The organism is Actinomyces denticolens (assembly GCF_002072185.1).
In the GTDB taxonomy this organism is placed as follows: Bacteria; Actinomycetota; Actinomycetes; order Actinomycetales; family Actinomycetaceae; genus Actinomyces; species Actinomyces denticolens.
Genome location: NZ_MVIW01000008.1, coordinates 1 through 81210, shown reverse-complemented (window position 1 = coordinate 81210; position 81210 = coordinate 1). Strand labels below are relative to the sequence as shown.

General features: G+C 70.7%; 70 protein-coding genes. 30 read left to right on the top strand and 40 right to left on the bottom strand.

Annotated elements, in window-relative coordinates; translation table 11 throughout:
- From B1H55_RS12650 to B1H55_RS03740, 4 genes are all read right to left on the bottom strand, one after another.
- The coding region (locus tag B1H55_RS12650) for a hypothetical protein (protein WP_205635511.1) at positions 1-282 on the bottom strand (282 nt) is incomplete at its 3' end.
- A gap of 8 nt (positions 283-290) precedes the next feature.
- Positions 291-1016 (bottom strand): DUF6318 family protein, encoded by a 726-nt coding sequence (locus tag B1H55_RS12160; protein WP_143221356.1) that lies wholly within the window; start codon positions 1014-1016, stop codon positions 291-293.
- A 282-nt stretch (positions 1017-1298) separates the two neighbouring features.
- Complete coding sequence (locus B1H55_RS12780) at positions 1299-2495, bottom strand: hypothetical protein (RefSeq protein WP_231952620.1); 1197 nt, start codon at positions 2493-2495, stop codon at positions 1299-1301.
- Positions 2492-3166, bottom strand: a complete 675-nt coding sequence (locus B1H55_RS03740) for a histidine phosphatase family protein (RefSeq protein ID WP_073453780.1) — start codon at positions 3164-3166, stop codon at positions 2492-2494. The genes B1H55_RS12780 and B1H55_RS03740 overlap by 4 nt, the downstream gene beginning before the upstream one ends.
- 85 nt (positions 3167-3251) lie before the next feature.
- Between B1H55_RS03740 and dapD the strand changes: the two genes are divergently transcribed.
- A complete protein-coding gene (gene dapD, locus B1H55_RS03735) occupies positions 3252-4232 on the top strand; it encodes a 2,3,4,5-tetrahydropyridine-2,6-dicarboxylate N-succinyltransferase (protein ID WP_073453778.1) in 981 nt (326 codons plus the stop codon).
- A 44-nt stretch (positions 4233-4276) separates the two neighbouring features.
- On the opposite strand, the gene B1H55_RS03730 is transcribed toward dapD, so the two are convergent.
- From B1H55_RS03730 to fdxA, 3 genes are all read right to left on the bottom strand, one after another.
- Entirely contained in the window at positions 4277-5695 is a 1419-nt protein-coding gene (locus B1H55_RS03730) for a citrate synthase (RefSeq protein ID WP_073453773.1), read from the bottom strand.
- Between the two features lie 155 nt (positions 5696-5850).
- Positions 5851-7068 carry a succinyldiaminopimelate transaminase gene (dapC, locus tag B1H55_RS03725; RefSeq protein ID WP_077240183.1) on the bottom strand — a complete coding sequence of 406 codons (1218 nt, stop codon included), beginning with the start codon at positions 7066-7068 and terminating at the stop codon, positions 5851-5853.
- A 139-nt stretch (positions 7069-7207) separates the two neighbouring features.
- The gene (fdxA, locus tag B1H55_RS03720; RefSeq protein WP_073453768.1) at positions 7208-7561 is read right to left on the bottom strand and encodes a ferredoxin; all 354 of its coding nucleotides are present in this window, start codon (positions 7559-7561) and stop codon (positions 7208-7210) included.
- A gap of 367 nt (positions 7562-7928) precedes the next feature.
- Here fdxA and B1H55_RS12155 point away from each other — a divergent pair, with 367 nt between their 5' ends.
- Positions 7929-8156 carry a hypothetical protein gene (locus tag B1H55_RS12155; RefSeq protein WP_143221355.1) on the top strand — a complete coding sequence of 76 codons (228 nt, stop codon included), beginning with the start codon at positions 7929-7931 and terminating at the stop codon, positions 8154-8156.
- A gap of 9 nt (positions 8157-8165) precedes the next feature.
- Here the strand turns inward: B1H55_RS12155 and B1H55_RS03710 are convergent, their stop codons facing one another.
- The 6 genes from B1H55_RS03710 to B1H55_RS03685 form a co-directional block, all read right to left on the bottom strand.
- Positions 8166-11069, bottom strand: a complete 2904-nt coding sequence (locus tag B1H55_RS03710; protein WP_096519507.1) for a VanW family protein — start codon at positions 11067-11069, stop codon at positions 8166-8168.
- Between the two features lie 39 nt (positions 11070-11108).
- A complete protein-coding gene (gene typA, locus B1H55_RS03705) occupies positions 11109-13031 on the bottom strand; it encodes a translational GTPase TypA (protein WP_073453763.1) in 1923 nt (640 codons plus the stop codon).
- A gap of 154 nt (positions 13032-13185) precedes the next feature.
- The gene (locus tag B1H55_RS03700) at positions 13186-13851 is read right to left on the bottom strand and encodes a PH domain-containing protein (protein WP_157750285.1); all 666 of its coding nucleotides are present in this window, start codon (positions 13849-13851) and stop codon (positions 13186-13188) included.
- Positions 13852-13958: 107 nt separating this feature from the next.
- Positions 13959-14966, bottom strand: coding sequence for an LLM class flavin-dependent oxidoreductase (locus B1H55_RS03695; protein WP_073453758.1), 1008 nt, complete (start codon positions 14964-14966; stop codon positions 13959-13961).
- Between the two features lie 153 nt (positions 14967-15119).
- Positions 15120-15689, bottom strand: coding sequence for a biotin transporter BioY (locus tag B1H55_RS03690; protein WP_073453756.1), 570 nt, complete (start codon positions 15687-15689; stop codon positions 15120-15122).
- A gap of 208 nt (positions 15690-15897) precedes the next feature.
- On the bottom strand, positions 15898-16932 hold the full coding sequence (locus B1H55_RS03685) for an alpha/beta fold hydrolase (protein ID WP_077240179.1): 1035 nt from the start codon (positions 16930-16932) through the stop codon (positions 15898-15900).
- Positions 16933-16935: 3 nt separating this feature from the next.
- Between B1H55_RS03685 and B1H55_RS03680 the strand changes: the two genes are divergently transcribed.
- Positions 16936-17505 carry an NUDIX hydrolase gene (locus B1H55_RS03680; protein WP_073453753.1) on the top strand — a complete coding sequence of 190 codons (570 nt, stop codon included), beginning with the start codon at positions 16936-16938 and terminating at the stop codon, positions 17503-17505.
- A gap of 49 nt (positions 17506-17554) precedes the next feature.
- Here the strand turns inward: B1H55_RS03680 and B1H55_RS03675 are convergent, their stop codons facing one another.
- Positions 17555-18499, bottom strand: coding sequence for a patatin-like phospholipase family protein (locus B1H55_RS03675; RefSeq protein ID WP_073453751.1), 945 nt, complete (start codon positions 18497-18499; stop codon positions 17555-17557).
- Between the two features lie 195 nt (positions 18500-18694).
- Here B1H55_RS03675 and B1H55_RS03670 point away from each other — a divergent pair, with 195 nt between their 5' ends.
- The gene (locus B1H55_RS03670) at positions 18695-19843 is read left to right on the top strand and encodes an NADH:flavin oxidoreductase/NADH oxidase (RefSeq protein ID WP_077240177.1); all 1149 of its coding nucleotides are present in this window, start codon (positions 18695-18697) and stop codon (positions 19841-19843) included.
- 81 nt (positions 19844-19924) lie between these two features.
- Here the strand turns inward: B1H55_RS03670 and B1H55_RS03665 are convergent, their stop codons facing one another.
- On the bottom strand, positions 19925-20389 hold the full coding sequence (locus B1H55_RS03665; RefSeq protein ID WP_077240176.1) for a YchJ family protein: 465 nt from the start codon (positions 20387-20389) through the stop codon (positions 19925-19927).
- Complete coding sequence (locus tag B1H55_RS03660; RefSeq protein ID WP_096519509.1) at positions 20386-21756, bottom strand: M18 family aminopeptidase; 1371 nt, start codon at positions 21754-21756, stop codon at positions 20386-20388. Before B1H55_RS03660 ends, B1H55_RS03665 begins: the two co-directional genes overlap by 4 nt.
- 248 nt (positions 21757-22004) lie before the next feature.
- On the opposite strand from B1H55_RS03660, the gene B1H55_RS03655 reads away from it, so the two are divergent.
- The 4 genes from B1H55_RS03655 to B1H55_RS03640 all read left to right on the top strand — a co-directional run bounded on the left by B1H55_RS03655 (position 22005) and on the right by B1H55_RS03640 (position 26329).
- The gene (locus tag B1H55_RS03655; protein ID WP_077240175.1) at positions 22005-22949 is read left to right on the top strand and encodes a dihydrodipicolinate synthase family protein; all 945 of its coding nucleotides are present in this window, start codon (positions 22005-22007) and stop codon (positions 22947-22949) included.
- Between the two features lie 76 nt (positions 22950-23025).
- Positions 23026-24345, top strand: coding sequence for an anaerobic C4-dicarboxylate transporter family protein (locus B1H55_RS03650; protein WP_080461582.1), 1320 nt, complete (start codon positions 23026-23028; stop codon positions 24343-24345).
- 85 nt (positions 24346-24430) lie between these two features.
- Entirely contained in the window at positions 24431-25513 is a 1083-nt protein-coding gene (locus B1H55_RS03645) for a LacI family DNA-binding transcriptional regulator (RefSeq protein WP_077239848.1), read from the top strand.
- 210 nt (positions 25514-25723) lie between these two features.
- Positions 25724-26329, top strand: coding sequence for a GtrA family protein (locus tag B1H55_RS03640; RefSeq protein ID WP_080461581.1), 606 nt, complete (start codon positions 25724-25726; stop codon positions 26327-26329).
- A gap of 86 nt (positions 26330-26415) precedes the next feature.
- On the opposite strand, the gene B1H55_RS03635 is transcribed toward B1H55_RS03640, so the two are convergent.
- Both B1H55_RS03635 and B1H55_RS03630 read right to left on the bottom strand, forming a co-directional pair.
- Positions 26416-27138 (bottom strand): peptidyl-tRNA hydrolase, encoded by a 723-nt coding sequence (locus B1H55_RS03635; protein WP_077239860.1) that lies wholly within the window; start codon positions 27136-27138, stop codon positions 26416-26418.
- 65 nt (positions 27139-27203) lie between these two features.
- Positions 27204-28583 (bottom strand): Pr6Pr family membrane protein, encoded by a 1380-nt coding sequence (locus tag B1H55_RS03630; protein ID WP_143222407.1) that lies wholly within the window; start codon positions 28581-28583, stop codon positions 27204-27206.
- Positions 28584-28893: 310 nt separating this feature from the next.
- Between B1H55_RS03630 and B1H55_RS03625 the strand changes: the two genes are divergently transcribed.
- Entirely contained in the window at positions 28894-30024 is a 1131-nt protein-coding gene (locus B1H55_RS03625) for a M48 family metallopeptidase (RefSeq protein WP_077239859.1), read from the top strand.
- A gap of 32 nt (positions 30025-30056) precedes the next feature.
- Here the strand turns inward: B1H55_RS03625 and B1H55_RS03620 are convergent, their stop codons facing one another.
- A complete protein-coding gene (locus tag B1H55_RS03620) occupies positions 30057-30767 on the bottom strand; it encodes a hypothetical protein (protein ID WP_077239845.1) in 711 nt (236 codons plus the stop codon).
- A 141-nt stretch (positions 30768-30908) separates the two neighbouring features.
- Between B1H55_RS03620 and B1H55_RS03615 the strand changes: the two genes are divergently transcribed.
- The 8 genes from B1H55_RS03615 (at position 30909) to B1H55_RS03570 (ending at position 39726) form a co-directional block, all read left to right on the top strand.
- A complete protein-coding gene (locus B1H55_RS03615; RefSeq protein WP_077239844.1) occupies positions 30909-31622 on the top strand; it encodes a hypothetical protein in 714 nt (237 codons plus the stop codon).
- A 201-nt stretch (positions 31623-31823) separates the two neighbouring features.
- Positions 31824-32186 (top strand): hypothetical protein, encoded by a 363-nt coding sequence (locus B1H55_RS03610; protein WP_073453722.1) that lies wholly within the window; start codon positions 31824-31826, stop codon positions 32184-32186.
- A gap of 62 nt (positions 32187-32248) precedes the next feature.
- Positions 32249-33163: an alpha/beta fold hydrolase gene (locus tag B1H55_RS03605; protein ID WP_077239858.1), complete on the top strand. Its 915-nt coding sequence runs from the start codon at positions 32249-32251 to the stop codon at positions 33161-33163.
- 254 nt (positions 33164-33417) lie between these two features.
- Positions 33418-35226, top strand: a complete 1809-nt coding sequence (locus B1H55_RS03600; RefSeq protein WP_077239843.1) for an MBL fold metallo-hydrolase — start codon at positions 33418-33420, stop codon at positions 35224-35226.
- Positions 35227-35332: 106 nt separating this feature from the next.
- Positions 35333-36655, top strand: a complete 1323-nt coding sequence (locus B1H55_RS12150; RefSeq protein WP_096519511.1) for a variant leucine-rich repeat-containing protein — start codon at positions 35333-35335, stop codon at positions 36653-36655.
- A 103-nt stretch (positions 36656-36758) separates the two neighbouring features.
- Positions 36759-37625: a variant leucine-rich repeat-containing protein gene (locus tag B1H55_RS03580; RefSeq protein WP_077239839.1), complete on the top strand. Its 867-nt coding sequence runs from the start codon at positions 36759-36761 to the stop codon at positions 37623-37625.
- 173 nt (positions 37626-37798) lie between these two features.
- Positions 37799-38974, top strand: coding sequence for a glucosaminidase domain-containing protein (locus B1H55_RS03575; protein WP_077239838.1), 1176 nt, complete (start codon positions 37799-37801; stop codon positions 38972-38974).
- 140 nt (positions 38975-39114) lie between these two features.
- A complete protein-coding gene (locus tag B1H55_RS03570; protein ID WP_077239837.1) occupies positions 39115-39726 on the top strand; it encodes a tetratricopeptide repeat protein in 612 nt (203 codons plus the stop codon).
- Here the strand turns inward: B1H55_RS03570 and B1H55_RS03565 are convergent.
- Both B1H55_RS03565 and B1H55_RS03560 read right to left on the bottom strand, forming a co-directional pair.
- Positions 39717-40688, bottom strand: coding sequence for a diaminopimelate dehydrogenase (locus tag B1H55_RS03565; RefSeq protein ID WP_080461579.1), 972 nt, complete (start codon positions 40686-40688; stop codon positions 39717-39719). The two genes, B1H55_RS03570 and B1H55_RS03565, sit on opposite strands and share 10 nt — an antisense overlap.
- Before the next feature lie 353 nt (positions 40689-41041).
- Positions 41042-42838 (bottom strand): oleate hydratase, encoded by a 1797-nt coding sequence (locus tag B1H55_RS03560; RefSeq protein ID WP_077239836.1) that lies wholly within the window; start codon positions 42836-42838, stop codon positions 41042-41044.
- 285 nt (positions 42839-43123) lie between these two features.
- Between B1H55_RS03560 and B1H55_RS03555 the strand changes: the two genes are divergently transcribed.
- Positions 43124-44359, top strand: coding sequence for an AAA family ATPase (locus B1H55_RS03555; RefSeq protein ID WP_077239835.1), 1236 nt, complete (start codon positions 43124-43126; stop codon positions 44357-44359).
- A gap of 329 nt (positions 44360-44688) precedes the next feature.
- The gene (locus B1H55_RS03550) at positions 44689-45396 is read left to right on the top strand and encodes a sunset domain-containing protein (protein ID WP_240494176.1); all 708 of its coding nucleotides are present in this window, start codon (positions 44689-44691) and stop codon (positions 45394-45396) included.
- A gap of 114 nt (positions 45397-45510) precedes the next feature.
- On the opposite strand, the gene B1H55_RS03545 is transcribed toward B1H55_RS03550, so the two are convergent.
- Positions 45511-45696 carry a YegP family protein gene (locus tag B1H55_RS03545; RefSeq protein WP_017178918.1) on the bottom strand — a complete coding sequence of 62 codons (186 nt, stop codon included), beginning with the start codon at positions 45694-45696 and terminating at the stop codon, positions 45511-45513.
- A 479-nt stretch (positions 45697-46175) separates the two neighbouring features.
- Here B1H55_RS03545 and B1H55_RS03535 point away from each other — a divergent pair, with 479 nt between their 5' ends.
- Entirely contained in the window at positions 46176-46454 is a 279-nt protein-coding gene (locus tag B1H55_RS03535) for a hypothetical protein (protein WP_096519513.1), read from the top strand.
- Positions 46455-46674: 220 nt separating this feature from the next.
- On the opposite strand, the gene B1H55_RS03530 is transcribed toward B1H55_RS03535, so the two are convergent.
- The 7 genes from B1H55_RS03530 to B1H55_RS03500 all read right to left on the bottom strand — a co-directional run bounded on the left by B1H55_RS03530 (position 46675) and on the right by B1H55_RS03500 (position 57689).
- Positions 46675-48159 carry an ApeA N-terminal domain 1-containing protein gene (locus B1H55_RS03530; RefSeq protein WP_077239834.1) on the bottom strand — a complete coding sequence of 495 codons (1485 nt, stop codon included), beginning with the start codon at positions 48157-48159 and terminating at the stop codon, positions 46675-46677.
- 258 nt (positions 48160-48417) lie between these two features.
- Positions 48418-49281 carry a nucleotidyltransferase domain-containing protein gene (locus tag B1H55_RS03525; protein ID WP_269459588.1) on the bottom strand — a complete coding sequence of 288 codons (864 nt, stop codon included), beginning with the start codon at positions 49279-49281 and terminating at the stop codon, positions 48418-48420.
- Positions 49278-49793, bottom strand: coding sequence for an SLATT domain-containing protein (locus B1H55_RS03520; RefSeq protein WP_115737005.1), 516 nt, complete (start codon positions 49791-49793; stop codon positions 49278-49280). Before B1H55_RS03520 ends, B1H55_RS03525 begins: the two co-directional genes overlap by 4 nt.
- A 69-nt stretch (positions 49794-49862) precedes the next feature.
- Positions 49863-52445, bottom strand: a complete 2583-nt coding sequence (locus tag B1H55_RS03515; RefSeq protein WP_077239831.1) for a DEAD/DEAH box helicase — start codon at positions 52443-52445, stop codon at positions 49863-49865.
- Positions 52446-54590: a site-specific DNA-methyltransferase gene (locus tag B1H55_RS03510; RefSeq protein WP_197702456.1), complete on the bottom strand. Its 2145-nt coding sequence runs from the start codon at positions 54588-54590 to the stop codon at positions 52446-52448.
- A 48-nt stretch (positions 54591-54638) separates the two neighbouring features.
- Entirely contained in the window at positions 54639-55757 is a 1119-nt protein-coding gene (gene ychF / locus B1H55_RS03505) for a redox-regulated ATPase YchF (RefSeq protein WP_077239829.1), read from the bottom strand.
- Between the two features lie 72 nt (positions 55758-55829).
- Positions 55830-57689, bottom strand: a complete 1860-nt coding sequence (locus B1H55_RS03500; protein WP_172575585.1) for an alpha/beta hydrolase — start codon at positions 57687-57689, stop codon at positions 55830-55832.
- 90 nt (positions 57690-57779) lie between these two features.
- Here B1H55_RS03500 and B1H55_RS03495 point away from each other — a divergent pair, with 90 nt between their 5' ends.
- Complete coding sequence (locus tag B1H55_RS03495; protein WP_077239827.1) at positions 57780-59078, top strand: DNA recombination protein RmuC; 1299 nt, start codon at positions 57780-57782, stop codon at positions 59076-59078.
- Between the two features lie 38 nt (positions 59079-59116).
- Here B1H55_RS03495 and B1H55_RS03490 read toward each other — a convergent pair whose 3' ends face one another.
- Positions 59117-60172, bottom strand: a complete 1056-nt coding sequence (locus B1H55_RS03490) for a 4-hydroxy-3-methylbut-2-enyl diphosphate reductase (protein WP_077239855.1) — start codon at positions 60170-60172, stop codon at positions 59117-59119.
- Positions 60173-60224: 52 nt separating this feature from the next.
- Between B1H55_RS03490 and xseA the strand changes: the two genes are divergently transcribed.
- Complete coding sequence (xseA, locus tag B1H55_RS03485) at positions 60225-61535, top strand: exodeoxyribonuclease VII large subunit (protein WP_077239826.1); 1311 nt, start codon at positions 60225-60227, stop codon at positions 61533-61535.
- Between the two features lie 84 nt (positions 61536-61619).
- Here xseA and B1H55_RS03480 read toward each other — a convergent pair whose 3' ends face one another.
- Entirely contained in the window at positions 61620-63266 is a 1647-nt protein-coding gene (locus B1H55_RS03480; RefSeq protein ID WP_077239825.1) for a glycoside hydrolase family 32 protein, read from the bottom strand.
- 152 nt (positions 63267-63418) lie between these two features.
- Here B1H55_RS03480 and B1H55_RS03475 point away from each other — a divergent pair, with 152 nt between their 5' ends.
- Both B1H55_RS03475 and B1H55_RS03470 read left to right on the top strand, forming a co-directional pair.
- Positions 63419-63670 (top strand): exodeoxyribonuclease VII small subunit, encoded by a 252-nt coding sequence (locus B1H55_RS03475; protein ID WP_073453694.1) that lies wholly within the window; start codon positions 63419-63421, stop codon positions 63668-63670.
- Positions 63671-63715: 45 nt separating this feature from the next.
- Entirely contained in the window at positions 63716-64696 is a 981-nt protein-coding gene (locus B1H55_RS03470) for a PfkB family carbohydrate kinase (protein WP_077239824.1), read from the top strand.
- 191 nt (positions 64697-64887) lie between these two features.
- On the opposite strand, the gene B1H55_RS03465 is transcribed toward B1H55_RS03470, so the two are convergent.
- Positions 64888-65667 carry an isoprenyl transferase gene (locus tag B1H55_RS03465; protein ID WP_073453689.1) on the bottom strand — a complete coding sequence of 260 codons (780 nt, stop codon included), beginning with the start codon at positions 65665-65667 and terminating at the stop codon, positions 64888-64890.
- 180 nt (positions 65668-65847) lie between these two features.
- On the opposite strand from B1H55_RS03465, the gene trhA reads away from it, so the two are divergent.
- The 3 genes from trhA to msrA all read left to right on the top strand — a co-directional run bounded on the left by trhA (position 65848) and on the right by msrA (position 68200).
- Entirely contained in the window at positions 65848-66585 is a 738-nt protein-coding gene (gene trhA / locus B1H55_RS03460; protein ID WP_080461577.1) for a PAQR family membrane homeostasis protein TrhA, read from the top strand.
- A 332-nt stretch (positions 66586-66917) separates the two neighbouring features.
- On the top strand, positions 66918-67409 hold the full coding sequence (locus B1H55_RS03455) for a GreA/GreB family elongation factor (protein ID WP_073453687.1): 492 nt from the start codon (positions 66918-66920) through the stop codon (positions 67407-67409).
- A gap of 92 nt (positions 67410-67501) precedes the next feature.
- On the top strand, positions 67502-68200 hold the full coding sequence (gene msrA / locus B1H55_RS03450; RefSeq protein ID WP_077239823.1) for a peptide-methionine (S)-S-oxide reductase MsrA: 699 nt from the start codon (positions 67502-67504) through the stop codon (positions 68198-68200).
- A 165-nt stretch (positions 68201-68365) separates the two neighbouring features.
- Here msrA and B1H55_RS03445 read toward each other — a convergent pair whose 3' ends face one another.
- Positions 68366-68980, bottom strand: a complete 615-nt coding sequence (locus B1H55_RS03445) for a LysE/ArgO family amino acid transporter (protein ID WP_077239822.1) — start codon at positions 68978-68980, stop codon at positions 68366-68368.
- A gap of 68 nt (positions 68981-69048) precedes the next feature.
- Here B1H55_RS03445 and B1H55_RS03440 point away from each other — a divergent pair, with 68 nt between their 5' ends.
- Positions 69049-70962 (top strand): ABC-ATPase domain-containing protein, encoded by a 1914-nt coding sequence (locus B1H55_RS03440; RefSeq protein ID WP_080461576.1) that lies wholly within the window; start codon positions 69049-69051, stop codon positions 70960-70962.
- Between the two features lie 90 nt (positions 70963-71052).
- Here B1H55_RS03440 and B1H55_RS03435 read toward each other — a convergent pair whose 3' ends face one another.
- Complete coding sequence (locus tag B1H55_RS03435; protein WP_080461575.1) at positions 71053-71607, bottom strand: NADPH-dependent FMN reductase; 555 nt, start codon at positions 71605-71607, stop codon at positions 71053-71055.
- 318 nt (positions 71608-71925) lie between these two features.
- Positions 71926-72465 carry an NADPH-dependent FMN reductase gene (locus B1H55_RS03430; RefSeq protein WP_073453676.1) on the bottom strand — a complete coding sequence of 180 codons (540 nt, stop codon included), beginning with the start codon at positions 72463-72465 and terminating at the stop codon, positions 71926-71928.
- Between the two features lie 236 nt (positions 72466-72701).
- Between B1H55_RS03430 and B1H55_RS03425 the strand changes: the two genes are divergently transcribed.
- A complete protein-coding gene (locus tag B1H55_RS03425; protein WP_143163881.1) occupies positions 72702-73769 on the top strand; it encodes a hypothetical protein in 1068 nt (355 codons plus the stop codon).
- Between the two features lie 79 nt (positions 73770-73848).
- Here the strand turns inward: B1H55_RS03425 and ilvA are convergent, their stop codons facing one another.
- The 5 genes from ilvA to B1H55_RS03400 all read right to left on the bottom strand — a co-directional run bounded on the left by ilvA (position 73849) and on the right by B1H55_RS03400 (position 80733).
- Complete coding sequence (gene ilvA, locus B1H55_RS03420; RefSeq protein WP_077239821.1) at positions 73849-75435, bottom strand: threonine ammonia-lyase, biosynthetic; 1587 nt, start codon at positions 75433-75435, stop codon at positions 73849-73851.
- A gap of 199 nt (positions 75436-75634) precedes the next feature.
- The gene (gene ilvD, locus B1H55_RS03415) at positions 75635-77518 is read right to left on the bottom strand and encodes a dihydroxy-acid dehydratase (RefSeq protein WP_077239820.1); all 1884 of its coding nucleotides are present in this window, start codon (positions 77516-77518) and stop codon (positions 75635-75637) included.
- A 356-nt stretch (positions 77519-77874) separates the two neighbouring features.
- On the bottom strand, positions 77875-78918 hold the full coding sequence (locus B1H55_RS03410) for a S66 family peptidase (protein WP_077239819.1): 1044 nt from the start codon (positions 78916-78918) through the stop codon (positions 77875-77877).
- A 318-nt stretch (positions 78919-79236) separates the two neighbouring features.
- Positions 79237-79644 carry an FKBP-type peptidyl-prolyl cis-trans isomerase gene (locus tag B1H55_RS03405; RefSeq protein ID WP_077239818.1) on the bottom strand — a complete coding sequence of 136 codons (408 nt, stop codon included), beginning with the start codon at positions 79642-79644 and terminating at the stop codon, positions 79237-79239.
- A 138-nt stretch (positions 79645-79782) separates the two neighbouring features.
- Positions 79783-80733, bottom strand: coding sequence for a Bax inhibitor-1/YccA family protein (locus B1H55_RS03400; protein WP_077239817.1), 951 nt, complete (start codon positions 80731-80733; stop codon positions 79783-79785).
- A 352-nt stretch (positions 80734-81085) separates the two neighbouring features.
- On the opposite strand from B1H55_RS03400, the gene B1H55_RS03395 reads away from it, so the two are divergent.
- On the top strand, positions 81086-81210 hold a 125-nt coding region (locus B1H55_RS03395; protein WP_143222406.1), incomplete at its 3' end, for an ATP-binding cassette domain-containing protein.

Below are 81210 nucleotides of genomic sequence, written 5' to 3'. Positions count from 1 at the left end.
GCCCTGGGCGTCCTGCCCATCGCAGATGAAGTCTCCTTCCATGGCCATGGCCCGGGGCTGCCCGGCGGAGACCACCACCTGCGACCCGCCCCCACCACCCGACGACGAAGAACCACCCCGGACTGTGGTCTCCTCCGCCATCAATGATTGGGTAATAATGGTATTCTCGGATCCGTAACTGTCCATCTGCCTTACGGTACCAGTGTTATCATTATCGGATGCCAAGACAATCGGAGGAACGGAAGTTGAGAACAGATGCGTGAGCGCGAGAAGGGTTGTCATTTTCATGATCATTCTGTGGCCACCTCCCCGACGTGCCAGGAATTATCGTAGTACCGCAATGCCAGGAGGATAGTTTTTTCTTCTGCTGGCTCGACCACGATTTCTCCGCTTTCTTTTACAGATGTTGATTCGTTGCTTGTCATGACGGCTCTAACTCCGCAATATTCTTTGCCGCTGCCTTGAGAGATATACTGAATATCTGTGAGTTCTAGTTTCCAGAAGTTTGCCCATCCGCCTTTGGAATGAAGGTCGGTCACCGCATTGATCGCGGAGGCGCAAAATGTGCATCTGTCCTCGCTCATGGCGGCCAGGTCGGCGGTGTCACCGGTGATGAAGGCGTAGCGGTACAGGGCGATGAAGTGCACGGCGGCGTTGACGGCGCCTTGCTCGGTGTTCTCGCTCGCCTCTGACGGTTTGACCGGTTTGGGCATGGCCAGGGCGGTGGCTCTCTGGGCTGCCAGTTCGGGGCCGAGCGAGACCGGTGCGCCGGCGCTGGTGGTGGGTGTCGCGGTACTGCTGGCCTCGGGGGTGGAGAAGAAGCGCGTGGGCAGGGTTCCGCTGACCTCAGGCGCAGGAGCGTCGTTGGCGCAGGCCGCCAACAGCCCCGAGCCCAGGGCGCAGCAGACCATCAGTACAAGAACGGCGGAATGGCGGCCGTCGACGTCAAGACGAAAGCGGCGCCGCCGGAGCACTACGGCGGCGTGGATCGGAGAGCGGCAGGACACGGGAGCCATGGGATCTGGGGCCTTCCAAGAAAGAGGGGGGCGGATGGGCGGACACGGACCAGGGGGACAACAGCTCGAGGCCCCAGGTCGGCCCCAGACGACGGCGGCATCGCCGTCGAACCCCAACCCTGGAACCAACCTTCCCCCAGCACCAGACCCCACCACCAATCTGTGGACAAACCAGCCAACACGACCCCCACCAACCCCACCCTGTGGACAAGGAACCGGTCTCGACCACCACTTCAACCGGTCTCGATGACGTTTTCGACCGGTCTCGGCGAGAGAGGGGATTCAGGGGAGGGGGAGAATGGGAGGGGCCGGAGTGAAGCGGGGCCAGGTGGAGGTGTCGACGGGGTAGCCGCTCGCCGCCGCGTGATCCAGCCAGCCCTGAGGCAACCAGGTGCGGCCCACCACCTGCGGGTGCTCGGGCATGTACAGCACCGACCACAGGACGAGGATGAGCTCGGCCCATTGGCCGCGCAGCTTCCAGCGCGCGGTGCCCTTGGCATTGCTCGCCGCCATGACGATCTCGCCCGGACCGGTGGAGGCCACCTCCTGCACCTCGTGGTAGCCCACCGGCATGATGCCCTCGCCCGTTCCGATGTAGATGCCGTGCGTGGACACAGTCACGCGGGCATTGGCCAGGTGGCGCCATTTCTCGACGGCGTCCGCAGCGGCGGCACGGCGCCTTTTCTTGTTGACCACGGCCTGCCCGCTGAAGAATGCGGCGGTCAGTGCCAGGCCGACAGGTCCGCCCGCGAGGAAGAACCCCCTGGACGGGTTGTAGGTGGCGTCGCCGCGCCGCCACATGAGCAGTTCGGCATCGCAGCTGGCCAGCATGCACTCCCCCGACCCGAAGGAGCTGCGCACGGGGTCGATGATCGGCGAGACGGGGTTGGGTCGGCGCCCGGCGCGAGCGGCGGTGAGGACGGCGGCGGTGTTCCACCACACGAAGTCCTGCCCGGTCCAGTTCGGCTGAGCGGCCGCTTTCTCCGCCGCGAGGCGCTCCGCGGCGGCCTGGGCCTCGCGTGCGTCGACGACGTCGAAGATCTCGCGGACCTTGATGGTGACGACCTCGTCATTCTTCGGCGCCCGGCGGATGAGTCCCCTCCTCTGCCCGCCCGCCGACGCGTCGGTCGAATCGGGCGCCCCCTGCGCGCTGTCGGGACTGCCCGGGCTCCGTGGGCTTTCAGGGCCGGCGGGGGTGACAGGACTCCCGGCGCTCACAGGTCGGAACGACGGCGGGGCCCCCTCGGGATCACCAGAGCCCCCCGCGTCCTCCACGCTCGTCGCATCATCAGCGGACCCCCCGCGGACAGCGGCGCCGTCGCCCCCGGGGTCCTCCGGGCCGACAGCGCTCTCAGCGGCCTCGGCGCCGTCGACGGCCTCAGTGGGACGAGCCTCGGCATCGCCCTCAGGCCCGCCCTCCTCCGGCTCGCCCGCCGTCGGCTCGCCCGTCTTCCCCTTCTGCGTCTTCTGCGAGGTCACGCTGCTCCCTTCTCGCCGGCGGCGGAGGTCCCGGGAACCATGTCCTCGGCCACATGCAGGAGCTCGCCCGCGGGCTCGGAGTAGTCCACGCCCACGAGCGTCCCGCCGTCGAAGGTGAGGGACGTCAGCGAGGCGAGCGCGCACTGGCGGCGCCGGGGGTCATGCGCCAGGGGACGGCCCTCCAGCCAGAGCCGCGTGGCCCACACGGGCAGTTGGTGGGAGACGAGCAGCGCTTCGCGTCCGCGCACGACGGGGATCGCAGCGCGGATGGCCCCGCTCATGCGAGTCACGAGCTCGGTGTAGGGCTCGCCCCAGGAGGGGCGCAGGGGGTTGACGTAGTAGGGCCAGTGACGCGGGTGCGCCAGCACCCAGCGGTTGCGGTTGACGGCGACCCCCTCGAAGTGGTTGCCGGCCTCGATGAGGCGCTCGTCCGTCGTCGCCTCCAGCCCGTAGGCCCGCGCGGTGGGGGCACCGGTCTCGACGGCGCGCTCCAGGGGGGAGGTGATGACGGCGGCGATGTCGTGGTCGGTGGAGCGCAGGACCTCCGCGACGCGCTCCGCCATGCGCCGGCCGAGTTCGGAGAGGTGGTAGCCGGGCATGCGCCCGTAGAGGACGGCCTCGGGGTTGTGGACCTCGCCGTGGCGCATGAGGTGGATCGTGGTGCGCTCCATGGATGCGATTGTGCCACCCGGGCGCGCCCGGCCCGGATACCGGGAGAGTCGGGCCGTGTCGGGGCGCCTCCCGTAGGGTAGGGCCATGACAACGCGAAGCGCCTGGGGCCTCGGCCTGGCCACCGTCACCGACGACGGCTCCACCCTCGACGTCTGGTACCCGCGGCCGGTCCTCGGTGAGGAGCCGGCCGACGGGCACTCCGATCTGCTCGCCACGCTCTCCGCGATGGAGACCAAGGATGAGGCGCGCGGCGTCCACACCACGGTGGTGCGCACCTGGGCGGATCTCGATGACGCCCCACGGACCGTCGCCGGCTCCTACCTGCGCCTCCATGTGCTCTCCCACCGCCTGGCCGAGCCGAACACGGTGAACCTGGACGGTATCTTCTCCCGCCTGCCCAACGTGGTGTGGACGGCGGCGGGCCCCTGTGCCGCGGAGGGCTTCGAGGCGACCCGCATGCGCTTGCGCCGGGCCCTGGGCCGCCCGGTCCACGTTCATTCCGTGGACAAGTTCCCGCAGATGGCCGACTACGTGGTGCCCACGGGCGTGAGGATCGCCGACGGCGCCCGCGTGCGCCTGGGCGCGTACCTGTCCGAGGGCACGTCGGTCCTGGCATCGGGCTTCGTCAATTACAACGCGGGCACCCTGGGCCGCTCCATGGTGGAGGGGCGCGTCTCGCAGGGCGTGCTCATCGGCGACGGCTCCGATATCGGCGGCGGCGCCTCCACGATGGGGATGCTCTCCGACGGCGGGCTGAGGCGCGTGAGCATCGGCGAGCGCTGCCTGCTGGGCGCCAACTCGGGTTTGGGCATCCCCCTGGGCGACGACTGCGTGGTGGAGGCCGGCCTGTACATCACCGCCGGCACCAGGGTGTCGGTGATGCCGTCCGGCGGCGTCGTCCCCGGCGGGCACGGCCTGTTCCGGGAGCCGCGCGTGGTGGCGGCCCGTGAGCTCGCGGGCGCCTCGAATGTCCTGTTCCGGCGCAACTCGCAGTCCGGCGCCGTCGAGGCCCTCCCCCGCGGTGGCAAGAGCATCGAGTTCGGCGCTGCGGCGCGCCGCGGCTGAGCGAGGGGCCGCGTCCCGCGCCGGGGAGCGGGAGCCGCCCCGCCTCACACCTTGTTGACGCGGTCGAGCGCGCGCTCGCCGGTGCGGGTGGCGGGGTAGACGGCGTCGGAGTGCTTGCGGCGGTGAATGGCCACGTAGTGCCGCTCGGTGGCGCCGGTGTAGACCTGGCGGGGGCGGCCGATGCGCTTGGCGGGATCGGAGATCATCTCGCGGTACTGGGCGATCCACCCGGGCAGGCGCCCCAGGGCGAACAGCGGGGTGAACATCTTCGTGGGGAAGCCCATCGCCTGGTAGATGAGGCCCGTGTAGAAGTCCACATTCGGGTAGAGGCGCCGGGAGATGAAGTACTCATCGTGCAGCGCCGTCTCCTCCAGCTCCATGGCGATCTGGAGCATCCGGTCCCCGGAGTCGCTGCCCAGGCGGGTGAGCACGTCATGGGCGGTTGCCTTGACGATGGCGGCGCGCGGGTCGTAGTTCTTGTAGACCCGGTGGCCGAAGCCCATGAGCCGCGCGCCGTCCTCCTTGTTCTTCACCTTGCTGACGAACTCGGCGGTGGTCATGCCGGAGGCCTGGATCGTGTCGAGCATCCGCAGGACGGCCTCGTTCGCGCCGCCGTGCAGCGGGCCGGACAGGGCGCCCACGCCCGCGGCCACGGAGGCGTACATGTTGGCGTCCGCCGAGCCGACGAGCCGCACCGTGGAGGTCGAGCAGTTCTGCTCGTGGTCGGCGTGGAGGATGAGGAGCATGTCCAGGGCCCTCACGATCGCGGGGTCGATCTCGTAGGACTGGTAGGGCATCCCGAAGGTCAGGCGCAGGAAGTCCTCCACGTATCCGCACTTGGGGTCCGGGTAGACCAGGGGCAGGCCGATGGCCCGCCGGGCGATGTAGCTGATCATCGTCGGCATCTTGCTCAGCAGCAGGACGGTGGCGAGCTCCCGCTCGTAGGGGTCGTGCGGGTTGAGGGTGTCCTCGTAGTAAGTGGCCAGGCCGGAGATGCCCGCCTGGAGGATCGCCATGGGGTGCCCGGAGGAGGGGAACGCCGTGAAGAAGCTGCGGAAGTCCTCGTGGAGGAGGCGGTGGCGGGCGATGCGCCGCTCGAAGCGCTCGAAGGTCTCGGCGTCGGGGAGCTCGCCGTTGATGAGGAGGAAGGCGACCTCCAGGAAGGAGGAGGACTTGGCGAGCTCCTCGATGGGGTAGCCGCAGTAGCGCAGGATGCCGGCGTCGCCGTCGATGTAAGTGATCCCGGAGGTGCACGAGGCCGTGTTCGTGAATCCCGGGTCGAGGGTGACCATGCCGGTGGAGGCCAGGAGCCTGCCCACCCCCAGCCCGTCGGAGCCCTCGGTGGCGTAGGCGCGAGGGAGCTCCAGGCGGCGGTCCTCGACGGTGAGGATGCCGACAGCGTCGCTGTCGTTGAGGGACCGCGGCTCGGCGGGCGCGCTCGTGGTGGGGCTGGTGTCGGTCATATCGGTCTCCTCACTGTCCGGCGCTCCGCACGGGCGGTCGCCTCGAGCCGGTGGGTCTGGGGCCCCAGGGTCCGCCTCACTGTAGCGATCGCGCCGTCACCTCCGCGTCACCTCTCAGGGCGCGGAGTTCCGCAGCACCTCCGCCCGGCTGCCGCTCAGGCGCGGAAGAGCGCGGCCGCGTGGGGCGAGTGCAGGCGCTCGCAGGCGGCCGCCACGCGTTCGTCGGTGTCGGTCAGGCTCATGCGGACCCGCCCGGCTCCCGCCTCCCCGTAGAAGTCGCCGGGGGCGACGACGATCCCCAGCTCGGCGAAGGCGCCGACGAGCTCGTAGGCGCCTCGGGGGGTCGCGCCCTCGGGCAGGCCGAGCCACAGGTAGAGGCCCGCCACGGATGCGGGGTCGCTCACGAGGCCGGCGGCCGCCGTCGCCTCGAGGAGCGCCTCGCGACGGGCGCGATAGACCTCGCGCTGGGCGATGACATGCTCGTCGTCGGCGAGGGCGGCGGTCATGGCGGCCTGGATCGGGGCGGGCGGGAGCATCCCGGTGTGCTTGCGGATCTCGGTGACGGCGCCCACGAGCACAGGATCCCCGGCGAGCAGGGCGGCGCGGTAGCCGGCGAGGTTGGACTGCTTGGACAGGGAGTAGAGGGCGAGCAGCCCGCTCATGTCCCCGCCCGTGGAGCGGGGATCGAGAAGGCTGGGGATGAGCTCGGTGTCCCAGGGGGCCTCCCAACCGAGCTCGGCGTAGCACTCGTCGGAGGCGACGACGGCGCCGCGCTCGCGCGCCCAGGCGACGATCCGAGCGAGCTGGGCGGCGTCGAGCACATGGCCGTCGGGGTTGCCGGGGCTGTTGAGCCAGATCATGGCGATGGGGCGCTCGGGGGTACCCGCGCCGTCGGGGAGATCCCAGGTGGCGGGATCGGCGTCGGTGTCGACGGGGATGGGCGCGGCCCCCGCGATGCGGGCGCCGACGTCGTAGGTGGGGTAGGCGGCGCGGGGGTGGAGCACGAGGTCGCCGGGGCGCGCGCCGAGCTGGAGGGGCAGGAGCGCGACGGACTCCTTGGAGCCGATCGTGGGGATGACGTGGGCGTCGGTCAGTCCGGTGACGCCGCGGCGGCGGGCGGCCCAGTCGATGATGGCCCCGCGCAGCGCGGGGGTGCCGACGGCGGCCGGGTAGCCGGGGGCGTTCGATGCCGCCGCCAGTGCTTGGCGGGCGATGGTGGGGGTGTCGTCCACGGGGGTGCCGACGGCGAGATCGACGACGCCGCCCGGGTGCTCGGCCGCTCGGGCCCGGTAGGGGGCGAGCGTGTCCCAGGGGAAGTCCGGGAGGGCGAGCGGGCGGGGCAGGGCGCGGGGCCGGTCCGTGGAGGCGTTCACCCCGGTATTGTCCTCCACCCTTGGCGAGTTCGTACTTCTGGTGACGAACCCGTGCCCCTGCCCGCCGAGCTCGTCACCAGAAGTACGAAGTCGACGATGGCCGCGCGGCGCGGCACGGGCGCCCGTGGGCGCGCTCGTCTCAGTCGAGGCCGTGCTCGGCGCGGTACTCCTCGTTCTGCGGGGGCAGGGCGGCGATCATCGGGTCGTCGTAGTCCTGCGCGCCGGTCTTCTGCGCTCCGCCGGGCGAGCCCAGGCCGCGCAGCTCGAAGAAGTCGATGTTGGCACGGGTGTAGTCCGCCCACTCCTCGGGGACGTCGTCCTCGTAGAAGATCGCCTCCGTGGGGCATACGGGTTCGCAGGCGCCGCAGTCCACGCACTCGTCGGCGTTGATGTACAGGCTCCGCTCGCCCTCGTAGATGCAGTCCACCGGACACTCGTCGACGCAGGCACGGTCCTTGACATCCACGCACGGCTGGGCGATGACGTAGGTCATGGCGGAGTTCCTCTCGACTAGGGCCCGGCGCCGCCCGTCGGCGGCGTCCGATCAAGGGCAAGTATTGTCCCGCCCGGACCGAATCCCCAAGACGACCGCATGGTGGTGGCGAGCACGCCCGCACGGGCATCCAGCACCGCATTCGGTCGCCTCCATCCGACGGCGCTGCCGCCGGGCCGACCGCCGGGCGCCCCTCAACACGCCCGGAAGCCGCACGACGAAGCCCGGAATCACGCAGATCTGCCGTCCATCAGGCCGCATACGACCTCCATGGTTGTCTGCATCACATACCTTGAGAGCCTATTGTCGCTGGTCGGCAACATATTGACATCGCTGTCGGGATGGTTGCTCAGAATCGGACGTGTTGGTGAGTCAGGGGAAGCTCGTCGTCCTGTCGAACAACGACGACGACTGCTTCCTGTCCAGGGAGTACGGAGCGGTTGACCCGGGATCAGGGCGGGTCACACTCACCTTCACCAATCGGATCCTCAAGAGCAGCATGATCACCGTCCCCCATCGCCCTCCTCGGCGCGGCGATTCCAGGGGCTCGGGCTCGTCGCCATCGCGCTGCGCCTCGCGGGTGCGATCCATCTAGTCCTTCGGGCTAGTCCTTCGGGCCCAACTGGGGCGGGGCGGCGTCGATGGCGATATCGGCGGAGTCCTCCGCCGACTTGGGCGCGGGTTCAGCGGCGGGGGGCGCTGCCTGCGCCTGAGGCTCCGCGGGGGCCGCCTCGGCAGGGGGCACCGGGTCGGCGGCGGCGGAGTCGGGCGATGACCCGCCGGACGGCGCCTGCTGGCCCTGGGCGCTCGTCTGGGAGGAGCCTCCGGAGCTCCGGGGTTGCCCGGCCTGCGCGCTCGACGGCTGGGCCGGGGCACCACCGCCGGAGCAGGTCACGGCGTTGTCGGGTTCATAGGTGGTGTGGAGAGCATCCTCGGCGACGGTGCCGTCCGGCGCCGTGCGGCTGCGGGTCACCGTGATGGAGAAGCCGCCCTCCCCCCCGCCGTAGGGCTCGCAGCGGGGGCCGGAGCGGTTGACGGTGCCGATGGGGGTGTAGCCCTCCTTCTCACCGGAGACGATCGAGACGTCGTAGTAATGCGTCGACCACAGGCGCACGTGCACCTCGCCGTCCACCACCCAGGCCTGGATGAGCGCGGGGTAGGGGGTTGAGTTGGCGAACTTGACGTCCTTCTCCGGCGACCACAGGGTGGCCTCGCGACCCGCCGGGTAGCGCTCGAACCAGTAGGAGTGCGGGTGATGCTCGACGTCGTCCATCCCGGCCTCGTAGCCGGCATTGAACACGGTGGTGCCGATCTGGGAGAGACCGCCCCCGAAGGCCTCGGTGTGGACCCCGTCGAGGATGACACCGGAGAAGGTGAAGCCGTGCTCGGCGTCCACGGGCTCCAGGGAGTCGTTCGTGGAGAAGGTGGCCCCCGGCATGACGATCTCGCCGTTGAGCGCGGCGGCGCCCGCGACGAGGTTCTGGGTGCGGGCGGCGTCCTCGTAGTAGGGGGTGGTGTACTCGCCGACGATCTCCTTGATCCCCCAGTCCTCCTCGGCGGTGGTGGAGGACGGCGCGGAGGCGGTCATGGGCAGGACGACGGCGCGCTGGGAGGCCCCCGCCTGGGCGCTGCCGGTGGTGATGATCCCGGTGGACAGAGCGGTGGTGTCGATGGCCAGGCCGTCGACGGGCGCTACGTACTGCGGCGTGGCGTCGGCGCGGCCCTCGATGGTCCACCCGGACTCGACGGCGGCCCTCTCGATCTGGGGGCCCATCGCCGCCACGACCGCCTGGCGCAGCGCGTCGGGGTCGAGGGTGGTGGACAGCTCGCCCGTCTCGGAGCTGATGCGCAGCATGGGGGCGAGCTGCTGGGGGCTCAGGGTGAGGGCGCCGGAGGCGGGAGCGGCCGTCGTCGCCCCATCCGCGGTGACCGTCACGGGTGCGGACAGGACGGGGGCGATGACGGTGTCGGCGTAGGACTGGGCCTGCTCATCGGTGACGGCGGGGCTCGTGGTCCCCTCGACGAGGGCGATGGTGGGGGACCCCAGCGGCCAGTCGGAGGACAGCCCGTTGACCGAGGCCTCGACGTCGACGCCGGCGCCGGAGCGGCTCGGCGAGACCACGGGCTTGGTGCCCTGCAGGGAGATCTCGGCGTTGACGGTGCCCGACGAGAGCTCGCCCAGGTGGCTGTTGAGGCTGCGGGTGAGGGCGGCCGAGTCCACCGAGGTGGCGGCGGGCACCGAGTCCCCGCCGAGGCGGTCGATGATGGTGAGCGGGTTGAGGGTGAAGCCCGTCAGGCGGCCGACGCTGGAACCGGCGTCCACGCTCACACCGGAGTCGGCGGGCGTGATCTGGGCGGACTTGTCGCCGGCGGTGACCGTGACCGGCTGGGCCAGGCTCTCGGCGAAGGACTGCTCGACGGCGCTCCTCGCCTCCGACGGGCTCATCCCCCCGACGCTCACCCCGCCGACGGTCGAGCCGTCGGCGAGGGCCTGGGTGGTCCAGATCGCCGAGCCGAGCCATGCCACGGCGATGAGGGCCGCAGCGGCGATCATGAGGTGCCGGGGGTTGCGGACCGACCCCCTGGCCAGGGCGAGGAGGGCAGCGGGACGGCCGGCGTCCTCACCGGAACGATCAGCGGCTCCCGCCTCGGCATCGGCGTCGGCCCCGGCATCAACCTCCTCGGTGGCGATCTCCGGGGTGGCGGTCTCGGGCAGGGTGAGGCTCGGTCGCGCAGCCGTCGCCGCGCCGGTGGCCGCCGCAACGGCATCGCCCGGGGCATCGGAGGCGCCGTCGGCGGCGCTCTCGGTCGGCTCCTCCGCGTCCCCGGCGCCGGCCGCCTCGGGGTCGGCGGACGCGGCGGCAGCCGGGGACCCGTCCTCGGCGCCCGCCTCGGGACCGTCTGCCGCATCCTCCGGGGTATCGGCACTGGCCGGCGGGAGAACGGCGCGCGTGGCCGCGGCGACGACGCCCAGGGCGGCGGCAGCGACAGCGGCGTCGGAGACTCCGGCCGGGTCGGTGGGCTCGGCGCTCCCGGCAACCACGTCCTCGGCCTCCCCTGCCTCGGCCTCACCTGCCTCGGCACCGCCGTCCTCGGTGGGCGCGTCCGAGGGCGTTCCCTCGTCGTCGGCGCGCTCGGCGCCGTCGGCCGCGGTCCCGGTTCCCTCCACCGGCTCGCCGGGGACGACGGCCTCGGGCAGGGCGACGCCGATCCGGTCGGCCGCAGTGGCGATCGCCAGGGCACTCGCCGCGATGGCGGCGTCGGCCGGCAGCACGGAATCGGGGACCGGGCCCCCGGCCCCGTGGTCGTCGTCGGCGGCCCGGTCGGACCCGTCGGACCCGGCCTCGATCCCGTCGGCGCCGTCGGAGTCGCGCGCCTCATCCTCCTCGGGCGCGGCCTCGGCGGGGGCATCGCCGGCGAGCGCCGCCTCGGCCTCCTCCGCAGCGTGGTCGGGGGTGGCGGCGTGCAGGGCCTCCAGCGCAGCAGTGGCCTCGTCAGGGCTGGTCACAGCATCATTCATTGGGGAACCTCCAGGGAAGGGCGGTCATCAGGACTGGGAACGACGGCGGCGAGCCGCCTCCTTGAACCGCTCCTGGGAATCAAGAATCACCTTGCGGATGCGCACGGCCTCGGGAGTGACCTCCACGCACTCGTCGTCGGCGGCGAACTCGAGGGCCTCCTCGAGGGTGAGCCTGCGGGGCGGCACGAGCCCCTCGAAGGAGTCGGCGGTGGAGGAGCGCATGTTGGTCTGCTGCTTCTCGCGCACGACATTGACATCCATGTCCTCATTGCGAGGGTTCTCCCCCACGACCTGCCCCTCGTAGGTCTCCTGGGTGGGCTCCACGAAGAAGGTGCCGCGGTCCTGGAGGCGGATGAGGGCGTATGCGGTGACGGCTCCCGCGCGGTCCGAGACGAGGGAGCCCGTGGTGCGCGAGACGATCGTGCCGGCCCAGGGCTCGTAGCCCTCCGCGATGGAGGAGGCGATGCCCGTGCCGCGGGTGTCGGTGAGGAACTGGCTGCGGAAGCCGATGAGACCGCGCGCGGGCACGAGGAACTCCATGCGGATCCAGCCGGTGCCGTGGTTGGTCATCGTCTCCATGCGGCCCTTGCGGGCGGCCATGAGCTGGGTGACGGCGCCCAGGTGCTCCTCGGGGACGTCGATCGTCATGCGCTCGACGGGCTCGTGGCGCTTGCCATCGATCATGCGGGTGACGACCTGGGGCTTGCCGACGGTGAGCTCGAAGCCCTCGCGGCGCATCTGCTCGACGAGGATGGCCAGGGCGAGTTCGCCGCGCCCCTGGACCTCCCAGGCGTCGGGGCGGGAGGTCGGCAGGACACGCAGGGAGACGTTGCCGATGAGCTCGCGGTCGAGGCGGTCCTTGACCTGGCGGGCCGTGACCTTCGCGCCCTTGGTGCGCCCGGCCATCGGGGAGGTGTTGATCCCGATGGTCATGGAGATGGCGGGGTCGTCGACGGTGATGAGGGGCAGCGGGCGGGGGTCATCGGGGTCGACGAGGGACTCGCCGATGGTGATGTCCTCGATGCCGGCGATCGCGACGATGTCGCCGGCATGGGCCTCCTCGGCGGGCTTGCGGTCCAGGCCCTCGGTGACCAGGAGCTCGGAGACGCGGGCGCTGGCCAGGGTGCCGTCGTGGCGGGCCCAGGCCACGTTCTGGCCCTTGCGGATCGTGCCGTTGTGGATGCGCAGGAGCGCCAGACGGCCCAGGAACGGGGAGGCGTCCAGGTTGGTGACATGAGCCTGGAGCGGGGCGCTCTCGTCGTAGGAGGGGCCCGGGATCCGCTCGATGATGGTTCGGAAGAGGGGCTCGAGATCCCCATTGGCGGGCAGCTCGCCGTCGGCCGGCTGGACGGTGTCGGCGCGGCGGGCCTTGGCAGAGGCGTAGATGACGGGGACGTCGAGGACGGCGTCGAGGTCGATGTCCGGATGCTCGTCTGCGAGGTCGCTCGCCAGCGAGAGCAGCAGGTCGGTGGACTCGGAGACGACCTCGTCGAGGCGGGAGTCGGGGCGGTCCACCTTGTTGACCACGAGGATGACCGGCAGATTCGCGGCGAGCGCCTTGCGCAGCACGAATCGGGTCTGCGGCAGGGGGCCCTCGGAGGCGTCCACGAGGAGGACGACGCCGTCGACCATCGACAGCCCGCGCTCCACCTCGCCGCCGAAGTCGGCGTGGCCGGGGGTGTCGATGACGTTGATGGTGATGCCCTCGGGGTGGCCCGCGTCGACGGCGGCCGGCCCGGCGTAGTGGACGGCCGTGTTCTTGGCGAGAATCGTGATGCCCTTCTCGCGCTCGAGCTCCCCGGAGTCCATGACCCGCTCGGCGGTGTTCTCCTGCGTGGCCCGGGCGCCGAACGCGCCCGCCTCCCAGAGCATCCCGTCGACAAGGGTGGTCTTGCCATGGTCGACGTGGGCGACGATGGCGACGTTGCGCAGGTCCTGGCGCACGGTCATATGTGGGCTCTTCTTCCGTCTGGGGAGCGCCCGGGGAGGACGCGGTGCCGGGCCGACACCGCGCGCGAGGCGCACAGCGGGCCAAGGCTAGTCGCGCGCCCGCCCGGCGCGCCATGGCGAGGGTGACACCGTTCCTGTGCTACCGCTCACGGCCCTACACCAGGACCAGGGTCCCAGCCACGACGACGGCGATCGCAGCGATCGATATCACAGCGATCGCCCCCGGGTTGCGTTGTGCGCCGCGCTCGCGCGAGGACGGCGCCGCGCTGTCAAGCCGCGCGCGGTAGGTGTCGATGAGGTCGGCGGCGCGCTCGGCGGTGAGGGCCATCACGATGGGGCGGCCGCGGCCATGAGCGCCATCCAGGCCGCGATCCCCGGCGCCGGGGAGGAGCCCCTCGAGCCCTCCCGCCCCCGGGTCCTCCCCGACGGCGGTGCGCGAGCGCTCGATCCGGCGGCTGATGCCGATGGAGAGCCCGCCCTGACGGGGCGCCGCGGAGACGGGGACGCGGGCGCCGTCGTCAGTGATGAGCTCCAGGCCCCAGCGGCCGCCGCAGCGCTGGTAGGCGCCCCAGCCGACGCGATGGGTGACCAGGAGGTTGCGCACGGTCAGACCGCGCTCATCGAGGCGCAGTTCGGGCTGCCACCACAGGGCGTGGGCCGCGGCCGTCGCGGCGAGGGCGCAGGCCAGGGCGATGAGGAAGTGCCGGGCGCCGTCGTTGATGCCGATCGTGACCGCGAGCGCGGCCCCGGTCCCTGCCACGAGGATGGTGAGGGGACGGCCGAATCGGGAGCGGACGATGACCGTGGGAAGCGCGAGCATGCGCATATCCTCCCCCTCCCCCCAATCGCGAGACCGGTCGATATTGTCACCGAGACCGGTTCGCGAACCGGTCTCGGTGACAATATCGACCGGTCTCGCGATTGGGGTCAGGAGCGCCAGACGGGGGCGAGGAGCTCGTAGGAGCGGCGGCGGGCGGCGGCGTCATGGATATGCGACAGGACGAGGATCTCCTCCAGGCCCCAGCGCTCCTCGAGCTCGCGCAGCCCTGCGGCCACCCGCTCGGGCGTCCCCACGAAGGACAGGCGCATCGCCTCCTCGACGGCGCCCTCCCTCCCGGACGCCAGTGCCCGCCAGTCCTCGGGATCATCCAGTGGCGGCTCCAGCGGGCCCGCGCAGCCGGACACGAGGCGCGCGGCGGAGGCCATCGCGGTGGAGAACAGGCGGCGCGCCTCGTCCTCGCTGGGCGCGACGGCGGCGTTCACCGCCGCGGCGACGCGCGGGATCTCGATGGTGGCCGTGGGGACGGAGGCGTCGAAGACCGAGCGGTAGGTGGCCACGGCCGCCTCGGCCTGCGAGGGGGCGAAATGCGAGGCGACGACGAAGGGCAGGCCGAGTGCGCCGGCGACCCTCGCGCCATTGACCGACGAGCCGAGCACCCAGACGGGCGGGCGGGTCCCCTCCCCCGGGACCGCCCGGACCCCGCTCCCGGGCCCACTCGGCTCGCCGTGGCCCAGGTAGTCCAGGAGTTCGGCGATGCCCACTGCGAAGGCGGCGGGGCCCGCCGGGCCCCGCCGCAGCGCCTCCGCCGTCATCGTGTCCGTGCCGGGCGCGCGCCCCAGCCCGATCCCGACCCGCCCGGGGTGGATCGTGGCAAGGGTCCCGAACTGCTCAGCGATGACCAGGGGCGAGTGATTGGGGAGCATCGAGCAGCTGGCCACGCCGATCCGCTCGGTCGCGGCGAGCACCTGCCCCAGCAGGATCGGCGTGGCCGAGGACAGGTGAAGGGGCGAGGCGTGGTACTCGGTGATCCAGTACCGGGCGTAACCGGCCCTGTCCGCCGCGCGCGCCAGCTCGGACATCTCGGCCAGGGCGGCGCCCCGGTCGCGCCCGAGGGCGGACGGGACGGGATCGAGGACGGACAGGTCGGCGCTCATGGCGGAACGATATGGCCCCGGCCGGGCGAATAGGTGGGCCAGAAGGCACACCGCGTCACCTCGCACGATCCTCCCAGGCCCGCCCCCCAATGCCCGACACGCGACCGGCCCGGGCGATGATCGCCCGGGCCGGTCGCGGAGTCGGCTCCGCGCTCAGCGGCGCTTGACGGTCACCACGGTCATGAAGGCGGCCTTGAGGACGTCGCCGATGAGGAACGGCGTCAGGCCCAGGGCGATGGCCTTGCCCCATCCCACCCCCAGGGCGATCTTGAGCCAGACGACCCCGGGGACGAACACGGAGCTCGAGGCGATGAGCATGAGGGCGAAGCGGGCGGGGAGACCGGCGTCCGAGCGGGCGATGCGGCCGGCGAGCCCCGCGGCCAGGGCGTAGCCGAGGACATAGCCGAAGGAGGCGGTCGCCCCGCCGCTCCAACCGGCGAGGACGGGTGCGCCGACGGCGGCCAACGCGGCCAGCAGGAGGGAGGAGGCGATCCCGCGCCGGCCGCCGAGCACCGCGCCGACGCCGAGGGCGGCGAGGGAGCCCAGGGTCACCGGGACCGGGGTGAAGGGCAGCGGGAGCGAGATCTGGCCGATGAGGGCGAGGGCGGCTGCGCCGAGGCCGATGAGGGCGGTCTCGCGCGCGGCGAGGGCCAAGCGGGATGAGGGTGCAGCAGCGGTCGCAGCAGCGGCCGCACCGGTCGCTGGCGAGGTCTTCTTGATCATGGGCCCACGGTATGCGGGCGCTCTCTGAGCGGGATACCCCGGACCCGCGCAGCCTCACCCCATTCCGCCTTGTGCGATTCCCACAAGAGGAGCGGGGTATCAGGGTCCCGAGCGCGAGTACGGGGAAGGCGGCGCCCGCTGTCGCGCCCGGGCGCCCCGTTACGCCCCCGGCGGCGCCGAAGGCGACCCGGCATCGCCGGGACGGTCCTCAGACGATATGCGCGATCCAGCCCAGGATGTCGGCCATCACCTCGTCGCGATTGGTCTCATTGAGCGCCTCATGGCGCGCTCCCGGGTAGAGCCGCAGGCCGATAGGGGAGGCCCCGGCCCTGGCGTAGCGCCGCTCCACCCAGCGCGGCCCCTTCCCCATCGCGCCCACCGGGTCCCGGCCCCCTGACAGGAGGAGGATCGCCAGCCCTGCTGGCGCGGCGTTGAAGACGGCGCGGCTGGAGGCCATGCGCACGATGTCGACGAGGTCGCGGTAGAAGGCGTTGGTGTAGTCGAATCCGCACAGGGGGTCGGCCACGAAGGCGTCCACGACCGCCTCGTCCCGGCTGAGCCAGTCGTATCTGGTGCGGCCCGGGGCGAAGGGCCTGCTGTAGGGCCCCTGCACGAGGGTGTCGAGGATCCTCTCGCGCCGGCGCGGCCCGCGCGTCCGGCACAGCGCCCGGGTGAGGGTGGGGCCGATGGCGCCGAGGATGCCGGCGCTCCCGGTCGTGCCCACGAGGATGAGACCGGTGATGGCGGTGGCGGGATCCGCCCCCGGGCCGGCGCCGAGCCGCGGGGCGAGTACCCGCGCCAGGATGGAGCCCCAGGAATGGCCCATGAGGATGACCGGGAGCCCGGGGAAGGTGCGCCCGATCCAGCCCCGCACCTGGGCGAGATCGGCGAGGATCCTCTCAGCGCCGTCGGCGTCGGCGGTATGGCCGCTCTCATCCGGGGAGGCGATCGTCAGGCCGTGCCCGCGATGATCGTCGGCCACCACCGCGTAGCCGGCGGCCACGGCGCGGCGGGCGAAGGCCCCGTAGCGGGCGGAGTGCTCGCCCATGCCGTGGACGAGCTGGATGACGGCGCGAGGCCTCGGCGCGCCGCCCTTATCGGCCGCGCCATCGGCGGGCGCCCAGACGCGCAGGGCGAGGCGGCGGCCGTCGTCGGCGACGATCCACTCCTGGGCCTCATGCACGACCCCGGCCTCCTGGGAGGACCGCCCCGAACCCGCTTCGGGCGTCTCGCTTATGGTCATTCCGTGAATGTACCCCCCTGCGCCCCGTCCGCTCGACCCTTCGCGCTGATCCCCGCCGCCTACCTCCTCCTCGTTCGCGAGGAGCCCGGCCGGGGGGCGCCCTCGCTCCGCACGCGGGTGCTCCTGCAGCTGCGGCGCGGCACCGGCTACATGGACGGCCACTGGGCCTGCGGGGTGGCCGGGCATGTGGACGACGGCGAGCCCGTCACCCGCACGGCCGCGCGCGAGGCCTCCGAGGAGGTCGGGATCGCCGTCGAGCCGGGCCTGATCGAGCCGCTGACCACGCTGCACCGCTCGAACGACGTGGGCGGGGCGGCGCTGGAGCAGCGCGTCGACTTCTTCTTCACCGCGCGCGCCTGGACGGGCGAGCCGCGAATCATGGAGGGCTCGAAGTGCGCGGGCCTGGAGTGGTTCGCCCTGGCGGGACTTCCCGAGCCGGTCCCGCCGCATGAGCGGGCCGTCCTGGAGCGCCTCGCCACGGCTCTCGACGGCGGTGCGCCCATGCCCGCGATCCTGCCCTTCGGCTTCGACGGGGAGCGGATCGAGCACTACCGGGTGGCGCGCCCGCACTGAGGCGCCGCGGCAGGCGCACAGCCGGCAGCGCGCCGCTGGCAGTCCCGGTTCAGATCCCGAGGAAGGCCCTGATCGCCGGCATCTCCCGCCGGGCCTGGACGAGTCCCGCCTCGAAGGCGGTGGTGAGGCGGTCGTAGCGCAGCTCTCCGTTGGCGATGTCCATGCGGTCGGGGCGGTACAGGTAGGCGCTGCCCTCGGCGCAGCGCCGCTCGAGGTCCTCCAGGGCGGCGTTGTAGTGGCGCGGGCGCTCGATGAGTGCCTCGGCGGCCGCGGGGTGCTGCCGCAGGAGCCGCCGGTAGACCTCGGGCCGCTTCTCCTCGGGCTTGCGGTAGCCGGCGGGGCGGGTGGAGATCACGAGGAGGCGCTCGTAGCCGTCGGCGAGCGCGGCATCGGTGGCGAACCCCCCGGTGGGACCGAGAGCGCCGTCGAGGTAGGGGGCGCCGTCGATCTCGACCACGGGCATGAGCACCGGCATGGACGCAGAGGCCTGGGCGCGGGCGAGGAGATCAGCGGGGGCGGGCATGTCGGAGCGGTGGAAGTAGACCTGCTCGCCGGTGTCGCAGCGGAAGGCGCCCAGGACGAGCTCGACGTCGGAGGCCTCGAGGGTCGGCCAGTCGACGGGCATCTCCTCGTCCTCGGCGGAGGTGTGGTGGTAGATGCGATCGGAGTTGAAGTAGCCGCGGCCGCGGGCGAAGCTGCCCCAGCCACCGGCGTCGCCGAGCAGGGGCATGCCGAGGTAGGCCTCGCGGGCCCGCCAGGTGTCGCGGGTGACCATGTTGACGGCGTTCGTCGCGCCGGCGCTGATGCCGCCCACCCATCCGAACTCCAGACCCTCCTCCAGCAGGGCGCGCACGAGGGCGCCGGTGTAGGCGCCGCGCATGCCGCCCCCCTCGAAGACGAGGGCGACGTCGTCGATCCGGGCGGTCACGGGAGCGGGGGCGTGGAGGGGGTGCCCGTAGGGGTAGTAGCCGGGCTGCTGGTTGCGCGAGGTCACGGCTTCACGCTACCCCTCCCGCCCCTCCTCGCCGAGACCGGTCGAAAACGTCATCGAAACCGGTCGATACGGACGTCGAGACCGGTCCGGCGCACTGCCGGACATCCTTGTTCCCATGTTCCCCCAGAGGAGAACAATGCTCTCCGCTGCGCCTTTCCCCTGCGCTTGGGCCTCGGAGGATCGTAGCGTCGCGGCATGAGCACTCCGGATCTCCTCGCGCCCCTCCAGATCGGCCCGCTGACCGCCCGAAACCGCCTGTGGCTGCCGCCCATGTGCATGTACAGCGTTCAGGAGCGCGACGGCGTCGTCACCGACTGGCACGTCCTGCACTACGGGACGCGCGCCGTCGGCGGATTCGGAACGGTGATCGTCGAGGCCACGGCGGTGACCCCCGAGGGGCGCCTGTCCGAGTTCGACCTGGGACTGTGGGACGACGCGCAGATCGAGGGGCATCGCCGCATCGTGGCGGCGATCCACGACGGCGGCGCCCTGGCCGGGGTGCAGCTCGGGCACGGCGGCCGCAAGGCGGGCACGCCCCCGTGGCGGCCGGACGTGGCGGGCGCCCGCGCGGGAACGCTTCAGGGCTGGGACCTCGTGGCGCCCAGCGCGATCCCCTACCCGAGCGAGGGGCACGCTGTCCCGCGCGAGCTGGACGAGGCCGGGATCGCGCGGCTCGTGGAGGCCTTCGGCCAGGCCGCGCGCCGGGCGATCGACGCCGGGTACGACCTCATCGAGATCCACGGCGCGCACGGCTACCTCGTCCACCAGTTCCTCTCACCCCTGTCCAACACGCGCTCCGACGCCTTCGGGGGCGATGAGGAGGGGCGCCGTCGCTTCCCGCTCCGGGTGGTCGCCGCAGTGCGCCGAGCCATCGACGACGCCGTGCGGGACGGCGCCTCCCCACGGGCACTCGGCATCCGCCTGTCGGTCACCGACTGGACCGAGGGAGGGCTGACGGGCGAGGACACCGCGCGCTTCGCGGTCGATCTCGCCGCGGCCGGCGTCGACGCCATTCATGTGTCCACCGGCGGCAACGTGCCCGGGACGGTGCCGGTGGCCCCCGGCTACCAGGTGCCTTACGCCGCGCAGGCGCGCGCCGCCCTGGCGGCCTCGGCCGCCCACGGCGGGCCGGGCGAGGGCGTCGTCGTCGCCGCAGTGGGAATCATCGACTCCGCCGCGCAGGCCGAGGCGATCCTGACCGCGGGCGATGCCGACGCGATCGCGGTGGGGCGCCCGGCCCTGCGGGACCCCTACCTGCCCGTGCGCTGGGCCCATGAGCTCGGCGTCAACGACTGGCGCGAGGCGGGGCTGCCCGTCCAGTACTGGCGCGGCGCCTGGCGGTGAGGGCCGGCCCCGACGGAGCCCCGCAGCAGGGGCACGGCAATGCTCCGAACCGGTCTCGGCGCCGCTTTCGACCGGTCTCGATCAGAGGAGGGCGGTCTCGTAGAGCCAGCGCCCGGCGCGCCGGACGAAGCGGCTGCGCTCGGCCAGCTCATCCTCGACGACCCCGCCGCGCCCGTCCCAGGCCCGGTAACGGGCCACGAACTCCACGATGCCGGTCTCGTCCGCCGCTCCCCCGCCGACCGTCTCCACGATCCGCAGGCCCAGCCAGGCCGTGCCGGGATGGCAGTACGGCCCGGGCGGGCGCGTGCGCGGGTGCCAGGTGCGGAAGATGTGGTCCTCATCGCCGACGACGAAGGCCGAGTACCGCGAGCGCATGAGGGCCTCGGCGGTGGGTGCGGGGGCGCCGTCGTGGATCGGCTCGCAGCACGCGCCGAACACCGCGCCGCTCCCGCAGGGGCAGGGATCACCGGCCCGGACTCCGGCGGTGCGCACAGGAGAGCCGGAGGAGGCGCCGCCCACCGCGTCGGTGCGAGGCGCCCCGCTCATGCCCCGGCCCAGTAGGCGGCGAGCGCCTGGGCCAGCCACGGCCCGTCGACGACGGCGCACATCTCCCGCTGGGAGTGCATGGACAGGATCGGCTGGCCGACGTCGACGGTGGTGATCCCGAGGCGCTGGGCGGTGATCGGCCCGATGGTTGTCCCGCAGGGCACGGCGTTGTTGGACACGAAGACCTGGTGGGGCGCGCCTGCGGCCGCGCAGACGCGCTCCCAGAGGGCCTGGCCGGTGGCGTCGGTGGCGTAGCGCTGCTGGGCGTTGATCTTGAGGACGGGCCCGCCGCCGAGCACGGGGCGCACGACGGGGTCGTGGAGCTGACCGTAGTTGGGGTGGACGGAGTGGGCGGCGTCGGCGCTGAGGCAGGTGGAGCGGGCGAGCATCGCCTCGTGGGCGTCGCCGGTGATGCCCAGCGCCCCGGCCAGGCGGCGCAGGACCTGCTCGAGGAAGGGGCCGGCCGCGCCGGAGCGGGTGCCGGAGCCGACCTCCTCATGGTCGTTGGCGATCAGGACGACGACGTCGCCCGACACCGTCCCGACGCCGGCGGTCGGCCCGCCGTCGCCCGAGTACAGGGACTCGAGCGCTACCAGTGACGCGATCACGGAGCTGAGGTTGTCGAGCCGTGAGGAGGCGATGAACTCCGCGTGGCGGCCGAATCGGGCAGGCGCCTCGGTGGGGTAGGTGAGGATGTCGTGGCCGGCGAGGTCGCCCCGCTCGATCCCGGCGATCTCGCACAGGTGGGCCTCGACGTCGTCGGCGGCGACCCCGTCGCCCAGGGCCCAGATGGGGGCCAGGTGGGCCTGGCGGTCGAGGTGGAGGGACTCGTTGACGCTGCGGTAGAGATGCGGGGCGACCTGGGCGACGCGGGCGATGGGGCCGGTTCGCACGAGGTGGCTGGAGCCGTCGCGAGTGACGAGGCGGCCGGCCAGGCCGAGCTCGCGGTCGAGGAAGGAGTTGAGCAGGGGCCCGCCGTAGACCTCGGCGCCGATGAGCGCGAAGCCGTCGCGGGTGGCCTGAGCGGCGGGCTTGAGCTTGAGGGCCGGGGAGTCCGTGTGCGAGCCGACGATCCGGAAGGCACTGCCATCGCGGGCCGCCTCGGGCAGGACCCAGGCGGCGATGGCGCCGTCCCGGATGGTGTAGCCGCGTTGGGGTGTGCTGATCCCCCAGGGGGAGGCCTCATCGACGGCGGTGAACCCGACGGCGTCCAGTCGCCGCGCGGCCTCGGCGGCGGCGTGGTAGGAGCTCGGGGAGGCGGCCACGTAGTCCATGAGCTCGCGGGCGTAGGCATCGGCGTCGCGGAGCGCGCCGCGCGCGGTGGCCGCGGATCCGGAGGAGTCGGGCAGTGCAAGGGTCTCGGACATGGCCGCATCCTCGCACCGATGGACGCTCTCAGGCAGATGAGGACCTTGTTCCTATCGACACGGACAGCAGTCCCTCCTATGCTTGCAAACGTTCCTGCGAACGTTACTACCTCATGGACGAGCCCGTTCGCAGGCGCTCAGCGATCCTCGGGCAGGGGCGGCCCTGCGGCCCCAGCCCGCGCACCGCTTCCCGCGCCCGTTCCGCGGCGCCCGCCGATCCAACCCGACACATGACAAGGAGCAGCATCATGAGCGTCCCCGTCCCCAACCTCCGCGGGCTCAACCCCGCCCCCGTCACGCCCTTCACCCCCGACGGCGAGATCGACTTCCCCGCCATCAAGCGCCTGGGCTCCTGGCTCGGCTCCTTCCCCGAGGTCACCTCCCTGGTGGTCCTCGGCCACGCCGGCGAGGGCACCTTCCTCACCCAGTCCGAGCAGGTCGCCGTCATCGAGGCCTTCGTCGCCTCCACCGACGGACGCGTCCCCGTCGTCGCCGGCATCACCGGCGAGGGCACGAAGGTCGCGGTCGAGGAGGCCCAGCGCGCCGTCGACGCCGGCGCCACCGCGGGCCTCATCTACCCCTCCCACGGCTGGCTGCGCTTCGGCTTCCAGCCCGGCGCCCCGCAAGACCGCTACAGGGCCATCTACGAGGAGACCGGCCTCAACGAGATCCTCTTCCAGTACCCGGACGTCACCAAGTGCTCCTACGACCTGGACACCCAGCTCGAGATCGCCGCCCTGCCGGGGGTGCACTACACGAAGAACGGCGTGCGCAACATGAAGCGCTGGGACACCGAGATCCCCGTCCTGCGCGAGTCCTTCCCGGACCTGACCATCATGAGCTGCCACGACGAGTACCTGCTGCACACGATGTTCGATGTCGACGGCCTCCTGGTCGGCTACGGCAACATCGCCCCCGAGCTGCTCATCAAGCTGTTCAAGGCGGGCCGGGCCCACGACTACGACGCCGCCCGCGCCGTCCACGACCAGCTCATGCCGGTCACCAGGACCGTCTACCACCGCGGCTCCCACATGGAGGGGACCGTCGCCCTCAAGGAGGCCCTGGTGGCGCGCGGCGTGCTGGAGACCGCCACCGTCCGCTCCCCGCTGCGCCCCCTGGCCGACGGCGCCCACGAGGAGATCGCCGCGGCCCTGACCGCCGCGGGCCTGGGCAAGGCCCGGATCCCCGCCTGAGACGGGCACGGGCCGGGGTGGCGCTCCCGACGCCGCCCCGGCCCCTCCCCACCACACTGCGACAACGGAGTCGACCATGATCCTCGCCCATTTCCTCGTCCTCCTGCTGTTCATCGCCCTGGGCGCGCGCCTGGGCGGCATCGGCATCGCCTTCGCCGGCGGTGCCGGGGTCCTGGTCCTGGGGCTCCTGGGCGCCACCCCCGGCGACCTGCCCATGCAGGTCATCGTCTTCATCATGGTGGTCATCTACGCCGCCTCCGCCATGCAGGTGGCCGGCGGCGTCGACTACCTCGTCAATCTCACCGACCGCCTCCTGCGCGCCCACCCCAAGCACCTGGCGGTCCTGGCGCCGGTGGTCACCTACCTCCTCACCTTCGCGGCCTCCACAGGCCAGGTCTCCTTCGCGACCATGCCCGTCATCGTCGAGGTCGCCAAGGAGAACAACATCCGACCCACGCGCTCCCTGTCGGTGGGCGGGGCCGGCTCCCTGCTGGGCATCACCGCCTCGCCGATCTCCGCCGCCGTCGTCTTCCTGTCCGGCAAGCTGGAGGAGGACGGCACGGGATGGACCTTCATCGACCTCATCCTCGTGTCGATCCCCGCGACCTTCCTGGGAACACTGGTCACCGCTGTCATCTTCATGATCTGGGACCGCGCCCGCGGCTACGACAAGCTCGACGCCGTCCCCGAGTACCAGCGCCGACTCGCCGCCGGGGAGATCGCCCCCGCCAAGCACGAGCTGCGCCCCGTGGCGCCCGGGGCGCGCCGCTCGGTCATCATCTTCGTGATCGCGCTCGTCGCGGTCCTGACCTACTCGATCCTCATCTCGGAGAAGGTCGGGGTCATCACCGATCCCGTCATGGACGCCGGGCAGTGCCGGATCTCCGTCATGCTGGCGGCCGCCGGGGCGATCCTCGTGGGCTGCGGGGCGGACCCCCGCAAGGTGCCAGCGTCGTCCATCTTCCGCACCGGCATGAACGCCTGCGCCTGCATCCTGGGCGTGGCCTGGCTGGGGACCACCTTCATGACCGCCAACAAGGACTGGATCCAGGCCCACCTGGGCGAGGCGCTGGCAGGCCGACCCTGGCTCTTCGCGATCCTCGTCGTCGTGGCCTCCTCACTGCTGTACTCGCAGGCGGCCTCCACCAAGGCGCTCTTCCCCACCGCCCTGGCGATCGGCGTGGCCCCGGCGACCGTCGTCGCCTGCTTCCCGGCGACCTCCTCGCTGTTCATCCTGCCCACCTATCCGACACTCCTGGCCGCCGTCGAGCTCGACGACACCGGCTCCACGCACCTGGGCAAGAGGTTCTTCGACCACCCCTTCCTCATCCCGGGCCTGATGGCCACCGGCCTGAGCGTGGTCTTCGGCTTCGCGCTGGCGGCGGTGGTGGTGTAGCCGACGGCAGCGGGCGGGCTCTTCAGGAGCCCGTGGCGGCGGGACCGCACTACGATACGGGTCATCGGCACGAGGAGGCCCGCTCATGAAGTCAGTGACGCTCAGGGACGTCGCGGCCGCCGCGGGGGTGTCCGTCTCAACGGCCTCGCGCGTCCTGGACGACCGCCTGCCGGTCTCGCGCACCGCCACCGCCGGGCGCGTGCGCGAGGCCGCCGAGCGCCTGGGCTACCGCAAGGACGCGGCCGCCTCAGCACTGCGGCGCGGGGACACGGGGACGGTGGGAGTGCTGGTGCCGCGCCTGTCGGACACGGTCATGGCGCTGCTCTTCGAGGCGCTGTCCCGCCAGGCCGCCGACCGCGGACTGTTCGCCCTGGTCTCCGTATGCGGCGATGAGGCCGACGACGAGCGCCGCGCCATCGACGCCCTCCTGGCCCGGCGCGTGGACGGCCTGGTGCTGGCCGCCGCCCGCCTGGGCGGCGAGGTCCCGGTGGGCCTGCGCGCCAGTGGCGTGCCGCATGTGCTGGCCGTGCGAACCGACGGCCTCTCGCCGTCGGCCGTGTGCGACGACGAGCTCGGCGGCTACCTGGCCACGCGCCACCTGCTGGACCTGGGGCACCGGAGGATCGCCATCCTGCCCGGCCCGGACTTCACCTCCACGGCGATGCAGCGCCTGGCCGGGTACCGCAGGGCGCTCGCGGAGGCGGGAGTCGCCACCGGCGGCGAGGAGGCGTCCGGGCTCGTCCGGCACTCCCTGTTCTCCACCCACGCCGGGCGCGAGGCGGCGGCCGCCCTGCTCGCCGACCGCCCGGGGATCACGGCCGTCTTCGCCGCCAACGACCAGCTGGCGCTCGGGACCCTGGCCGCGGCCCAGGACGCGGGGCGGCGCGTGCCGGAGGACCTGAGCGTCGTGGGCTACAACGACACGCCCCTGGCCGCCGAGCTGCGCACCCCGCTGACGAGCGTGCGCGTGCCCTTCGAGCGGATCGCCTCCGACGCGCTGGACCTGCTGACCGCGCAGATCCAGGGGCGGGCGGCGGCGGTCCCGCCGGAGGCGGCGGGCGCGGCAGGGCAGGCCGGGACGACCGGGGGGCTCACCCCGGTTCCGCCCGTGACGCGCGTGAGCGAGCCGACCCTCATCCCGCGCCGCTCCACCGCGCCCCTGCGCTGAGAGCGGGGCCTTCGTCTTCTTCCCAGGTGGGCTCGGGGGGCCGCCCGACCTGCGCGCCGGAGTTCCTCATCCCGTAGGCGGAGGGGAGGGCGCCTGTTATCCACCTGGAGGACTTGGTCGCGGAGGCGCGGCTGGGCGAGACTGGGCGGCATGGAGGGCGCCGCGAGCCACGACTGGCGGGCCCGGACGCGAGCGCGAGGAAGGACCGCTATGCCGAGCACGATGCCGGAGACCGCCGTCGAGGCCGCCTTGCTGACGGGGGCGATGAGCGCCGCTCATGAGACGGCCTCCCGCCTCGGCGGTCAGGCGGCCCGCGACGACGCGCCCGCGGCTCGCGCCTCACGCGCCCCCGAGCGCTTCGCCCGCTTCACCGGGGCCGTCCATCGCGTGATCCCAACGCGCCTGCGCCGCCTCATCCCGGAGACCTTCATCGGCTACGCGGTCATCAACGGCTCGGCCTTCCTGCTCGACATCGCCTGCCTGAGCGTGTTCTACAACCACCTGCACTGGTGGTACTCCCTGGCGGTGACGATGGGCTACACGATCGCCGGGGTGTACTCGCTGCTGCTCAACCGCTGGCTCAACTTCCAGTCCCATGAGCACCTGGCGCTCCAGGGCGGCCGCTATTTCATCGGTCTGATCAGCCAGTACGTCATCTTCATCCTGGGGCTGTCCAGCCTCCTGCACTGGTTCGGCGTCAACGCGCTGGTGGCCCGGGTCGTCTCCGCCTGCTGCGAGGGCCTGTACCTCTACGTGTTCGTGCGCCTGTGGGTGTTCCGCGACTCGGCCCGCGACAGGGCCCCCGCCTCGGCCTGAGCAACGGAGCCGAGCCGACCGGGGCCCCGAGCCCGGTCCCGGTATCCTCGGCCCGCCGCCCTCTCACGCCCTTCGCACGCCCCTGCTCACCAGTGGGCGCGCGTGGTCTCCGTGGGGCCGTCGAGCTCGGTGAACCCTGCATCAATGACGCTCACGGGCCTGCTCGCCGCCTCCCAGGCGGCGCGATCCGGGCGCTCGATGCGCACTCGGAAACCATCGGCCGCCCAGGCCTCGCGGAGCCGGGCGGGCATGTCCGTGCTCTCCCAGGCGAGTTGGGCGGCGTGGGCGGCCTGCGCGCAGAGCTTCCCGGAGGTCATCGCGTGCAGGGGCGTCACCTCGATGGTCACGAGCGCCCCCGATGACGCCGATCCCGCCCCCAGGGAGATCCTGTCCCGCGCACTGTCGGGGTCCTTCCCAATGGCGGCGGTCACGGCCGCCGGCGGGGGCGGGAGGGTGGCGCCGTCGGGGAAGTGGGTGCCCTCCACCTGGGTCTTGGCCAGCGGCACCGGCAGGGGCCGGACGGGGCCGGGGACGAAGGCCCGCGCGGCGGCACTGCCCCACCCCCGTGGCCCGGCCTGTTCCACGGTGAGGCCGGGGAGCTCCTGGACCTCCTCCCAGCGCTTGCCCCGGGCGCGGCGCACGAGCTTGCGGATGCGGCCGTCGCGCCAGTAGTCGACGGCCTCGGCCCACGGCCCGCCGGGGGCGCTGCGGGGGTCGGCCAGGAGGTGGACGACGGCGCGGGCGGCGGCCTCGGCGACGTCGATCGACCGCGGAGGGGCGACCTTGTCGTAGCGGACGGCGATCTGCATCGCCCAGGGGATGGCGTGGTCCGGGCGCCCGGTGATGGAGTGGCGCCCGCCCTGGGCAGCGGCGCTCACCAGCCGCCCCCCGCGCGGGCGTAGGCGGCCGCCTGGGCGCGGCCGCGCTCGCCCGCGGAGACGATGGCGCCGCGGATGCGCCCCAGGATCCACACCACGAGCGCCAGGACGAAGAACCCTCCGACGAGCGAGCCCATCCAGGTCAGCCAGTCGTCCTTGTCCGGATCGAGGAACTCGTACATGGCGCGGCCGGCCTGGCGGGCGTCCCACATGTACAGCAGGATGTAGGGCAGGAGGGTCATCGTCCAGGTCACGGGGGTGGAGAAGCGCAGGAGATTCTGATTGCGGCCCACGAGGACCCAGTCCAGGGCCATGGCGGCGGGCAGGGCCAGGTGCGGGATCCAGCTGACGGGCTCGTCGAAGCCGCCCTTCATGAGGAATCCGAAGACGAGCCCGGTGAACACCGACATGACGACCGCCAGGCCCCGCACCCACTGGCCGAGCGCGCGCAGCCCCAGGCTGAATGCGCCTGCGCGGCCCACGAGCGGCTCGAGGAGGGCTCCCGCCATGGCCACGAGGGCGACCGCGTTGCTCAGGGTGGTGAAGAATCGGAGCTGCTGGAGGACGAGGGCGTGCCCGCCGACGATGTCGTCGGCCCGCAGCGCCGGCTCCAGCTGGAGCCAGAGCCCGTAACCGGCGAGCCCGGTGATGGCGGCGCGCCAGATCCAGGCGAGCATGACCGCGTACCAGGAGGGCCCCGGACGGGCGGGGAGCGGCTGGAGGCGCTGAGGGGCCGGGGCGCCCATGGGCGGCCCCGCGGGCATCATCGGCGGGGCCTGCTGGTAGGGCGGTGCCATCGCGGGCCCCTGGGGCAGCGGGTAGGGAGCCGGGGCCGGGCGGGACTGATGGGCGGGGGCAGGGGCCTGCTGGGCGACGGGAGGCAGGTAGGCGGTCTCCGCGGGCATCCGAGGGGCCCGGGGCGCCGGGGCGGGGTGGCCGGTCATCTCGGCCAGGACGGCGTCGCGGGGCAGAGCCATCGTCTGGGCGAGCGGCGCCTCGGCGGGAGTGGCCGCGCCGTCGGGAGCGGCATCGGCGCCGCTGGAGCCCTGGGCACCGCCGAAACCGCCATAGCCCTCGATCCCCTCGTAACCGGAGAAGACGTCGGTGGCGACGGCGTCGGCGGCCTCGTCGCCGATCGCGCCCGCCGCGCCGCCCTCGGGGAGGGCCTCGGCTACGGCGTCGGCGGACAGGACCATCGTGGGCCCCGGGTCCGCCTCCGCCCCGGGCGCCGACCCCGATGCGGGCCGCGCCGCCGCCTCGGCGGCGGAGGGCATCGGCTGGGGCGCCTGGCCGCGCCAGGAGCCGTAGGTCCGTGGGGCTCCTGGCGCCTCGCCGTCGGGCCGCGGGCTCTGGGGCTCGGCTCGGTACTCGCTCATGGAAGGGATTCTCGCGCGCCGTCGCCGTCAGCGCCATGGCGGCTGCGCGGTGGCGGGGAGCACAACCCTGCGCGACGGCCGTCATGGCGCCGCGCAGCCCTCCCCCCGATCGAGACGCGCCGGCGGCGTATCCGCCTGCAGGACGACCACCCCGCCCGCGAAGCCCACTACGGTGCCGCGTATGACACAGCAGTTCTTCCCCGGGGCGCCGTCCGGCGAGCCCCTGGACGCCCAGCCCCCGCAGAGCCCCACGCCGAGCGCGCCGCCGCTCGGCGTCCCCGCGAGCGCTGCGACGGGCGCCCCTGCCGCCATGATGGCCGGCGCCCAGGCCCCCCGGCCGGTTCAGCCGCCGCAGGAGCCCCCGACCCTGTTCAATGGGGCGACGGTCCACGGCTGGTTCGGGATCCGCGCGCTGCGCCACCCCAAGGAGCTCCCGCTGATGGCCGTCTGCGGGCTGCTGACCCTGGGGGCCTATGCCTCGTGGATCGGCCTCGTCGCCTGGCTGATCGCCGTCCCTGAGCCCGCCGGGGCCGGGGCGACGGCGCGCTCTCTCATCATGACCACTGTCGGCCAGTACCTCCTCCTCGTGCCCCTCATCCCCATCATCCTGTGGGTGGCGCGCGCCGTCATGTACGCGCAACTGCGCGCGCAAGGGGTGCAGATGAGCTTCACCCAGTTCCCCGAGGGATACAGGATGGTCGTGGAGGCCGCGCACAACTTCGGGATGCGGCGCGTGCCGGACGCCTACGTGATGCTCGGGAACGGGAAGATCAACGCCTTCGCCGCCGGGCACGGGTTCCGCCGCTACGTCGTCGTCTACTCCGACCTGTTCGAGGCCGGGGGCTCGGCGAGGGACCCGGAGGCACTGCGCTTCGTCATCAATCACGAGGTGGGGCACCTGGCCGCGGGGCACGTCTCCTTCCTGCGCCTTGCCATCACGACGCTGGGCATGCAGATCCCGCTGATCGGGCCGGCGCTCAGCCGTGCTCAGGAGTACACGGCGGACAACCACGGCTACGCGAACGCCCCGCAGGGGGCGCCGGGCACCATGGGGATTCTCGCCGCCGGGAAGTACCTGGGGGCGCAGGTCAACTTCCACGCCCTGGCGGATCGCGCTGTGACGGAGCGGGGATTCTGGCTCCACATCGCCTCCTGGCGGACGAGCCACCCGGTCCTGACCTGGCGCGCCCACGCCCTGCGGGACCGCAGTCGGCCGGGCAGGCTCATGATCCGCCCGAAGCAGGGAGCGCTCGCAGGGCCGATCAGCCCGGTGGGACGCGAGAGCAGCAAGTCGTGGCCGACGCCGGGGCAGGTCCTCGCCTTCATGGATGCCACGCGGCCCCGGGTGGCCGAGGAGCAGTTCGGGCGCTACCCGGGGGTGGAGTACGAGGTCCCGCGCGACGCCGTGCGCCTGGCCGATCCCCGGCCCGTCGGCCGCTGACGGCCCTGAGACGGGAGGCCCGGCGGGGCGGCTCAGGCCGCGCCGCCGGGCCCTTTCGCGCCCGCGTCCTCCTCGGGCTCGCGGACGAGCAGAACGCCGTCACCGGTGGGGAAGGTGATCCCGGCGCAGTGGGGGCGCAGCCCCACCTTCTTGAAGCCTGCGGCGAGATGGCCGGCGACGACGGCGTGCTCGCTCGCCTCGACGAAGGCCCACAGCGGGGCGCCGGGGTCGATGGCGTCGACCGCCTCGGCAAGCCCCATGAGGAGGTCACGGCCGATAGGGCGGGTCTTGGCGGCGGGGTCGATGATGAGGCCGGTGACCATCCAGACGGCCTCCCGCCCCTCGTCGGGGTCGGCGGGAAGGATGAAGGCGCCGGCGAGGGCCACGGAGACCGCGGCGTCGACGTCGTCGGGGTGGGCGGGGTCCTCCAGGGAGGCGAGGACGAGCACTGGGATCGAGTCGATCATTCCGGGCGCCGCCTCGAGCGCCTCCTGGATGGTGGTTCCGCGCAGTGCCAGGAGCCGGGCGACGCGGTGGGTGTCGCGGGGGTCGGCCTGCCAGAGCATGAGGCGCCCGTCGGCCAGGGCGGCGGCGAGAGCGGGGTCGGCGGGAGCGGTGGGGGTCGTGGGCGCCGCGGGAGCCGTGGAGGCTGCGCCCGGGCCCGCAGCGGCCTCCTCGGCCGACTCAGCGGCCGCCGCCGCGAGGATCCCGTCGATGGGCCCGGAGGGCGTCGAGTTCGTCATGGTCTCAGCCTAGACAGGCGCCGGCGCCCGATGACGGGCCGCGGCCGACCATCGTCCGGCCGTCCGCCGCGTCGTGGTCACGTGGGGACGATGACGGTAGGCTGGTCGCCCTCATCCCTCACCCCCATCCCGGAGGTCCTCATGGCCACTCCCGACCCTTCGTTCAACGCGCCCTCCTACGGGTCCCCGCTTCCCCCGCAGGCCGCCGCTCCCTACTCCCCCGGCGCCCACCCCGGCGCCGCGCCCACCGCGATCGCCTCCCCGGCCCCCTGGCACAGGGCCGTGCTCTACGCGGTTCCCGTCCTGGCGCTCCTCGCGCTGATCGCGACGTTCCTGCCGGTCGCCACCGTGTCCGCCGCAGGGGAGTCCCAGTCCGCCAACTACTGGAGCGACCAGGTGGACGCGAAGGGCGAGGCCGTCCTCCTGCTCCTCCTCTTCCTGGCCGCCATCGGTCTCGGCGTCGCCTCGATCCTGCGGCAGTCGCGCCCGCTGCTCATCGTCGCGGGCGCCGTCACCGCCATCGCCGGGCTCTTCGGCGCGATCGACGGCTTCGGCAACCTGGGGGAGTTCAGCGATGACGACCTCGATCTGGGCGGATTCATCGAGACGAACCCCGGGCTGGGCACGTACCTGCTGGCCTTCGCCGGACTCTTCCTCGTCATCGGCGGCGTCCTGCTGATCATCATCGGCACCACGACCAAGCCCCAGGCGGCCGCCCCCGCCATGGTTCTCGGCGGTTACGGCCTTCCCGGCGCGGGCGCTCCCGGCCAGCCGGGGCAGCCCGCCCAGTTCGGCGCCCCTCAGACGCCCTACCAGCAGCCCGGCTACGGCCAGCAGCCGCCGTACCAGGGCTGAGCGGCACCCTCCCCACCACTCGCCGTTCCGCAGGCCCCGCGACTTCGTACTTTTGGTGACGAGGCCGTCCCCCTCCCCGCCGAACTCGTCACCAAAGGTACGATCTCGGCGCACCGCAGCCATCGCAGACATGGCTCTGACCTGGGACAATGGGGTGAACTATCCGTGCCGGAAGAGCCTCATCCCCTCTAGGCTCGACCCATGAAACGCGTCAAGCCCTGGATCCTGTACGTCACCGCCCTCCTCCTCTTCGCCGCCGGCGCCGGCATGATCGCCGTGCCCCACATCGGTCCCGAGCCCGAAGTCACCTGCCAACCCGCCAACGGCCAGACCTCGGGCTTCGCCATCGAGAAGGACGGTCAGGAGTGCCCCCTGTCCCCCGAGGACTTCGACAGGATCTGGGAGTGGGAGAACGATTCCGCCGTCCCGCTGCACATCGCGGGACTCATCACCGCCGTCGTCGCCATCGGTGTGGGAATCACCGCCGTCGTCGTCACCGTGCGCAGGCGCCGGGCGCGCAAGAGCGCTGCGGCGCTCCCCGGCCCGACCGGCCCCCGGGTCTGAGACACTGGGGGCGAATGGGCGCCCAGCAGCGCGAACCCCAGCGCCTCGCCGAGGAGGTCACCATGCGGATCCCACAGCCGCGCGCCACGGCCCTGGTGGGGATCATCGGTATCGCCGCCCTCGGCGCCGTGGGCCTCCGGCGGGCCCGCGCCGCCGGCAGGGCCCGACTCTCCCGCTACCCCGCGCGCACATCCCGGCTCAGCCACGGTCGCATCGCCTACATCGACACCGGCCCCCGGCAGGCCCCGGCGATCCTCTCCCTCCACGGCATGTTCGGCGGCTACGACCAGGGATTCGACGTCGCAGCGGCGCACACCGCCGGGATGCGCATCATCGCGCCATCGCGCTTCGGCTACCCGGGCAGCGACATTCGCGGGCGAGGAACCCCGGCCGAGCAGGTCGAGGCACTCATCGAGCTCCTCGACGAGCTCGGGGTGGAGCGGGTGCTCGTCATGGGATCCTCAGCGGGCGGAACAGCCGCGATCCGCTTCGTCCTCGACCACCCCGAGCGCGCGAAGGGGCTCATCCTCTTCTCCTCCGCCCCGCCGCTGCCCGAGCGGCCCGCGCGCTACAGCGCTTTCCAGGGCCCGCCGCGCCTCATGCACTCCGACGCGGTGATGCTCCTCCTCAGCCCACTGTTCCCCCTGGCGATGAGCATGCCGCCATCGACGGTCATCTCCATGCTCCCCATCGCCGAGCGCCGGGCGGGAGCTCTCCTGGACGCCAGGATCACCAACCCCGATATGGCCCGCCATTTCGAGGAGTATCCGATCGAGTCCCTGTCGGTCCCCGTCCTCATCCTCGCCGCCGAGGATGACCGCCTCGTCCCCGCGGCGAGGATGCTGACGGCTCTTCACCGCTTCCCCGACCCCCAACTCCTGCTCGTCGACGACGGCGGCCACCTCCTCGCCGGTCACCACGAGGAGGTCTCACGGGCCATCGCCGCCCTCGTTGAGGCCTCCGGCATGGAGGCCTAACCGTACTTCCCGACCCGATCCGCCCCGTCGTCGCACCCTCGGCGAGCGCCGAGCCGCGCCCATCGACGCATATCTCACACCGGGTCGTCTGACCTCGCGGTTCACCCCGGAGATCGCTGGAATCACGGGGATTCACAGCTTATGAGGGCGATCCGCACAGGTATCCTCGCCCGGCGCCACGCTCCCAGGCAGTGACGCGCCTCCCCGCACTCCGCCCTCCCCAGGCGGGAGCGGGGCATCCCGAGGAGACTGATATGGCTCTGCCCGAACCCACTAGCAAACCAAGATCCCAAGACATTCCCACCCGTGCCCTGCGCCGAGCCTTCCGCGCCCTCGCGCCGGTACTCGTCGGCGCCGCACTGGCCGCGATCGGCTCGGCCCCCGCGCTCGCCGCGCCCGACCCCGCGCCCGTCGCCACCTCCGACCCGGCGCCCGCCTCCACAACCGCCTCCACGACCATCTCCGCGACCGCCTCCGCCTCCGCCTCCGATGAGTCGATCCACATCCTGTCCTTCACGGATTCCGACGTCATCGTGCTGCAGAGCAACGGGCGCTTCGCTCTGGTCGACTCCGGGGAGGACAAGGACTATCCCCGGGGCGATGATCCCCGCTACCCCCTGCGCCCAGGGGTGATCCAAGGGGCGCCGAACGAGGACGCCATGTGGGCCTACCTCGACGAGCTCGGCGTGAGCCCCGACAACCTCGAGTTCTACGTCGGCACCCACGCGCATTCGGACCACATCGGCACGGCCGACACCGTGATCGAGAAGTACCACCCGAAGCGGATCTACACCCCCGAGTACTCCGACGCCTGGATCAACAGCCCGCGCAACCTGTGGGACAACCAGTACGTCTACGACCGTATGATCGCCGCCGCCCGCAAGGCCCAGGCGGAGCACGGCTCCGTGCTCATCCAGCACCTCGCCCCCGGCGCGCCGGTGATCCCCTCGTCGTCCACCGGAGGCGCCGCATCGCCGGTCTTCGACTTCGAGGACATGCGCATCGAGATCGTCAACTACGACGAGTCCTACAAGCAGCCCCCCTACATCTACGACGCCAATGAGAGCGCCTGGGGCGTCAAGGTCACGGCCCACGGGCGCTCGGCGTTCCTGGCATCGGACATCGAGAACTTCTACGGCGACGAGGACCGCCTGGCCCCGCAGATCGGCGACGTCGACGTCCTCAAGCTCGGCCATCACGGCTCCATCTCCTCCAACAGCGAGGGCTACCTGACCACCCTGCGCCCCGAGATCGCCTTCCAGACCGGGCGCTTCCAAACCCTGTCGCCGGCCACCCAGCTCGTCCTGGACCGGCTCGGCACCAGGTGGTACTCAGCGGATGAGGTCCGCGCCTCCGGGCACATCAGCTTCGTCGTCACCCTCGCCGACGACGGCGTCCACCTCTCCGACGTCGATGCCACGAGCGGCGGGCTCGTCCTCCGCACCCGTCTGTCGGGCAGCCCCCGCGCCGCGGCCTACCGGCACGGCGTCGCCACCCCGCTGACCGGTTGGAGACGGATCGGCGAGAACTACTACTGGTTCTCCAACAGTGCCTACGCCACCGAGGGCGGTTGGGCGAGTTGGAGGGGAGGCTGGTACTTCCTGGGCCCCGACGGCGCGATGAAAACCGGCTGGGTGCAGGACGACTCCTCCTGGTACTACCTGGGAGCGGATGGCGCGATGAGGAGCGAGTGGGTCCGCGTCGGCTCATCCTGGTACTACCTCGCCCCCGGTTCCGGACGGATGACCGCCAACCGATGGGTGGCCAGTAGAGCCGCCTGGTACCACCTCGGCGCCTCGGGCGCCATGTCCACGAGCAGGTGGGTCCGTTCGGGCGCCGCCTGGTACCACGTGGGGGGCTCCGGCGCGATGTCCACCGGCTGGCTGAAGGACGGGACCACCTGGTACTACCTCGACCACTCCGGCGCCATGCGGGCCAACAGCTGGCTCCACCAGGGCGGCACCTGGTACTACCTCACCGCTTCCGGATCCCTGGCCACGGGCAGGGTCACGATCGACGGCGTGGCGCGCTCCTTCTCCCCCTCGGGCGCCTGGCTCGGCTAGGCGCCCGAGGCCGCTGGGCCAGCGGGCCACGGCGCCTGCGGGGCTGTCTTCCGGCGCGAGGGACGCGGTACCGTGGCCTCAGTGGAGGACCCCTACAGGAGATCTCATGACCGTCCTTGATCCGATGTCGTGCACCCCTGCCGACCTCGCGAACCCTGCGATCACCCAGATGGACCTCGCCCGGATCGCCCAGTTCCGCCCGGACCTGCACCCGCTCGTTCGCAAGCACCCGGCCTGCTACCCGGAGCTCGCCGTATGGATCGAGCAGCGCGCCGCGCTCCAGGAATCCGAGGCGGCCCAGTGGTCGGGCACGGGCCGGGAGCCGTCGGACGACGGCGCGGCGGCGGGCCCCGCGCGGGCCTCCGCCGCATCGGCAGAGGCCTCGGAACCGTCGTCGCGCTCAGCCCCGAGCACTGCCTCGGCGTCGGCGACCACGGCGTCCATCACGCCGATCAGCGACGCCGTCGAGGTCGCCGCCTCGCCCGCGCAGGTGACCGATTTCGCGCCCCTTGAGCGGCCCTCGAACGGGAGGCCGGCGGCGCTGGCCTCCCCCGCCTCGGCGGATGACACCGCCACCCCGATCGGCAATGTCGCCTCGCCCGCGACCGCCGTCGTCTCAGCGGGGCCCGCGCGCTCGACGCGCTCCGCCCCCGAGGTCATCCCGCCCTCATCCGCCCCCGGGATCATCACCGCGGTGCCAGGGATGGCGGCCCCCGTCTCCGAGCCCCATGCCCCAGCAGCGCCCGCGACTCCTGCGGCTTCCGGGCCCAGCGCCCTCGGCGACCGGACCCCCGCAGTCTCGGGCACTGATCCCGTGGGAGCGAGCGCCGCCCGCTCCGCGCCCGAGCCCCTCATCCCCGCCTCCGCCGTGCCCTCCGCGACGGAGGGGCCCGTGCCCGGGGAGCCGCCCGCGCCGGACGAGGGCGGGGCCGCCTCCACCCGGCGCCATCTCCTGCTGTACGCCGTGCCGGTCCTGTCCGTCCTGTGCCTCGTCTCGACCTTCCTGCCGATCGTCACCATCACCTTCGACACCGGGACCTGGTCCTTCAACTACTGGAACGGGGACGGTCTCCAGGAGGCGCTCCTGCTTCTGGTCGCCTTCATCGTCGCGACGGGCATCGGTCTCGCCGCGATCATCACCCCGCGGCGGTCGCGACTGATCCTCACCGGTATCGCGGGCGCCGCCTCCGCCTTCCTGGCGATCAGCGACGGCTTCCGGAACATCTTCCGCTTCAGCGGGAACGTACCGGACATGCCGGGAGCCACGGGCGCCTCCGTCGGCGCCGGCGCGATCCTGCTGGCGGCCGGCGGCGTGGCTCTCATGCTCCTCTCGGTCCTCCACCTGGCCTTCGCCATGCGCGACGAGCCGGGCGGATGGGCGGGCCGGGGCGGTCGGCCCTCGTCCTCTCACAGCGGCCACGAGGGGTAGTCCCTCGCCCCGCCCACGCGCAGCGGGTGGGGATCCCAGCCCGTGCGCCGCGCTGTCATCCCCGCTACGGTGTTCCTACATCAACCACTTCCCAGGAGCTCGCATGACGGCCATCGACCCCTTGTCCTGCACACCTGCTCACCTCGCGAATCCTGCGATCGACCCGGGGACGCTCGCGCAGATCGCACAACACCGCCCTGACCTGCGGGCGCATGTCCGCCGGCATCCCGCCTGCCCGCCCGATCTCGCCGCGTGGATCGACCAACAGGCCTACCAGCAGCCGCAGTACCAGAGCGCGCCCGCCCAGTACGGCGCCGCGCAGCCCCAGGCCGGTGCCGCGGCGGGGCTCGGCGGTGTCACGCGCACCGGGGCATCCCCGACCTGGCACACGATCGCGCTCATCGCCGGTCCGGTGATCGGGCTGCTCGCGATCATCGCGTCCTTCCTCCCCGCGGTCTCCGCGACGATCGCCTCCCAGAGCGATTCCTCCAACTTCTGGGATGTCGAGGACAAGAGTTACGGGGTGCAGATCCTCATCGCCGGCCTTCTGGTGATCGCGGCGGGCATCGGCGCGTTCTTCGTGAGGAAGTTCCCCGTCGTCCTCGGCGCGGGGGTGATCACAGTCCTGGGCGGGATCTGGAACGGCGTCACCTGGATCAACGCCAACTCGGAGATCTCCGACGCCCAGAAGACCATCAAGCAGGCCAAGAGCAGCTATGGCAACTTCTCCGACTCTTTCGAGGTCAGCAGGGGCGTGGGCATGTACATGCTGCTCATCGCGGTGCTGTTGCTCCTGGCCTGCGGGGCGGCGATGATCGTCGCCGGACTGCGGCTTCGACCAGCCGCCGGGATCGCGGCGGGCGCCGGCGGCTACGGCGGGAGCTCCGGCGCCCCCATGGCCACCGGGCCGCAGATGCAGCCGGGCGCCCAGCCCTCCCCGTACCAGCAGCAGGGCCCCTACTACCAGTAGGCCCTTTTCGCGCAACGGATACCGGCCCCGTCTCCTCCCATGCGAGACGGGGCCGGTGCCGTCGTCCACGGGGCCGCCCGAGAGCACTGGGAATCCATTGACATAATGGATCTCACCCATCCCTGGAGTCACATCTGTCCCATGCTCGTGCTCCTTGACTCGAAAGGCTCTTCATGCGGTCCCGTACCCTCTCATCTGCCGCATCATTCGTCCTCGCCGTCACAGCGCTCGGCGGCGTCACCATTCCCGTCGGCGCGGCCGTCGCCGCCCCGCCCGCCGTCGCGGTCCCCACGGGGGCCACCGGATGGGTCGCGAGGAGCGGTCAGTGGTACCACTTCGGTCTCAATGGGGCCAGGACGGTCGGCTGGCTGTTCGACGGCGGGCGCTGGTACTACCTCACCGGTTCCGGCCCGATGGCGACCGGCTGGTTGAAGGACGGCGCCACCTGGTACTACCTCGATCCCACCAGCGGCGCGATGGCGACCGGCTGGCTGGCGGCCGGCCCGACCTGGTACTACCTGGCCCCCGGGTCAGGAGCGATGGTCACCGGCTGGCTGCGGCAGGGTGCCACCTGGTACTACCTCGACGGCTCGGGAGCGATGGCGACCGGCTGGCTGCGCCACGACGGCGCCTGGTACTTCCTGCGCCCCGGCGGCGCCATGGCCACCGGCTGGATCAAGGACGGCGCCACCTGGTACTACCTGACCGGAACGGGCGCGATGGTCACCGGCACCGTGAGCGTCGATGGCCGCGTCTCGCGCTTCCACAGCAGCGGGGCATGGCTCGGCTACGCCGATCTGACACCGGTCCTGGCCTCTCCGACGTCAGGGCGCGACGAGCTCGTGGCCACTATGGTCGCCGCGTATCGCTCCTCCGGGCGCGCCTACCCATCGGGGGCGCTCAGTGCCGGCGGCGCGCCCACCATCGAGGCCTTCGCGGGGATCGTCCACGACGAGGCGGTGGCGGAGGGCGTCAGCCCCGAGCTGTTGTTCTGCCAGGTGATGAAGGAGACCGCCTGGCTGCGCTTCGGCGGCGATGTGAGCATCAGCCAGTTCAACTTCGGGGGCCTGGGCGCCACGGGCGGCGGCGTCGGCGGCGCGTCCTTCGCGGACGTGAGGACCGGCCTGCGCGCCCAGGTGCAGCATCTGCGCGCCTACGCCGACTCCTCGGCCTCACCGTCCTCTCTCGCCCACCCGGTGGTGGATCCGCGCTTCTCCTATGTGCGCAAGGGGGCCGCGCCGTACGTGCAGTACCTGGGGATCAAGGAGAATCCGGCCCGAGTGGGCTGGGCGACCGACCCCGGCTACGGCACCAACCTGGCCGAGATGATGCGCGCCTACTTCGGCTGATCGGCGTGATCGCCATGGAGTCGGCACGGACCGGCATGGATCGGCACGGATCGGCATGGCATGCTCCGTGAGTGGCGGCGTCGAGGAGCGGTGCCATCGAGCCGTCTCACTTATCGTGGTTGGGAGGAAGGGGAGCGGTCATGGACGTTGAGGGGCCGGGCGGCGCACGAAGGCCAACCCCCGCTGGAGCCGCTGCTGATGCGACCGCTCTCATCGACGCGCTGCGCGATGCGACGGCGGCCGGTCGCCCGCAGGAGGCGATCGCGCTCGCGGACGCCGTCGCCGAGCTGGCCCGCGAGCTGGGGCCGGAGGACCACCGGGTGCTGGGGGTTCGCTTCCACCTGGCCCGGGCCCACCGCGCGGCTGGGGATCCGGCGTCGGCGGTGGCGCTGCTTGAGCAGGTGGTCGCCGGGACCGAGAGGCTGCTCGGGCCGGAGGCTCCCCAGTCGCTCACTGCCCGCAGCGCCCTGGCCGGCGCCTGCGCGGACGCGGGTCGGACTCGCAAGGCGGTGGCTCTTCACGAGCGGATCGTCGACGACGCCGCCGGATTGCTGGGCCGAGGGCATCCCGATGCGCTGTCGGCGCGGAACAATCTCGCCCGGGCCTGCGAGGCGGCCGGTGATGCGCCTCGGGCGCTCTCCCTGTACGAGGCGCTGGTGCGCGACGCCGAGGCCGTGCTCGACGCCGCGCACCCGTACCTCGCCCTGTTCCGCCGCAACCGTGATCGGCTGCGGTCCAGTGCTCAGAGGTAGTGGGCGCGGAGCTCGGCGGGGTCCTTCGGGGACAGGTCGGCGAGGGTGACGTCGAAGACGGTGCGGGCGCCGGTCTCGCCGCGGGCGGCCATCCGGGCGGCGGCGCGGCCCATGGCGGCCACGACGGAGCCGGTGAACTCGGGGTTCGAGTCGAGGGCCAGCTCGAAGGTGATGCGCTCGGCCACGCCGTCGGAGGTCCGGCCGCGGCGGATGACGGTGCCGCCGTGGGGGATGCCGGCGTGCTCGGCGGCCATCTCCTCGGCGGAGATGAAGGTGACGGTGGTGTCGTAGTCGGCGAAGTAGTTGGGCATCTCGACGATCTCCTTCTCGATGCGAGCGAGGTCGGCGCCCTCGGCGGCCACCACGTAGCAGTCGCGGCGGTGCATGGAGCGGGTGGTGAGCTCGACGTCCTCACCGGCCTTGACGGCGTCGACGGTCTCGGCGACCGGCAGCGTGTACTGGCGGGCGTCGAGCACGCCCTCGATGCGGCGCACGGCGTCGGAGTGGCCCTGGGAGACGCCGGGGCCCCAGAAGGTGGTGGTGGTGCCGTCGGGGAGGACCGAGTCCCCCAGGACGCGCAGCATGGAGAACAGGCCCGGGTCCCAGCCGGTGGAGATGATGGCGAGGTGGCCGGCGCTCTTCGCGGCGGCGTCGACGGAGGCGAAGTAGGCGGGGATCTCGGCGTGGGTGTCGAAGGAGTCGACGGTGGTGAAGTGGGAGGCCGCGGCGGGGCCCTGCTCGGCGAGGTCGGTGGCCGAGCCCCCGCAGTTGAGGCAGACGTCGACCCTGTCCGCCCAGGCGGGCATGTCGTCGATGTGGGCGACGGGGGCGCCCTGGGTGGTGACCGAGGCGGGATCGCGGCGGGTGAAGACGACGACGAGCTCCATGTCCTCGCTCTTCGAGATGGCCTGCTCCGCGCCCCGCCCGAGGTTGCCGTATCCGTTGATCGCGACCCTGATCATGAGTCCTCCTAGGAGTTCGTCGTGCCGTCCCTTGGCGTTTGGGCCACGGCGCGGGCAGGGGCCCGGCCGGGGACCGCAGAAGAGTAGGCATCAGCCGTATGTCCAGCGCATGACGATCGCTCTGCGGACGCCGCGGGGAGGAGGCGGGCGGCCCGACGGCGCTGGCAGGCCGGGCGGAGGCCGGGAGGCAGTTGGACAGCACCCTTGGCCCGGCGTTGCGCCCTCACCCCGCTCCCGCCGTCTCATCCTCGCAGTTCGAGGGCGCAAGGGTGGGCCGAGATGGCTTTCGCGGGCTGAGGGCGCGTTTGAGGGCACGAAGCGGAGGCCATGGGGCCCCGGGCCGGGCCTCAGCGCTATTGCTTCCTCCCGGGCAGGAGGCCGGCGTCCTGGAGGATCTCGGCGATCCAGGTGCCACGCAGGCGCTTGAGGGCCTTCGTCTGGACCACTTTCGGCAGGCGCATGGGCAGGGGCTCCTCGAGGATGGTCTTGCGGTCGCGCAGGTAGTAGGTGGCTTTGAGCAGCTCGCGCAGGTCGTAGGCGGAGGAGAAGACCTCGGGCACGCCGCGGTCGACGTCCATGAGGGTGTAGACGGCCTCCATGGCGGTGCGCACGGAGTACTCGGTGGTGAAGACCGTGTCTCGGGTGGGTGATTCGGCGAAGTTGCCGATGAAGGCGAGGTTGCGCGAGCCAGCGGGGACGACGTCGGGGCGATCGCCGGGGCGGCGAGGCATGAAGTAGGAGGTGATGAAGGGTATGTAGCAGGGAACCGTGTTGACGGATTCCTGCCTGGCGAGCTCATCGATGCGGTTGGGCTCGACGCCGAGGTGGTAGAGCCACTCGCGGGTGATCTCCTCGCCGGTGCAGTCGACGATGCGCTTGTGGACGTAGTCGCCCTCGGTGTCGGAGTAGAGCCCGTAGATCCACACGACGGTCTGGTTAGGGGCCTGCTCTTTGAAGTGGGGCTGGCGGTGGATGGCGAAGCTGAGCATCCAGCTTGAGTCGGTGATGGTGATGATGCCGCCGGTGTTGACCTTGCCGTCGTGGAGGTCGCGCTGGGTGAGCCGCTCGATGTAGGAGTCGATCTGCGTGTTCTCGATGGTGGCGGTGGCGGAGATGAACCAAGAGCGCTCGGGCAGGTCCTTGTAGAAGACACTGGGGCGGCCGAAGTCGGGGCTCTGGGCGGCCAGCTTCTCCCACAGGGTCCAGGAGCCGCCGGGCTCGCTCGTGGCGGGGGCCGGGGTGTGGTGGTCACCGTAGGTGGTGGACTCGGTGATGGAGCCGTTGGTGACGAAGACGAGGTCGTCCTCGCCCAGCGCGATCTCCTTGTCCTCGCCGTCGACGGTGACGAGGAGCGCGGTGGCGGTCTTCTTCCCGGCGTCGGTGCTCACGCGCACGTCACGGGCCGCGGTCCCGTAGCGGATGTCGACGCCGTGGCCCTTGAGGTAGGCCAGGAGGGGTTTCACCATCGACTCGTACTGGTTGTACTTGTTGAATTTCAGGGCGGTGAAGTCGGGCAGGCCGTTGATGTGGTGGACGAAGCGCAGGAGGTAGCGGCGCATCTCGGCCAGGGAGTGCCAGCGCTCGAAGGCGAACATCGTGGCCCAGTAGGCCCAGAAGTTGGACTCGAAGAACTCCTCGGAGAAGTAGTCGTCGATGGTGCGGGCGCCGACGCTCTCCTCGCTCATGAGGAACAGGCCGACGATCTCCTTCTGGGAGGCCTCGGAGAGGGTGAAGTCGCCGTCATCGGCCACGCGCTCGCCGCGGTTGTGGATGAGGCGGCAGTTGGAGGAGTTGGGGTCGTCCTTGTCGAGCCAGTAGTACTCGTCGAGGTAGGAGACGCCCTCGACCTCGAGGGACGGGATCGAGCGGTACATGTCCCACAGGCACTCGAAGTGGTTCTCCATCTCGCGCCCGCCCCGGGTGATGAAGCCGACGTCGGGGCGCTTGACGCCGTCGAGGGAGCCTCCGGCCAGGGGGAGCTCTTCGAGGAGGTGGATGCGATCGCCGGGGACCTGGGCGTCGCGGATGAGGAAGACGGCGGCGGATAGGCCGGCCAGTCCGGTGCCGATGATCCAGGCGGAGGCTCGCTCCGCGCGCTCGGGCTTGCGAGGGCGGGCGAAGGCCTCGTAGTTGCCGCTGGAGTAGTACATGGCGCATCTCCTTCGGTGCAGGTGACGTTCCGGGGTCGTGTCCAGGGCGGCCTCGGGCTCGCACAGCATTGTGCTCCCATGGGGCGCCCGGCGGTCGATGCGCGCGGTGCGCGTCGCGCCCGCGGCCCGGCGCTGCGCCCTCGGCCCGCTCCCGCCGTCTCATCCTCGCAGTTCGAGGGCGCAAGAGCGGGTCGAAACGGCTTCTGCGGGGTAAGGGAGCAAGGAGACGACGGCGCCTGCTTGATAAACTTATCAAGGCACTCCGGTCTTGATAAACTTATCACCGTGCGTACGCCGCTTGACTCGCCCTTCAGCCCAGGCTCGGACACCGTCCCCCAGATCTGGGCGGGCCGCACGCCGCAGCTCAGCGACTGGAGGGACGTGCTCAGGCCGCGCCGGATCGCCGGGATCCCGGAGCGGGGCAGAACGATCCTGGGCGAGGCCGGCACCGGCAAGTCCTCTCTCGTGAGGAGGATCGCTGCCCGGGCCGCCGCTCAGGGGGACTGGGTGACGCCGCAGCTCCGCATCCCCTCGGGCAGCGACCCGATCAAGCGCGTCGCCTCGGCACTCCTCGACCTCGCGGGCACGGCTGGCCTAGCCACGACGCGCGAGCGGCGCATCTCCGAGCTCCTGAACCGGGTTCAGACGGTCGCCGCCTCGGGGCTCTCACTCTCGCTCCGAACCGGCGAGGGCCCGGAGCCGTACAGGGCGCTGACTGATCTTCTCGTGGAGATCGGCCTGGCGGCAGAGCGGCGCGGCGATGTCATGGTGCTTGTCCACATCGACGAGGTTCAGAACATCCATGACAGCAATGCCCTCTCGCAGATGCTCATCGCCCTGGGCGATTCGCTCACCTTCGAGCACGAGGCGCGCGCGCCGGGCGGGCTGAGCGTCAGCAGGGGCCTGCCTATCGCCGTCTACCTCACGGGTCTGCCTGAGTTCGCGGAGATCGCGGGAGCCCGGGAGGGGGCGACGTTCGCTCGCCGCTTCCAGACATCGATCCTGGGCGCGATCGACGACGACGCCCTCATGACCGCGCTTCAGCCCCTGGTCACTCAGGGTTGGGAGATCCCGAGCGATCACGGAGCTCAGCGCGTTTTCATGGAGCCAGCCGCCCAGCGCAGGATCGTGGATCTTGCTTGCGGGGAGCCGTTCCTCTTCCAACTCGCGGGCGAGCGGGCCTGGTACGCGGGCACTGGTGACATCATCACGGATGATGAGGTGACGCGGGGCTGGCGCGATGCGGCATTGGAAGCGGAGGCCCATGTCCTGCGCATCCTGGATCGCCTGCCCGCTCGCGAGCGCGAGTTCGTCGAGGCGATGGCCTCGCTTGAACCGGAGGACCGAACGTTGACGAATATTTCCCGGCAGCTGGGGCACAAGGCAGTGACCGCCGCCGGGCCGACCTCCCAGCGCCTGGACGTTGTGCGCGGGATTATCCAGCGAGGGAAGCCATATCGTTTCCAGCATCGCGCGGTGGAGGCCTATCTGACGAGCGACTGGCCGAGGGCTGCGCGGTAGGTCGACGTACACTTCTTGGCGAGAGTCCCCGCCCTCGCTTCCCCGCTCCCTTGATTTTCGCAGCCTGGCCGAGGTGCAGGCTCTTGCCCGCATGTCCCACCACTGGCGGTGGGGCACGGGCCGGAACATGGAGGAATCCCATAATGAACCTTCGTCGATCCGCGATCGGGACGATTGCGGCGTTCTCGCTCCTCGGAGCAGTTATCCCCGCCGCGGCCGCGGATGAGCCGCCGTCTCCCGACGCGCCTCTCGCGACGGCAGCGGCGCCGTCGCCCACCGCGATCTGGACGACGGCGCCCCAGCCCGCGCCTGCGCCGCAGGCAGGGTGGGTGTGGAGCAACGGCGGCTGGTACTTCTACAAGGCAGGCGAGCCCAGGACTGGGTGGATTCCCGACGGCGGCGCCTGGTATTACCTGAAGTCCGACGGCGCGATGGCGACGGGCTGGGCTCATGACGGCAAGGCCTGGTATTACCTCAATGGTTCCGGAGTGATGCAGTCCGGCAGGTGGCTGGACTCGAGCGGGACCTGGTACTACCTGCTCCCGTCCGGGGCGATGGCCGCGAATCAGTGGATCGCCGACGGCGGCGCCTGGTATTACCTGAAGTCCGACGGCGCGATGGCGACGGGGTGGGCGAAGGCGGGAGCCTCCTGGTACCACTTCACGCCGACCGGAGTGATGGAGAGTGGGATGTGGATCGGCTCGGGGAGCAGTTGGTACTACCTGACGGCGTCGGGCGCGATGGCGACGAGCATGTGGGTGGGTGACTACTACCTCAAGGCCGATGGCTCGATGGCTATTGGTTGGGCGCAAGATGGCGCCACGTGGTACCGGTTCAGCGGGAGTGGGCGTGTGGCGAGTCGCTACTACAACCCGGGGACGTACACGTGCCCGAGCTGGGCGCAGGTCAAGGGCAACGGGGAATCGAAGATCTACCACCGTCCCGGCCAGCGCTTCTACAACCAGACGAAGGCTGAGGAGTGCTTTGTGAGCGGCGCGGACGCTGAGAACGCTGGGTACCGCGCCGCGAAGGTGTGAGTTCGGCGGGCGCCTTCCCGAGGCGCTACTGAACGGGCGAGGGGGTGCGCGGAGCGGTTGCTCCGCGCACCCCTGCGCGTTGCGTTCGACTGGCCGCCGATGGTTGGCGCCGGTTCAGTCCTCGGTGAGGTCCTTGATCGCGGCGTCGGCGGCGGCGCGCTGGACGGCCTTGGTTCCCTTGACCGCAGCGGCCTTGGTCTCGTAGGCCTGGCCGGTGGCGACGACCTCGCCGTTGCCGGCCTTGAGGCGGAAGCGGAACTTGCCGGAGCTGTCTTCGTAGACCTCGAACTTGCCTGCCATCGTCTTCTCCTCTGTGTCAGGGACAACTTAAAACGAGTATGACACGGCGAGCCCGGCCCGCAAAGAGGTTTGAAGGCCGAAGCAAGTTCGCCCCATGGCAGCGACAGCAGTATCGCCCCGCCTGCCACTCATGTCCGAACAACCGCGCCTTGACGCCACGCCATGCTGAGCAAGGAGCCCCCAGAGACACCCCTGGCCCATCTGCAGCACCATGGCCGACGGAGCCCGACAGTGCTACCTTGGATGCCATGGAGGATCCGATCATCGCTCCGTCCGCGCTCAAGCCTCAAGCATGGACTCGATGAGGTCGCGATCCTTCACGCCTACCGGAACCCAATCCGAGCATGGGATCTTGGTGACGGGTTTACGATGATCATCGGCGCAAATGAGGCCGCGTTGATCCTTGAGGTCGGCTACATACGAGCAACGACTACCGTCGTTATCGTTCACGCCATGCAAGCTCGCAAGAAGTTCCTGAGGTGACCATCATGCCGCGCACAGTTGAAGAAATCCTCGCCAGCTCGGACAAACTTGTCACCCGCTTCGAGGAATACACTCCGTCACCCGAAGATGAACTCGACGTAACCGCAGTGAACGCGCTTCGCGCAGCAGTCGCGGAGCGGTCAAACGCCGAACGTCACCTGAAAGACGCCGTACAAGCAGCCCGGAGAACCGGCATGTCTTGGGATTCGATTGGCACCTTCGTTGGAAGCTCAGCCCAGCGGATTCAGCAAGATTACGGCGATCTTGTCGCCTGACATATGAGCCAATTCGCGGCCGCCGGCCTTACCGCCGCGACCGCTTGCCACCACTAGTGGCGAAGACGCTGGCACAGAGCTTGTCCGTCTGCCGGAGGCCTTTTGGGGCTCTTCCGGTTTGAGGGTGCGGGCGGGATGCTGTGCACGCGGGGCCGAGGGACGGCCTCCTCCTGCCCGCGGCCACCCGACCACGTCCGGAGAACGACGACATCTGCGTCGCTCAGGAGTCGGGTTCTAGAGCCACCAACCACTCGCGCGCTTCCCGGGAGACCGCCCGCAACTGTGAGTTCTCTTGCACGATTTGGCGCTGCCGCTCTGCTGGCAACCCGAGCTCGTGCAGAACATTGAGGATAACGACTGCTCTCGTGGTCTCGACGATCGCCACCAGCTCATCGATAGAATGCTTAGGCGTCCGGCCCTCGTGTGCGAGATAATTACGGGCTTGCGTCGTCCGCTTCGCCCATTGATCGACGTTCGGCACAAGCTGCGCAATTGCTTCCGGGTCCGGGCGAGCGGCGAGGGAACGAAGTCTGTCTCGGAGTGTCGGATCGTTTCTGATCATCCCCTTGAATCTGCTGCGGTGTTCTTCGGGCACCTGGCGGAGCACGGCGTCGCGCATCGCCGCGAAGTCCACCTCGGAGAATGGCTTCTCATCGATGCGGAGGCCACGGTGCAGGACCTCGGCAGCACCTACCGCCATCAGGAGGCTGTTCTCGATGAAGCGGTCCGGCGCGTAGCGCAGACCCAGGATCATGTTGATCGCTGCCTGCAGTCGACCATGCGCCTCGCACCAACGGGGCACGATTTCCTCGAACGGGATTTCGTCACAAGTGAAAAAGACGCGGTGAGGATCCACAGCCTTCGCGTCATGCTTACCAAGCGCCAGGGGAGAATAGAGGACATCGGCCTTCCTGCGCGGAACCCGCTGACCGTTCCGGCGGACCGACTCGGTCCCAGCAACCTCCAGCTGGAGCCAGATCACGCCAGCGGCGCGGTGCGTTGCCAGCGCGATCAGATCCTGTATGAGGTTCGCCGCCTCCAGCGCCGCCCTCAGGGCGAACGGCTCCGCCCGGCACACACGGACGGAGACCGTCTCGCGCATGCGTCCGACGGTTTCACCCTTGCGCCAGTTGAAGTACGGCAGGGTGTGAGTGTGCACGAGGCGGTATTCTGTGCCATCGACCGTCACCGCCTGGGGCTCGACCGGTTTCACCGAGATGGTCCCACTCCCGTCAATCTTGTCTCCGGAAGTACCGGCCGTGGTCTCGAACACAGACGATGCAGCCCAGTACGTCAAGTCTTCAACCGAGACCTCGGCCGCCGCGAACGCCGCGCCCTCTTCTCCGCTGACGTGCGCACCGATGATCGCTATCGTCGCGGTCACGGTCTGCGTATCTGGGCTCTTCCCCTGCACCAACACGGCCCGTTTCGAACGGATAGGGATGCAGCCCAGGAGCGTGACCTCACGTTGCCCGGCCATACCGTAGATGACCTCCCACGTCCTGGCGCCCTCATGAACGACCATTACCCCCGGTTCCGGGTTAGAGGTGATGCGGTCCTCGAATGCGCCGATCAATGAGAGCGAAGGGTTGCCTTCTCCGTCGTACCGCATGACGCCTGGGAGCTGATTCTCAGGGTCGTCCGGCAGCCACCACAAGCCAGCCCACTCGGCAGCCTCATCGAGATTCAGAGGATCTCTGGCCATCGCTCTCCCATGGCGACTACTTTTCCCACTAGATGTAAGCCCAACTCACACATTGAACCGGAACTCGACCCCTTTCCGCCTAACATTAAGCTCAAAAAAGAGTATCTCTATCAACTGTAGCATCTGAGAGGTGTTCTGATGCCATCCTTACGGGACCGGGCCACTCACAACGTCCTCACGAAACTCTCAAGGGTCCTGGGCAGGCATGATGCAAATCATTCCAGGCCACCCACAGGGAAAGCCTCATCAGATGTCACCTCACCACGCACTAACCTCGCCCCTTTCGCAGTTAAACAGGGTACACAGATGGCGGATGGCTGTCGAATGGTCACTGTCCTCCGCGGCTTCGCGCGCGAGCCTCGTTAGGCGTGCGGCCTCTTCGACCGCATACTTCGCGGTGATCGACTCCGCGAGGTTGCTCGTGCCTGTCGTGATTCTCCGTCCGTAGTTGGTCGGATCGTTCATCTCCCGGAGTCCGCTGTTGGCGAGACTCTTGAAGAAATCGCGAAGGTCCCAGTCGTAGATGATCGGCATATTGTTGAGCACATATTGCGCAGTGCGCATCTCAAGATAAAACGACGAGAGCGGAACGTTGTTCCAGGACTTCCAGGTCTTCACGAGACGGATAAGGCCCTTGGCACGACCGTCAGTTTCCTTCTGCGCCCTATCTACGTACTCCAGGTGGACTGCCGGGTTGCTTCGTATCCATCCGGTGCTATCAGGATCGGGAATATCATAATCGTCGGTGTCCCGGATATAGGCGGGCGTAATCTCCACATCGGGACCGTCTTCAAAATAGCGCAGGCGCACGGCTGGACGGTCGATTGAGACATACGCACCACGTATGCCGCGCGACAGTGATGCGCGCAGTTCTTCGAGAGCCGTAGTGGAGACAGAGGGACGGCTGTTGCGCATCGAGACGAAGTAGTCCACGTCGCTGAACCCGTCAAGCGCAGTCCCGTGATGCCATGAGCCCGTCTCACGCATGCGGATAATGCCCAGGTCATACATGAGCCATTCCTCGATCTCCTTGCGGTGCTTTGCAGCCGCAGAACGCGCTGCCTCGTCGGGAGTCATCGTACGGATCAACGACTCCAACGTAGAGATTGCTGTCGCACTCACTGGGCATCGACCTCGAACTGTTGCCCGCAGTCCCGCTCGATGTTCCGCTTGGCCTTGTTGTAGGCAAACCGCGGAATCGGGTCTGAAGTGTGGTCCAGATCGGAGGCACGTCCAGCAAGTCCGTCAAGCGCTGCCCGAAGAACACCGATCTCGTCGTTGGGAACGTGTACATGCAGCAAACGCCGTGAGTCGTTCCGCAAAGCCGTGTAGTCGTTGCCCCGAGCCACGGCCCGCTCAGCGAGTTTGTCGGGACGGCTGCTCGTCAGGGTCGCGGAAGCGATGGCCGCGACCACCGCCAGGACTCCCGAAGCAACCTGGGCTTCGGTAGCAAACGTCAGTACCGCAGCCAGCGCGCTCAGCGCCGCGGTAAGGACACCGAGGGTCCAATGGAGCACCCTCCATGCTTTGGCTGCTTCGAACTGACCCTGCGCCGAGAATACAGCGCTTTCGAGGATGCGAGCCACCTCCGCTTGGATGGCCGCGCGTTGCGACGGTTCCTGCGGCTCTCCCATCACCACTGCCTCCCTGTGCGGCGAATACCGGCCCGCACGCTGGGAACGGGTACGGGCTGGGTGCGCCGGTCAGTAGTCACTGGCCAACTCCGACTCGTACAGTGCCTTGGCGCTCTGAGCATCGCGGATCGCCTCCCGCACACGAGGCTTGGTGAGGTCGAGGACGCGCAGCACACCACCCGTCTCGGCCACGGACTCGATGCGGCGGAAATCGTTCGCGAAGCGCTCCGCGAAGTCCGCCATTCCTCGTAGTTTCGGCAGCGCGTCGGAGAGGTGATGGCCGTGTGGGTCTACGAGGTCCACGGCGACGCTGCCGTCGTGGTTGGTGCCGAAGAAGATGAAGTCCGGGCGCAGCGCCTTCCAGTCGCCCACCTCGTCCCTGTAGGCCACGGCGAGGGATTCCTTTACCGAACGGTCGGGGTTGCGGTACCAGCCCTGGAAGCCGGGCTGCGCGGCTTCGGAGTCGAGGACCTTGCGCTCCCACTCGTTCAAGCTGATCGGGACCGTCCCGTCCGCGGATGCAAGTAGGTGCATCTCGCGGGTGGGCAGGTCCTCCTCCATGCCGTCCGGGTGACGCACCTTGGTGTCGGCCTGACCGTTCTTCGGAACGAAGAACGCGATCGGCTCGGGCATCGTCGACATCGACTCCAGCCTATCGTAATCGGCCTGGCGTTCGTCGCTCAGTCCCTTGCGTGCGACGCGGGTCTGCGTGAGCCACTCGCGGGATAGGGTATCGGCCTCGTGCTCGACCGCCTGGACGATATCGTGTACTCGACCGAGTGCGGCGACGGTGATGTGCGCTTCAAGGAGATCATCCTCGTCGCCGTCCGGCCCGACGAGGTGGTCGACATAGGAGGAGCACAGCGCCGGGCTCAGGATCCGCGTGGCTGTGCGGTAGTAGTCATCAATGGCGCGCGGGTCAGCACTAACAGAGAACGCACGGTAGGAGAACCCGCCGCCGATCTGGCCTCGGATTTCCTGGCCTTCCATCGTGAGCACGTCCTCTCGAGCCTTGGCGATCTTCTCCTTGTACTGGACGGCGCGCCCGTCGAGCACCGCGTGGAGGTGCTTGTGGGCTTTCTCCACGGCCTCATCCACGAGGTGGTCCTTCGACAACGCTGTCGCCGTTGCGGTGAGCCGGCGGATAGGTTTGACGTTCCTCTTCGGGATCGTCACCGACGGGATGGCCGCGAAGCTCTCCCACACGGCCTGGGTGATCGCCGGGTTCGGGTGCAGCGGGATCGGTTCGAACAACACACGGCGCCCGAGGCCACCACCTCCGTCCTCACCTTCGTCGGCATCCTTGCTCGTCGCGCCTTTCATGAGCAGCTCCGCCACTCCGGTGGCGGTCTTACGGTCAAACAGCGGCAGCAGGCAATCTACTGAATTCAGCAGCTCATTGCCGGGGATCCGCCGAGCGAGGGGTGTACGCATCATCCGCCCGAGCAGCTGCGTGATGTGGGTGCGGTCCTTGGCAGGGCGGAACGAGACGAGCACCTCGGCGCGCGGACAGTCCCAGCCGGTCGAGATTGCACTCTTGGCCAGCAGCACACGTACGTGCGTAGCGTCCTGGACGCGCTGCGGCTCGATGTACGGCACGACCTGCTGTCCAATTGTCAGGTCCGTGTGCTCGCCGAAGACATTCGCTACGGCGCCGTAAGGCAGCTCCGGCCAGGCCTCGTAGATCGTGTCCAGCGTCCGGGTGAGGGCTTCCCGCGAAGGCTTGTCCCCGACCTGAACCACCAGCAGTGAGCGGACGGCTTCGGATTCGCCCTGCTCGCGCGCGTAGTCCTGCCACGCACTCTCGGATACCTTGATCTTCTCGACAGCCTTGGTCAGGAGCACGGTCTCGAACGCGCCGTCCTCGGCAGGGATCGACAGGACGATGTCATCCTTCAAGAGTCCCGATGCCTGGACGAGCGCGGAGTCTACCTGCACGGACGGGAGGGCGTCACGGCCTTTGGCGTCCTTCATCGCAGTCTCGAACCGCTCAACCGTGGCTGAGATGCCAAAGACAACCGGCATCGCAGGTACTCTCCCCTGGCCGTTGATGAGTCGCTGCACGATGGTGGACCGTTCATGTGCGCGCGTCCCCATGCCGCGGTGCGCCTCGTCCAGCACGAGGTAGAGCGTCAGATCTTCATTGGCGATGGTGTTCGTGATCGTATCGTAGATGGAGGACTGAGCCTCGTCGGGGCGGGGCTCCAGACCTGGCAGCGTGTCATTGCCGCTGGCTTCCGGTGCGCCCTTGACCAGGCGAGAGTTTTTGCTCAGCTTTTGCGTATTCAGGAAGTACACGTTGCCTGGCCGGAAGGTCGGCTCGGAGAACGTCGTCGGCACTACACGGAGGCGGTGGTCGAGTTCGCTGGCCGCCGCTTGGATTCGAGCACGCGACTGCTCGTTCAACGCCGGGTCATCCGAGAACCACAGCACGACGGCGCCCGGATCACCGGCCACGTCGAACTCGTCGTTGCCGAAAAAGAGTGATTCGATTACAGCAGCGGCCATGACTGTCTTCCCGGCACCGGTCGTGGCGCTCAACGAGAATTGCGAGAGAGCCTTGTACCGGCGGTAGGAATCGCGAGCACGGTCCAAGTTCCGAAGCACGTCGCGGACGGCTTCGGCCTGGTAGTCCTTCAGTGTGTACCGCATCTACAGGCTCCGTCCCGTGTTGATCTCGAAGTTCTGGAGGTATGACTCGTACAAGCGCACCGGTACTACTTTACTCGGCAGCTCTCGGCACACCATCTGGAAGGCGCTGTCATCGTCCGTGACGACGTACGCGATCTCGATACCTTCGCAATCACTCATCGCCACAACGAACTCGTCTACCTGATCGAGGTTCTCCAGCACACCGTAGGAGTCGGCCACGTCCCAGCCATCCTCGCCGAGGTCGTAGATGACGCGGCCACGGGACCCAGCGCGGAGCCACAGCATCGGCGCGACACGCTCGAACGCACGGTTGTGACGGACCGACAACGGTGCCTCGTAGGTGAGGGTGAAGAACATGGCGTTCTCTTCGAAGCCCTCCGACATCGGGAACTCATCGGTGAACTTGTAGTCGCCCTTGATCAGCTCGCCCGCGGGGGTCCGGCCGGTGATCGCGGCCGTGAGGCGCGGCTTGGTGATGTAGTCGCAGATGCCCAACACTTCCCAGTCCTCGTCGCCGGGACGCAGCCCCCGCTTGCGGAGTCCTGTCTGCTCGTCAGCCGACACCTCGTTGTTCGTCACCGAGATACACTGACGACGCCCTCCATCCTGACGGTTCAACCGCATCACGGCGTGAGCGGTCGTGCCCGAGCCGGAGAAGAAGTCCAGGACAACCGCGTCAGGCTTGTCTTTCACAAAGAACCTGAGGGCATCCTCGACGGCGTACAGCGACTTCGGGAACGGGAACTTGCGCCCGGGGAGAAAAGAAGCGAGCAGCGTCGATCCGTGCTCTGAAGCGTTGTGGGATGGGACGCGCCACTGCGTGAACGGTATCTGCGCCCGCGAGTCGACGCCCACGCTTCGCGCGATGAGTGACCCATCGGGCGCACGACCGGCAACCTCGAATCTATCCGAGAGGACGTCAGCGTAGGCACCATCGGGAAGATAGTTGATAACGAATCCATATGCGGTCCTGCGCCCGATGCGCACGCGGCCCTGAGCGATCCGAGAACGCAGCTCTTCCGGACCAATCTGCCAACGACCTTCCGAACCGTTCCGACGAAGGGGAAGCGTCGCCACAAGCCCCTCGATTTCGGGCGCTTCATGAGTATCAGACAGAAGCGGTGGACCAACGTGTTCAATTCGGCCAACGGCTGGATCGACGTAGATCGGGTAGAAGAGCCCAGGTCTATCCGCTCGGGCGGCGTTCGAGCCACGGCGCATCATTGATGTCCATCCAGGCTCCTCGCCTTTCCCTCCAAGACTGGACTCGTTCTTATCGAGACTCCCCGCCGTCCACTCACTGCTGAGTTCCAACCGCTGAGGTGCAGCGGAGCCGAACATTACGATAAAGAGGTACTCGTCAGATCGGCGGAAAGAGTCACCACGTGACACCCCCTTCGGGTTGATGACGCTGGAGATCATCTGGCTTCGGGCCTCGGGGAATGTCTGCTCCAGCAGCAGCCCCAACCGAAGGTACTCCTTCTCGTCAATCGTGACGATGAGCACAGATTCGTTGGGGTTAAGCAGCTCACGAGCGATCTTCAGGCGCCGTTCCATGAACGCCAGCCACTTCGAGTGCCGATAGTCATCGTCCCCCTCAACGTAGTTGTTATTGTACTTCCAGTCCTTGGCACCTGTGTTGTAGGGGGGGTCGATGTATATTGCGTCGATGGAGTGCCTGTGCGTGTATGTCAGCATCTCCAGCGCGTGGTAATTCTCCGCGTTTATGACCGAGTGGAACGGCTTGTCGCCACCCCGCTCAATGCGTCCCGTCTCCACGAGGCCGGGATAGATGCAGTCCCGGAAGCCCGCGACGACCACCACGTCGTTGACGGGCATGATCAGGCCATCGGGCTCCTCGACGTCCAGCTCCACGAGATGGGCTAGGCGCCGCCCTTCGACTCGCTCAATGCGCACGACACGCCACAGCCGCTGGTCGCCGGTCTTCGTCTCCCCACGGGGCGACAGCACGCGCACCTTGTCACCACGACGCACCGGCCTGCCGGGCAGCTCGACAGCCTCGGGCTGATGCTGCTCGAAGACGAGACCGAAGGTGCGATGCTTGGTGAGCGCGGCGATCTCGGCTTCCAGATCAGCACCGAGTTGCGGATCGGCCTTGCGCGCCTGCCGCAGCAGCTCCGTCAATCTCGACAATGGTGTGTCCTCCTCGTCCGCACCGATGCAAACTAGCGTCTACTTCTTCCCCCCAGACGTTAGTCCAGAACGGAACTCCACCACGTCGCCGTCGGCCATGATGTAGTCCTTGCCCTCCATGCGGACCTTGCCAGCGGCGCGGGCGTCGGCCACGGAACCATATTCCATCAAATCATCGAAGGAGACGATCTCCGCCTTGATGAAGCCCCGCTCGAAATCCGTGTGGATGACGCCAGCAGCCTGAGGCGCCGTCGCGCCCTTGCGGATCGTCCACGCGCGAGCCTCCTTCGGGCCCGCCGTCAAATACGTCTGCAGGCCCAGCGTGTCGAAACCGACCCGCGCAAGCTTGTCCAGGCCGGACTCCTCCTGCCCATTCTCATGCAGCATCTCCGCGGCCTCCTCCGGCTCCAGCTCCACAAGCTCCGCCTCGAACTGCGCGTCCAGGAAGATCGCCTCCGCCGGCGCCACCATCTCGCGCAGCTCCGCCTGGCGAGCCTCATCCGCCAGCCCCGCGTCATCCATGTTGAACACGTAGATAACAGGCTTCGTCGTCATGAGCTGGAAGGAACGCAGCGCCTCCGCGTCCACGCCCGCCTTCTCCGCCGTGCCCGAGGCCACGGCTGCGGACAGCATCGTCCCCTCCCCCAGGATGGCCAGCGCCGCCTTCGCCGTCTCCAGCACCACCGGATCCGTCTTCTTGCCGCGCACCTCCTTCTCCAGGCGCGGGACCGCCTTCTCCAGCGTCTGGATGTCGGCCAGCACGAGCTCAGTGGCGATCGTCTCGATATCCGAGGCCGGATCCACCTTGCCGTCCACATGCACGACGTCCGGGTCATCGAAAGCCCGCGTCACCATGCAGATCGCGTCCGCCTCGCGGATATTCGCCAGGAACTGGTTACCCAGGCCCTCGCCCTCGCTCGCGCCGCGCACGATCCCCGCGATATCCACGAAGGAGACCGTCGCTGGGACCTCCCGCTCGCTGTGGAACAGCTCCGCCAGGCGGCCCAGCCGCTCATCGGGCAGGGGGACGACGCCGACATTCGGCTCGATCGTCGCGAACGGGTAGTTGGCGGCCAGGACGGTCGCGCGGGTCAGAGCGTTGAACAGGGTGGACTTGCCGACGTTGGGCAGTCCGACGATTCCAATAGTGAGTGCCACAAGGCGAGTCTAGACGCGCCCACTGACCTGCTCGTACCGGGCGCGCACCACATGCGTGCCCCGCCGCCCCACTCAGGCGAGCGCGAGGGCGAGGTCCTGGATGGCGATGGACCAGGTCGGGAAGAAGTCGCCGACCCGGTTGCCCACCAGGGCGATCGCGAGCGTGCCAACCACGCAGGCCAGGACCAGCACCGTCAGGCGCGCGCCCACCGGACAAACGCCCCGGGCCCACGCCCCAAGAACGCCCAGGCGCCCTGGCTTAGGCTCATGCCCGCCACCCTCGGCGCGCTCCTCCGCTTCCTCCGGCGTCTCCAGCGAGTCCTTCGCTCCCCGGGCACCGTCGGCTTCGTCCATCGCCGTCGACTCCGTCTCCGCGGACTCCCCCACGCCCTGGGCCTCAGCGGCGCCGCTGCGGCTGACCATGCTTCGTATCCGGCGCCACAGCGCCCGGAGGCCGCCCCCGCGCCACGGGACGATCGCCGCCACGCTCAGCGCCAGCGCCACGATCCACATGAGGATGATCGTCCCAATCCCCCGGATGCCGGTGAACATCTCCTGGAAGGCCCCCCAGGCGCCCGTGCCGGACCCGCCTCCGGCACCCGCCGCCGACTCCCCACCGGACAAGCCGTGGATCTGCTGGGCGGACGACGGCTCCTCGGCGCTCGGGACCGACAGCGGCGCATCAGCCGCCACAGGGGACTTCAACTGCGCGCCCCACCACGTCAGCGCAGTCGGGAAGGTCTGGCGCCACAAGGTGGCCGAGTGCCCACCGGACTGCGGGGTGACCATCTCAAGGGTGTCTGTGGGCGGTACCGCCGCCGGGAAACTGGCGCGCAGATCAGCGGTGCCTGTGTCGTCCTTCGCGGCCATCTGCCAGATCCGCAGGCTCTGGTGGACGCGGGTGCGCAGGAGGGTGCTCAGGGTGTTGGAGCTCTTGAGCTCGTTGCTCGTGGACATCGACCCGGTGAAGGGAACGTCATAACCGGACAGGGAGATCACATAGCCGTAGACGTCTGAGCGCATGATCGCCGTCCAGGTCGAGCAGAAGCCCCCTGCGGACACGCCGCCGATCGCCCAGCCCGAGCGGTTCGGGCTCACGTTCGGGAAGGAGGCCCGCACGATCGCCGGGACATCGTCCTGCACCCAGGTCCCCACCTGGGCGTGCCCGACGACGTCGGCGCAGTCTGGCATGGCGGTCTGCCTCTTGTCCGCGTTGAGGCTCGGCAGCACGAGGATCGCCGGGGGTACCTCTCCCGAGTCGATCGCCGCCTGCATGGCCGAGGCCGCCTTGAGCGCGCCGACGACGCCGTCGGGGCTGCCGGGATCGCCGTGGAGCATGACGAGCACGGGGTAGGTCTTCCCATCGGTCGGCGAGTATCCGCGCGGGGTCCACACCCAGACCTCCTGAGTGACCCCGCTGCGCTGCCCCGTGACAGTGGCCTTCGAGAAACCCGTGTACTCCGAGCCGCCCTTGATCGGCGCGAAGGTGGCAGCATCGGCAGAGGTGGGCGCGAGTGGGGAGGCCGGGACCGACGTCGGCTCCTCGGGGACGGAGAGCACCGCGGGCCCCTCGTCGGCGAAGGTGCCCGAGCCCCTGACCTGGGCGACGACGTCCCCGACGGTCCGCACGAAGCCGAGGTGCGCGTTGGCCCTCGCGCCGATGGCGCCCACCACGAGGATCTGAGTGAGGACGACGGCGAGCAGCACCCCGAGCAGCGAGGCACGGGGGAAGCGGCGCCGCCCCGGGCGGATCCGCGCCCACAGCAGCACAGCGGTGACGACCACGGCGACGACGGCGGCGATGGCGAGCCCCCGCACGAACCAGGGGGAGACAACACTGACCTCGGAGATACCCGCAGGTGCCAGGCCCGCGGCAACGGGACCGTTGAGGGAGGCGAGCGGTGCGGAGGCGGCAAGGGGGAGGGCAAGCACAGAGAACATGATGCAACACAAGCGCGGCGCATCTGAAGTGAGCCTTAACGCCTCCGCATTGGTGTCAGATCCCTATGGTGCTATCAGTCCATGACCGATATCTTCCCCCTCCTCGCAGCCCTCCTCATCGGCCTCGTCCTGGGCCTCCTCACCGGGGCAGCGCTCGGCAACGCCCGGGCGATTGCCCGCTCCACCACCGCGCTCACCAGCGGCGATGACGCCACATCGCGGCTCCGCGCGGAAGCCGCCGGATGGCGCGCCCGCGCTGAGGAACTGGAGTCACGCGCGCAGATCGCCGAGGAGCGCTCCGATCGGGACGGCTCCGTCCTACGGGCCCTGGCACCCGTGCGCGCGCAGCTCGAACAGGTTGGGGCGCGCGTGGAGAAGATGGAGCGCCAGCGCGCCGCGCAGCACGCCACACTCACCGAGCAGTTGCGCGCCGGCGCGGCCTCTGAGAAAGAGCTGCGCCGAGCCACCACCGCTCTGGAAGCGGCGTTGCGCTCCCGCAGCGCCCGGGGACTGTGGGGAGAGGTGGAGCTCGCGCGAGTCCTGGAAGCCTCCGGGATGATGCGGCATATCGACTTCTCCGAGCAGCGCGGACTGGCCGGGCTGACCCCTGCCGGGGCGCGCGCCACCGGTGGGAGCGCCACCGGCCGCCCCGACGTCGTCGTCCACCTGCCGGGGCAGGCGCACCTGGCGGTGGACGCGAAGGTGCCGCTCGATTCCTACCTGCGGGCCTGTGGCCTGGACAGCTCGCCGGGGGCGGGGGCCGACCATGAGCCCACGGATCCCTCGGAAATCTCTGCGGGCGGGGCGCGCGCCGTCCCGACCTCCGAACGCGATCGGCTTCTCAAGGCCCATGCCAAGGCGCTGCGCTCGCATATCGATGCCCTGGCGGAGCGCCACTACGACCGTTCGCTTGAGGGCTCGCCCGAGATGGTCGTGCTCTTCGTCCCCGCTGAGCCGATCCTGTCCGCCGCGCTCGACGCCGATCCGACCCTCCTGGAGCACGCCCTCGATCACGGCGTCGCCCTGACCACGCCAGCCTCGCTTCTCGCCCTGCTGCGCACCTGCGCCCTGGCCTGGGCACGCACCGCCGTCAACGAGGAGGCCGCCGAGCTCCTGGCCCTGGGTCGGACGCTCTACCAGCGGCTGGACACGGTGGCCGATCACCTCACCACCCTCGGCAAGGCGCTCACCCGCTCAGTGTCCGCCTACAACAAGGCGGTGGGCTCGGTGGAGTCGCGCTTGCTAGTGACCGCCCGCGGATTCGAGTCCCTCGGCGAAAGCCTGTCCAGCCCCTCCCTCATCGGCCTCGAGGACGCCCAGGTGCGCGCCTTCAGCGCCCCCGAGCTCACATCCGTCGAGGCCGAGAAGAGCCCCGAGTAGGCAGAGGGGAGGTGAGGGGGATGCGGCCCGCAGGATCGTCAGCAGGTGTGGTCGGCGACGGGCTCGCGGCGGCCGTGCTCGGAGGCGGAGTCCCCGGCGGCGGCCTTGAGGTCGGCGCGCAGGTTCTTGGGCAGGGAGAAGGTGATCTTCTCCGTGGCCGTGCGCACCTCCTCCACATCCGTGAAGCCCAAGGCCTCCAGGTACTCGATGACCTCGCGCACGAGGATCTCCGGCACCGAGGCGCCACTGGTCAGGCCCACGGTGCGGGCGCCGTCGAACCAGGCGTCGTCGATCTCGCGGGCGTAGTCCACGCGGTAGGCCGCCGGGGCCCCGGCCTCCAGGGCCACCTCTTTGAGGCGCACCGAGTTGGAGGAGTTCCCCGAGCCCACCACGAGCATCACGTCGGCATGCGGCGCGATCGCCTTGACCGCGGCCTGCCGGTTCTGGGTCGCGTAGCAGATGTTGTCCGTGGGCGGGTCGATCAGTTCCGGGAAGCGCTCGCGCAGGAGGCGCACCGTCTCCAGCGTCTCGTCCACCGAGAGCGTGGTCTGACTGATCCAGGCGACCTTCGAGGGGTCGCGCACGACGACGCGCTCCACCTCCTCGGGGCCATTGACCACCTGGATGCGCTCGGGCGCCTCGCCCTGCGTGCCCTCGACCTCCTCGTGGCCCGCGTGGCCCACGAGGATGATGTCGTAGTCGTCACCCGCGAAGCGCACCGCCTGCTTGTGGACCTTGGTCACCAGGGGGCAGGTCGCGTCGATCGTCTGGAGGTGGCGGGCCGCGGCCTGCTCATGCACCTCCGGGGCCACGCCGTGGGCGGAGAAGACGACCCGCGCGCCCTCGGGCACCTCATCGGTCTCGGAGACGAAGATCGCTCCGCGCTTGGTCAGGGCCTCCACGACGTACTTGTTGTGGACGATCTCTTTGCGCACGTAGATCGGCGTCCCGTAGTGGGCCAGGGCCTGCTCGACGGCGTCGACCGCCCGGTCCACCCCGGCGCAGTAGCCGCGCGGCGAGGCGACGAGGATCCTCTTGGCCTCGCCCGCGGGCGGGATCACGGGGGCAGTGGAGGGCACGGGGGAATCTGTCACGGACTCACTGTGCCACAGCGCCGCCCCGGCCCCCAGGCCGGACCGTGGCACAGTGGTGCATGTGACACAGCCCCCCACACCGGGCCAGGCCCGGCCGCTCGCCCGCCTCGCCCGCGAGACCACCGCGGAGAACCCATGGCCCCTGCGCCTGCTGGCCGCGAAGATCGAGGAGTACGTCTCCAGGATGACGCAGGTGTGGGTGGAGGGCCAGGTGGTCCAGCTCAGCCGCCGCCCCGGCGCCGGCATGCAGTTCCTCACCCTGCGGGACACCGATGCCGACGTCTCCATCTCCGTGTCCCTCTACACGCGCACCCTGGCGGCCATCGACCGCGCCCTGCCCGAGCCCCTGGACTCCGGTGCCCGCGTGGTGGTCCAGGGCCGCCCCACGTACTGGACCAAGCGCGGCACGCTCCAGCTCCTGGCCGAGGACATCCGGCTCGTCGGGGTCGGGGACCTCCTGGCTCGCATCGAGCAGCTGCGCCGGATCCTGGCGGCCGAGGGCCTGTTCGACGCCGAGCGCAAGCACCCCCTGCCCTTCCTCCCCCGGCGGGTCGGACTCGTCTGCGGGCGCGGCGCCAAGGCCGAGGACGACGTCATCGTCAACGCGCGCCTGCGCTGGCCGGGCCTGCCGTTCGAGATCCGCGAGGTCGCCGTGCAGGGCGCCGGCGCCGTGCGGGAGGTGACCGCCGCGATCCGCGAGCTCGACGCGATGGAGGGGATCGACGTCATCGTCGTGGCGCGCGGCGGAGGCGCCGTCGAGGACCTGCTCCCCTTCTCCGACGAGGGGCTCGTGCGCGCGGCCGCCGCGGCCCGCACCCCGTTGGTCTCCGCCATCGGGCACGAGACCGACTGCCCGCTGCTCGACCTCGTGGCCGATTACCGCGCCTCCACCCCCACCGACGCCGCCCGCAGGATCGTGCCCGACCTCGCCCAGGAGACCGTCGGTCTGGACAACGCGCGCGCCCGCCTGCGGGAGATCCTCGCCCAGCGGCTCGACGCCGAGCAGCGGGGGCTCGATCAAGTGCGCGCCCGACCGATCATGACCGACCCCTCCGTCATCATCCGCGACCGCGTCACCGAGCTCGACGCCGCCCGCGAGCGCATCCGCCGCGGCCTGGACCACGCGCTCTCCCTGGCCGCCTCGGATCTGCGAGCCGAGCGGGCGCGCCTGACGGCGCTGTCCCCGCAGGGAGTGCTGGATCGCGGCTACACGATCCTGCGCCGCCCCGGGGGCGCCGTCATCACGAGCGCGGAGGATGTCAAGAAGGGCGATCTCATCGAGGGGATCCTCGCCTCCGGGCGGCTCGTCGCCCAGGTGGTGGGGGCCACGAAGCCCGCCTCGCAGCTCCCCGCGGCTGACTGAGACACCGGGGCCGGCGCCCCGCCAGGCCGCGCCCGGGGGCGGTGCCCCGAGCCGCGTTGCGGATCCGCCCGCCGCCCCGCCGACTCAGGCCATGGGGACGAGCCTGTCGCCATAGGCGGGCCCGACCTCCCACGCCTCGATCCGGGCGCCCTCCAGCCCGCTCCTGATGACGACGGCGTCGTCGCCGGGGTCCGATCCCACGCGCGCCGAGAGAGGCTGACCGTTGACGAAGACCTCCAGCGAGGAGCGGTCGATGAGGATCCGCATGTCGATCGCCCCGTCGCCGCCGAGCGGGACCTCCCCCGCCAGGAGGCGGGTATCGGTGAGGATGATGGGGCTGCCGGGGACGGCGGAGGCGGAGCGGTCCACCTCCAGCCAGCCCGCCCAGGCCTCCTGGCCCACCGCGCCGGGCGCGATCCCGCGGGCCGGGCGACGCCGCACGGTGATGCGGGTGCGGCGCTCGCCGTCGTCGGAGGCCAGCGCGTCGATGACGAGCGGGGCGTCCCCGAGCCGGCCGCTGAGACCGATGTCGAGGCTGCGGCCGCGGGCGACGAGCCCCGTCGCCCTCTCGTCCTCGGCATGGGCCACCTGCCGGCCCCGCAGGCGCTCGAGCTCGGCGATCGGCCGATACCGGAGCGTGCCGTCCTCGGCGAGGCCCACCTCGCGGGGGATCGACATCGAGCCGGACCAACCGGCGGCCATGGCCCGCTCCTTGTCGAGGGCCGACTGCATCCAGCCGATCATGATCCGCCGCCCGTCGGGCAGGAGCGTGGACTGGGGCGCGTAGAAGTAGTTCTCGCCGAGATCCTGGCTCCCCACCAGCCCGATCTCCATCCGAGCACCATGGCGGGCACCGGTCATCCACACGCTGCGCAGCGTGCGGCCGGCATCCCAGGGGCACACGAGCAGCACGTCCACGGGGCTGCCATCGGCGGACTCGAGGGTGATGAGCTCGGGGCACTCCCACACTGTGGCGGTGGCGCGCACGCCGTCGCACTCCCCATCGCCGACGGCGAGCACGCCCTCCCAGCGCCAGTGGAGGAGATCGGTGGAGGAGTAGGCCAGGGCCGCGCCGCCCAGGCCCGGCAGCCCTGAGCCCATGATCTGCCACCAGCGACCGTCCTCGTGCCAGACCGAGTGATCGCGCATCTCCAGCACATCGAGGCCCGGCGGCGGGCCGGCGATGAGGGCGCCGGGCTCCTTGTTCCAGGAGACGAGGTCGGGATCGGAGGCATCACCCCTGGCCAGGCGGCATACCTGGGTGGGCTGGGCGGCGTTGCCGGAGTAGACGGCGGTGGGAGCGCCGTTGTCGTTCACGATGACGCCGGACCAGCAGCCGTGCGAGTCGGGGCCGATCTCGTCGGGGGAGAGGGCGATCGGCAGGTCTCGCCAGGTGACGAGGTCCTCGGAGACCTGGTGGCCCCAGTGGATGCGGTCGTGGACGGGGGCGGCCGGGTTGGCCTGGTAGAAGAGGTGGAGGCGCGGGGAGCCATCGGGGCCCGGCCAGAGGCTCAGGCCGTTCGGGTCGTTGAGCCAGCCGTAGGGCGCGGTCACGTGCCAGCGGGGCCTGGCGGGGTCGGCGCCGGCGCGCGCGGCGAGGACGGCAGGATCCTCGTAACGGCGCGGCGCGGGGCGCGCGGGCCAGGTGGTGGGCCCGGCGGCCAGGGGCGCGCCGGGGGCGGGGATCGCGGGCGCAGGACGGGCGGGTCCGGCAGCGGCATCGTTGATCATGGGCCTGAAGTCCCTTCTCCGGTGAGGCCGGGCGAGCGCCCGGTCCATCATCGCCCAAGGATCGCATCGCGCGGGCCCTCGAGCGCCCCGATCCGCCACCACTTCTCCGCGATGCCGCGCCGTGGGGCCCGGTGGCGTGCGAGAATCGCGCCATGAGCCTGAGCCCCGACTCCCCCGCCTCCGCCACAGGCGACAACGACGACGTCGCCGCGCTGTCCTATGAGCAGGCCCGCGAGGAGCTGGTCGGCGTCGTCCAGCGCCTGGAGGCCGGCCAGGTCCCGCTGGAGGACGCGCTGTCCCTGTGGGAGCGCGGCGAGGCGCTGGCCGCCCGTTGCCAGGCCTGGCTCGACGACGCCCGCGCCCGGCTGGCCGCCGTCGCCTCCCCGGATCAGGACCAGGGCTGATCCCCGGCCCACCAACCGCCTCCACTGGAGCGAAGGAGCCCCATCATGACCAACACGACCGCCGAGAACATCACCGCCCCCGCCGCTCCCGGCCCCGCCGGGACCGCGCTCGTCATCGGGGAGGCACTGGTCGACGTCGTCATCCACCCCGGCGCCGAGCCGGTGGACATCCCCGGCGGCTCGCCGGCGAACGTGGCGCTCGGCCTGGCGCGCCTCGGCCGCGACGCCGAGCTCGACTGCTGGATCGCCGATGACGAGCGCGGCCGCGCGATCCGCTCGCACCTGGTCTCCAACGGCGTGCGCATCACCCCGGGCTCGGACGGCGCCGAGCGCACCTCCACCGCCCAGGCGACCATCGGCGAGGACCGGGCCGCCACCTACGTCTTCGACCTCGACTGGAACCCGCCCTACCCCGCTCCCGCCGAGGCCCCGGTCCTGGTCCACACGGGCTCGATCGCGGCGATCCTGGAGCCGGGCGCGCGGACGGTCGAGCAGGTCCTGCGGGACTTCCGGGCCTCGGCGACCGTCTGCTACGACCCCAACGCCCGCCCCCAGCTCATGGGCGAGCCCGGCGAGGCGCGCGCGATCGTGGAGCGCCTCGTGGCCCTGGCCGACCTGGTCAAGTGCTCCGATGAGGATGTGGCCTGGTTCTACGGCATCGATGAGGGCGACGACGCCGCTCTCGAGGGCGTTCTCGAGGGCTGGCTCCGGATGGGGCCGGCGATCGTCGTCGTCACCCGCGGCAAGCGGGGGGCGCTGGCGCTGACGTCCTCGGGGCTGCGCCTGGAGGTGCCAGCGGACCCGAGCGTCATCGTGGCGGACACGGTGGGCGCGGGCGACTCCTTCATGGGAGGCCTGGAGGACGGCCTGTGGTCCGAGGGGCTCGTGGGGGCCCAGCGGCGCGAGGCCCTGCGCGCGATCGACGCCGCAGCCCTGGAGCGCGTGGTCCGCCACGCCTCGCGCATCGCGGACATCACCGTCTCCCGGGCCGGCGCCAACCCGCCCACCCGCGCCGAGCTCGCCTGAGCCCCCTCCTCCCGCGCGGTCGTACCGGGCGGGAGGAGCGCGGTGAGCGGCCACGAGGAATCCCCGGGGACCCCGGGCCCCGTCGTCGACAGCACCTGTGAGCCGTCTCGGGCATCCTCCAGCCGTCGGCTTCCAAGTGAGTACCGCCCGCCGCCCCGGATCCGCCCGGCGGGCCAGCGCCCTCAGCTCCCTCAGCGCCCCATGCGACGCTGCCGCCCGGCGTAATCGCGCAGGGCGCGCAGGAAGTCGACCCTCCGGAAGGCCGGCCAGTTGACCTCGCAGAAGTAGAACTCGGAGTGGACCGACTGCCATAGCAGGAATCCCGACAGGCGCTGCTCGCCGGAGGTCCGGATGAGCAGGTCGGGGTCGGGCTGGCCCTTGGTGTAGAGGTGGTCGGTGATGTCCTCCTCCCTGAGGGAGGAGGCCACCTCCTCCAGGCTCGCCCCGGCGGCGGCGCGCTCGCGCAGGATCTCGCGGACGGCGTCGGCGATCTCCTGACGCCCCCCGTAGCCGACGGCGATGTTGACCTCCATCCGCTCATCGGGCCGCCCGGCCTCGCCCTGCTCCTCAGTGGTGGCGACGGCCTCGCGCAGGCGGCCGGCCACCTCGGCGGGCAGGAGGCCGACGGCGCCCACGAGGCGCAGCCGCCACCGGTGAGTGCCCGCTAGGTCCTCCACGGCCTGGGCGATGATGTCGAGCAGGGGGGCGAGCTCGGCGGGATCGCGGGAGAGATTGTCAGTGCTCAGCAGCCACAGGGTGACGACGGTGACACCGGCGTCCTCCGCCCAGCCGAGGAACTCCTCGATCTTGTCCGCTCCGCGCTTGTGCCCTTGGGAGGCGCCGATGCCCAGCGCCTTGGCCCAGCGGCGATTGCCGTCGAGGATGACGCCGACGTGGCGGGGCGCGCGGGAGGAGTCGAGGCGCGTGGACAGGCGGCGCTCATAGAGCTGGTAGAGGAAGCCGTCCGCCATGTCTCTCCTTCGCACGTGCGCGGGCCCGGCTGGGCGATGGCCCGGGCTGTGCCGCAGGACCAACGGTATCGCGCGCGGCGCCGGTGGGCGGTGGTCCTTCCTCCCCACTCGAACCTACGGTACCGTAGGTTCGGGCGCCGCCCCCCCTGAGCTCGCCATCGGCGCCCGCCAGGAGGTTCAATGCGCACCGACGCAGATCCGCGCCGCGACGAGGAGCGGGCCGCCCCCGGCCAGGAGCAGGACCCCGGCCGCCAGGGCCCGCGGGCGCTGGCCAGGCTCAAGCCCGTCAAGCCGCGGCTGCGCGGCTGGATCCACGCCATCACCGCCCCGCTGACCCTGGCGGCCTGCATCGTCCTGACCGTCCTGGCCGGCAGCGCCGCACTGAGATGGGCCAGCGCCGTGTACCTGGTGTGCTCACTGCTGCTGTTCGCCAACTCGGGCCTGTACCACCTGGGCAATGGCCATTTCCCACGCACTGTCTCCGGGGCACTGCAGCGCATCGACCATGCCAATATCTATCTCCTCATCGCCGGGACCTACACGCCCCTATCAGTGGCGCTGCTCGACTCGGCGACGGCGCGCCTGGTGCTCGGCATCGTCTGGGGAGGGGCGGCGGCCGGGATCGCCATGTCCCTGGCGTGGCCGGGGGCTCCGCGCTGGCTGAGGACTTCGCTGTACATCGTGCTGGGCTGGGTGGCGATCTGGTTCCTGCCGGCGTTCTGGCGCTCCGGAGGGCCCGCGATCGTGTGGCTGCTCATGGCCGGGGGCCTGGTCTACACGGTCGGCGCGATCGTCTACGCGCGCAAGCGCCCCGACCCCCTCCCCCGCTGGTTCGGCTTCCACGAGGTGTTCCACACCTGCACGGTGGCGGCCTGGGCCTGCCACGCCGTGGCCTGCTACATCGCGATTCTCAGCTGACCCCAGTCAGGCCGGGAGCACGAGATGCCCCGGTCACCGCCAGGTGCGGTGCGCATCCACTGGCACCACCCGCACCCACCAGCACGGGCAGCACGCACCACTGGGCGCGGACGGCACCACTCGGCGCGGAAAGCGCCAGTCGATGAGCCGCCACCACCGGCCCCACGAGTCGCGGGGCCGGCCGGAAGCGCGGTTTCCAGGCCGGTCTCAGGCCAACGGATGTAGACTCGCCCCTTATACGAACGACCCCGAGCGCCGACGGTGCGCATCGGGGTTGTTGCCGAGACACCGTCGCAGGCATATCACTGACCACCACATCGAGGAGTACCCCCATGGCCGCGGATACCGAGAAGCAGGGAACCTGGCTGACGCAGGAGGCCTTCGACCGCCTGAGCGCCGAGCTCGAGCACCGTAAGGGCGAGGAGCGCAAGGAGATCGCGCAGCGCGTCGAGGCGGCCCGTCAGGAGGGGGACCTGCGTGAGAACGCCGGCTATCACGCCGCACGCGAGGAGGCCGCCCTCAACGAGGCCCGCATCATCGCCCTGACCGAGACGCTGGAGAACGCCCGGATCGGCGAGGCCGCCGACGACGGCACCGTCTCCGCGGGCACGATCGTCACCGCGAAGGTCGCCGGGAAGGAGCAGCGCTTCGCCCTGGGCGGGCAGGAGATCGCCGAGGACGTCCCCGAGGGAGTCAAGGTCTTCTCCCCCGACGCCCCGCTCGGCCAGGCCCTCATGGGGCACTCCGCGGGTGAGAAGGTCTCCTACGACGCCCCGAACGGCAAGACGATCACCGCGGAGATCCTCAAGGTCAGTCGCGTCTGAGACCGTGCCGACCCGCATTCCCGCACCTCGCCTTGAGCGAAGGGCGCGGAAATGGGGCGGCCCTGCCCACAGCGGGGCGGTAGCGTTCTCCTATGAACGCACCGTCCCGCAATCACGTTATCCCCGGTCGCGAGGAGCCCGTGCTCCCCGAGCCCGGCAACCACGTCGTCCTCGGCGCTCCCCTGACAGGCCCCTGGCCCAAGGGCACCGAGGTCATCTACCTCGCGGGCGGCTGCTTCTGGGGCGTGGAGCGGATCATGTGGCGCCAGCCCGGCGTCGTCGCCACCTCCGTGGGCTACATGGGCGGCACCACGCCCAACCCCACCTACCAGGAGGTCTGCACGGCCCGGACCGGGCACGCCGAGACGGTGCTCGTCGCCTACAACCCGGTGGTCGCGGGGCGCGGCGGGGAGGCGCTGCTGCGCGCCTTCTGGGAGAACCACGACTCCACCCGGCTCAACCGCCATGGCAACGACATCGGCCCCCAGTACCGGTCAGCCGTCTGGACCACGACGCCCGAGCAGTACGCGGTGGCCACGGCCACCCTCAAGGCGTTCCAGAGCGAGTTGGCCCGGCTCGGGCTGGGCCGGTCCGTGACGACGATCGATCCGGCGTCGATGCAGTACGCGGAGTTCGGCGGCCCCTACTACCTGGCGGAGGACTACCACCAGGGCTACCTGGAGAAGAACCCGGGCGGCTACTGCAATCACGGGCCCAACGGCGTCACCTGTCCCGTGGGGGTCGCGAACCTGCCCTCGCAGGTGGACGTCCTGCCTCCTCAGCAGGTTTGAGCAGGAGAAGTGGCGAGGTTTGAGGATTCCTTTTTCTGACGCCTAGTCGTATCCCGGATAGTCGCAGGTCGGAGCGATACGCGCTCGCTACCCGCTCGCACTCGGGCGGATTCGACCCCAGGCAATCCTCAAAGCTCGCCATTCCCGGCGAGCAGGGGCGCCGACTCAGGCGCCGGTGGCGAGGCGCCAGGCAACGAGGAGCATGACAACGCCGACGAGCGCGTCGACGATTCTCCAGGTGCGGGGGCTCGCGAGCAGCCCGGACAGCGCCCGCGCCCCGAGTCCGAGCCCGGTGAACCAGATGACGGAGGCGAGGGTGGCGCCCGCTGCCGCCCACCAGCGATCGGGGCCGAAGTGGTTGGTGACCGTGCCGAGCATGAGCACGGTGTCGAGGTACACATGGGGGTTGAGCCAGGTCAGGGCGAGCGTCGTGATGGCGACTGAGCCCGCGCCCCGCGAGGAGGCCTCCTCCAGGCCACCGGGCCGCAGCGCCGAGCGGAAGGAGTTGATCGCGAAGAGGACCAGGTAGGCCACCCCGCCCCAGCGCAGGGCCTGGAGCACCCACGGCGCCAGCGAGGAGACCGCGCGGATCGCGCCGGTGCCCACGGCGATGAGGATGGCGTCGGACAGGGCGCAGATGAGGATGACCAGCCCGATGTGCTCACGGCGCACCCCCTGGCGCAGCACCCAGGCGTTCTGGGCGCCGATGGCCATGATGAGCCCCAATCCGGTGCCTAATCCGGTCAGTGCGGGCGCGAGCGAGACGGGCGGTCCTGTCATGCTCCCGAACCATAGGCGGGATTCGGCCCGGACCGCCGCGCCGTCCCAGTCGTGGGAGGATGCGCTCCATGAGCGATGACAGGTACTCGGGCAGGGACGGCGGCTACGCCAGGCGCGGTGGCGGCGGCTATCGGGGCGGGCACCGCGGCGGCCGCGATGGCCGCGATGGCCGCAGCAGGGGCGGCTCCGGCTATCGCGACGGCGGGCGCCGCCGCTATGACGATGAGCCGCGCGACGGGGAGCTGAGCGACCTCGTCGGCCACCTCCACGCCCTGGATGGGCGCGCCTATCCGGCCTACCGGGCGATCGTCGGGCGCTACCTGGCGCCCGAGGGATGGACGCTCCACATCGACCGGGTCCAGGCCGACCCCTACGCCCCACCGACGCGCATCCGGGTCACCGCGCCCGCCTCCCTGCCCTCGCTGGCACTCCTGGCGCGCGAGGGCCTGCTGACGACGGCGGACCGCCGCCTCGCGCTCGCCGACTTCCTCACTCGCGAGATCCACGCGGGATTCAAGGGCACCGCCCTGTCCATCGCCGCGCCCGGCCAGGAGATCCTGGAGCGCTCGGCCGTGCTCCTCATCCCGGTCGCGGGCAGCGCCGAGGACGCTGACGGCACCAGCGGCCCCGGCGGCACCACCGGCTCCGATGACGCCGGGGCGTGGACCATCGAGGTGCGCGCCCGCATGGCGCTTCCCGCCCAGGGCCGCTCCATCCAGGGCCGCGAGGCCGCCAGGATCGTCGGCCGGGACCTCACCCGCGAGATCGGAACGGCCCTGGACCTGGCGGGCGAGCGGGCCGAGCGGCTCCTCGCCCACGTGGAGGCCCTGGAGGACCACAGGGCCCTCACCGAGGCGGTCCGCGAGGCGGGCTGGGTCTCCTTCCTCGCCGACGGCTCCCTCCTGCCGCGCCGCTCGGGGGTCAGCGACGAGCCGCTGCGCTCGGGGGGAATCGCCCTGCGGGCCCCGGAGTCGCTGGCGGCCACCGTGGAGCTCCCGCATGCCGGGAAGATCCGCGGGACGGCCGTGCCGGCGGGCGTGACGGTCATCGTCGGCGGCGGCTACCACGGCAAGTCCACCCTGCTGGCGGCCATTGAGAGGGGCGTCTACCCGCATGTGCCGGGCGATGGGCGCGAGCTCGTGTCCACCGCCCCCGACGCCGTCAAGGTGCGGGCCGCCGATGGCCGGGCGGTCACGGGCGTCGATCTCACGCCCTTCATCTCCCACCTGCCCGCGGGCCGGGACACCGCGGCCTTCACCACCCGCAACGCCTCCGGCTCGACATCGCAGGCTGCCGCGATCGTCGAGGCCATCGAGGTGGGGGCGACGGCGCTGCTCCTCGACGAGGACACCTCGGCCACGAACCTGCTCATCCGCGACGCGCGCATGCGCTCGCTCGTGGCCGCCGAGCGCGAGCCGATCACCCCGCTGGTGGACCGGGTGGGAGCACTCTCCTCACGCCTGGGCGTCTCCACGGTCATGGTCATGGGCGGCTCCGGGGACTACCTGGATGTGGCCGACCACGTCCTCCTCCTGGACGCCTATGAGTTGCGCGACGCCACGGAGCAGGCTCGGGCCGTCGTCGCCGATCAACCCCGGGAGGGGACGGCGCTGGAGGACTTCCCGCTCGGCCCCGGCCGCATCCCGGCACCCGCTCCGGCGCGCACCCGGCGCGGCCCGATCCGCACCCGGGCGCGGGGAATCGACTCGCTCACCCTGGACCGCGAGGAGATCGACGTCTCGGATGTGGCCGGGATCGTGGACCCGGGTCAGGCCGAGGCGACGGCCCACGCCCTGCGCGCCCTGCTGGAGCAGCGCTTCGACGCCGCCTCCACGCTGCGCGAGTGCCTCGATGACCTGGAGGCCCTGATCGACGACGAGGGCCTGGACGCGCTCGACGAGGGCGGGGCGTTCCTCGCGCGCCCCCGGATGGTGGACGTGGCGGCGGCCGTCAACCGCTATCGGCCGCTGGAGGTGGGGTAGCCCTCGAGAGCGGCCGCGGAGCCCGGGACCGTGACGGTCCCGGGCTCCGCGGCTGTTCGGCCGGCGGCGCCCCCCGTGCGACGGGGGCGCTCAGCGCAGGGATGCCAGGGCCTTGTCCTGAGCGACGATCGCCTCGACGAGCGCGGCGACCTCACCGTCGTGGAAGGCGGCGGGAGCGAAGGCGCCGCCGGGGAAGTCCGTGGCCAGGTGCAGGTTGACCTGGGCGCTGACGACGCCGGTGGTGAAGTTGGCCAGGATGGCGCGCAGATGCTCGATCTGACGGTGGCCGGCGGAGTAGGAGTAGCCGACGAGGCCGACGGCGCGGTTGGCGAGCACGGAGGGGGTGATGAAGTCGATGGCGTTCTTCAGGCCGCCGGGGACCGAGTGGTTGTACTCGGGGCTGACGATGATGAAGGCGTCGAATCCGGCGAGGGCCTCGTTCCAGGCGACGGCGGCCGGGTCCTTGGCCGGGGCCGCCATGGGGGGCAGCTCCTCGGCGAAGATGGGCAGGTTGAAGGCGGCCAGGTCGAGGATCTCGGCCTGAACCCCCTCGACCCCATTGGCCTTGGAGGCGACCCATTCGGCCACGGAGGCCCCAGCGCGGTTGGGACGGACGGATCCGAGGATGACGGCGATCTTGGTCATGGCAACTCCTGAGATATCGGCGGACAGCACATCGTTGGTGCTTGAATACTAAATCATTCTAGGCCTTAGTTCCCACTACGGAAGCCATCGGGACCATGACTCGCGACACAGCCGCGAGGCCGGGGCGATCGGACCGCCGCGAGCGCCCCGGCCGAAGGCGTCCCGAGCCCCGGACGCGCGAACGCCTCTCGCGCGGACCAACATGCGTTGATCCGCGCGAGAGGCGCAACGCCCAGGGAGGCGCCGTCGCAGCGCTTCGCCCGCGCGTCAGGTCACCGGGCTCAGCGCGTGTGATGCGTCAGGGACAGCCAGGGCGCATCAGTTCGTGGCGGCGACGATCGCCTTGACCATCGCCGGGACCTCACCCTCATGGAAGGCCGCCGGGGTGAAGGCGCCGTCGGTCCAGTCGGTCGCGATGTGCAGGGCGACATGCGGGCCGACGACGAAGGAGTTGAAGGAGCCCAGGACCTGGCGCAGGTGCTCGATGGCGCGCAGGCCGAGCTGGTAGGAGTAGCCGACCATGCCGATGGCTTTGCCCTCGAGGACGGAGGGGACGAGGTAGTCGATGGCGTTCTTCAGGGAACCGGGGATCGAGTGGTCGTACTCGGGGGTCACGAAGATGACGGCGTCGTAGGAGCCGAGCCGCTCATTCCAGGCCACTCCGGCGGGGTCCTTGGGCATGGCGATGGCCGGCGGGAGCTCCTCGACGAAGAAGGGGAGGTTGAAGTCGGTCAGGTGAAGGACCTCGGCCTCGACGCCCTCGACCAGGTTGGACTGGGCGGCGACCCAGTCGGAGACGGCGGCGCCGGCTGAGGTGGGGCGGACGGAGCCGTGAACGACGGCGATACGGGTGGTCATGAGGGACTCCTTGCAGGAATTGCGAGTGTTTAAAGCATCAGCCAATAAGACTGACGCCATCTAGTTGATACGTGAATCAGTTTAGTGGCCGGGCTCCACTTGTCAAAGCCTCATCGCATGGCACAAGGACCACATATAGGCTTGTCATGATCCACATATCTCGAGATGCTCCGGTTCGGCGCCCTGCTGAGGAGGGCTCCTCCGAGGACGCGCACTTCCAGCCTAGCGTCGTCCGCATGAGCACAGTGAGACCAGCACGACACCATTCCCGTCCCTCCCCCCGATCATCGCGCTCGCGGCGGGCGGCGAGCACCGCCGCCCGCGCCTCCTTCCGCCAGGCGCCCCATTCCTCCCCGCCCGATCCGTTCCTGCCCGACCTGTCCGTCCGCGACGCCGACTGGCTGCGCGCGGAGATGCTGCACCAGGTCTGCCTGCGCTTCCCCGGGAGCAGGCTCGATTCGCCCGTCTCGCTGCGCACGCCCCAGGGAGCGAGGCTCGTTCTGCATCGCATCGCGGCATGCCTGGCCCGCACGGAGCGGGATCTGTGGGAGGAGACCGTGGGGCACCACATCAGCGGGCTCATGACCGCCGTGCGCCCCGACGGCGCGCCGCGCGAACTCGAGGACTACTCGGATGAGGAGATACTGGGGGCCCTGCGGCTGCGCCTGGTGCCGCCGAGCAGGGATATCCCCGCCGAGGCCGATGAACCGGAGATCGCCCCGGGCCTGCGCCTGACCCGCGTCATGGACATCGGCGGGCTCCTGGTCTCCCAGCCCTCGGCCCGTCTCTACGAGCGACTGGGCGAGGAGCGCGTGGACGCCGCCGCCGTCGCCAATGCCCGCATCGTCCTGGACCGGGCGGAGCACGTGGACACCGGCGAGGGCATCCATCTCATCGGCTCGGACTCGATGCTGACGGCGGCGCTGGCGATGAGCCTGACCGAGGTCTGCGAGCAGCGGCACGTCCCGCATCCGCCCGACGGCTTCGTCCTGTCCCTGCCCGAGCAGGAGTCACTGGGGATCCTGCCCCTGGCCGAGGACGTCGATGAGGCGCATCTCGATGCTCTGCTGACGTGGTCGCTCACTCGGTGGGGGCGCGCGGAGCACCCGCTGTCGGCCCTGCTCTACCACGTGAGCGCCGACGGCGCCTGGTCGCCCCTCATGGCACCGGGGCCCTCCATCGAGCGCCCGCTCATCACCCTGCGGGATCTGCCCGAGCCGATCTGGCGGCACTTCGCCTGGTTCTTCACGCCCTACGACGAGTACCCACCGGACGCCCTGCCCGGATTGGCCTTCGGGCTATGAGCGCGCGCCTGGTCGCACTGGGCGGGCGCGATCCGCACAGGAGACGCCGGCCGTGCCGACCGTGCCGGCGGCGTGGGCCTCAGCGCGCCAGGAAGAAGCCGGCGGCGGGGTCCTCCGTCTCCTCGTGGTAGGCGTAGCCGAGGCGATCCATGTGCTCGCGCAGCTCGCGGGCCTCCGCCTCCGGGCTCAGGCCGCTGATGCCCACCTGGAAGGCGCACAGGATGCGGCCGTAGTCGGCGCCGTCGGTACGGTAGTGGAACAGGGTGACGTTCCAGCGGGTGCCGAGCACCTCGAGGAAGTGGACGAGCGCCCCGGGGGATTCGGGGAACTCGAAGCTGAAGAGCCGCTCCGTCAATCCGGCCGGGGCCCGCCCCCCGATCATCGAGCGCACGTGGACCTTGGCGAGCTCGTCGTCGGTGAGGTCGACGACGCCGTATCCGGCCCGCTCCAGATCCGCGACGATCTCGGCGCGCTCCTCGCGCCCCCGGCGCAGCCCCACACCCACGAAGATGCGGGCGGGGCCGGGCTCGAGGGAGCCGTCGGGGCCCGGCGCCGCCCGGTAGTTGAACTCGGTGACGCTGCGCCCGCCGAGGATCCGGGCGAAGCGCAGGAAGGAGCCGCGCTCCTCGGGGATGGTCACGCCCAGGATCGCCTCGCGCTGCTCGCCGATCTCGGCGCGCTCGGAGATGTAGCGCATCTGGTGGAAGTTGAGGTTGGCCCCCGAGACGACGCACGCCAGGCGCTCCCCGGTCAGGCGGTGCTCGGAGGCGTAGCGCTTGAGCCCGGCCAGGGCGACGGCGCCGGAGGGCTCGGAGATGGCGCGCAGGTCCTCGAAGAGGTCCTTGACCGCTGCGGAGACCTCGTCGGAGGAGACGGTGATGACGTCGTCGAGCAGCTCGGAGCACAGCCGGTAGGTCTCATCCCCGATGCGGCGCACGGCCACGCCCTCGGCGAAGAGCCCCACACGGCCGAGGGTGACGGGCGCGCCCTGGGCGAGTGCCGCGGTCAGGCAGGCGGATTCCTCGTGCTCGACGCCGATGACGCGCACGTTCGGCAGGAGCTGCTTGATGAGCACGGCGATGCCGGAGGCCAGGCCGCCGCCGCCGACGGGCACGAAGACGCGGTCGAGCCCGGCGTCCTGCTGGATGATCTCCAGGCCGATGGTCCCCTGGCCGGCGATGACGCGAGGATCGTCGAAGGGGGGCACATAGGTCAGGCCGTCCTCATCGGCCAGGCGCTGGGCCTCGGCCTTGGCGGCGTCGAAGTTGTCGCCGTGGAGGAGCACCTCTCCGCCCAGGGCGGCGACGGCGTCGACCTTGATGCGGGGCGTGACGGTCGGCATGACGATGAGGGCGCGGCAGCCGAGCAGCGCCGCGGACCGGGCGACTCCCTGAGCGTGATTCCCGGCCGAGGCGGTCACCACGCCGCGAGCGCGATCGTCGTCAGAGAGCATGCGCATGCAGGTGTAGGCGCCGCGGATCTTGAAGGAGTGGACCGATTGCAGGTCCTCGCGCTTGGCGGCCACCTCGCAGCCCAGGCGCGCCGAGAGAGCGTCCATGCGCTGCAGGGGCGTGTGCTCGGCGGCCTCGTAGACGGGCGCGCGCAGGATCGCGCGCAAGTACTGGGAGGAGTCCCACGGGGTATCGGTGCCGGCAGGTTCGTTCACACCATCAGCCTAGAGGAGTCGGCTCGCGGCCCCGTCGGCACCACCAGTCCGTGGGCGCCGCGCGGGCGGTCTCCGATTGGCGCGCGTCACCCCGAGTGGTGCCGTTTTCACCCACAGGTGCGTCCTGCCCGCACCTGTGGGTGCGAACAGCACCGGTCAGTGCGGATGGCGCCGATGGATCCCGCCCGCGTCCCGCACCTCACATGCCGAGCTTGGAGAGGTCGCGCACAGCACCGAGGTCGGCGGACGTGGCGAGCATGGCGTAGGCGCGAAGCGCCGCACTCACATGGCGCTGACGCTCCTCGTGCGGAGTCCAGGCGGCCTCGCCCCGGGCCTCCTCGGCGGCGCGGCGCGAGGCGATCTCGTCGTCGGACAGGCGCACGGAGATGGAGCGGGCCGGGATGTCGATGTCGATGATGTCCCCCGTGCGCACGAGCCCGATGAGCCCGCCCGCCGCCGCCTCCGGGGAGACATGGCCGATGCTCAGCCCCGAGGTGCCGCCGGAGAAGCGGCCGTCGGTGAGCAGCGCGCACTCCTTGCCCAGGTGCATCGACTTGATGTACGTCGTCGGGTAGAGCATCTCCTGCATGCCCGGACCGCCGCGGGGGCCCTCTTGGCTGATGACGACGACGTCGCCGGCCTTCACCTTCCCGCCGAGGATCCCCTCGACGGCGGCGTCCTGAGACTCGAAGACCACGGCCGGCCCGGAGAAGGTGAGGATGGAGGCATCCACGCCGGCGGTCTTGACGATGCAGCCCTTGGACGCGATGTTGCCGAAGAGGACCGCCAGGCCGCCGTCGCGCGAATAGGCGTGCTCCAGGTCGCGGATGCAACCGGCCTCGCGGTCCAGGTCGTGGGCCTCCCAGCGCGAGGCCTGGGAGAACATCTCCGTGGTGCGCGCGCCTGCGGGCGCCGCGAGGTAGCGAATCCGGTCCGCCTCGCTCACGGAGGAGCCCGGCGCGCCGTCGTCGCCGGGGCGGGCCAGGTCGAAGGCGGCGAGCTCATCGTCGAGGGTGCCGCGCAGGACCGTGCGCGTGGATGTGTCCAGCAGGCCGGCGCGGTCGAGCTCGCCGAGGATGCCCATGATGCCGCCGGCGCGGTGGACGTCCTCGATGTGGTAGAGGTTCGTCGACGGCGCGACCTTGCACAGGTGCGGGACCCTGCGGGAGAGGCGGTCGATGTCGGCCATGTGGAAATCGACTCCGGCCTCGCGGGCCGCGGCCAGCAGGTGCAGGACCGTGTTCGTGGAGCCGCCCATGGCGATGTCCAGGCTCATGGCGTTCTCGAAGGCGGCCTTGGTGGCGATCGAGCGCGGCAGGACGGTGGCGTCGTCGCCCTCGTAGTAGGCGCGGGTGATCTCGACGATCTGGCGGCCGACGGCGTCGAAGAGCTCGCCGCGATCGGAGTGGGTGGCCAGCAGCGTGCCGTTCATGGGCAGGGCCAGGCCCAGGGCCTCGGTGAGGCAGTTCATGGAGTTGGCGGTGAACATGCCCGAGCAGGAGCCGCAGGTGGGGCAGGCCAGTCGCTCGATGGCGGAGATCGTCTCATCATCCACGGTGGGGTCGGCGGCGTCCATCATGGCGTCGATGAGGTCGAGCTTGCGGGTGGTGCCGTCGGCGGCGGTCATCTTGCCCGACTCCATGGGGCCGCCGGAGACGAAGATCGTGGGGATGTTGAGGCGCAGCGCGGCCATGAGCATGCCGGGGGTGATCTTGTCGCAGTTGGAGATGCACACCAGGGCGTCGGCGCAGTGGGCGCCCACCATGTACTCCACCGAGTCGGCGATGAGATCGCGGGACGGCAGGGAGTAGAGCATGCCGTCGTGGCCCATGGCGATGCCGTCGTCGACGGCGATCGTGTTGAACTCCTTGGCGATGCCGCCGGCGGCCTCGATCCGGCGGGCCACGCGGCGGCCGACGTCGCGCAGGCCCACGTGCCCGGGGACGAACTCGGTGAAGGAGTTGGCGATGGCGATGATAGGCTTGCCGAAGTCGGAGTCCTTGACGCCGGTGGCGCGCCAGAGCGCGCGGGCGCCGGCCATGTTGCGGCCGGATGTGGAGGTGGCGCTGCGGTAGACGGGCATGAGGGCTCCTGTTCTCGGCTCGGCAGGACCGACGACGATGAGGCGATGCCCAGATTAGCGGCCACCATGTCATCTCGATGCGGGTGGCCACTGTGCGGTCGTCGCAGGCGCCTCCCGCATGCCGGGCGCCCACTTCCAGCAGAGCGACACGCACGCAGGAGAATATTCCTCGCCGCCAGGATCCGCATGATTCCGCGGTTCTGCCGCGTCGAATCCTGCAGCGGATCCTCTCCCATGTGCATCCAGGGGAGTGGTTGCACATGGGAGAGGATCAATCCGTGCGGACTTTCGGTCAGAACCGCGGAATCATGCGGTTGCCGACACCGGCCACACCATCTGAGCGTGCGAAGTGCCCCTCAGGCGTAGTCGGCGATCACGCGGCGGGCGGCGCCGTCGACCGTCATGGTCCCGCCATGCGGCAGGATCCACTGGGGGCGGGTGTGGCCGAAGGGCACGCCGATGCACACGACCGCCTCGGAGCTGTAGAACCTGATGGTCTCGATGACGGCGTCCCTCTGCTCATCGCGCCGTCGTGCCCGGGTGGCGGCGTCCGGGCGGTCGTCCAGGGACGACGCGGGCGGCCTGGCGACGAGGACGGCGCCGGCGGCCTCGAGCAGCCCCCGTTCCCCCAGCGCACGCACCATCATCCTGACCTCGCTCGCAGACGGCAGGAGCTCAGAGGTCTCCAGGAGCACGACCGCACCGTCCAGGGCCTGGGGGTCCGCGGGGAAGCGGCCCGCGGCGAGGACCGCCTGGAGCACCTCCAGGCACCCGCCCCAGGTCGGCCCGGTCACCGCGCGCTCCGGCCCCGCCCACGTCCAGGGCTCGGTGGGCTCGCGCTCCCCGGTCTCGGTCAGTGCCCGGGGGTCGAGCCAGTCGACGCCGTAGTCCTCCGACTCACCGGGCTCGGTGATCTCAAGGGTCTCTCCGGTCAGGAGCGCCGCCCTCAGGGAAGCCAGGTGAACGGGGTCGACTCCCGGGCCCGGCCCCAGGTGGACCTGGGAGGAGCCGCCGTAGAAGCTGGCGATGCCGTTGCCCCACAGCCACTGGTGCAGGTTGGTGTTGTCCGAGTAGCCGAGGAACGGCTTGGGGTCGCGGCGCGCCGCCTCGGCGTCGAGGTGGCGGATGACGGTGATCTGGTCCTCGCCGCCGACGGTGGCCAGGACCGCCCGGATGCTCGGGTCGGCGAAGGCGTCGTTGAGGTCGCGGGCGCGCTCGGCGGGCGAGGCGCCCAACTGGCGTGTGGTCGGGTACTCGACGGGGACCAGGCCGGTCAGGTCGGCCAGGCGCTCCATGGCCTGCTCATGGATCGCAGGGGCGAACCCGGGGGCGGCCAGCGACGGCGACAGGACGGCGATGCGGTCTCCGGGGCGCGCTTTGGCGGGGCGCAGCAGTTCCATGCCTCATGACCTCCTTCATTGATTGGCGCACGCGGCCTTCGCCCCGAGGCCCTACCGGTTAAGAGCTCCCACCGGAGCAGCGGCGCCGATAAGCTGGGGGCCCGCCGCCCCGAGCCCGTTCATCGGTTGGGCCCGTCGGGCGCCGGGGCAATAGCGATCCTCCGTGGTGGCACCAGGGCGTCCGGGGCGCTCTCAGGCGCACCGAACGCCCTGATGGAGCGCTCCGCTGCTCCGAACCGGTCTCGATCGCCGTTTCGACCGGTTTCGGTGACGTTTTCGACCGGTCTCGGCGAAGGAGGGGGCGGGGTCCGGTCCCGGTCACATGACGCCGAGGATCTCCGTGACGAAGACGAGGGTGGCGCCGCCCTTGATGCCGGCCTGCGGCACGCCGCGCTCGCCGTAGCCGAGCTCGGCGGGGATCGACAGCAGGACGCGCGAGCCGACGCGCTGGCCGACGAGACCGTCATCCCAGCCGCGGATCACCATGCCGACGCCGATCTGGAAGCTCAGCGGCTGGCCGCGGTCGTAGGAGTTGTCGAAGACGTCGCCATTCCAGGACTGGCCGAGGTAGTGGGCGACGATGGTGTCCCCGGCCTCGACGACCTGGCCGTCACCGGCGTCGAGCACCTGGACCTGGAGGCCCGCGGGCGCATCAGAGCCGGGGAAGGTGAGGACCGGCTTGGTGCCCTTGGCACCCTCAACAGTGGGCATGTTCGAGTTGATCATGCGCGCCAGCCTACGCGATGAGCCCCGAGCCGCGCTGATCGGAACGTCACCGCTCCATCGGCCGCCCATGCGACGGGGCCGGCCGGGTCATGCCCGGCCGGCCCCGCGCCCCCGCGAACGGGGAGGGCGCTGAGAGGATCAGTCGTCGTAGAAGATCGCCAGGATCCGCAGGATCTCGATGTACAGCCACACGAGGGTGACGACGAGCCCGAAGGCCCCGGCCCATGCGTAGCGGGTGGGCAGGCCGGCCTCGACGCCGCGCTGGATGGACTCGAAGTCCATCGCCAGGCTGAAGGCCGCCATGACGACGGCGAGCAGGCCCACGATGATGCCGACCGGGATGCCCGCGATCTCCAGGGAGCGCAGGCCGAAGGGACCACCGGCGTCGGAGAGCATCATGACGCCGAAGTTGAGCAGGCAGAAGACGAAGTAGCCGCCCATGGCCAGCAGGAGGATCCGCTGCGCCCTGCCGGACAACCGGAAGCCGCCGATCTTGTAGGCGCCGAGCATGACGGCGAACACCGCCACGGAGGCCAGCACCGCCTGGATGACGATCCCGGGGAAGCGCGCCTCCATGACGCCAGAGAAGGCGCCGAGCATGGCGCCCTCACAGGCCGAGTAGGCCAAGATGAGGGCGGGCGAGGGGACCTTCTTGAAGGAGTTGACCAGGCCCAGCACGAGGGCGCCGATCGCCCCTCCGATCATCAGGAGGAAGCCGATGGGGGATGTGGAGTCGTTGGTCGCCATCACCCAGGAGACGGCGCCGACGGCGAGAATGACCGCGAACATCGCGGCCGTGCGCATGATGACGTCGTCATAGGTCATGCGGCCGCGGTCCACGTTGGTGGCGGCCGGGGCCCCGTACTGGGCCTCCATCTGGTCGAGCCGGGTCGGGGTGACCTGGCCGTAGCCCGCCTGCTGGGGAGCGCCGTATCCCACCGGCTGGCCGTACTGCTGGGCCTGGCCGTACTGGCCCGGCTGGTACCCGGGCATTGCGGGGTAGCCGGCGGGGGTGGTCCGGGGCGTCGCGACGGCGGTGCGCGCCCCGCCGTTGAAGGCCGGGTTTCGATCGAAGAAGGGGTTGCTCAAGGGTGTGTCCTTTCTGGACGGGGACTGCCGACGGCGCGGCCCGACTCGGGCCCTCCATCTCAACGCCTCCATCCTGCCGCACATTCCCCTTCCCGGTCGACCGTCATCCCGGGCATGAGTGCCCACCCCGCGTCTCCTCCTCGAGGAGGAGACGCGTCCACCGCGGATCCTGCCCCGCTCCCCCCGCGGGATCATCCCGCACGCCGATGGACCGGCGAGGGCCGTTGACTAGCCTGGTGCCACGCCGTCGGGACTAGCACAGTCACCTCTCCGGTCCCGGCGGCGCCCATAGACCCCATCGGGCCGCGCGAGCCGCACGGCGATCAGCCCCCAACCTAAGGAGCCAGGAACCATGATCGAGGCACGTGGATTGACGAAGCGCTACGGCGACAAGCTCGCCGTGGACAACATCTCCTTCACCGTCGAGCCCGGCACCGTCACCGGATTCCTTGGCCCCAACGGCGCGGGCAAGTCCAC

Bases quoted from the DNA above. Each gene is read 5' to 3' on its own strand.
- B1H55_RS12160 (WP_143221356.1), bottom strand. From the start codon at position 1,016: ATGGCTCCCGTGTCCTGCCGCTCTCCGATCCACGCCGCCGTAGTGCTC.
- B1H55_RS03740 (WP_073453780.1), bottom strand. From the start codon at position 3,166: ATGGAGCGCACCACGATCCACCTCATGCGCCACGGCGAGGTCCACAAC.
- dapD (WP_073453778.1), top strand. From the start codon at position 3,252: ATGACAACGCGAAGCGCCTGGGGCCTCGGCCTGGCCACCGTCACCGAC.
- B1H55_RS03730 (WP_073453773.1), bottom strand. From the start codon at position 5,695: ATGACCGACACCAGCCCCACCACGAGCGCGCCCGCCGAGCCGCGGTCC.
- fdxA (WP_073453768.1), bottom strand. From the start codon at position 7,561: ATGACCTACGTCATCGCCCAGCCGTGCGTGGATGTCAAGGACCGTGCC.
- typA (WP_073453763.1), bottom strand. From the start codon at position 13,031: ATGACCGTGCGCCAGGACCTGCGCAACGTCGCCATCGTCGCCCACGTC.
- B1H55_RS03700 (WP_157750285.1), bottom strand. From the start codon at position 13,851: ATGCTCGCGCTTCCCACGGTCATCGTCCGCTCCCGATTCGGCCGTCCC.
- B1H55_RS03695 (WP_073453758.1), bottom strand. From the start codon at position 14,966: ATGAGCGCCGACCTGTCCGTCCTCGATCCCGTCCCGTCCGCCCTCGGG.
- B1H55_RS03690 (WP_073453756.1), bottom strand. From the start codon at position 15,689: ATGATCAAGAAGACCTCGCCAGCGACCGGTGCGGCCGCTGCTGCGACC.
- B1H55_RS03685 (WP_077240179.1), bottom strand. From the start codon at position 16,932: ATGACCATAAGCGAGACGCCCGAAGCGGGTTCGGGGCGGTCCTCCCAG.
- B1H55_RS03670 (WP_077240177.1), top strand. From the start codon at position 18,695: ATGAGCACTCCGGATCTCCTCGCGCCCCTCCAGATCGGCCCGCTGACC.
- B1H55_RS03665 (WP_077240176.1), bottom strand. From the start codon at position 20,389: ATGAGCGGGGCGCCTCGCACCGACGCGGTGGGCGGCGCCTCCTCCGGC.
- B1H55_RS03660 (WP_096519509.1), bottom strand. From the start codon at position 21,756: ATGTCCGAGACCCTTGCACTGCCCGACTCCTCCGGATCCGCGGCCACC.
- B1H55_RS03655 (WP_077240175.1), top strand. From the start codon at position 22,005: ATGAGCGTCCCCGTCCCCAACCTCCGCGGGCTCAACCCCGCCCCCGTC.
- B1H55_RS03650 (WP_080461582.1), top strand. From the start codon at position 23,026: ATGATCCTCGCCCATTTCCTCGTCCTCCTGCTGTTCATCGCCCTGGGC.
- B1H55_RS03645 (WP_077239848.1), top strand. From the start codon at position 24,431: ATGAAGTCAGTGACGCTCAGGGACGTCGCGGCCGCCGCGGGGGTGTCC.
- B1H55_RS03640 (WP_080461581.1), top strand. From the start codon at position 25,724: ATGCCGAGCACGATGCCGGAGACCGCCGTCGAGGCCGCCTTGCTGACG.
- B1H55_RS03635 (WP_077239860.1), bottom strand. From the start codon at position 27,138: ATGCAGATCGCCGTCCGCTACGACAAGGTCGCCCCTCCGCGGTCGATC.
- B1H55_RS03630 (WP_143222407.1), bottom strand. From the start codon at position 28,583: ATGAGCGAGTACCGAGCCGAGCCCCAGAGCCCGCGGCCCGACGGCGAG.
- B1H55_RS03625 (WP_077239859.1), top strand. From the start codon at position 28,894: ATGATGGCCGGCGCCCAGGCCCCCCGGCCGGTTCAGCCGCCGCAGGAG.
- B1H55_RS03620 (WP_077239845.1), bottom strand. From the start codon at position 30,767: ATGACGAACTCGACGCCCTCCGGGCCCATCGACGGGATCCTCGCGGCG.
- B1H55_RS03615 (WP_077239844.1), top strand. From the start codon at position 30,909: ATGGCCACTCCCGACCCTTCGTTCAACGCGCCCTCCTACGGGTCCCCG.
- B1H55_RS03610 (WP_073453722.1), top strand. From the start codon at position 31,824: ATGAAACGCGTCAAGCCCTGGATCCTGTACGTCACCGCCCTCCTCCTC.
- B1H55_RS03605 (WP_077239858.1), top strand. From the start codon at position 32,249: ATGCGGATCCCACAGCCGCGCGCCACGGCCCTGGTGGGGATCATCGGT.
- B1H55_RS03600 (WP_077239843.1), top strand. From the start codon at position 33,418: ATGGCTCTGCCCGAACCCACTAGCAAACCAAGATCCCAAGACATTCCC.
- B1H55_RS12150 (WP_096519511.1), top strand. From the start codon at position 35,333: ATGACCGTCCTTGATCCGATGTCGTGCACCCCTGCCGACCTCGCGAAC.
- B1H55_RS03580 (WP_077239839.1), top strand. From the start codon at position 36,759: ATGACGGCCATCGACCCCTTGTCCTGCACACCTGCTCACCTCGCGAAT.
- B1H55_RS03575 (WP_077239838.1), top strand. From the start codon at position 37,799: ATGCGGTCCCGTACCCTCTCATCTGCCGCATCATTCGTCCTCGCCGTC.
- B1H55_RS03570 (WP_077239837.1), top strand. From the start codon at position 39,115: ATGGACGTTGAGGGGCCGGGCGGCGCACGAAGGCCAACCCCCGCTGGA.
- B1H55_RS03565 (WP_080461579.1), bottom strand. From the start codon at position 40,688: ATGATCAGGGTCGCGATCAACGGATACGGCAACCTCGGGCGGGGCGCG.
- B1H55_RS03560 (WP_077239836.1), bottom strand. From the start codon at position 42,838: ATGTACTACTCCAGCGGCAACTACGAGGCCTTCGCCCGCCCTCGCAAG.
- B1H55_RS03545 (WP_017178918.1), bottom strand. From the start codon at position 45,696: ATGGCAGGCAAGTTCGAGGTCTACGAAGACAGCTCCGGCAAGTTCCGC.
- B1H55_RS03530 (WP_077239834.1), bottom strand. From the start codon at position 48,159: ATGGCCAGAGATCCTCTGAATCTCGATGAGGCTGCCGAGTGGGCTGGC.
- B1H55_RS03520 (WP_115737005.1), bottom strand. From the start codon at position 49,793: ATGGGAGAGCCGCAGGAACCGTCGCAACGCGCGGCCATCCAAGCGGAG.
- B1H55_RS03515 (WP_077239831.1), bottom strand. From the start codon at position 52,445: ATGCGGTACACACTGAAGGACTACCAGGCCGAAGCCGTCCGCGACGTG.
- B1H55_RS03495 (WP_077239827.1), top strand. From the start codon at position 57,780: ATGACCGATATCTTCCCCCTCCTCGCAGCCCTCCTCATCGGCCTCGTC.
- B1H55_RS03480 (WP_077239825.1), bottom strand. From the start codon at position 63,266: ATGATCAACGATGCCGCTGCCGGACCCGCCCGTCCTGCGCCCGCGATC.
- B1H55_RS03475 (WP_073453694.1), top strand. From the start codon at position 63,419: ATGAGCCTGAGCCCCGACTCCCCCGCCTCCGCCACAGGCGACAACGAC.
- B1H55_RS03470 (WP_077239824.1), top strand. From the start codon at position 63,716: ATGACCAACACGACCGCCGAGAACATCACCGCCCCCGCCGCTCCCGGC.
- B1H55_RS03465 (WP_073453689.1), bottom strand. From the start codon at position 65,667: ATGGCGGACGGCTTCCTCTACCAGCTCTATGAGCGCCGCCTGTCCACG.
- trhA (WP_080461577.1), top strand. From the start codon at position 65,848: ATGCGCACCGACGCAGATCCGCGCCGCGACGAGGAGCGGGCCGCCCCC.
- B1H55_RS03455 (WP_073453687.1), top strand. From the start codon at position 66,918: ATGGCCGCGGATACCGAGAAGCAGGGAACCTGGCTGACGCAGGAGGCC.
- msrA (WP_077239823.1), top strand. From the start codon at position 67,502: ATGAACGCACCGTCCCGCAATCACGTTATCCCCGGTCGCGAGGAGCCC.
- B1H55_RS03445 (WP_077239822.1), bottom strand. From the start codon at position 68,980: ATGACAGGACCGCCCGTCTCGCTCGCGCCCGCACTGACCGGATTAGGC.
- B1H55_RS03440 (WP_080461576.1), top strand. From the start codon at position 69,049: ATGAGCGATGACAGGTACTCGGGCAGGGACGGCGGCTACGCCAGGCGC.
- B1H55_RS03435 (WP_080461575.1), bottom strand. From the start codon at position 71,607: ATGACCAAGATCGCCGTCATCCTCGGATCCGTCCGTCCCAACCGCGCT.
- B1H55_RS03430 (WP_073453676.1), bottom strand. From the start codon at position 72,465: ATGACCACCCGTATCGCCGTCGTTCACGGCTCCGTCCGCCCCACCTCA.
- B1H55_RS03425 (WP_143163881.1), top strand. From the start codon at position 72,702: ATGAGCACAGTGAGACCAGCACGACACCATTCCCGTCCCTCCCCCCGA.
- ilvD (WP_077239820.1), bottom strand. From the start codon at position 77,518: ATGCCCGTCTACCGCAGCGCCACCTCCACATCCGGCCGCAACATGGCC.
- B1H55_RS03410 (WP_077239819.1), bottom strand. From the start codon at position 78,918: ATGGAACTGCTGCGCCCCGCCAAAGCGCGCCCCGGAGACCGCATCGCC.
- B1H55_RS03405 (WP_077239818.1), bottom strand. From the start codon at position 79,644: ATGATCAACTCGAACATGCCCACTGTTGAGGGTGCCAAGGGCACCAAG.